Below are 115,343 nucleotides of genomic sequence, written 5' to 3'. Positions count from 1 at the left end.
GGCGACGTCGGAGCCGAGAAAGTTCTCGCCCTCGCCAAGTCCGATCACGAGCGGGGAGTTGCGGCGGGCGCCGACGACGATGCCGGGCTGGTCCTGGTGCACGGCCAGAAGGGTGAAGGCACCATCGAGGCGCGCCACGATGGTGCGGAATGCTTCGGCCAGATCGCCGACGCGCTGGTATTCGCGTCCGAGCAGTACTGCGGCGACCTCGGTGTCGGTCTCGCTCAGAAAGCTGAAGCCTTCGGCGAGCAGCTCATCGCGCAGCGGGGCGAAGTTCTCGATGATGCCATTGTGGATGAGGGCGAGCTTGTTGTTGTCGCCGAGGTGCGGGTGCGCGTTTTCGTCGTTCGGGCCACCGTGGGTAGCCCAGCGGGTATGACCGATGCCGGTCGTGCCGTCATTGATGGGGTGGGCCTTCAGCTCCCCAGTCAGGGCCGACAGCTTGCCGGCTTTCTTGGCTGTGTTGAGCACCCCAAATTCGTCGATGACGGCGATCCCCGCGGAATCGTACCCGCGATATTCGAGCCGTCCGAGCCCGCTCATGAGAACGTCAACGGTCTTGTTGCTTCCGACATAACCTACGATTCCGCACATAGTAGACAATTTTAGTCGGACTAAGCTTGGGGGAATGTCCGATCCGGTGCTGGCCCCTGCAATGAACGGTCACGGTACCCCTTTTGTGGAACTCGACCGAGCTGACTGGGCTGCCCTCGCGCCGACCACTATGCTGCCGCTCAAAGAGACCGAGATCGTGCAGTTGCGCGGCATCGGCGAGCCCCTCGACATCAACGAGGTGACGGATGTTTATCTTCCATTGAGCAGGCTGCTCAACCTGTACGCGGCGAATGCCCGCACCCTGCACCGTGCCACCAGTGGATTCCTGGGCGAACGGGCTCGTCCCACCCCGTTTGTGATCGGTGTGGCCGGCTCGGTAGCGGTGGGCAAGTCGACCACCGCCCGGCTGCTGCGCGAGATGCTCGCCCGTTGGGACGACACTCCCCGGGTTGAACTCGTCACGACCGACGGCTTTCTGTTTCCCAACGCCGAGCTGAACCGCCGCGGTCTGATGGAGCGCAAGGGATTTCCGGAGTCCTACGACCGGCGTGCGCTGCTGCGGTTCGTCAGCGCCGTCAAGAGCGGCGCCCCGGAAGTGCGTTCACCGTTTTACTCGCACCTGAGCTACGACATCGTGCCCGACGCACAGATCGTGGTGCGACAGCCCGACGTTCTTATCGTTGAGGGCCTCAACGTGCTGCAGCCTCCCGCCCCGGGGCACGGTCTTTCGGTCAGTGACCTGTTTGACTTCACCATCTATGTGGATGCTCGTACCCAGGACATTGCCCGCTGGTATGAGGAACGATTTCTGAAGCTGCAGCGCGGGGCGTTTTCCAACCCCAACTCGTTCTTTCACCGCTACGCGGCGCTCACCGAAGATGAAGCGCGCGGCAAGGCGCGGAGTATCTGGACCAGTATCAACCAGCCCAACCTGCTGCAAAACATTCGTCCTACCCGGTCTCGCGCGACCCTGGTACTGCGCAAGGACCCCACGCACGCCGTCTCCAAGGTGCTGTTGCGCAAGGTCTGACCGGTAACCGTTGGCCGAGCCCTTTGAGGCCCCGCAACGTGGCTGGCCGGTTGGCCGTGATTTTTACGACCGGGTGATCCACCGAGCAATGCGTGCACTGCGTGCAATGCGTGCAATGCGTGCAATGCGTGCAATGCGTGCAATGCGTGCAAACGCTTGCAGTCTGTTCCCGATGAGGGGTAGCGTCTGATCGTTGTCCTTTGCGCCGTCCGGCGCCGAATGAAGGAAGTCAATGCTGACTACCCAGATCACCGCACGCCGAGTCCTGGCCACGATCGGTTCAGGGGCGATTCTCGCCTCCAGCCTCGTCTTCGCCCCCGGTGCAGCGGCAGCGGCCACGCCGACCGTCGCCCTCGTCGGCAGCCTGCAGAACGAGCTCGGTTGCAGCGAAGACTGGGCGCCGGCCTGCGCGGCTACCGAACTGATCCCGACCGGCACCGAGGGAATCTGGGCGGCGGACTTCACCCTCCCCGCGGGCAGCTACGAGTACAAGGTAGCCCTCGACGACAGCTGGGACGTCACCTACGGCCTGGACGGCGGCGCCGACAACATCCCGCTGACCATCGCGGGCGAGAGCACCCTGCGATTCAGCTTCGACCTCGCCCAGAAACGGGTCGGGCTGCAAGCGCTGTCCCTGGCCGGACCGTACTCAGAAGCTGATGCTTCGCTGGCGACGGAGCCCATCCGCCAGCCCGGTAGCGACGAGCAGTTCTACTTCGTGATGACCGACCGGTTCCAGGACGGCGACCCGAGCAACAACACCGCCGGCCTCGGCTCCGACCCGATGGTCTCCGGCTTCGACCCGACCGACAAGGGCTTCTACAACGGCGGCGACCTCGCGGGCCTCCGCTCATCCCTCGACTACATTCGGGGGCTCGGCACCACCGCCCTCTGGCTCACCCCCTCGTTCATGAACAATCCTGTGCAGGGTGAGGGGGCCAACGCCTCGGCCGGTTACCACGGCTACTGGAGCACCGACTTCACCCGGATCGATCCGCACCTGGGCACCAACGCCGAACTCGAGGCGCTCATCGCCGACGCGCACGCTCGCGGCATCAAGGTCTATTTCGACATCATCACCAACCACACCGCCGACCTGATCGACAACGCGGAGAAGACCTACGCCTACATTGACAAGGCCACGTCCCCCTACATGACCGCAGCGGGCGACGCCTTCGACCCAGCCGACTACGCGGGCACTGACAACTTTCCCGAGCTCGATGACACGTCATTCCCGTACACACCGACCGTGACCCCGGCCAATGCCGATCGCAAGGTGCCAGCCTGGCTGAACGATCCCACGCTGTACCACAACCGCGGTGACTCGACCTTCGAGGGAGAAAGCGCCCTCGACGGCGACTTCTCCGGCCTCGACGACCTGATGACGGAAAACCCAGCCGTCGTGGACGGCTTCATCGACATCTACAAGACCTGGGTCGACTTCGGCATCGACGGCTTTCGCATCGACACCGTCAAGCACGTCAACCTCGAGTTCTGGCAGACCTGGTCGACCGCGGTGCGGGACTACGCACACGCTCAGGGCAAGCCTGACTTCTTCATGTTCGGCGAGGTCTACGACGCGGATGCCGCCAAGACCTCGCCCTACGTGCGCGACACCGACCTCAGCTCGGTGCTCGACTTCGGATTCCAGTCACAGGCCACGAGCTTCGCAGCCGGCAACTCGGCCAAGGGACTCAGCCAGCTGTACGCCAGCGACGACCGCTACACCACCCCCGATTCCAACGCCTACGCCCTGCCGACCTTCCTCGGCAACCACGACATGGGTCGCATCGGTTCGTTTCTGAAGACCTCCGATTCGCCGGTGCAACGCGACAAGCTCGCCCATGAATTGATGTACCTCACCCGCGGCCAGCCCGTCGTGTACTACGGCGACGAGCAGGGTTTCGCCGGTACCGGCGGTGACAAGGACTCTCGCCAGTCCCTGTTCGCCAGCCAGGTTGCCGACTACGCCGACCAGCCGTTGATCACGGGAGAGACGGCGGGTTCGGTCGACAGGTCGATGCGGATGCTCCGCTGTACACCCATATCAGCGCGCTGTCCGCGCTCCGCACGGCGCACCCGGCCCTGGCCACCGGCGCCCAGATCGAGCGCTACGCCGACACCGGGTCCGGCGTCTACGCCTTCAGCCGGGTCGATCGCACCGAGAAGATCGAACACCTCGTCGCCGTCAACAACTCCGCCGCAGCCAAGACCGTCACTGTTCCCACCCTCACCGACAGCGCGGCCTTCTCAGTGCTGTACGGAGCCGGAGCCGCTACCACCGCCACCTCCACCGGTGAACTCGAGGTGACCGTACCCGCGCTTGGGTCGGTCGTGCTCGTCGCCGACCGCACGGTCACGGCGCCCACCGCCGCCACCGCGATCACGGTCGCCGCCCCGATGGCTGGCGCCGGCGTATCCGGAGTGTCACCCGTAGGCGCCACGGTCGACGACTCAACTTGGGCCGAGACCGGCTTCGCGTGGCGCGTTGTCGGCTCGCCCGACTGGACCCCCCTCGGCACCGCCGAGGACACCACCCCCCGGGTCTTCCACGACACGGCCGGTCTGGCCGACGGCACCCTGGTTGAGTACCGGGCGGTGACCACGGATGCTGCGGGCCAGCGTGCGGCCGCCTCCACCTTCGCATCCGTCGGCAACGCGGTCACCTTGGCCGAAACGGGCACCCCGGCGCCCGCCGTCGACCTCGTCACCGTGGCCGGTGACCTGGACTCGGAGATCGGCTGTGCGGGCGACTGGCAGCCCGGCTGCGAGGCAGCCAGGCTCACCCAGCGCGCCGACGGCATTTACGCCGGCACCTTCGATCTGCCGGCCGGAACCTACGAATACAAGATCGCGATCAACGGATCCTGGGACATCAACTACGGGGCCGGTGGCGTGCCGAACGGCTCGAACGTCTCCTTCACCGCGCCTGGCGGACCGGTCACCTTCTACTTCGACCCCCGCAACAACTTCTTCCAGAACACCGCGCAGGGCCCGATCGTCGTAGCCGCCGGTTCCTTCCAGGAGGAGGCCGGATGTCCCGCGGACTGGACACCCGACTGCCTCGCCACGTGGCTGCAGGACGTCGACGGTGACGGCATCCTCACCTGGAACACCAGCAGCCTGCCCACCGGCAGTTACGAAGGCAAGGTGGCGCACAATCTCGGCTGGAACGAGAACTACGGCGCGAACGGCGCGCCGAACGGCGCCAACATCGGCTTCACTGTGACCGACGGAGAAGCGACCGCCTTCAGCTACGATCTGGCCAGCCACGTACTCACCATTGAGACCGCCAGCCAACCGCTGGCCGGTACCGGCGCCCAGCGGGCCCAGTGGATCGACGACAAGACGCTGGCCTGGCCGCGCGACCTGCTGCCGGTCAACGCCGACCCCGCCGACCTGGTTTACGCCCTGCACTCCTCGTCCGACGCCACGCTGACGCTCGCAGACGGTGCAGTGACCGGCGGCGATACCGTGAAACTCGCCTACGACGCGGCCGGCCTGACCGACGCGCAGAAGTCGTCGTTCCCGGCACTGGCGCACTCCGTAGTGCTGCGACCCGTGGACACGAACCGCGCCGCCGTCGAGCGGCTACTGACCACGCAGCTGCAGGTCAGCCAGGCCGGATCCGACGGGGTGCTCACCGCGCTCACCGGGGTGCAACTGCCCGGCGTGCTCGATGACCTCTACGCGGATGCCGCGGCCTCCACGACGCTCGGTGTGACCTGGTCGAAGAAACGGCCGACCGTCGCACTATGGGCGCCGACGGCGCAGAAGGTGGACCTGCTCGTCTGGACCGCCGGCGATGCCGCCGAACCCGAGCGGGTCACCCTCAAGCGCCAGAAGGACGGCACCTGGTCGGCGATCGGCACCAAGGACTGGGTCGACGCATCCTTCATGTTTGAAGTGACGGTGTTCGCACCCAGCACGGGCACCATCGAAGTGAACCAGGTCACCGACCCGTACTCGGTGGCGCTGACGACCAACTCCACGCGATCGGTGTTCGTCGACCTCGCGAACAAGGACTACCGGCCCAAGCAGTGGGAGAAGGCCGAGTCGCCCACGATCAACAACCCCGTCGACCGGTCGATCTACGAGCTGCACGTTCGGGACTTCTCGATTTCCGACGAGACCGTGCCCGAAGCCCTGCGCGGCACCTATGGCGCATTCGATGTGGACAGTGCCGGTACCAGGCACCTGGCCGAGCTGGCGGATGCCGGGCTGAACACCGTGCACCTGTTGCCGACGTTCGACATCGCCACCATCGAGGAAGACCGCGCTGCGCAGGCCCTACCTGCGTGCGACCTCGAATCGTTCGGTCCGGCCTCACCCGAGCAGCAGGCCTGCATTCAAGCCACGGCCGACGCCGATGGCTTCAACTGGGGATACGACCCGCTGCATTTCCAGGCCTCAGAGGGCTCGTACGCGGTGAACCCGCGCGGCGGGGCACGAGTGGCCGAGTTCCGCGGCATGGTCGGGGCCTTGCACGAGGACGGCCTGCAGGTCGTGCTTGACAAGGTCTTCAACCATACGAACGCCAGCGGCCAGGCCGCCACGTCGGTGCTCGATCGGGTCGTACCGGGCTATTACCACCGGCTGAACCCGCTCGGCGCGGTCGAAACGTCAACCTGCTGTCAGAACGTGGCCACCGAACACCAGATGGCCGAACGGCTGATGGTCGACTCGACCGTGCTCTGGGCCCGGGAATACAAGGTCGACGGTTTTCGGTTCGACCTCATGGGGCACCACTCCACGGCCAACCTGCTTGCGGTGCGGGCGGCCCTCAACCAGCTCACCGAGAAGAAGGACGGCGTCGACGGCAAGGCGATCTACCTCTACGGCGAGGGCTGGAACTTCGGCGAGGTAGCCGACAACGCCCTGTTCGAGCAGGCAACGCAGGGTCAGCTCGGCGGCACCGGCATCGGTACCTTCAACGACCGACTGCGTGACGCCGTGCACGGCGGCAGCCCCGTCGATGGCAGTACTGTGCAGCAGCAGGGTTTCGGCACCGGTCTCGGCACCGACCCAAACGGTGCGGCCATCAACGGCACGCCAGAGCAGGCGCTCGAGCAGCTGACCCAGGCCAGCGACCTCGTGCGACTCGGACTGGCCGCGAATCTGCGGGACTTCAGCTTCGTGACCGCCGACGGAACCGTCAAGCGCGGCGACGAAATGGGCTACAACGGGTCACCGGCCGGGTATGCCGACCAGCCGGCCGAGGTCATCAACTACGTCGACGCGCACGACAACGAGACGCTCTTCGACCTTCTCGCCCTCAAGATGCCGGCCGACTCGGCGATGACCGACCGCGTGCGGATGAACACCCTCTCCCTGGCGACCGCGACCCTGTCCCAGGCTCCGTCGCTCTGGCACGCCGGCACCGATCTGCTGCGCTCCAAGTCCCTCGACCGGGATAGCTACAACGCCGGCGACTGGTTCAACCGCCTCGATTGGACCGGCCAGACGAACAACTTCGGGGTGGGGCTGCCGTCGGCGGGCTCCAACGAAGACAAGTGGGACATCCAGCGCCCGTTGCTGGAAAACCCGGCTCTCGTGCCGACACCGGCCGACATCGCCGCGGCGTCGAGCCAGGCCAAGGACCTGCTTCGGCTCAAGCAGTCGATCGAGCTGTTCCGGCTCGGTGATGCCACGCTCATCACGCGGAAGCTGAGCTTCCCGGCCAGCGGACCTACCGCCATCCCCGGTGTCATCGTCATGCGCATCGACGACACCGTCGGCACGGATGTCGATTGCAGCCTCGACGGGCTGATCACTGTGTTCAACGCGAGCCCCGAGCCGCAGACGATCACCGTGCCGGACCTGGCCGGCATGACCTACACGCTCAGCAGCATCCAGGCCAATGGCACGGATGCCGTGGTCAAGACCACCACCTGGGACCGGGCATCCGGCACGGTCACCGTGCCTGCCCGCACCGTGGCGGTGCTCGTTGACGACCAGAAGAAGCGGGGGAAGTAGCCGGGAGCGGGCTGGCGTCGCACTCACGCTCCGGGCCCGGAGCGTACCCGATGGTCTGTCGCGCGAGGTCTGCCCCCCACGTAAGCGCGCGCCGTGTTTGGACGGGGCCTGGGCCCCGTCCTCTGGCCCAGTTTATAGACTGGGCCCATGGACGGGGCCCGGGCCCCGTCCAGTAGGGCTAGAGGGGCAGGCGCTCGCGCACTACGTCAGCGAGGGAGTTCGCCAGACGGTCGGCGGTGGCCTGTTCGGCCGCTTCCACCATGACCCGTACCATCGGCTCGGTGCCGGAGGGGCGCAGCAGCACACGACCCGTGTCGCCGAGTTCGGCTTCAGCAGCGAGTACCGCCTGCGCGATGACGTCATCGGCGCCGAGACCCGTGTGGTTGACACCGCGCACGTTTACCAGAATCTGCGGGTACACCGTCATAACGGACGCCAGTTCGGCGAGCGTCTTACCGGTGCGCGCCATTTCGGCCACGAGGTGCAACCCGGTGAGGATGCCGTCGCCCGTGGTGGCGAACTTGGTCATGATGACGTGACCGGACTGTTCGCCGCCGAGCGAATACCCGTGGGCGTTGAGTTCTTCGAGCACGTACCGGTCGCCGACCTTGGTCTGCACCACGGTGATGTCGTTGGCCGCCATCGCCTTGCGCAAGCCGAGGTTGCTCATGACGGTCGCCACGAGCGTGCGGTCTTTCAGCACTCCGCGTTCGGCCATCGACACGGCGAGAATCGCCATGATCTGGTCGCCGTCGACGATGTTGCCGTCGTGGTCAACCGCGAGGCACCGGTCGGCATCACCGTCGTGGGCGATTCCGACGTCGGCACCGTGTTCGAGCACGGCCTTGGCGAGGTTGTCGAGGTGGGTCGACCCCACGCCGTCGTTGATGTTGAGACCGTCGGGGTCAGCGCCGATCACGGTGAGGCGAGCACCGGCATCCGTGAACACCTGCGGTGAGACGCCGGCGGCGGCGCCGTGGGCGCAGTCGAGCACGACGTGAATGCCATCGAGGCGGTGCGGAAGCGTCGTGAGCAGGTGCACCACGTAGCGGTCTTCAGCATCGGCAAAACGACGGATGCGTCCGACGTCGCCGGCGATCGGCATGAGGGTGTCGCGTCCGATGTAGGACTCGATACGGTCCTCGACGTCGTCGGGAAGTTTGGTTCCGCCAAAGGCGAAGATCTTGATGCCGTTATCGGGCGCGGCGTTGTGTGAGGCAGAAATCATCACACCGAAGTCGGCGCCGATGTCGTTGATCAGGAAGGCTGCGGCGGGCGTGGGAATGACCCCGGCGTCGAGCACGTCGACACCGCTCGAGGCCAGTCCGGCCGATACGGCAGCGGTGAGGAACTCACCGGAAATTCGCGGATCACGGGCGACCACGGCAACGGGCCGCTGGTCGGCGGCGAGCCGTGCCTGGGCGCGACGCCCCGTGGTGAGAACGGCGGCGCTGGCCTGGGCAAGGCTCAGGGCCAGGCCAGCCGTGAGATCACGGTTGGCCAGGCCCCGAACGCCGTCCGTGCCGAACAGACGAGTCATATCGTCGTCGGCTATCCGGTTAGCGCTTGCTGAACTGAGGCGCCTTACGGGCCTTCTTGAGTCCGGCCTTCTTGCGCTCCTTGACTCGAGCGTCGCGGCTGAGGAAGCCGTTCTTCTTGAGGATGGCGCGGTTGTTCTCTTCGTCGATCAGGTTGAGCGAGCGTGCAATGCCGAGGCGAAGCGCGCCGGCCTGGCCGGACGGGCCACCACCGGTGATGCGGGCGATGACATCGTACGAGCCGAGCAGGTCAAGAACCTTAAACGGGTCGTTGATCAGCTGCTGGTGCAGCTTGTTCGGGAAGTAGTCGGCGAACTCGCGGCCGTTGACAACGATCGTGCCGGAGCCGGGGACGATGCGCACGCGGGCGATGGCCTGCTTGCGACGGCCGACGGCTGCGCCGGGAACGTTGAGAACGGCGCGGGGCGCCTTGGTTGCGGTTTCGGCCGGAGTCTCGGTGGAGTAGCTCTCCGGAGCCTGGTCAATCTGGTCTGCGATCTTCGCCACGATGATGGGAATCCTTTTTGTCTAAGAGTCGAGAAGTCTGGTTGCCGGCGCTACTGCGCGACCTGGCTGAGGGTGTACGGCGTGGGCTGCTGAGCGGAGTGCGGGTGCTCAGGGCCGGCGTAAACCTTCAGCTTGGTGAGCTGGGCGCGACCGAGCGAGTTCTTCGGCAGCATGCCGCGAATCGCTTTTTCAACCGCACGGGTCGGGTGCTTCTCGAGCATCTCGGAGTAGTTGGTCGCCGTGAGGCCGCCCGGGTAACCCGAGTGGCGGTAAGCGATCTTCAGGTCGAGCTTCTTGCCGGTGAGGGCAACCTTCTCGGCGTTGACGATGATGACGAAGTCGCCACCGTCCATGTGCGGGGAGAAAGTGGCCTTGTGCTTGCCGCGCAGCAGGATTGCCGCGTGGCTGGCCAGACGTCCGAGAACGATATCGGTGGCATCGATGACAACCCAGTCGTGCTGGAGTTCGCTTGCCTTGGGGGTGTAAGTGCGCGTCACTGTTGTGCTGCTTTCTTCTTTTTCGAACGGAGGTGTTCGTGAATCCCGCTCCGGGCGTGTTCGCGTGATGAGAACACTGTCGATGGAGGGCTCACGTTCGGGTGCCGCGCTGCAACGCACAGACACCAAGGGTCAACGATAGTCGGCTCCGACCTCCGACGCAACTTGGACAGCCGTCGGCAGTGAGCGCCGGTTGCGCGTGTCGCTGGCACGCTGCGCCAATGAAGCGTCATCGGGGTAACCGACGTCGATGAGGGTGAGGCCGTGCGCCTGCATCACCTTGAACGCGCTGATGCGGTGCTTGTCGAAATGCAGATGCGCGAGGGTACTGCCGTCGAGGCGCCCCTCCCCCACTGCCACGCAGGCACCGACCATGGCGCGCACCATGCTGTGGCAGAAGGCATCCGCTTTGATGCTGGCAATGACCAATCCGTCGTCGTCGCGGTGCCAACGAAAGTCCTGCACGGTTCGAATGGTCGTAGCTCCCGGCCGCGGCTTGCAGTACGCGGCGAAGTCGTGCAGACCCACCAGGGTCGCCGCTGCGGCGTCCATCGCGGCGAGGTCGAGCTTAAACGGATGCCACGTCGTGCGCATGCGCTGCTGGGGGTCGTGCAGGCCCTTGGGGTCGGCAATGCGGTACTCGTAACGGCGCCACAGAGCCGAGAACCGGGCATCGAAGCCGCCTGGCACGACCGTGGCGCGGCGCAGCACGATGTCGGGTTTGGTGACGAGGATTCCACCGAGGCGGCGCAGCACGGCGGTGCCGAGGTCGACCGGCGGGCGGTTTCCGGTTCCACGTTGGATGCGCACCAGGGAGTGGGCCTGTTCGGCGGTGAGGTCGAAGTGGGCGACCTGACCGCGGGCGTGCACCCCGGCATCCGTTCGGCCGGCAACGATGAGCGTGGGATGCGGAGGAAAACTTTGCAGAATGCCGGCAAGCCCATTTTCGATGTCGGCTTGAACGGTGCGAAAGCCCGGCTGGCGGGCCCAACCGGTAAAATCGGTGCCGTCGTAGGCGAGGTCAAGGCGGATGCGCGTGGAGCCCAGCGCTGCATTCGCGGCGCGGGGCACGAAAAGATTCACGAGGGTAAGCCTAGGCGGCGCGCTCGGGTTATCGTTGAAACCGGCCCTCGGCCCACCCCCATAATGAGTGCCAAAGAAACCCCGTATTGCCCATGACCCGCTCCCCGCGTTTGTTCCCGTTCACCGGGAGGACTCGGTCGACGACCTTGACAATCGGACCCGCGAACACGCCGGTGCTGGGGCCGGAAAACTTCCCGCGCACGGGTCGCCTGGCCGGCCTCGACGGCTTGCGCGCCCTCGCCGTCATCGCCGTCGCGATCTACCATTTCTTTCCGGCGACGTTGCCGGGCGGCTTCATCGGCGTCGACGTTTTCTTCGTGATCAGTGGTTTTCTGATCACCGGTCTGCTCGTTTCTGAGCACACCCGCACCGGGCGCATCTCCCTGCGCCGGTTCTGGCAGCGGCGTGCCCGCCGATTGGTACCCCCACTCATTCCGGTCGTCCTGTTTAGCTGCACCATCGCTTTCCTGATCGGCGGCGATGTCCTCGTCGGCCTCGGCGCGCAACTGGTGGGGGCCACAACCTTCGGCTACAACTGGGTATCAATCGCGGGCGACGCGAGCTATTTCAGCGCCAACCAACCGCCACTGCTGCGCAACCTGTGGTCGCTTGCCGTGGAGGAACAGTTCTACCTGGTCTGGCCACTGCTGCTGCTGGCCGTGCTGCTGATTCGTCGCGCGCGCCTGCGGCTAGCCCTGGTCACCACGCTGTTCGTCGCGTCGGCCCTGTGGATGGGCCTGCTGTACCAGCCCGGAGCTGACCCTACCCGGGTCTACTACGGCTCCGACACGCACAGCTTCGGGCTGTTCGCCGGTGCCGCCCTGGCCCTGCTGTTGCGCCGCCCGAGCGGGCAGCGCAACGAGCTGCCCCGGCTGCGACCATGGCTCGGCGGCGCGGCCGTACTGGCGATTGTCGCGTTCGCCCTCTGGCTGCCGGAAGACGGCACCGCCACCTATCGTGGCGGCCTCGTCGCGGTGAGCCTGGCCACGGCCGTCGCCATCTGGGCGGGCGTGCGCGGCGGCCAGTTCGGGCGACTGCTCGACGCGGCCCCGCTGCGCTACCTCGGTGAGCGTTCCTATGGCATCTACCTGTGGCACTGGCCGGTGCTCGTGCTGGTGCAGTTGCTCTGGCCGGCGTCGTCCCCGGCCGGCAGCCTGCTGCCGATCGGACTGGTCTCCACGGTCATCACCCTCGCCATGGCCGGTATGTCCTACCGTTGGCTGGAATTGCCGATCCGGCGAGTCGGCGTGCGCGGCAGCATCCGTCAAATCGTTGCGCTGTGGACCGGGCCCACCCACCGCCGCCGCCTGGTTGCGGCGACGACCGCCTTATCGCTGCTGCTGGTCGGCGGCACCACGGGCGCCGTTGTCGCAGCGCCAGCGCAGACCTCAGCGCAACTGCGCATCGAACGGGGTCAGCGGGCAATGGATGCTGCGGCGCGGGCCGTCGCGCAGGCTGCGGCCACCGAGGCAGCGCGGCTGGCCGCAGGGGTTCCCGCCCTGACCGAGAGCCCGATCACGGCCATCGGCGACTCGGTAATGCTCGCCTCGGCGCCGGAATTACAGGCCACGTTTGCGGGCATGACCGTTGACGCCTCGGTCTCCCGCGGGATGTATTCCGCAGACGACATATTGGTGGCACTCAAGGCGGCAGGCCAACTGCAGCCGGTTGTGGTGATTGGGCTCGGCACCAACGGACCGATCACGACCGACGAACTCACCGGGATTCTGCGTATCCTCGGGCCAGACCGGCAGCTTGTGCTCGTGAACGCCTACGCCGAACGCGATTGGACCGCCGAAGTCAACGCCACACTCGCCGACTTCGCAGCGGGTAACCGCCGGGTCGAGCTCGCGAACTGGCACGACACTATCGCGGGGCGGCTCGACCTGCTGGCCGGCGATCACGTCCATCCCGGCCCAACCGGAGGCCAGCTGTACGCCGACGAGGTACAGGCCGCGCTCAAACGTCTCGCCGCGGTACCTCCGCTGCTCGACAACAGCTGGCTGCAGCGCGATCCCGACGCGCCCAGTCCGCCGCCCTACCGCTGAGAATCAGAACTCGAGCACGAAAGCCAACTCCCGGTTGGTGGCGAAGAAGCCCATGCCCGTGTACAGCCCGAGCGCACCGGTCGGGCTGGCCGAGTCCACGTCGAGGGTCGCGCGCTCGTGTCCGACGGCACGGCTGGCGGCCAGCTGCGCGGCCAACAGGGCCTGCGCGATATGTCGTCCTCGCCATCCGCTCAGCACACCGACCAGGCCGATATAGCTGCTGCGGTAGCCAGCCGCCGCCCAGTCCTGTTCGTTGACGCTCGACATGATGAAGCCGACGACGTGCTCACTACCGTCGGGTTCCGTTCCCAACGCGACGAACGAGAGCTCGTCGACGAAAGAGGGGCCGGTCACATAGGCGTTCCAACTTTCGTCGGGAATCGGCTGGCTTGACCAGTGGTCCATGAATGCCGCGTCGCGCGCCGCGTGCACGGCATTCGACAACTCCGGCGTATAACCAGCCAAACGGATGCCCTCCGCCAGCACGAATTCACGAATCGGCTCGGCGAGGATGCGGTCGAGCGAGAGAAAGTATCGGGTGCATGCGAGGTCGAATCGTTCATAGAGGCTGACGTTCTGCGGGGCACGCTCGTCACAGAACGTGGTGATCCAGCCGGGCAGTAGCTTGTCTGAGGTCGCCAGTTGCTGTTTACCGCGGGCTATCTGCCAGTTCAGCAGCTCGCGACCGATGCCGCGGCCGCGCATTTCGGGCAGTACCCCGCCGCCGAGGTTGGATTTCACCAGTGTCTCCTGCCCCGGTCGGAGTAACACGAGACCGTGGGCGACGAGGCGCCCGTCAGCGTCAAAACCCACGAGGGTGTCGGCGTCAACGTCAACGAACGAGAAGGTAAACGCCTCGCTAACTTCATCGCGCTCACGAACGTAGTTGGGGTGATCTGAGCGGCCGATCGCTATTTCGAGCTGCCAGATCGCGTCGATATCGGCGGCCGTTGCCGGGCGCCATACTGCGACATCGGCGTGGACGGGTGCGGGCAGCTGTGCGGGCGCGGTGACACGCGCAGAGAGGGGCCTCGAGTGATCGATCATGCTCCACCCTACTGACGCGCGACCGGTTCGGTCTAGAACGTGAGGGTGTACGCCATCTTGCGGTGCGTGGGCACGAATCCCATGCCGGTGTAGAGGCCGAGAGCCCCGGTGGGGCTGGCCGAGTCGACCGCGAGGGTCACCCGCTCATGCCCGAGAGCCTGCCCGGCGGCCAGTTGGGCGGCCAGCAGGGACTGGGCAATGTGGCGGCCTCGCCATCCGCTCAAAACACCGACCAGGTCGATGTAACCACCGGTGAACCCCTGGGTGGCCCAGACATTCTCGTTCGCGGTCGACAGCACAAAGCCGACCACCTGTTCCGTGCCGGATTCATCGGTACCGTAGGCCACAAACGAGAGGTCCGGGCGAAACCACTGTCCGCCGACGAAGGCGTTCCAGTTCTCGTCACTCATCGGCTGGCTGCCCCAGTGGTCCATGAAGGCGTCATCGCGGGCGGCGTGCACCGCGGCCGAGGCCTCGGCGGTGTAGGCGGCAATGCGGATGCCGGCGGCCGCGTCGACGACGCGCACCGGGGCATCCAACGATCGTTCGAGGGTAAGAAAGTAGCGCGTGAGGGCCAGACCCCCGCGCTCAAACAGGGCCGCGTTCTGCGGTGACCGTTCGTCGGCATAGGTGAGGATCCAACCGGGCAGGGCCTTGGCCGACGAAGCGAGCTGCTGCTTGGCGCGACCGAGCTGCCAGGTCAACAGTTGACGGCCGATGCCCCGGCCGCGCAACGACGGGTGCACCCCGCCGATCGGCATCGAGCGCACCAGAGTCACCTGTCGGGGCGGGAACATGACCATACCGACCGCGATGATGCGGCCGGCCTGGTCGAGGCCAACGAGCGAGTCGAGCTCCGGATGAAAATGCGAGTAGCCGAAGTCGGCGGTAATCGCGCCGCGGGCCGTGAGGTAGTTGGGGTGGTCGACCTCGCCCATGGCGCGGCGCAGCTGCCAAATACCGTCGATGTCGTCGGTGCTGGCCGCTCGCCAGGTCGTGACGTCCGGGTGCACCGGAAGTACCGGAGCCGGGGCGATCCCGATGCGCTCACCCAGCGAAGTCTCGCGTTGATCCATGTCTCAACCCTATCTTCGTCAAGCGAGACGGGCGGATACACAAAAAAGGGAGGGCCAACATTCGTTGGCCCTCCCTCGGTGGTGGTGCTACTTCGTGTCGGCCTCGTCGGCTGCTGCATCTTCGGCAACAACGTCGTCTGCAACAACATCTTCAGCTACGACGGTCTCGTCGACGACAACGTCGTCAGCAACGACGTCGTCGACAACAACGTTTTCGGACCCGACGGGGGTCGCGGCAACGGTCGCTGTCTTGGAGCGCTTGACCTTGGGAACCAGGGGCTCGAGAACGAGCTCCATCTGCACCATGGACGCGTTGTCGCCCTTGCGGAAACCGAGCTTCGTGATGCGGGTGTAACCGCCCTGACGCTCGTTGACCTGCGGGGCGATGACAGTGAACAGCTCGTGCACAACGGTCTTGTCTGTAATCGTCGCGAGAACGCGACGACGGGCGTGCAGGTCGCCGCGCTTGGCGAACTGCACCATGCGCTCGGCGAGCGGACGCAGGCGCTTGGCACGGGTCTCGGTCGTCTTTATCGACTTGTGGGTGAACAGGGCCGCGGCCAGGTTCGCAAGCATGAGGCGCTCGTGCGCCGGGCCGCCACCGAGACGGGGGCCCTTTGTGGGCTTAGGCATTGGTAATCTCCAGTATCAAAAAATCGAAAGGCAGCGTTGAAGCGCGAGCCTTAGATGGTCTCTTCTTCGTAGCCGCTGTAGAAGTGCGCGCCGTCGAATCCGGGAACCGAATCCTTCAGGGACAGGCCGAGCTCAACGAGCTTGTCCTTCACTTCGTCAACCGACTTCTGCCCGAAGTTGCGGATGTTCATCAGCTGGGTCTCCGACAGGGCGACCAGTTCACTGACGTTGTTGATGCCTTCGCGCTTGAGGCAGTTGTACGAGCGCACCGACAGGTCGAGGTCTTCGATCGGAATCGAAAGCTCGGTCGAGAGCACAGCGTCAACCGGCGCGGGGCCGATCTCGATGCCCTCGGCAGCGGTGTTAAGCTCGCGGGCCAGACCGAACAGCTCGGTCAAGGTGCGACCGGACGATGCGATCGCGTCGCGCGGGGAGATAGCCGACTTGGTCTCCACGTCAACGACGAGGCGATCGAAGTCAGTGCGCTCTCCGGCACGAGTTGCCTCGACGCGGTAGGTCACCTTGAGCACGGGCGAGTAGATCGAGTCGACCGGAATCTGGCCGGCTTCGGAGAACTCGTTGCGGTTCTGGGTGCTGGAGACGTAACCACGGCCACGCTCAATGGTCAGTTCGAGTTCGAACTTCGCCTTGTCGTTGAGGGTTGCGATAACCAGTTCCGGGTTGTGCACCTCGACGCCGGCCGGAGCCGAAATGTCAGCGGCGGTAACCTGGCCGGCTCCCTGCTTGCGCAGGTAAGCGGTGATGGGCTCGTCGTGCTCGCTCGAGACGACGAGGCCCTTGATGTTCAGGATGATCTCGGTGACATCTTCCTTCACACCGGGAACGGTGCTGAACTCGTGCAGCACGCCATCGATACGGATGCTGGTTACAGCAGCGCCCGGGATCGACGAGAGCAGAGTACGGCGAAGCGAGTTGCCGAGGGTGTAGCCGAAGCCAGGTTCGAGCGGCTCAATGATGAACCGTGAACGGAACTCCGAGATGTTCTCTTCGGTGAGCGTTGGACGCTGTGCAATAAGCACTGTTGATTCCTTTCGGCTAAGTGTCCGCTATATGACACTTGCAATGACGAGAGAGTGAAAAGTGAAAGAAAAGAGTTCCGACGGGCCCGGCTACAGCCGAGCCCGTCGAGATGACAGCGTGTGCTTTAGACGCGGCGGCGCTTCGGCGGACGGCATCCGTTGTGAGCCTGGGGCGTCACATCGTTGATCGAACCGACCTCGAGGCCAGCGGCCTGGAGTGAACGGATCGCGGTTTCGCGGCCTGAGCCGGGTCCCTTGACGAAGACGTCAACCTTCTTCATGCCGTGTTCCTGCGCCTGGCGGGCGGCCGACTCGGCGGCCAGCTGTGCGGCGAAGGGGGTCGACTTGCGCGAACCCTTGAAACCAACCTGGCCAGAAGAGGCCCAGCTGATGACGGCTCCGGTCGTGTCGGTGATCGACACGATCGTGTTGTTGAAGGTGCTCTTGATGTGGGCCTGGCCCACAGCAATGTTCTTCTTTTCTTTCTTACGCGGCTTCCGTACGGCCGACTTGGGTTGTGCCATGAATTTCTCCTGAATCCTAAAGGCGTTAGCGGGCTAGGCCGGGGCCTAGCGCGCCTTCTTCTTGCCGGCTACGGTGCGCTTCGGGCCCTTGCGGGTGCGAGCGTTGGTCTTGGTGCGCTGACCGCGAACGGGCAGGCCCTTGCGGTGGCGAATGCCCTCGTAGCTGCCAATTTCAACCTTGCGGCGGATGTCAGCGGCAACCTCACGGCGGAGGTCACCCTCAACCTTGAAGGTACCCTCGACGTAGTCGCGGAGAAGGACGAGCTGGTCGTCGCTCAAATCCTTGACGCGGATGTTTCCGTCGATTCCAGTGTCGGCGAGGGTCTTGAGGGCCCTCGTACGGCCAACACCGTAAATGTAAGTCAATGCAACTTCCACGCGCTTATCGCGCGGGATGTCGACGCCGGCTAGACGTGCCATTGTGTCTCCTGTTAGTGATGGAGGTCTGTAACAGCTCCTGTACATCGGCCTCCAGCCGATGGTGTCACCCCGCAGGGCTCCCGGAACTGCTATCTAACTGTGCTTATTTAAGTGCGTGTACTCAGGCAAATCTTGAAGCGACGAGTCGCGACGGGATTTAACCCTGGCGCTGCTTGTGACGCGGGTTCTCGCAGATGACCATCACGTTGCCGTTACGGCGGATGACCTTGCACTTGTCACAGATCTTTTTGACGCTGGGCTTGACCTTCATGGTGATTCCTTGTTTTTCGCTGTCTTCGTACCCTCGGGATGCCGAGGGCCGTTACTTACAGCAGCCGTTACTTGTAGCGGTAGACGATCCGGCCACGGGTCAGATCGTAAGGACTCAACTCAACGATCACGCGGTCCTCCGGGAGGATGCGGATGTAGTGCTGACGCATCTTGCCCGAGATGTGGGCAAGAACTCGGTGGCCGTTTGACAGCTCAACGCGAAACATCGCGTTGGGCAGAGCTTCGACTACTGCGCCCTCAATTTCGATGACACCGTCTTTTTTGGCCATACCCTCACTGTCGCTCTGTATTGATTGCTGGTCATTGCTGGATTGATGTACGGACACGCCCGAAAAGGGCGACACCAGACACCAAGGATCAATCTTATGGTATGAGATTGCCTTTTGGCAATTCAGTCCTATAATCGCCCGGATGCGTGCGGGTCGCGGTACCCATCCGCTGCTCCGGTGCGGCTAAGGAATCGGAACGGGCACGATGCCGAATTGGGCCAGACCGGCAGCCCCACCGTCGTCGGCAGTGAGCACCCAGATGCCGTCCTGGTGCACGGCGACGCTGTGTTCCCAGTGCGCTGCCGCCTTGCCGTCGCTCGTCGCGACGGTCCAGTCGTCTTCGCGGGTGTAGGTGTCGATCGACCCGAGCACGACCATCGGCTCGATGGCTACCACGAGCCCCGGCTTCACGGCTGGCCCCTTCTGGCGCACGCGGTAGTTGAACACGGGCGGATCTTCGTGCATGGACCGGCCGATGCCGTGGCCGACATAATCCGTCAGAATGCCGTAGCTGCCCTGCGACTCCACATAGTCCTCAATGGCTTCGCCAACCTCGTTGAGGTGGCGGGCGGTGTGCAGGCGCGCGATGCCGTGCCACAGCGACTGCTCGGTCACGTTGGAGAGCTTCTGGCGTTCCGCCACGAGATCGGGGCGCGTCGCGTCGGGCAGCACGAAGCTGAACGCGGCGTCACCGTTCCAACCCTCGATGATCGCGCCGCTATCGATCGACACGATGTCACCGGCACCCAGGCGGCGAGCGGAGGGGATGCCGTGCACGACGTCATCGTTCACCGACGCGCACACGGTGTGGTGGTATCCCTGTTCCAGCTTGAAGTTGGGCTTGCCACCGAGGGCGACGATGGCCGCCTCAGCCGCAGCATCAAGGTCGAGCGTTGTCGCCCCGACAACCATTGCCGCGCGGGCCGCAGCCAGCGACGCCGCGGTGGCTAGGCCGGGTGCCACCATGAGGCGCAGCTGGGCCGGATTCTTGTAGATGGAACGTCGAAGACTCACTGATTTCCTACAAACTAGCTCCGAACAGGGGAGCGATATTTTTATGGTTGTTCACATGATGATGGGCCGAGCCGCAAGGCCCGGCCCGAAACGGTGGAACGGGGTTAGAGCGTGGTAGGGCTGGCGCGCAGACCACGTTCGGCCAGCGCGGTGAGAATGCGGTCTGTGACGACCTCAACGGCGCCGAGTCCGTCGATCGTGACGACGAGGCCGCGGGCGCTGTAGACATCAATCAACGGAGCGGTCTGCTCGGCGTAGACGTCCAGGCGGTGGCGGATGACGTCGGCCGTGTCGTCGGCGCGGCCTTGCTCGGCGGCACGCTTGAGCAGCCGGGCGACAACTTCGTCGGTGTCGGCCGTGATCAGCACGACGACATCCAACTGCGTGCCCTCAGCAACGAGAAGACGGTCGAGCTCAGCGACCTGATCGGTCGTGCGCGGGTACCCGTCGAGCAGAAAGCCGCTCGCGGCATCCGCTTCTTTCAGTCGGTCTGCGACGATCGCGTTGGTGAGGGTATCCGGCACGTAGGCGCCAGCATCCATGTACGACTTGACCTCGAGTCCGAGCGGGGTCTCGTTGGTCACGTTGTATCGAAAGATGTCCCCGGTGGAAATTGCAGGAATAGCAAAAGCGAGAGCAAGGCGCTCGGCCTGGGTACCCTTGCCCGCACCGGGTGGGCCGATCAACAGTAAGCGCGTCATTTGAGAAGCCCCTCATAGTGTCGCTGTTGCAGTTGTGAGTCGATCTGCTTGACCGTCTCGAGCCCCACGCCGACGATGATGAGAATGCTCGCGCCGCCGAACGGGAAGTTCTGGTCGGCACCGACAACCGAGAATGCGACAAGCGGAATCAGTGCGATCAGGCCCAGATAGAGCGAGCCTGGAAGGGTGATGCGCGTCAGCACGAAGTCGAGGTACTCGGCGGTCGGGCGGCCAGCCCGAATGCCGGGAATGAACCCACCGTACTTCTTCATGTTGTCGGCGACTTCTTCAGGGTTGAACGTGATGGCCACGTAGAAGTAGGTGAAACCAATGATGAGCAAGAAATACATGGCCATGTACAGCGGCTGATCGCCACCGGTGAGGTTCTGCGAGATCCACACCACCCAGGCGGGGGCTTCAACGCCCGCTGCCGGTTGGTTGAACTGCGCCAGCAGGGCCGGTAGATACAGCAGCGAGGAGGCGAAGATCACGGGAATCACGCCGGCCATGTTGACCTTGATCGGAATGTACGTGTTGTTGCCGCCGTAGGTGCGTCGCCCAACCATGCGTTTGGCGTACTGCACGGGAATTCTTCGTTGCGATTGCTCAACGAAGACGACGCCGGCGACCACCAGAACGCCGACGATCAGCACGATGATGAGGGTATCGGGTCCCTGCTGCTGGCCGATAGCGCTGAGCGAGCCGGGAAACAGCGCCGCGATCGAGATGAAGATCATGAGTGACATGCCGTTGCCGACGCCGCGCTCGGTGACGAGCTCACCCATCCACATGATGACGCCGGTGCCGGCGGTCATTGTGATGACCATGAGCATGATGGCGTACCAGGCGTCGTTGGTGATCAGCTGCGTGCATTCGGTGCTGGCGGACGTACCGAACAGGGCGCCGCTGCGCGCCACCGTGATGAGCGTGGTCGACTGCAGAATGCCCAGGGCGATCGTCAGGTAGCGGGTGTACTGGGTCAGGGTGCTCTGGCCCGAGGCACCTTCCTTGTACAGGGTGTCAAAGTGCGGGATGACCACGCGCAGCAACTGCACGATGATCGAGGCCGTGATGTACGGCATGATTCCGAGTGCAAAGACACTCAACTGGAGCAAAGCGCCACCGCTGAAGAGGTTGACGAGCTCGTAGAGGCCGCTCGTGCCCTGGTTGGCTGCGAGACACAACTGCACGTTGGCGAAGTCCACGAATGGCGTCGGAACGAACGAGCCCAAGCGGAACAGAGCAATGATGCCCAGGGTGAAGCCGATCTTCTTGCGAAGGTCGGGTGTGCGGAAGATCCGCGCAATGGCGCTGAACAAAAAGGCCTCCAGATTTTTACGCAGATCGACAGTGCAGATCGATATAGAGCGGCAACTCGACTTAAAACGATCGAGCTTGTCGAATCACACCAAACGATTTACTCGATTGACGGATTCGACAAGCTCGACTGAGCGTCTACGGACTTACTTTACAGATCCACCCGCGGCGACAATTTTCTGCTCAGCTGAAGCAGAGACCTTGTCGACCGTCACGTTCAGCTTAACGGTAATGTCACCGGTTCCGAGAACCTTGACTTTTTCGTTGTCACGAACTGCACCCTTGGCGATCAGGCTGGCGATGGTGACATCGCCGCCGTCCGGGTAAAGCAGTTCGAGCTTTTCCAGGTTGACAACCTGGTACTCGACGCGGAACGGGTTCTTGAATCCACGCAGTTTCGGGGTGCGCATGTGCAGAGGCATCTGCCCACCCTCAAAGCCGACGCGCACGCTGTAGCGTGCCTTCGTGCCCTTGGTGCCTCGACCCGCAGTCTTACCCTTGGATCCTTCACCACGGCCAACGCGCTGGCGGGCCTTCTTCGCTCCGGGCGCCGGGCGAAGGTGGTGTACCTTCAGCACGTGCTCGCGGGGCTCAGTAGGCTCCGCTGCAACAGCGGCCTTCTTCGGTGCAGCAGCCTTTTTAGGGGCAGCAGCCTTTTTGGGGGCAGCGGCCTTTTTTGTGGCAGGCTTGTCGGCTACTTTGGTAGCTTCCTTCTCGTCAGCCATTAGTCAATCTCCTCGACCTTTACGAGGTGAGCGACGGTGTTGACGTAGCCACGGTTCTGCGAGTTGTCCTCGCGGATCGTGACGGCGCCAATGCGTCGAAGACCCAGGCTGCGAAGAGTGTCGCGCTGGTTCTGCTTCTCACTAATTTTGGACTTGATCTGTGTGATCTTCAGCTGGGCCATCAGGCACCTGCCTTCGCGGTTGCAGCCGCTGCAGCTGCAGCAGCGTCGGCACGAAGAAAACGAGCCGGAGCAACGTCTTCGTAGGCGAGGCCGCGGCGGGCCGCAACCGCACGCGGCTCTTCGAGCTGGTGCAGTGCCTCAACCGTGGCGTGCACGATGTTGATGGTGTTCGACGAACCGAGCGACTTGCTCAGCACGTCGTGGATGCCAGCGCATTCGAGTACGGCGCGCACCGGGCCACCGGCGATAACGCCGGTACCTGCTGCTGCCGGACGAAGCAGAACGACGCCGGCTGCGGCCTCACCCTGCACGGGGTGCGGGATGGTCAGGCCAACGCGAGGAACGCGGAAGAAGTTCTTCTTTGCCTCTTCAACGCCCTTGGAGATAGCGGTCGGGACCTCGCGGGCCTTACCGTATCCAACGCCGACCAGGCCGTTACCGTCACCGACGACGACGAGAGCGGTGAAGCTGAAGCGACGACCACCCTTGACGACCTTCGATACACGGTTAATGGTGACGACGCGCTCCAGGAACTGGCTCTTGTCGGCATCGCGGCTTCCGCGGTCCTTGTTCGGGTTGCGCTCACGTCCACCACGACGAGCCTCGCGAGGCTCGTTCTGCGGCGGGGTGGTGGAGGCAGCGGTTTCAACCGGCGCCTCGGCAACGGCAGCAACAGGTGCTGTGGTTTCGATCTTTTCAGTGCTCACAGGTTCAATCCACCCTCTCGAGCTCCTTCAGCGATGGCTGCGACGCGTCCTGCGTACTTGCTGCCACCACGGTCAAATACAACGGCTTCGATGCCGGCGGCTTTCGCACGCTCAGCAACAAGCTCACCGACCTTGCGGGCCTTGGCGGTCTTGTCACCATCGAAGGTGCGCAAGTCCGTTTCGAGCGTGGATGCCGACGCAAGGGTGAAACCCTTGCTGTCGTCGACGACCTGCACGAATACGTGGCGAGCGGAGCGCGTGACGACGAGGCGCGGGCGAAGCGCCGTTCCCTCGATCTTCTTACGAAGACGTGTGTGACGACGTCCGCGGGCTGCGGCCTTGCTCTTGCCTCTAGTTCCGAGTCCCATGGTTACTTACCGCTCTTTCCGGCCTTGCGGCGAACAATCTCGCCGGCGTAACGCACACCCTTGCCCTTGTAGGGCTCTGGCTTGCGAATCTTACGGATGTTGGCGGCAACCTCGCCGACGGCCTGCTTGTCGATTCCGCTGACCGTGAGCTTGTTGACGCTCTCAACGGTCAAAACGATTCCAACGGGCGGCTCGACGACGACCGGGTGCGAGAAGCCGAGGGCGAACTCAACAGAGGTGCCCTTCTGCGCCGCGCGGTAACCGGTACCGACGATTTCAAGTCCCTTGGTGTAACCAACGGTTACGCCGATGATCTGGTTGTTGATCAGGGTGCGGGTCAGACCGTGCAGCGAACGCGACTGGCGCTCGTCGTTCGGACGGGTGACGAGAACGTGACCGTCCTCGATCGACACCGAGATGGGGTTGGAAACAACGAGCGCGAGCTCGCCCTTCGGGCCCTTGACGGAGACGGCCTGGCCGTCAGCCACAACCGTTACCCCAGCGGGGATCGGGATGGGGAGTCTTCCAATACGTGACATTCTCAGTTACCACACGTAGGCGAGAACTTCTCCGCCTACGCCCTTCTTCTCAGCCTGGCGGTCGGTGAGCAGACCGCTGGAGGTGGACAGGATGGCAACGCCGAGGCCGCCGAGAACCGTGGGGATCTCGGTCGACTTTGCGTACACGCGCAGGCCGGGCTTGGAAACCCGCTTGATGCCTACGATGGAACGCTCGCGGTTCGGACCGAACTTGAGGTCCAGCGTGAGGGTCTTGCCTACTGTTGCATCCTTGACGGTCCAGGCGGAGATGTAACCCTGAGCCTTGAGGATGTCAGCGATGTGCGCTTTCAATTTGCTATGCGGCATGGACACGGTGTCGTGGTACGCCGAGTTCGCGTTGCGCAGTCTGGTCAGCATGTCTGCGACCGGATCTGTCATTGTCATTTTGTGGTGCCTTTCTCGCCTGGTTTCGCCCATCCGTTACACGAATGACGACCTGTGGTGGTGGGGAAACCGATCGGTTGATCGGCTTCCGGGGTGAAAATCTATGTGCGCCCGGTGTTTACCTGCTCAGCGGGCGGTACCAACCTGGGTTGGGAGCCTGCTTAGCGCAAGCTCCCAACTCTAGTTGAATTTGTTACTTGACGTCGTCCGTCTTGAACGGGAAGCCGAGCGCCTTGAGAAGCGCGCGACCCTCGTCGTTGGTCTTCGCAGTCGTGACGACCGTGATGTCCATACCGCGAACGCGGTCGATGCGGTCCTGGTCGATCTCGTGGAACATGACCTGCTCGGTCAGACCGAAGGTGTAGTTGCCCGCACCGTCGAACTGCTTGTCGGACAGACCGCGGAAGTCACGGATACGAGGAAGGGCCAGGCTGAGCAGCCGGTCCAGGAACTCCCACATGCGGTCGCCACGAAGAGTGACGTGGGCGCCGATGGGCTGTCCCTCACGCAGTTTGAACTGCGCGATGGACTTGCGAGCCTTGGTGACCTGCGGCTTCTGGCCGGTGATCTTGGTGAGGTCAGAAACCGCACCGTCCATCACCTTGCCGTCGCGTGCTGCTTCTCCGACACCCATGTTGACGACAATCTTCGTCAGGGTGGGGATGCGGTGCACGTTGGTGAAGCCGAGTTCCGTCGAGAGCTTGGCACTGATCTCATCGCGGTACTTCTGCTTCAGACGCGGCAGGGCCTTGACGGGCGCAGCGCCCACAGTGCCTTCAACAACTGCGGTGTCAGTCATTAGAGGTCCTTCCCTGACTTCTTGGCGTAACGGATGCGGACCGTCTTGGTGACGCCGTCCTTCGTTACATCTTCCTGGCGGAAGCCGACGCGGGTCGGCTTCTTGGTCTCCGGGTCGACGATGGCAACGTTGGACACGTGGATGGGGGCTTCGAAGGTCTCGATGCCGCCCGTCTTGGTGCCGCGCTGGGTCTGGCCAACACGAACGTGCTTGGTCACGAAGTTGATGCCCTCAACGAGGACACGGTTCTTCTCGACGTCGACGGAGATGATCTTGCCCTGCTTGCCACGGTCTCCGCCGCGAGCCTGGCTGCGGCCGCTGATGACCTGAACGAGGTCACCCTTTTTGATTCTGGCCATGATTAAATAACCTCCGGTGCCAGCGAGATGATCTTCATGAACTTCTTGTCGCGAAGCTCGCGACCGACCGGTCCGAAGATTCGGGTGCCGCGGGGGTCACCGTCTGCCTTCAAGATCACTGCTGCGTTCTCATCGAACTTGATGTAGGAGCCGTCTGGACGACGGGTCTCCTTCTTGGTGCGAACGATGACAGCTTTGACGATGTCACCCTTCTTGACGTTGCCGCCGGGGATTGCATCCTTGACCGTCGCGACGATGACATCGCCGAGGCCCGCGTAACGGCGGCCGGAGCCACCGAGAACACGGATGGTCAAGAGTTCCTTGGCGCCGCTGTTGTCGGCAACCCTGACTCGTGATTCTTGCTGAAGCACTTTATAACTCCTTTACGTCAAGTAAGCGCGAGGCTTACTTGGCCTTCTCAAGAATCTCGACCAGGCGCCAGCGCTTGGAAGCGCTGAGCGGACGGGTCTCGCTGATCAGGACCAGGTCGCCGATTCCGGCGGAGTTCGCCTCGTCGTGCGCCTTCAGCTTGGATGTACGGCGGATGACCTTGCCGTACAACGGGTGCTTCACGCGGTCTTCGACCACGACAATGATGGTTTTGTTCATCTTGTCGCTGGTCACGTAACCACGCAGCGTCTTGCGGTAACCGCGTACGAGCTCGGTGGCTTCGCCCGCGACGACCGTTTCGTCAGTCTTCGCCATGACTAGGCCTCCTTCGTCTCGACGGCCTCGGCTGCAGCGTCATCGGTGGACTCCACTGCGGCTTTGGCCTTCTTGGTCTTCTTTTCGGCCTTCTCAGCCTTGGCCGGAGCCGGGGCTGCGACGGGCGTGGCACGAATGCCCAGCTCGCGCTCACGGAGAACCGTGTAGATACGAGCGATGTCGCGCTTGACCGCGCGGAGGCGGCCGTGGCTCTCAAGCTGACCGGTGGCCGACTGGAAGCGCAGGTTGAACAGCTCTTCCTTGGCCTTCTTCAGCTCTTCGAACAGCTTTTCATTGTCAAAAGTATCGAGCTCGACTGGGGCGAGCTCCTTGGTTCCGATCGCCATTATGCGTCGCCCTCCTCGCGCTTGATGATGCGTGCCTTGAGGGGCAGCTTGTGAATTGCGCGGGTCAGCGCCTCTTTCGCAACGGCGTCGGTGACACCGCTGAGCTCGAACAGAACGCGACCCGGCTTGACGTTGGCAACCCACCACTCGACCGAACCCTTACCGGAACCCATGCGGGTTTCGGCCGGCTTCTTGGTCAGCGGGCGGTCGGGGTAGATGTTGATCCACACCTTCCCGCCACGCTTGATGTGACGCGTCATGGCGATACGAGCGGACTCGATCTGACGGTTGGTCACATAAGCGGGGGTCAGCGCCTGGATGCCGTACTCACCGAAGGACACCGTGGTGCCACCGGTAGCGTGGCCGGTGCGACCCGGGTGGTGCTGCTTGCGGTGCTTGACTCTACGTGGAATCAACATTATTTAGCCTCAACTCCTGCTGCGACCGGTGCCGCTGCCGGAGCATCTGCACGAGGTGCACGGCGCGGTCGATCGTCACGACGCTCGGGGCGGGACGACTTAGCGTTGGCCTGCTCGCGAGCGAGTTCCTTGTTGGTGATGTCGCCCTTGTAGATCCAGACCTTCACGCCGATACGGCCGAAGGTGGTCTTGGCTTCGTAGAAGCCGTAGTCGATGTTCGCACGCAGGGTGTGCAGTGGCACACGACCTTCGCGGTAGAACTCGCTGCGGCTCATCTCGGCGCCACCCAGACGACCGGACACCTGGATGCGAACACCCTTGGCGCCGGCGCGCTGTGCGCCCTGCAGGCCCTTACGCATCGCGCGGCGGAATGCCACACGTGCGGAAAGCTGCTCGGCAATACCCTGCGCGACGAGCTGGGCATCCTGCTCGGGGTTCTTGACCTCGAGGATGTTCAGCTGGATCTGCTTGGCGGTGAGCTTCTCAAGGTCAGAGCGGATGCGCTCGGCCTCCGCGCCGCGGCGACCAATCACAATGCCCGGACGGGCAGTGTGAATGTCAACGCGAACACGGTCACGAGTGCGCTCGATCTCGATACGGCTGACGCCGGCACGGTCAAGGCTGGTGCTCAGCAGGCGACGGATCTTGACGTCTTCTGCAACAAAGTCAGCGTAACGCTGACCCGGCTTGGTCGAGTCGGAGAACCAACGCGATACGTGATCGGTGGTGATTCCCAGACGGAAGCCATAGGGATTTACTTTCTGACCCATTACTTCGTACCCTCCTCAGGAGTGGTGAGCACAACCGTGATGTGGCTGGTGCGCTTCTTGATTTCGAATGCGCGACCCTGGGCACGAGCCTGGAAACGCTTGAGGGTCGTACCCTCGTCAACGAATGCCCGGCTGATGAACAGGTCCTGCTCGTCCAGATACGTGTTGGCTGCATCTGCCTTGACCCGGGCGTTGGCGATGGCCGAGGCCACCAGCTTGTACACCGGATCGCTCGCGCCCTGGGGCGCAAACTTCAGAATTCCCAGCGCTTCGTGCGCCTGCTTGCCGCGGATCATGTTGACAACGCGACGAGCCTTCTGGGGGGTAACGCGGATGTGACGCACGCGTGCGATCGACTCCACCATTTCTTCTCCTCCTTCACGTCACCGCGTTAGCGGCGACGGCCCTTCTTGTCGTCCTTCACGTGTCCACGGAAGGTGCGGGTAGGTGCAAACTCACCGAGCTTGTGACCGACCATGCTCTCGGTGACGAACACCGGGATGTGCTTGCGTCCGTCGTGCACTGCGATGGTGTGTCCGAGCATGTCGGGGATGATCATCGAGCGGCGCGACCAGGTCTTGATTACGTTCTTGCTCTTGGCTTCGTTCGCCGCGAACACCTTGCGAAGCAGGTGGTCGTCAACGAAGGGGCCTTTCTTAAGACTTCTTGGCATCGTCTACTCCTACTTACGCTTCTTGCCGACGGTACGGCGACGAACAATGAGCTTGTCGCTTTCCTTATTCGGGTGGCGGGTGCGCCCTTCCTTCTGGCCCCAGGGGCTGACGGGGTGACGTCCACCGGACGTCTTACCCTCACCACCACCGTGCGGGTGATCGACCGGGTTCATGGCAACACCACGAACGGTCGGGCGAACGCCTTTCCAGCGCATACGTCCGGCCTTGCCCCAGTTGATGTTCGACTGCTCGGCGTTGCCGACCTCGCCGATCGTCGCGCGGCAGCGAGCATCCACGTTGCGGATTTCACCAGACGGCAGACGAAGCTGGGCGTAGACGCCCTCCTTCGCGACGAGACGAACCGACGAACCGGCGGAGCGGGCCATCTTGGCGCCACCACCCGGACGCAGCTCGATCGCGTGAATGATGGTACCGGTGGGGATGTTCTTCAACGGCAGGTTGTTACCGGGCTTGATGTCAGCCCCGGCTCCCGACTCGATGATGTCGCCCTGGCTGAGCTTGTTCGGCGCGATGATGTAACGCTTCGTGCCGTCGATGAAGTGCAGGAGCGCGATACGCGCCGTGCGGTTCGGGTCGTATTCAATTTCAGCGACGCGGGCGTTGACGCCGTCCTTGTCGTTGCGCTTGAAGTCGATCACGCGGTACTGGCGCTTGTGGCCACCACCGATGTGACGGGTCGTGATACGGCCCTGGTTGTTACGTCCACCGGTCTTGGAGAGCGGACGCAGAAGCGACTTCTCCGGGGTGGAACGCGTGATTTCCGCGAAGTCAGCAACGGATGAACCGCGCCGACCCGGGGTCGTGGGCTTGTACTTACGAATAGCCATTAGTTATCCCTCTGCCTGTCGCTTAGCCGACGGCCGTGAAGATGTCGATGGAGCCAGACTTGAGCGTGACAATGGCACGCTTGGTGTCCTTGCGCTTGCCCATGCCGAACTTGGTGCGGCGAGTCTTGCCCACGCGGTTCAGGGTGTTGATCGAAGCGACCTGCACCTTGAAGATCTTTTCGATCGCGAGCTTGATCTCCGTCTTGTTCGAGCGGGGGTCAACGATGAAGGTGTACTTACCCTCGTCAATCAGGCCATAGCTCTTCTCAGAGACAACCGGAGAGATGATGATGTCGCGGGGGTCCTTGTTGGTCGCGATAGGCATTATGCGGCCACCTCTTCCTTCTTGGTCTTGCTCTCCACGAACGCGTTGAACGCGCCGGTGGTGAAGACGATGTCGTCGCTGACGAGCACGTCATAAGCGTTGAGCTGATCCCACGAGAGGATGTGCACCGTCGGGATGTTGCGAATGCTTCGCAACGTGGTCTCGTCGGTACGCTCGAGGACAACCAGCACGTGCTTGCTCGTGGCGATCTGCGTGAGCAGCTCCAGGGCAACCTTGGTGTTGGGGGTCTCCGCCGTGAACAGTGCCTCGACGATGTGCAGGCGGCCACCGCGGGCGCGGTCGCTCAGTGCACCCTTGAGGGCTGCGGCGATCATCTTTTTCGGGGTGCGCTGGTCGTAGCTGCGCGGGGTCGGTCCGTGGACGATTCCACCACCGGTCATCTGAGGAGCGCGGATCGAGCCCTGACGAGCGCGACCGGTTCCTTTCTGCTTGAACGGCTTGCGGCCGGCACCGGAAACTTCTCCACGGCGCTTGACCTTGCTCGTTCCCTGGCGTGCGGCAGCGAGCTGCGCAACAACAACCTGGTGGATGAGAGGAATGTTGGCTGGAACGTCGAAGAGTTCGTCGGGAAGCTCAGCTGAGCCTGCCTTCTTGCCCTTGGCGTCAATGATGTCGAGTGCTGTAGCCATGGTGACTAGGCTCCCTTCACTGCGTTGCGAACGAATACGAGGCGGCCACGAGCACCGGGAACGGCACCCTTGACGAGCATGAGGCCCTTGTCGGCGTCAATAGCGTGCACCTTGAGGTTCAGTACGGTTACGCGCTCGCCACCCATACGACCGGCCATGCGCATGCCCTTGAAGACACGGCTCGGGGTCGAGGAAGCACCGATAGAACCGGGCTTGCGGTGGTTACGGTGCGAACCGTGAGAGGAGGAGACACCCTTGAAGTTGTGACGCTTCATAACACCGGCGAAACCCTTACCCTTGCTGGTGCCCATGACATCAACCTTGGTGCCGGCAACGAAAACACCGTCAACGGTGAGCTCCTGGCCCAGGTTGTAGTCAGCGGCATCCGCGGTGCGGAGCTCGGTGATGTGGCGACGAGGCGTGACGCCGGCTTTGTCGAAGTGACCGGCAAGGGGCTTGTTGACCTTGCGCGGGTCGATCGGGCCAGCGGCGATCTGAACGCCGTTGTAGCCATCCACTGCCTTGGTGCGAATCTGCGTGACAACGTTCGGCGCGATCTCGATGACGGTAACGGGAACAAGCTTGTTGTTCTCGTCCCACACCTGGGTCATGCCGAGCTTCTTGCCGAGGAGACCCTTGGTGGTCTTGGTATCGGAGTAAGACATCGCGGGCCCTAGAGCTTGATCTCGATGTTGACGTCGGCCGGAAGGTCGAGGCGCATAAGCGAGTCAACAGCCTTCGGGGTCGGGTCAATGATGTCGATCAGGCGCTTGTGGGTGCGCATTTCAAAGTGCTCCCGGCTGTCCTTGTACTTGTGAGGCGAACGGATGACACACACCACGTTCTTCTCGGTCGGAAGCGGCACCGGGCCGACGACTGTAGCGCCCGCACGGGTCACTGTGTCGACGATCTTGCGCGCCGAAATGTCGATGACCTCGTGGTCATACGACTTAAGTCGAATGCGGATCTTCTGTCCCGCCATGTCGAACTCTCTCTCTGTCGAGGCGTCTTACAGACAACGGCAGGATTTGCCGAGGTTGCATTGGACGCCGTAGTAGCACTGCTGCCATTAGCACCACTGTTCATATGTCAATTTCGATTCACGCCAAATAAACGACGCTCATCGTCAACGTCGACTCCCAGAAGCAGAACCTGGGGGACGGCACGGTTTTACCCACGCCGACCAGATCGTTGATTTGTACTTCGCTCTGCTCCCTGCGGCCTAGCCTGCAATCTGCGCTCATCCGACAATGTGTTTTTCGAATGAGCGTGACGCGACTATGCACTGCCTGGCAGTGATTCCGGCGACGCGTAGCGCACGCCGAAAGTGTTGAACTAGAAGAGTCTGCCACACAGTTGGCACTTCATGCAACCCGGGCGTGTCGCGCTCGGCGTGTCGCCCAGCTGTGCAGACGAAGGCCCGCGACCAGCCGACCGTGGGCATCGGCGTTCCTGCGACTGGGGCGGCTAACCCGAGGTGACTCCGGCGGCGACGCGCGGGCTCTGGTCGGGGCAGCTCTTGGCGGTGGATTCGGTAAGAACGCGCTGGGCCATAATCTGTCGCGATTGGTCAGACAAACCGGTAGTCGGATATTCAGCAAGCACCTCGTCGATGATCTCGGGAATCGTCAGGGAGGCATACTTCGTGAGGCTGTCGCAGACCAGCACGCTGTACACACTGACGGTACTCGCCACCATATTGTCGAGAACCTGCTGTTCAGACTGAGCGGTAGGCGTTGGCGTGACGATCGGCGATGGAGCGAGAGCCGGCGCCACCTGGGCGATCGCGGATTGGGCGACGGGAGCAGGCCAGACCAGGCGTGGCACGATCACCACGGCGAGGACGGCGATGACGACAACAGCAATCCCCAACAGGATGCGCATTTCCAGTTTCGTTCTCTGCATGGGCAGACCATAACCGGATATTGCGATTCGTGCCTGGCCGTAGGCGTCCATCGACATCCGCTGGCAAATATGGAGACACGCACGCAGGGTGCAAAAAAGGGGCCGAGCCCGAAGGCCCGACCCCTTTTCAGAGATCGAAGTAGAAAAGACTACTTGATGATCTTGGTCACCGTGCCGGCGCCGACGGTGCGGCCACCTTCACGGATAGCGAAGCCGAGGCCCTCTTCCATGGCGATCGGCTGAATCAGCGCGACAGTCAGGTCGGTGGTGTCGCCAGGCATAACCATCTCGGTGCCCTCGGGCAACGTGATGACGCCGGTGACGTCCGTGGTGCGGAAGTAGAACTGCGGGCGGTAGTTCGCGTAGAACGGGTTGTGACGGCCACCCTCGTTCTTGCTGAGGATGTACGCGGTGCCCTCGAAGTCGGTGTGCGGCGTAACCGAACCCGGCTTGACGACGACCTGGCCGCGCTCAACGTCTTCGCGCTTGGTGCCACGAAGAAGAAGTCCACAGTTCTCGCCGGCCCAAGCCTCGTCGAGCTGCTTGTGGAACATCTCAATACCGGTAACCGTGGTCTTCTGCGTCGGGCGGATGCCGACGATCTCGATCTCGGAGTTGATCTTGAGGGTTCCACGCTCGGCGCGGCCCGTTACAACGGTGCCACGGCCGGTGATCGTGAAGACGTCCTCGATCGGCATCAAGAACGGCTTGTCCTTGTCGCGGATCGGGTCCGGAATGAAATCGTCAACAGCCTTCATGAGCTCAAGGATGTTACCGGTCCACTTCTCGTCGCCTTCAAGCGCCTTGAGAGCAGAGACCTGGATAACGGGGGCGTTGTCGCCATCGAAACCCTGGCTGGAGAGAAGTTCACGAACTTCGAGCTCGACGAGCTCCATGATCTCTTCGTCGTCAACCATGTCGGCCTTGTTCAGCGCGACGAGCAGGGTCGGAACGCCGACCTGCTTGGCGAGAAGAACGTGCTCACGGGTCTGAGCCATCGGGCCGTCAGTAGCAGCAACCACGAGGATTGCGCCGTCCATCTGAGCAGCACCGGTGATCATGTTCTTGATGTAGTCAGCGTGGCCCGGAGCATCGACGTGCGCATAGTGACGCTTGTCGGTCTCGTATTCAACATGCGAAATGTTGATCGTGATGCCGCGCTGGCGTTCTTCCGGAGCCGAGTCAATCGACGCGAAGTCGCGCTGAACGTTGATCTTGGACGGGAACTTATCGGCAAGAACCTTGGAGATCGCTGCAGTCAGCGTGGTCTTTCCGTGGTCAACGTGACCGATCGTTCCGATGTTTACGTGCGGCTTTGTCCGCTCGAACTTGGCCTTGGCCACTGTGGGTCCTCCTCAGGACTCGCGTGCAAATTCACGGCCGCCGTTATGAGCGGCCGGTATGCGCTGGATGTGTCTACTTATGTTACTAGGGCCAGGTGGCCGAAGCGATTCGGCCCGAAGGCCAGAATGAGGGCTATTCGCCCTTGTTCTTGTTGATGATCTCGTCGGCAACTGCCTTCGGGACCTCCGCATAGCTCTCGAACGTCATCGAGTACACCGCACGGCCTGAGGTCTTCGACCGCAGGTCACCGATGTATCCGAACATCTCCGACAGTGGAACGTGAGCGCGAATTACCTTCACGCCCTGCGCATCCTCCATGGTCTGGATCTGCCCACGACGCGAGTTGAGGTCGCCAATTACGTCACCCATGTATTCCTCAGGGGTACGAACTTCGACGGCCATCAGCGGCTCGAGCAGAACGGGGTTCGCCTTACGAACGGCTTCCTTGAAGCCCATCGAGCCGGCAATCTTGAAGGCCATCTCCGAGGAGTCGACGTCGTGCGCAGCGCCGTCAAGCAGGCTGGCTCGAACGCCCACCATCGGGTAGCCGGCCAGGATGCCTACGCGGAGCGCATCCTGAATTCCAGCATCCACCGAGGGGATGTACTCACGCGGGATGCGGCCACCGGTGACCTTGTTGAGGAACTCGTACGACTTCTCGGCAGTGATTTCCATCGGCTCGATCGCGATCTGAATCTTCGCGAACTGGCCGGATCCACCGGTCTGCTTCTTGTGCGTGTAGTCGTGACGCTCAACGGCCTTGCGGATCGTTTCGCGGTACGCCACCTGGGGCTTGCCGACGTTCGCCTCAACGTTGAATTCACGCTTCATGCGGTCGACGAGGATGTCCAGGTGAAGTTCACCCATTCCCTTGATTACCGTCTGGCCAGTTTCCTGGTTCTGCTCGGTACGGAAGGTGGGGTCTTCTTCGGCGAGCTTCTGAATAGCAAGGCCCAGCTTTTCCTGGTCCTGCTTGGTCTTGGGCTCGATAGCGACCTCGATAACCGGGTCAGGGAAAGTCATGGACTCGAGTACGACCTGCTGGTTCGGGTCGCACAGGGTGTCGCCCGTGGTGGTGTCCTTGAGGCCGATGACCGCGTAGATGTGACCGGCGGTGACGAAACCGACCGGGTTCTCCTTGTTGGCGTGCATCTGGAAGATCTTGCCGATGCGCTCCTTCTTGCCCTTGGTCGAGTTGATGACCTGGGCTCCGGAGTCGAGACGGCCCGAGTACACGCGAACGTAGGTGAGGCGACCGAAGAACGGGTGCACCGCAACCTTGAACGCAAGAGCCGTGAACGGCTCCTCGGCGTCGGGGTGACGCATGATGACCTTCTCCTCGTCGCGAACGTCGTGCGCCTCAATGGCGGCCACGTCGAGCGGGGTGGGGAGGTAGTCAACGACAGCGTCGAGCATCGGCTGAACGCCGCGGTTCTTGAACGCAGAACCACAGAGAACCGGGTAGATCTCGCTATTGATGGTGAGCTTGCGGATGGCGCCCTTGATCTCGGCAACCGTCAGTTCTTCGCCGGCGAAGTAACGCTCCATGAGGTCGTCGTCGGTTTCGGCGACGGTCTCGAGCAGAAGCTTGCGGTATTCGGCAGCCTTCTCCACGAGGTCGGCGGGGATCTCTTCGATGGCGTACTTCGAGCCCATCTCCACGTCACCCTTGGAGTCGCCACGCCAGGTCAGCGCACGCATCTGAACGAGGTCAACGACACCCTCGAAGTCAGACTCTGCACCGATCGGCAGCTGGATTACCAGCGGCTTCGCGCCGAGGCGCTTGATGATGGTGTCGACAGTGAAGTAGAAGTCGGCGCCGAGTTTGTCCATCTTGTTGACGAAGCAAATGCGGGGCACGTCGTACTTGTCGGCCTGACGCCACACGGTTTCGGACTGGGGCTCAACGCCCTCCTTGCCGTCGAACACGGCAACGGCACCGTCGAGAACGCGGAGCGAACGCTCCACCTCCACGGTGAAGTCCACGTGTCCGGGGGTGTCGATGATGTTGATCTGGTTGTTGTCCCAGAAACAGGTCGTCGCAGCGGAGGTGATCGTGATGCCACGTTCCTGCTCCTGCGCCATCCAGTCCATCGTCGAGGCGCCGTCGTGGGTCTCGCCGATCTTGTGGTTGACACCCGTGTAGAACAGGATGCGCTCAGTTGTGGTGGTCTTGCCAGCATCAATGTGAGCCATGATGCCGATGTTGCGGACCTTACTCAGGTCGGTGAGCACGTCAAGTGCCACGGGGGTCCTCCGGAAGGGTAGGGGTGGGAATGCGGAACAAGGCAATGAACATCCGCTTTTTCAACGGGCAGGCGGGTGCCGACGCAAGCCGGCACGCGCCTGAACCGATGATCAGGAATGCTCGATGGTTCTGACTACCAGCGGTAGTGAGCGAAGGCCTTGTTCGCTTCAGCCATCTTGTGAGTGTCTTCACGACGCTTGACAGCGGCACCGAGGCCGTTGCTCGCGTCGAGGATCTCGTTGGTGAGGCGCTCGGTCATGGTCTTCTCGCGACGCGCCTTGGCGTAGCTGGTCAACCAGCGCAGCGCCAGGGTGTTGGCGCGGTGCGGCTTGACCTCGACCGGAACCTGGTACGTGGAGCCACCGACGCGGCGCGAACGCACCTCGAGGGTCGGACGAACGTTGTCGAGTGCCTTCTTCAGCGTGACAACGGCATCCAGCTCGTTCTTGGCGGAGACACCGGCGAGGGCATCGTAAACGATGCGCTCGGCGAGGCCCTTTTTGCCATCGAGAAGGATCTTGTTGACGAGCTGGCTGACGATGGGTGCACCGTAAACCGGGTCGGCAATGACAGGGCGCTTGGGAGCGGGTCCTTTACGGGGCATTACTTCTTCTCCATCTTTGCGCCGTAGCGGCTACGTGCCTGCTTACGGTTCTTGACGGCCTGGGTGTCCAGTGCGCCGCGAATGATTTTGTAACGCACACCCGGGAGGTCCTTAACACGGCCTCCGCGCACGAGCACCATGGAGTGCTCCTGCAGGTTGTGGCCCTCGCCGGGAATGTAGGCGGTGACCTCTGTACCGTTGGAAAGCTTGACGCGGGCGACCTTGCGCAGAGCCGAGTTCGGCTTCTTCGGGGTGGTCGTGTACACGCGGGTGCAAACGCCGCGCTGCTGCGGGTTGGACTTCAGGGCGGGAGCCTTGGTCTTGGTGACCTTGGGGCTACGGCCCTTCCTGACCAACTGCTGAATGGTGGGCACTAATTACTCCTTGTTATTGCTGCACGGTGACAGCTTTGTGATGGTTAGCATTCGACCACTTCTTGCGATTTGGTCGAGTTCATCTGGACCCGCTTGAACCCACACGATTACTCGCGCGTGTTTTGGTGGGTATGCCGTGGGGGCTACTCGTTGAGCAAACCCTGCATGTGTGGAATCTCGCCCCGACCTGGTGCTTCCTCGATGCGAACATCGTGAGGGCATAATTCAGGCGCACGACAAAGCGCACACCCGGCAATTCTAGCCCGGCGCAGCCGTCACGGTCAAATGGGTCGCGGGCACCGCCCCGCCACCATTTTCGTGTCGTTTATGCGGACGGGGCCCGGGCCCCGTCCCCGGGCCCAGTTTATAAACTGGGCCCGGGTTCATAAGGTGGGCCCGGTGGGCAAAGGAGCGGATGCTACGGCTCGGCTAGGGATTGCTCGGCCAAAGCGGGGAATCCAGGGTGCTCCCGAGGTCGACGAGCAGGGCCTGCACCTGGGGCTCGACGAATTGTGCGATCGCCTCGAGCAGGCGGGGCCTCTGCTGGGTGAGCTGGGCGCAGACCCGCAGGCCTACCTGGGTCGCGTACTCGTCGGCAAGCTGCATCTCGGCTTTGAGCGCTTGTTTTTCTGCCGGGCTGAGCGGCGGAAGGGGGTCGGATGGCGCGGGGAGACCGTGCTCGTGCTCGGCGCTGTCGGATTCCGCGGCGGGTAGGGGCGGTGATTGCGCGGCGGGGAGCTGTTGGTCGGCGAGTTCACCGAATGTGAAGAGGTAGGGGGCGTCTGCTGCCGGTTGCGGGTCGAGGTCCAGGCCGCGAAACTCCGGGTCGAGGCCCTCGGTGGGGCGGTAGGCCTGGGCGGATTCGCGGCGCTCGCTCAGATTGAGCTCGTGCGCGAGCCTCGGCAGGTTCAGTTCGGTGTATTCGTCGACGGAGGCATCGATCACGATCTTCATGCGCATTGACAGGGCATGCTGAACGACGTGGGGCACGTCGACCGCGAGTCCGGCGGAGGCGACGATCGGCGACCCGAAGCACTGACGGCAGAGGCGCGCCCGACCGCGGTGTGTCGCGGGGCGCCACCTTGTGATCCAACGCAGCCAGTTCTCAACCTCGTGGTTGACACGCGACTCGATGGACCTATCCATAATGCATAAGGGTACTCGTAACGCCTCCTGCGCGAGATGCCAAGATTGCACCGTCGTCACGGGCTAGTTGTCGTCGTTTTTCTCCCAGGGCCACTCGGGGGCGCCGGATCCAGCGGGTTTAGCCAGCAGTACCAGAAAAAAGAGAAACGCAATAAGCCAGCCGCTCACGGCGACGGCGATCGCGAATGGGCTCATCATTTCTGCGCCGATGAAGATAACCGAGCGAAAGAGTTCGCCGGCGCCAAGGCTGTAGACGACTCCCCCGGAGATGCAATAGGCAAGATAGGCAGCGACGCCCGCGACGAAGATCGGTAGCGGAGGAATTTGCGTCAGTCGCTCTGGGGACCGCAACACGGCATTGAGGATGACCCAGACCAGCGCGAGGACCGCGGTGGTGACCATGATGGGGCCGAGGAGGGCACCGGCATCCGTTTCGTTGATGACATCGCGATCGAGCAGCAGGCTCAGTACGCCGAACGCCGCCACGATGAACGCGACATAGAGCGCGACCGAAAAGGCCGCCATGGTGATCGCGTACTTTCGGTATTCCCGCATGGCTCCAGCGTAGGCCTGCCTGGTGCAGCGCGCTGCAGAGCGGATGCCCGCCGAGGCTTGCGCGGGACCGCTTCCGACGGACGGGGCCCAGGCCCCGTCCGGAAGAGGGAGTGGGCTTCGGGTTAGGGGCGGGTGACGTGCGGGCCGTCGGCGAGGAGGCGCTCGTACTCGGTGCGGGCCTCGAGGTTCTTGGCGGTGACGCGGCGTCCGCGGCGGGCGATCCAGGCTCCGGCCCAGATCGGTACCTCGCGGGCGATGATCGCGGCAGCGATCGCACCGGGATTCAGCCACAGAGTACCGATGAAGCGGTTGAGTTCCGCCGGGCTGATGCCGTCCAGGCTGCCATCAAGCATGAGGCCGAGCAGCGCGCCGCCGATGTAGGAGAAATAGACCACAGCGGCCACGAGGAACCCGAAGAGCACGTAGGCCCACCAGCCGCGCCGGTTAACCAGCGCTATCAGTGCGACGAAGGCAAGGAAGAAGAAAATGATGGGAATGTAGAAGAGTGGCAGAAGGGCGACGGTGCTGAACCCGTCTACGGTCGCCGCCATTGTCGTGCTGGTCATTCCGATAATAATGAACGCCGCGACGGCGTACAGCACGGCGAACACGACCGTGGCGAGAAGGGCGATCAGAATGCCGCCACCGCGGTTGCTGCGGTCTTTCGGCTTGGTTGGTGCCTGCACGTAGATCGGCGACTGGGCCGGGGGCGTGTACGACGGCGCGGTCGCGACCGGCACGTCGCGTGGAGCATCGACCACGGCGTAGTCGATCGGGGCTTCCGCGGCTGCGGTTCCCCCGACGAGCGCGACCGGTACAACCGGCGACGTCTGCTCGGAGTCCACGGCGGTACTCTTGGCGGAAACAGTTTCGGCGGGCGTATAGGAATCGACGTAGTCGTCGGCGAGGCTCGGCGCCACGGCATCTGTCGATGCGACCGGAGCGGCCGTCGACATGGGTGGCAGGTTGCGGGCTGCGGCCGAAGCGGTAACCGCGTCGGCGCGCTCGGCCGCACTCAGATCGGCGTTGATGGCGTCATAGTCGATGACGATGGGTTCCTGCACGGGTTCCGGTGTAACCGCAGATCGCTCCGAGGTCGACTCCGCTCCGGTTACCACTGCGGCGTGCCCGGGTGCACCGTCCTGGTCGGCGGAACCCTGCTCTGACGCGGTCAGGTCGGGCGCTGTAGCAGCATCCGTTTCAGGGTTCTTCTTGCCGTCGGTTGGCGTGTTGTCGCTCATGCTGAACTCCTCGTGGCCTTCGCCGTGACTGACTTCTACTGTACCAAGGGCGCGGCAAATGCCACGGAGACTCGGCGCGCTGCCCGTATTGTCCCGCGGATGCCGCCACCGGCGCTTCGAGCGATTACACCGGGCCCGAGATCGTTGCGTTCACCGTCACCAGGTGCAGTCGGTGGGTGCAGCGATGATCGCGTTGTTGGTGATATCAAGTGTCTCGGTCACGTAGAACTTCTCCGTCGTCGAGCTTGTGGCGCCGATGCAGTAGGTCGTCGCAGTGAGGTACTTGTAGCTGATCGTGGACGTGTTCGACCCCTTGGTGTAGCCATGGCCGGTGGCTCCGGTGATAGTCGCGATATTGGCGGCGGTGGCCGGCATTGTTCCGGTATCGTCCTGCACGGCGATGATCGCGGTCTTGGCGTTGGCGAGGTCAGTCTTGACGCTCGCGTCCTTGATGTTGTTCTGCACACCCAGGTAAACCGGAATGGCGACGGCGGCAAGCATTCCGATGAGAATCACGATGACGAGCCACTCGATCACCGTGAACCCACTCTGGTTCTCGGTAAAGCGTGCGCGGCGAAGGTTGATGGAAGCGAGCAGGCGAGTAAGCACTAGGAATCCATTCGGGTTGGAAGTGGGTCGTGCGAAAGCGAGCCGGGTAAGGACTCGTCGTGCCGTGTTCGTCTGCTGCAGTGAATTGTGCGATCGAGGGTGCGATCGGAGCTTCAGATTAGAGTGAGATTTTCTCGCGCACGACCCCACGTATGCGGGTGATTTGGGTATTACCCACCCCCACAGGAAACGCCACTCGAAGGGAGTTTGCTGAATTATGCGCGGGCGCGCCAAAAGCCCCCGCCGCAGCGGGGTCGAGGCAGACCTGGCCTAGTTGATCAGGCTGGCAATGCTGAAGACGGGCAGGTAGCGGGCGACATCAGCTCACCGCGCGGGAGAACCCGACGTTGCTGTCGGCATTGTGGCCGGAGCCAGCCCCCGCGAAGGCAAAGCCCCCGGCCGCCGGTTCGGTTCGGTGAATGAGCAGGTCAAGCCCGGCAATATCGTGGGCCTTGGCGTGCGCGGCCGTGCGGGTGATCTGCCCCGTGTTGACCAGTTCGGCGAGGTGCTGGTCCATGGTGTGCATTCCACGTTCCCGACCGCTCCGCATCATCGATTCGATCTGGTGCGTTTCGCCCTCGCGAATGAGGTTGGCGATGGCTGGAGTGGTGACGAGAACCTCGGTCGCCGCGACCCGGCCGGCCCCGTTCGCCCACTTCACCAGGGTCTGGCAGACCACGCCCTGCAGGGTCTGGGCGAGCTGCGCACGCACCTGGTTCTGCTGGTGGGGAGGAAAGACGTCGATGATGCGGTCGATGGTTTGCGCCGCGCTCTGCGTGTGCAGCGTCGCGAACACGAGGTGCCCGGTCTCGGCGGCGGTCAGCGCTACCTGGATCGTCTCGATATCGTGCAGTTCACCAATAAGAATCACGTCGGGGTCCTGCCGCAGCACGTGCTTCAAAGCGGATGCGAAACTCGCCGTGTCATGCCCCACCTCGCGTTGGGTCACCAGGGATTTCTTGTGCGCGTGCAAAAACTCAATCGGGTCTTCTACGGTGACGATATGGTCGGCCCTGGTGCTGTTCACGAGGTCGACGAGGGCCGCCAGCGTCGTGGATTTTCCCGAGCCGGTTGGCCCGGCCACGAGTACCAGTCCGCGCGGCAGCCCGGCGAATGTGGACACAGATTGCGGGATACCGAGGGCCTTCAGGTCTTTGATCTCGTGCGGAATGAGCCGAAAGGCCGCACCAATCGCGCCACGCTGCTGGTGCACGTTGACCCGAAATCGAGTGGACGCACCGGTGACCGCGGCATCCTCAAGCGTGTAGGCGAAATCAAGTTCATGGTCTCGATCGAAGATGACCTGTTGGGCCCGGGTGAGAATGCTGCGGATGGCCCGGTCTGCTTTCTGGCTCGACCACGCCGGGCCGACCCCCACAGGGCCCAGATCGCCGTCGCGGCGAATACTCGGCGGAGCGGCGACAGACACATGCAGGTCGGATGCCTGCCGCAGCACGACCTCATAAAGGGCCTCGATCAGGTCGACGTCGGGTGCGCCGAGCACATCGGGCGCCGCCGGTTCGACGCTGCGCAGAATACCGTCGCCGGGAACGCTGCGAAGCGCCACACGCGTGCGCCGACGATTCGTGGGCAGCACGCGAATTTCGTCGTGGTGGGTGGCGCTCACTGCGGCGCTAGCTGAGACCGGGGTGAAGCCCGCCATATCGCCGGCTAGGGGAGTGTCGTTTGGCGACAGGGAAGTTTTCGGGTCGTCCATGAGCGATTCCTTCTCGGAGCAAGCGTGTCGGGTACTGATTGCCGCGAACAGGTACGGCCGCTCGCGACCACTCGCCGAGGGTGCGGCGAACGGTCGTTGCAGGCCTCGCGAGAATGGAGCCAGGGTAAGTCTTGTTCGCGAGAGGTCTGCGTCAGGCGCAACGCTAGTGAAGCTCCTTGCGCGGCGATAGCCCGCGATCTGGGGGTGTGCCGCTTACTGGCCGATCGTCACGCCGTTCGGATCCAGCAGCACGTAGATCGTTCCGACAACGGTCATTTCGTTCACAATCGCTCCCTCACCGTTAGCGGTCGCCACCGTGGAAATCGCGATGCTCCGCTCGCCGTGCTGAAGGCCAGCCACGAAGTCGAAGAGATTGCTGTGGGCACCGGCGATCGTCATGGAAACGGTTACAGCCAGGTAGTTTTCCGCGGTGAGCACCGTCGATGCGGCGGGAACAGCGGATGCGACGGCTAAATCCGTGCCAGTGCCGGTCTCCGCCGAACCACCGCTCTCGGTGGCGAGTTCCGCGGCGGGCTGAAAAGCAACCGCATCGCTGATGACCAACGAATCCAGTGTCACGCTGTTCTGGCGGGCAATGACTTCAAGCTCATCCAGAAAGTCGGGAATTCCGGCATCGACCGGGACCCCGCTCTGCAGGGTGGTGAGGTAGGTGCGAAGTTCCGCGATTCCGGCAAAGTCCCGTTTGAGAACGATCAGATCGGCCTCGTGTTGAATATTCTGCGCCAGTACGACTTCGCGCTGTGCGTTTGCGGCCTGAATCTCGTCCAGTTTGGGCACGATCCCCAGCATCCCACCGAGAACCACCGAAGCGCCGATGATCAAGATCAGCACGGCGCCGAATAGTCTGTTGCGCGTCATAGTGTCACTGTCCCCCAGCGATGCGATTTGATCGCGCATCTTTATTGATATTGATGACCATTTGGACGACGTACTCACCGCTTTCCGTGCGGGTCACCGATCCGGGGTGGGCATCGGCGTAACCGGGCAGCGTACGCAGGTTCGTCAACCACATGGGAACGGCCGGCAATGTCGGACTGGTCAAGCTCAGCGTCAGGCTGGCGACACGCGGGTTGTATAGGGGAACGATGCTCTGCTCGTATTCCGCCCACGGCGTACCGGAACCGACCGCAATCGCCTGGATGGTTACATCGGACGGCAGACTTGCCCGCACGCCCGCCATGTAGGCACGCCAATCGACCTCGGTGGCAGCCGCCAACTGCCGCGCTGCCGATGTCATTTCGATTTGGTTTTGAACGTTGCGAACCTCCGCGTATCTTGCGGATGCCTGCAACAATTCAGTGGTGCGCGCCTCGGCTGCGGCAAGCCGGGTCTGTGCCCGCCCGGCCTCGAGGGACACGGTTGCGACGGCGGCAATAACGACCAGCACGATGCCGGCTGCAACGATCGACATGATTCGGCGGAGCAGCCGGCCCTGGCGGGCGGCCTTGAGTTCGGGCGGCAGCAGGTCTGCCCGTGGCTCCCCGCCGAGGATCAGCTCGCGGCCATCCGTTGTGCGTTTCATGCTTTGCTCCCTAGTGCGAGGCCAAGCGCAGCAACGAACGTGCACTGGGAGTTCTCGAGATCTTCCTGATTGACATCGGGACCGAGTTCGAATGCGCCGTACGGTTGCGCCGGAACCACCGGAAAACGGGTCAGGGCGCTGAGCGCAGCACCGAAGCCTTCGAGCCGGGCGCCCCCACCCATGAGCACGATGCGTCCGATGGGTAGTTCCGGACGACTGTTCGCAAAGTAGGCAATGGTGTTGCGCAGGCTTTCCAGCAGTTCCGAGGTGACCTCGCGAATGATCGTGGCGGCTATTTCGTCGTCTGGTGCAACCTCATCCACTAGGCCCAGCCGTCTCTTAATCACCTCCGCCGCCTCTTCGTCGAGGCCGAGGCGCGTGCGCAGCGCCTTGGTGAGTTGATGGCCGCCGGAGGGAATCACGCGCACGAACTGCGGCACTGCGTTCGAAGAGATAAGCACGCTCGACGAGCCGCCACCGATATCAATCTGCACGATCACCTCGGGGGCGGTCACTGAACGGTTGATGGCACGACTGCGAGCGAAGGACATGATGTCCACGTTGACCGTGCGCAGTCCGGCCAACCTGGCAGCCTTGATGTGCGACTGCACGACGTCTTTCATGGCTGCGATCAGCAGCCCGGAAATTTGCGGGCCAGACTCCCCCTCGCCGTCGACTTCGGCAATGGGGTAGAAGTCGAGCAGCGCCTCGGCGGTGGGAAACGACAGCAGGTCCTGCACCTGAAATGGCAGCGACTCGCGAATGCGGCGCAGCGACATCTTGGGCACGGTCAGGTTGCGCACGACCATGCGGTGATAGCCCATGCCGAGCACGACGTCTTTGGTTGTGAAACCGCCGCTCGACCACATGCGTTTCAGGGCCGCGGCGACGACAGCCGGTTCCACTACCTCACCGCGATTGACCGCACCAAAGGGCAGCGGCTCTTCATGGCAGCGCACGAGCACGGGATGATCCGTTTCGGCATCCCGCATCTCTACGGCGCGCACGGCGGTGGTGCCGATGTCGATTCCGACCACACGTGTAGTCATTTGTTTCCCCCAGTGAGAATTTGGTTCGTAAGCGGTGGTCGCGAAGCGGGTTTGGTCGTGATCATTGCCGACTAGGCGAGGCCGTATAGCGTGAGGTAGCCGATGGCTATCTGGTCACCGAAGAAGACGCCAAGCCAAGCGGCCAGGAGCATCCACGGGCCGAACGGAATGCTACTGCGGCGTTTGGCCTTGCCGGTGGCGAGCAGAAGAAGTCCGAACACGCCGCCGAGCAGGAAGGCGCCGAATGCCCCCACGATCAGGGGCCCCCAGCCCAAATAGCCCAGGTATAGGCCGAGCACCCCGGCAAGTTTCACGTCACCGAGGCCCATGCCGCCGGGGCTGATCAGCGCCAAGGTCAGGTAGAGGCCGAACAGCGCCCCCGCTCCAATGAGAGTGGGCAGCAGACGGCCCGGTTCGCCGGCCACGAGAGCGGCCGCAGTGAGTAACACGGCGGCCACCGGGTAGGCGGGTAACAGAATCTTGTTCGGCAGGGTGTGCGTGTCGAGGTCGATCATGGCCAGGGCAACGCTGATCGCCGCCAGATAGAGGAACGCCACGAGCACGATGAGCTGAGTGGCGAGGGTGTTGTCGTTGGTAGTGACGGCCGCCCAGCCAAAATCGGCGGTCGAAAACACCCAGAGAGCGACGACCGCGAAGAAGACCCCGGTGCCAAGTTCCACCACGGGGTAACGGGGTGAAATCGTCGCCCGACAATCGCGACATTCGCCGCGCAGCGCAAACCAGCTCAAGACCGGGATGTTGTCGTAGGGCCGAATGCGCGCGCCGCAGCGACTGCACGAACTCGGCGGGGAGACGATGGAGCGGCCGGCCGGTATGCGGTAGATCACGACGTTAAGGAAGGAGCCGATGATGGCGCCAAGGATGCCGAATGCTCCGGCGATCGTGCTAGCCATCTTCTCGAACATTCAGGTCGCGAATGGAAATGCGGTCGCCGAGCTTTGCTTCGGTGGCCTCGCTGCCGGGCGTTCCTCCAACAGGGATCTCGGCACCGGGGATTCCGATCGGCGTGTAATGCAGCTGTGAAGATCCGACCGTCGAGACTGAACCGCCGTAGAACTGGCCCCGCCACTGCGCCGAACCACCCAAGCGAATCTCACAAGGCGTGTAGAGCATAACTCTCACCGGCGCTGACACGATGAACGAACCCAAAATTGATGAATCTCGATTGTCCCCAGTCGGGCAGGGAGTAGGAAGATTGTCGTCGACCTCATCGGGAGTGATCAGCCAAAGATTTCGTGGTTCAGTGGCCGAATCCGAAACGAAGTGCCCACTTCCTGAGATATGAAACTCAGCAGCGAAAATAGCGATGTCCTGAGGAAGGCTGAGGCTCGTATTGCCTTGGATCGTAACTCCCCCTGAGCATCCTCGGGCATCAATAATGCCCTTAGTGGGAGGCTCCCGCGTGCTGAAGGCAGTGACCGCGGCCTGAATTGCCGTGAGATCACAACCTGTGCTCGTGGTCGTGACGGCAAATCCCGGCCAATCGCTCGTGTCATATCCAACGTCGACCCAATCGGGCACCGTGGGCGCAACCGGAGGAGCAGCAACCCCGGAGACGTCGCCTATGACCTGCGATGTTCCACTCTTGGTCAGGCGCGTAGTGGCCAAGTTCCCGTGGATTATGGATGAGCCTGAGGTATCGGTGTCTTGACTGGCCCACGCGCTTCCGTAAATCTGCGATGACCCGCCAGTGGTCAGGTCTGACGTGGCTACGTTGCCGTAAAGGATCGACGAGCCACCCGTTTCCGTACCACCACTCGCCCAAACGTTTCCCATAATCTTGCACGACCCGTCTGAGGAGAAACTCCCTTGCTGAACAACGGTATCCGCCTCGAAGATCGAAGACCCAGCGCACGACGCATTACCGGTCTTGATCTGAATAACGGGTCTCGGGTCGGATTGCGTGATCGGAACGTCGGTAACGACGGGGTGATCAACCCAGTGCAGTTGACTGGATCCGCCAAAGCTGCCGGAGGCGTAGGAATACAAAGCCGTGCCGGCTCCCGTTGCTGGGGTCTCTGCGGATGCTGCTTCATAGTGATAGATAGCCTCGACCGTGCGGGAATCGCCGGATTCATTACCAGCCTGGCCGGCTTGGTCGGCGGTACCTTTGGACTTGATTTTGACGCGCTCGGCGTTGGTCGCCGGGCACCCAGGGAGCCAATTTTCATCCGGCTCATCCGCGACGGGCGTCGGATCCATGCTGTAGAAGACGTCAACCGTCGAAACGGGCGTGGTGGTGCCCCACAATTCTGTGCAGGTAGGCTGGCTCAGATTGGCCAGGGCGGCGTCGATGCCGGCCTCGGCCGCAGCCTGAGCCTGAACGCCGGCGCGGGTGGCACTGCTGACGCCGATCGAGTTCATAGTGGAACCGGCTATGGCGAGGGTGGCAACACCGGCAACGGCCATGAGGCCAATGACGGCCAGCATGCTGCTGCCGCGTTCTGCTGCCATGAAAAGCGGTGTCTTTCGCATCAGGAACAAGGTGTCGCCTCCGTGCCGCTCTGGCGGCTCGTGCCCGTGGTGGATATCTGTGCGGGGCTGCTGTCGCCGTCAGCATTGATGGCGAAGTTGAGTGCAACAGACGGATGGCCACTTGTCACGTCGTCGAAGACGAGCTGGGAGACACCCGGGGAAGCCTCCGCGGCCGACAGCCCCGAGCCCAATAGTGTCCACCCGGTGAGGTCGCCGGCGAGGGTGTCGGTGGTGACGCCGACGAAGGCCCCCGACTCCGTGCTTCGCTTGTAGTACATGGCGCCCTTATCTGCTTCCGTGTAATACCACGCCTGACAAACCCGGGCGGCAGCCGTCAGCTCCGGATCGCTGCTGATCGAGGTGACAATGAGAAGCTGATCGTTGTCGTCGGCGGACGTGCTCTCAAAGACCTTGAGGGCGGTGGCATTGCGCACCCCCGAGTGCACCGACGAAGCGATGAGCTGGCTAACTCCGTTGGCGTCGGCGCTCTGGAGCACCTTTTGCTCAGAGCTGAGGGTATTGAGTAGTGTTCCGCCAACAACGGTGAGGACGAGAACGAGAAGGCCCGAATAGATGAGGAGCTCGACCAGGGTGTAGCCGCTATCGCCGCGCGCGTTCTTGGCCACAGGTGCACCGTGCGACGCGAAGTGTCGTCGAATGGAGATCGTTCCAAAAATCATGCTGGCCTAGCCTGCTACAAAGATGCTTGTGACAGCATCAGCCAGAACGTCACCGCTGGGTCCATCGGTAACGTAGACGCGCACCTGCACCGTGACCGGGTCGGGACCCGGGCAGACAATGGTGTCGAAACGGGCCTGCAGCGCAGGGTCACTGGGATCGAATCCCGTCTGAGTCCCAGCGGCGTAGTCGCTGAGAGGGCCACACACCGAGCCTAGGGACCGGATGGTCTCCATTTGTGCCGCGACTAGCTGGGTAGCAGACGTCACGGTGGAGTTGGAGACCGAAACCCGCAGTGAGGTGACGAGCATCGGCAGAAAGGCGATGGCGAGCAGGGAGAGCAACAGCATCGAGACGACAATCTCAATCATGCCGAAGCCGTCCTCAACGTCGGAAGGGCGCGATTCATTGTTCTTCTGAACACTCACGATCGGGCCCCTCCTCTCTCTAGCCATTCGGAACAATCAGCACGCTCGGCGGGGCATGTGTGAGCACCCCCGCCGAGTGTTATTCCCGAGGAGTTACTCCTTCGCCGCCGCTTCCTTCAGATTGATTGCGGCACCCGAATCGGTGATGGTGGTGCCATGGTTAGCTTTGGTTGCCCCTGCGCCGGCCACCGCTGCGTCGGCCGCAGTTCCCCAGTAGCCGGAAATCGTGAATTCTGCACCATCGGCGCCACCCACAGCAATCGAAGCCTGAATGTCCTTGCTCGCGACGTAGGCATCGAGAACTCCCAGTCCACCAGAAATAACTGCGTCCAGTTCTTTTCCAGTGACGAGCTCGGCGACAACGGCAACCTTCGCGTTCGTGATGGCGGCGGCCACGGCCTTATCCTTCGCGCCGTCCTGCTGGCCGAGGTAGATCGGGATGGCGATCGCGGAGAGAACACCGAGAATCAGTACCACCACAAGAAGCTCGATGAGCGTGAAGCCCTTCTCCTTCTCGCCGAGGGCCGTGCGCTTATTGACCAGGGCTGTCGTGAAGAAGCGGTTCATGTGTCTGTGTCCTTTGCGTGGTTCAGCAGGGAGAAATGCGGTGGGCTTGCGCGCTTTTAAGCCTAGGTTGGCCCCCACGATGAACCGTTGTTTTTTCGGGGGGCCAACTACCCCCAGTAGGAGTGCAGCCTAAACGGGGGCAGTGACTCCCAACGGCTAATTGACGTAATCGAAAACGCTGAACATGGGCAGGTAGAGCGCCACGACCATGCCCCCGATGATCACGCCAATCACGGCGATCATGAGTGGCTCGATGAGCGCGGTGAGCTGTTCGGTAGTCGACTGCACTTCCTGGTCGTAGAAATCGGCGATCTTGGTGAGCATCTGCTCGAGCGCACCGGCATCCTCTCCCACGGCGATCATCTGCGTGACCATGGACGGAAAGACCGGCTCGAGGGCGAGGGGCGCTGCAATGGAGCGGCCCTGACTCACCGATTCCTGCACCTTGGCCAGTGCCGACTCCATGACCCAGTTTCCCGATGTCTCGCCGACAATTTTGAGCGAGTGCAGTATGGGCACACCGGCGCCGATCATGGTCGCGAAGTTGCGGCTGAACCGTGCAATGGCAAGCTTGGTGAGCAGAAGGCCGAACACGGGCAGCTTGAGCTTGAACGGGTCGACCACGCGGCGCACGGCCAGGGTGTGCTTGTTTTTGCGCCACCACAACGAGAAAACAATAACGGCAATGAGAAGCACGGGACCCACCCAAATCATGCCGTTGGAGAGCACAACGAGCACCTTGGTGGCCGCGGGCAATTCGCCACCGAGACCCTTGAACATCTTCTCGAAGACGGGAACGATAAAGATGAGCATGCCCACCACTGCGAGAAGCGCCATGACCAGCACGATCACCGGGTAGGCGAGCGCGCTCTTGATCGTGTCGCGCAGCTTCACCTCTGACTCGAAGTTGTCGGCGATGGAGTTGAGGGCGTCTTCGAGAAAACCACCGGTTTCCCCCGCGCGCACCAGGTTGATCATAATCGGGGGGAACACCTCGTCGTGCTTATCGAAGGCCACTGAGAGCGACACGCCGGTCTCGACGTCGCTGCGAATGCCTGCGATCACCCGAGCGAGCTGCTTATTCTCGGTCTGCTCCGACAGAATATTCAATGTGCGCAGCAGCGACAGCCCGGCCGCGGTCATGGTCGCCATCTGGCGGCTCATGACGGCTAGGTCGGTCAGTCCGATGTGCTTCTGAAACCCCGGAATGCTCAGATCCGCGTGAAGCCCCGTGAGTTTGCGGGCCGGCGCAATCGAAATGGGCGAGAGTCCCATGGTGCGCAGTTGGAGAAGCGCCGCCCGCTCCGACGCCGCGTTCATACGGCCTTTAACCACGCGGTCGCGGGAGTCGCGGCTGGTGTAGCTAAACGAGGTTTCGGTGGGCATCTAGCGCCTCCCGGGCGAAAATGAATCGTTGAAGTCAATTTCGCCATGACTGAGACCGCCCACCGGGGCGCTCGTCGGATCAACCCGGTGCACGAGCTGCTTGAGCACGTCGACGTCCATTGCCTTCGCCTCGGCGGCCTCACGGGTGATCTGGCCGGCGTCGACGAGTTCGGCCAGGTGCTGGTCCATGGTGTGCATACCGAGCGCTCGACCCGACTGCAGCGCCGAAGCAATCTGGTGCGTCTTGCCCTCCCTCACGAGGTTCGCAATGGCTGCCGTGGTCACCAGAATTTCGGTCGCAACCACGCGCCCGCCGCCGATTTTGCGCACGAGGGTCTGGCAGACAACCCCGCGCAGGGTCGCTGCGAGCTGCGCGCGCACTTGCGCCTGCTGGTGCGGCGGAAAAACGTCGATAATGCGGTCGATGGTCTGGGCGGCATCCTGGGTATGCAGAGTGGAGAAAACGAGGTGGCCGGTCTCAGCGGCGGTCAAAGCGACCGAGATCGTCTCAAGGTCGCGCAGCTCGCCGATCAGAATAACGTCGGGGTCCTGGCGCAGCACATGCTTGAGAGCGGATGCGAAACTGTGCGTGTCCTGCCCGACCTCACGCTGGCTGATCATCGCTTTCTTGCCCTCGTGGATGAACTCGATCGGGTCCTCCACCGTCACGATGTGGTCGTCCCTAGTACGATTCACCAGGTCAACCATTGCGGCCAGGGTGGTGGTCTTGCCGGAGCCGGTGGGACCGGTGACCAGCACGAGGCCTCGCGGAAGGAGTGCGAACCGGGCGACAGATTCCGGAATACCCAGCTCGGTCAACGACTTGATCTCATTCGGAATGAGACGAAAGGCACCACCGACCGTGTTGCGCTGCTGGTAGAAGTTGACGCGAAAACGTGTGCCCTCCACCGCGTGGGCAAAGTCCAGTTCGAGTTCCTGATCAAATTCGTTCCGCTGCTCTGGCGACAGAATGCTGCTGAGAGCGGAAACGACCTTCTCGGGCGACCAACGATCCCACCCGGGAATCGGCCGCAGGGAACCATCAACGCGCATGCTCGGCGGTGCACCGCCGGAAATGTGCAGGTCGCTCGCTCCCTCGTCCAACACGAGCCTCAGTGCCTTGAGCAGATCGGGATCGGGCGTCGGTGCGCTGAGTTGTGCCGATGATTCGGAACGCATAAGCCTCCTGGAACGGATATCAACGGTAGAGGCGGGCGCGTCAGCGACCGGCTCCCCATATTCGGTGTCGTCGGATTTCTGCACGGCATAACCGAAGTCGGACAATCTCACTGCGATACCTGCGCGGTCTGTCGGTGACAAACCGCGGCATCCGTGAAGTTAGGACACCACACGGAGCACCTCGTCGATCGAGGTCAGCCCGAGGGCGACCTTGGCCCAGCCGTCTTCACGCATAGTGATCATTCCCTGCTTGCGCGCCGCGGCTCCGATCTGCGCGCTCGAAGCGCGTGCCACAGTAAGCCGCTCGATTTCTTCGGACACCGTCATGACCTCGTGAATGCCGAGTCGTCCGCGGTAGCCCGTCTGCGAGCAGCTCGCGCACCCGGCGGGCTTGTAGATGATGGTGCCCGTTGTGGTGGGGTCGATAGCCGGACCGATCTCCGGCATGACCGTAAAACGGTTCGAGATGTAGCCCACCGTCGGATTGACCACAAAACCCAGATAGGCCAGGTCGGTGCGATTGTCGGGTACCTTGCAGCGGTCGCACAGGCGCCGGGCCAGCCGCTGCGCCACCACGCAGTCCAGTGCCGAACCCACCAGAAACGGCTCGATGCCCATCTCGATCAGCCGAGTCATGGCGCTTGGCGCGTCATTGGTGTGCAGGGTCGACAGCACGAGGTGACCGGTGAGCGAGGCCTCAATGGCGATCTTCGCGGTCTCCTGGTCTCGAATCTCACCAAGTAGCACCACGTCGGGGTCTGCACGCAGAATGGAACGCAGCGCCACGGCGAAGGTGAGGCCCGCCTTGCGGTTCACCTGAACCTGGTTGACCCCTTGCATGCGGTATTCGACCGGGTCTTCGACAGTGATCGCATTGATCTCCGGCCGGTTGATAGCGTGCAGGGTCGTGTAGAGGGTGGTCGACTTGCCCGAACCGGTCGGCCCGGTGACCAGGATCATGCCGTAGGGCTTGGTGTACGCCATCTCATACTCGTTGAAATTATCGGTGAGCAAGTTGAGGCCGTCCATGCTCATCGACGAGGTCGCGTTGTCGAGGATTCGCAGAACAACTTTTTCACCCCAGACCGTGGGCAGAATGGCAACACGCAGGTCGACCGTGCGACCGTTGTGGTGCACGGACATGCGGCCGTCCTGCGGTTTACGGCGCTCGGCGATATCAAGATCGCTCATGATCTTGATGCGCGAGGTGACGCCGGCGGCGATGGTTGACGGCGCCTTCTGCATCTCGTGCAGCACGCCGTCGATGCGATATCGCACACGCACGTCGTTCTCGCCGGGTTCAATGTGGATATCCGACGCTTTGTCCTGAATAGCCTGACTGACCAACAGTTTGACGAAGCGCACGATCGGTGCCGCGTCATCCGTTTCGGCTGGCGTCGGAGTGTCGTCGGGCTCCTCGCTGTCGCCCGTGAGGGTGGTACTGAGGTCGTTCAGCTCGTTATCGACACGATGGTAGCGGGCGATGGCCGCTTGCAGATCGGACGGCTCGACGACGACCGGGCTGACCCGCATACGGGCAGCCTCGCGCACGTCGTCCACTGCGAATACGTCGCCGGGGTTGACCATGGCCACCACGAGGCGACCGTCTTCGAAGCCGATGGGCAGCACGTTGGCCCGGCGACAGACTGCAGCGGGCACTTTGGCCACGGCCAGCCGGTCTACTGGATAATCCAGCAGCTCGACAAACGGAAGGTTTTTCTGCTCGGCGCGCGCTTTGGCGAACTGCAGCTCGGTGATCGTGCCCACCTTGACCAGGTTGCGCACTGCAGCTTCGTCAGCGCGGTCGTTCAACTGCACGGTGTCAAGTTGCTCGGTCGGGAGCAGGCCGTGCACGATTAAAATTTCGGTCAGGCTGGTCACGTCTGCGCGGCTCCCCCGGGTTCTCAGTCATCCGAATGTGCCCTTGTGGAGGCACACCGCAGTCGCGGCACGACTGACTCCTTACGTTATCGCGGTGGGCAAAGGCTGAACCCGTTCCCACCGATGGTGACCCTCTATGTAGCGGCCCCAGTTCAGGGGTAACTTTGCCCATAATGGGCCGCTTGGGGAGATCGGTCGTCTACCCCAGTTGCGTCACATCTCGCGATTGCGGGTAAGTGACTGCTCCCTGAAGTGACCATTTGGCCGCTCGCTTGTGAGAAGAAACTTCTGAACACATGTCACCATTTTACTGAGTTTGCCTCGTATTTAGAGGTGATTTGGGCTATAATTGTGGGTGAAGGAGGCACCGACGCCATGACCCTGACCGCCCCGCCCGCTGCAGCCGGCTCGATGCCGGAACCCGAGGGTTCCCGGGTGGCGGCAGTTGCTCAGGCTGGTGCGATTTTGGCTTCGGCGTTCGACGGGGTGCGGTTTGGTCACCTCGATGACAGCGAGGCTGTCGCGGTGTTGGCGGCGTTGGAAGAGCTGGGTCGCAGGGTTGATGGTGCAAGACTACGAGCCACCACCGACATTGGCGTTCGTGCCGAGACCGACCTGGGCAGCGGGTCGCTCGCTTATAGAAACGGATGCCGTACCCGGATTGAATTCATCACCCAGCTCGCCGGTATCTCCGGCCGTGAAGCCAAACGGCGTCTCAAGCTGGGCGAGACCGCGGTGGAACGCACGCCGCTGGGCCTGCCGGTGCCAGCCCGATACTCGGTCATCGCCGCCGGCCTCAGCAGCGGGGAGCTCGGGGTGGAATCGGCCGAGATCATCGCCACCACCCTCACCGCGCTGCACGGGAAAGTCCTGCAGGACGACCTCGACCATGTGGAACGTGCCCTCGTCGCCACCGCCACCGGCGCGATCACCCCGGAAACAGCTGGACTGCCCGGGGCGGGCATCCGCTTCGCCCCGGATCTGCTGCGGGCGCAAGCCCTGGAATGGCAAGCCGCCTCGACCCCGACGGCACCGCCCCCACCGACGACGTGACGGAGGCCACAAGCACACTGACGTTCGGTCTGCTGCGCAACGGGCTCTACCCGCTGCGTGCCGACGTTACCCCCGAGCTGCGCGGCATCATGGACACCCTCTTCGACACCTACCTGTCGGCGCGGTCTCGCACGCCCATATTCGTGCCCACCGAATCCCTCGACGGCGGTACCGGCACCGACGGCGCCACGCTGGACGGCCTGGATGAGGCCGACGGCGACACCGAGCGTTTCAGCGCCGACCCGTTCACCGGGGACGCCCGCTTCGACGGGGACCGCCGCACCGCCGGCGAGAAACGCGCCGATATCCTCCGCTCGGTGTTCGAAGCTGCCGCGCGAGACCCGAAGACCCCGACCATGGGCGGCGCCGCGCCGACGGTGATGATTCACGTCAATGCCGCCGACCTCGATCAGGGCCGCGGAGTCGGCTGGATCGACGGCATCGAAGCGCCCGTGTCGTTGCGCCGGGTGAAAGAAGCCATCTGCGCCGGCGGCACCCAAAAAATCATCGTCGGCACCAACGGCGACATCCTCTACCTCGGCGACAAAATGCGCTGCTTCACCCCGAAGCAACGCGCCGCATCAGTGCCCGCGACGAAGGCTGCATCATCCCCGGCTGCACCATCCCCGCCCGCTGGTGCGAAGTCCACCACATACAACCCCACCACCAGGGCGGACCAACCACCATCACCAACGGCACCCTGTTGTGCTGGTTCCACCACCACACCATCGACACCAACGGCTGGAACATCCGCATGATCCACGGCCGACCCCACATACGCGGGCCACTGCTGTGGGACCCCACGCAGACCTGGCGCCCCGCCCGGACTCACCGAGCCAACACCCCCAGCCCCGAACCACCCTGGCGCACCTGAACCCTGCCGCGCTGGCCACCGGAGCGATCCTCTGTGCTGCAATCTGAAAATGGCGGAGCTGCCACGCGTCGACATTTCTGCGCACTAGATTCCGGGTGCGCGCAACGGGCCTCTACCGGTCCCGGCGACGCGGGGCGCCCCCAGCCAGGCGGCGGGCAAACATCGCCAAACCGATCGCGGCCAGCAACAACAACAGTCCACCAAACACGGTGGCCACGATCCAGACCGGCACGAGAGCGCCGATCCGCAACTCACGAACCAGCTCCAGTTCCAGCCCGGTCGCTGCGGCGCCGTTCATGGCCAGGGTCGCTGTGCCGAGAGCCGTCTGCTGCGGGACGATGGCGGTCAGCTCGGCGCGGCCGGCGGCATCCGCTCTGGCGGTGCCGAGAATGCTCGGGTCGCCAGAGAGGGTCACGACCACCGGTGAGCCGGGCAGGTAGCCGGAACCGGTGACGTGAACCTGTTGTCCCGGCGACACGTGCACGGCCGGGCCGCTCACACCGAGCTCGGCCAACTTCGTGGGGTTCGCGAGGCCAGCGACTGCACGGCCGACGGACTTTCTGAAGCCGGGCGCCTGCACTGCGTAGCGCTCGGCGCTGGCCAAAGCGGATGCCGTGGGTTCGACACGCGCACGATTCTGGCTCCAGAGCAGCATTGCATCGCCGATCGCTGCGAAGCCGTCAGCGTTGGGCGCCAGCTGCCCCTCGTCGGTCACCGTGACGAAGCTGTCGTCGTCGCACAGGGTGTGGTTGGGCTGCAGGGCATCTTCGGGCCCGGCGACGTAGTAGACCTCGTAGCCGTCAGCGGCCACGCGTAGGGCCGCGGTTTCAAGGGACGCGTTCAGGTAGGCGATTACTGTGTGCCCAACGCGGGCTTCGGCGCGGCCCCACTCGGTGGTGCAGTCGATTCCGCGGTCGCTCGAGAACAGTTGCGGGTAGGCCGTCACGATCACCGGCGCGTGGGCGCCGCCGCGAGCTTCACGGGCCGGGGCGGTGTTGACCGTCGCCCAAATGCTGCGGTAGACCGGGCCCAGGTCAAGCTCCTGAGCCTTGCCGATCACGGTGCGCACGGCCTGGTCGTCGAGCGCGCAGCCCGAGCTGGCGCACAGGGCGAGCAGGGCATCGAGCCCCACGTCGGCGGCGCCAACCGAAACGACCACCTCACTCACGGCGGGCTCGGCTGCGAGGCGTTCAAGTTGGTTGTCGGCGCCGCTTGGCACTTGCGAACCGAGCAGGTTATTGCCCGATGTTGCGGCGCAGGCGAGCACGATCGGGTCGGTCGATGCGGCCAAAGCGACGGCGTACCCGGCGGCTGCGCTATCGTCGCCGGCGTCACCGTCAGACCGGCAGGCGGTGTCGGGGCCTGACGACGCCAGGCCGTCGCCGACGAGAGCTGCCGGATAGTCGCTCGCCGCAGCATCCGCCAGAATCGGCCCGGGTTCAATCGGTTCGGTGCGCTGCTGCAGGGTCTCGTAGCTGCCCTCAACGATGACGGCATCAACCTCTGGACCCCAGGCAATCACCCGATAGTCGGTGCTGCCGATCGCGTTCTGCACCGCACTGTACAGCTGCACGCTCTGCGTGGTGCTGGCCCCGGGCGGCAGGTTGCCGAACAGCAGTTGCGGTGACGGGCTGACCAGCGGCACCAGGTCACCGCTCGGAAAGGTGAGTGCGACGGTGATGTCTGCCGCGTCTCGACCGGAGGGGTTCGTGACCGTGACGTCAACGTTTTGGGCCTGATTGGCCAAAATGGTATCGCCGGCCGCGACCGTTAGATCGATGCTGGCTCGACCGAGTTCGGAGAGCTTGTCGGCGAGCGCATCAACGTCGTCGACCGAGGTGTAGGTGCCGTCGGTCTCATCGGCGATGCACTTGAGCTCAGTTTCGCCCAGGCCGGAGGTTTGGAAACCAACGGTCTGCACCTGCAGGTCGAAACCCTGCGCGCGAATCTGCGCCGCGGCCTCGCAGGGATCGCCACACCCGCTTTCCCCATCGGACACCAGAGCCACGGTGGCGCCGGTATGGCCGTCTTCTTGCAACTGCGCGGTGGCAGCGAGTAGCGCTTCGGCGGTCGGCGTACCGCCGCCGGCTGTGAAGCCGTGAATTTCCGACACCAGATCGCCTGTGCCCACGACCGGTGCGACCTCGATGGCGTAGTCACCGGGTTCGTCGCAGCTGCCACCGTAGGTCCAGATGCCGACCTCGGCACCCAGCGGCTGGTCCATGACCAGTTCGGTGAGAGCCCCCTGGGCTTTCTCAATGCGCTCACCCATCATCGATCCGGAAATATCTACGACGACGAGCAGGGGGCGGTTGCCGGTTCCGGTGGCCATGTCGGGGTTCGTGACCGTGTCGGCATCCGCTTGATCGCCGACGGCTGGAAAATCGTCGTCAGTGGACTTCACGTCCCAATAGACCTTCTTGTAGATTTCCCAGCGAATGGCTTCCCAATTAACCAGTTCTTTGTTGAAGACCTCGAGTTTCGCGCCCACGATTCCCGAGACCACGAGGTCGAATTTGCTCGCCAAGACAGTGGATGCGGAACTTCCCGACACGACTTTGCTGGTGCTACCAGCGGTGAGCGTTGGCACGACCTCAATTTTGAAGTAGGCACCCACCATGTCGTACGCCAGGGCGTCGATACTCAAGGACAGCTTCGCAGCGAATTCGACTTCGAGGTCGCTGGTCCAGACAGTGGGCGCCGCGTCGGATGTCGTGCTGGAGAACTTGGCGAGCTTGCCGTTTTCGAGGCGCACACCCATTTCGCGCGTGGTCCGTTCGACACTCGTGTAGGTGGTGGTGCCGGTCAGCGACAGTGACCAATCGAATTTAGCCACAAAATTGAAGGTGATCACCCAGGGAATGGGAACCAGACCGACAGGAATCACCCCCGCCAGCCGTCCCAGAACCAACCCCGGCATTTCAGCTACATCAACGTGCGCCGGCGACGGAATTTGCTTGAGCTTGAACCGCTCCCGCTTCGAACCGTAGGTTACGGCGATGGCATTGTACGAACTGATGTCAACCTTCTGGGTCTGCTGTTGTTTGACGCTCGATTCAAACTCCTCGAGCGCGGTGGTTACCTCTGAGGTCCACTCCCAGAGTGGTGCAATTTTTATGGTCACGGTTGCTCGGGTCACCAATTCGAAGGCTACCCCGAGGGTCAGGCCGGCTTCACTGGAGAATTTAGGCTTGGGCGCGGGGGCCGACGTCGGTTCCGGTGTCGGAGTGGATGTCGGCACGGCGAAATCGACATCGCCCACTTTTCCGCCCGCAGAGATTTCGTCCACTGAGGCCTTCAGGTTCAGCTTGACATCGGCGCTCTTACTCTCGAATTCGACCGAAACTTTGGGTGCCGTGGTGACGGAGACCGTGGCACTCAAGTCGACGACACCGACGCGCGAGGATTCGGCGGAGTCGGTGGCTGAGTCGGTGACGGGGGCCGCACTGGCGGGCGCACCGGCATCCTTCGTCGTCCCGAACGACGCTGGAAGTACGGTCCGACCGGTCTGGGCGGTCGACTCGCCACTACGCGCCGTGTCGGGTGCCTCACTGGGCGACGAGGCTCCCGTCGAGAGCAGCTCGTCGACGACTCGCACGTCTGCCTGAAGCACGATGTCGCCGAACGCTGCCGGCCGGGTCGTCAGGACCACGAGCCCGTCGATGAGTTCAACCGCGGTGACCTCACGCATGATGCCGTTCGGCGTTGCCGTCGACACCCCGGCGACGATGAACTCGCCGACGACGGCCGGAGACAGCCCGGCAAAGGAGATCGATGAGGCCGTCAGGTTGGATGCCACGTCGAGGCTCGCCGCATCGAGCACGACGGTGCGGTTGTTGGCGATGGCCGCACTCTCGGCCGGTACGTCTACGCTGAACGCGACCTCGTCCTGCCCGGTCTGGCCGGCCCAGTCAGTGACCGTGACGCTCACCTCGTGCTCGCCGGGGGTCGCAGAGGTTTCGATGCTCCAGGTCATCGGAGTCGTGGTCGTGTTGACGTGGGCACTTCCGATGGAACGATTGCCCAGGCGCACCTCCACGAGCTGCACACCGGCATCCGCTTGCTCGATCGTGCCGCGAATGGAGAAGGTACCACCAGCGTCGCCGAGGTTGACCGTGCCGTTGGTGGTCGGTTGGGTGATGGTGAGCGTCGGCGCGTTGTCGTTGGCCGGCAGTACGGTGGGAAAGTATCCGAGCAGGGTGAGCGACTTTGCGATTGCTCCGTCTGGCAGGCTGATGGTGCCGCCGGGGCCTGCAATGACGAGAGTGGATGCCGCCCCACGCACCGGCAGGGTCGTCTCACGTCGGTCATCGGCCCGGCTGTCACCGGCGTCGGCACTCACACTGCCGGGCGCGGCGCTCGTGATTTCGACGCTATAGAGGGCGGAACCGACGGCCGCGGTGTCAACCTCTGTCGGCAGGGTCGGCGCCGGGTCTGCCGGGTCCAGGGCGGTGGTGGCGACGGGAACGAGCCCGCCGACGATGGTGGCAGCGTCGAGCGACCGGCTCTGGCCGGCGACCCAGCCGGTCACGCTCGCACGCACCGCGTCGACTGTGCCGCCAAAGCTCCACTGGAACAGGCCACGATCATCGAGTGGCACCAGTATGAGTGCATTCGTCCAGGCTCCGCTGCTGTGCACAACCGCCGGGCCGTCATCAGCGCTCTCGGTGGGCAGGCTGAGCCTCGCGTCGGAACCGAGCAGGGCAACCTGCAGCCAGACGGCCGCCACGTCTTCGGTCGGCACGGCGCCGAGACCCTGCGGGCTGAGCGTGATCGGCGTGTCGATGGCGGAGAGCGTGCCGCCGAGGCCGCTCTCCGTGTCGATCACGAGTCGGGGCGCGATGGCCACGCTGCCGCCGGGGCCGACCGCCGGCTCGCCCTTTTCAGCGACCTGCAGGTAGGCGAACAGGGTCAGGGTGACGGTAACCGTCTGGTCGGCGGTCAGGGTGAACGATCCCGTGTCGTCGAGCAGTACAAGCTGCGAGGTCGTGCCAGGCACGTTCGCGCTGAAGCTCACGGACGGGCTGTCGCTCGGCTCCGCCCCAACCACGATTGCGCCGGGCTGGTCGCCGGGTACGATCTCGAGCTGCAGCAAAACGGAGGTGGTATTTTTCGGAAGGGCGGCATCCGCTGGGTCAATGGAAAACTCGGTCACGGCATTCGCGACGAGGTCTTCTGACCCAACAGCGAACGGTTCGACCGCGTGCCAGCTTCCGGCCAGGCCGGCGTTGTCAAGGCCTTCGAGGGTGCCGGCGGAGGCGCTGCTGCGGCCGTCGATGAGAAACCAGACGACCCCGATCGCCAGTATCAGGGTCACGACGAGCCCCGCGGCGATCATGATGAGTGCCGCGCGACGACGCGGCGTCGGAGCGGCCCCCGCGGTACTCACTTAGAACTTTCCGAGTTCGTCGATGCTGCCGAGAACTTCGGGCACAATCAGCACGGCGCGCGAACCGCGATTGGATTCGGTGTTCGTGACCTGCACTGTGAGTTCGGTCACGTCGGCGACGAGCCAGCTGAACGCTACCGACGGGCCTTTGACCACCGTGTAACGGGCAATTTCGGCGCCGTCGGCGAGCACGACCACCGTAACCGGATCGTCGGACGAGGAATCGTCGTCGAGGCCGAGTGCCCCGGTAATCTCGGCGGCGTGGCCATCGAGCGACCAGCTGAACGTTTCGGTGTCGGTGCCGGACGACAGCGCCAGCACGGTGTCGTAATTCTGGCCTCCCACTGATCGTGTGCCCGTGTTCGAATACCCCTCGCTCATCTCAACATCGTCAAGCGGGATGCGCGAAGCACTGTCGGCGATGATGATCGCGACCGATTCGGGCAGCGCCGAGCCGGGCGCCGGAACGATGCTGGTGACCGTGCCGACGACGGCACCGGGAACGTACTGGCGCGTCTGTTCAACGCGGGCCCCCATACCCTGCAGCTCGTCGATAATCTCGGCCGCGGAACGGTCGGTTAAGGCAGGCACGACGGCGGGCGTGGATTCCAGGATCGTGACGCTCGTGGGATTCTCGGCGCCGAAGACCGGCGTTTGCTGCACGATAACGCCGACCATGCCGGCTGCCGGACGCGTGGCGACCTCGACGAGTTCGGCCGGGACACCCGCATCGACGATGGCCTGCAGGGCCCGATCGGTAGCGAGTCCGCGCACATCGGGCATGATGGCCACGTCGCCCGGTTGGTATTCCGGCAACGCCACGGTGATGACCTCTGGACTCGTGCGCGTAACCTCGGCCACGACCAAGTGGTTGGCCACGGCCCAACCGGCGAAGACTCCGCCGGCGCCGCTCGCCAGCATGAGGGCGAGAACGGATGCCGCAGCCACGGCGATCCACCAGCGTGCCTTGCGCTCCCGCGGCGCCGGTGCCGTACCCGTGGCGGCGAGCTCCGGCGCAGCCGGCTCTGCCGCTGCCAGATCTGCCGCTGCCAGCTCTGCCGCTGCCAGGTCTGCCGCTGCCAGGTCTGCCGCTGCCAGGTCTGCCGCTGCCAGGTCTGCCGCCGTGACCTCGGCGATCCACTGCAGGAGGCCGGGATAGCTCGCGGGGTTGTGCGCGATAATATCTCGCAGTTCCGGATGCTGCTGGGCAAGCTCGGCGAGGCGCTCCGGGCTGCTCTGGGGGTCAGCGGCGAGGCTCTGCAGGGCGATAAGCGTGGGATTCACGGGCTGGCTCCGGTACTGAGTGTGAGTGAGGAACGGTCGACCGCCCAGCCCAGCGTCTGCTGGAGCGCTGGGCCGGTGCTCGATGGACTAGAGCCCGTGGACTAGAGCCGGTGGACTAGAGCCCGCGGGCGCGCAGCGCCTGCTGCACGAGAGGGTCGGGCGACTGCGCCAACCAGGTGAGCAGGTCGGGGTAAGCGCTCGGATTGCCCGCGAGTTGAGGCCAGACCTCCGGGTGCTTCTGCGCAAGGTCGTAGAGCTCAGCGGCCGAAGTGGCCGGATCGCCGGCCGCCAGACTGGCCGCGCTGGGAGCTGCGACCGGTATCTGGACCGGTGCCGGAGGAGCTGGCGGTGCCACAGGGGGCGCGGGCTGCGAAACGGCGACAGTGACGGGCGCGGGGGGCTCGGTGGCTGGAACGACGGGCGCCGTGGCATCCGCTTGAGTGGTCGACGCGGCTGCCGGCGCCGCCGCATAGCCGGTGTAGGTTGCCTGGGCCTGGGCCCGAACCGGTCCGTACTGGGTGAAGTAGCTGCGAACGGATACCGGAACGGTCAGCGCGTAGAACACCAGCGCGGGCAGTCCGAAGGCCAGGGCGAGGCTCAGCGTGGCCGCGGTGCTGAGGATTACCAGGGAGAAGGAGGCGTATTCCGCGCCCTCAAACAGCCAGGAATAGAGCTCACTCAGGTTCTCGTCGGTGATGGTTTGCCCGCGCAGCACGACGAAAACGATGCCGAGCACGGTGACGAGGCCGGTGAGGCCGAGCACGAGCCACTGGCTGCCAGCCGGGTTTGACCGCAAGGTCGTGCGGGTGATAATCGCCACAATGATGATGATCGAGAGCACGATCGTGGCGCCGATGTTCAGTCCGGTAGAACCGGTACTGGCACCGCTGCCGATTAGGTTCGCGATGACCAGCAGTACGCTCAGCCCGGCGGCGCCGATGATGAGCACGAGCGCGAGTGACGCGACGCCGAACCATTTGGCAATCGGCTCAATCGGTACCATCGCCAGGCGCAGCGCCGGCGTCGAGGTCAGGCCAAACAGCCCGGCAAGCAGAATGAGCGGGTAGCCGCCCCAGCTGAGCGATTCGATCCCACCAACGGACAGACCAAAATCGGTGAGCGCGTCGACCGTGATGACTCCGATGGCGATGCCGCCGAGCGTGCGCCCGACGGTGAGCCAGATAGCGTTGCCGCGCAAAATTCCGTAGATGGGCAGCAGCACGGCGGCCGCACCGGCGAGCACGGCCACGACCGCGGTGAGTAGCACCACGGCGCTGACCTGAGCGGCTGACCCCACGACTCCGAGAATGATCGCACCGAGCATGGTCAGGGTCACGACCGCGCCGTAGCCGATCACGATGCGGTGCCAGAGGCGGGCGACCGGGTGGTAGCCGACGATTCCGACCAGTTCTGCGGAGCGCGGCTGGGCAGCGAGGAAGGCCCCGGCCAGTCCGAAGGCTGCCGCATAACCGAGCCCGGTCGTCTGATCCTTCGAGAAAGCGTCGACGAGCATGAACCCCAGAACGAGGAGCACGTAGGGAACGTTGACCAGCAGTCGGATCAACCAGATCTGGGCCAGCCCGACGCCGGGACCGAAGACGCCGGCCCTCAGCAGGTAGGTGAGGCTGAGCGAGAACAGCGACAGCAGTGTGATCAGGATGACTTCGATGCGGCCGGTCGCTCCGATCGTTTCGCTCATGCCGAAGTCAGTGCTGAACATCCACGGTAGGGCCAGGGAGATCAGGAGCAACAGCAGCGCTCCGCCGTCGCGCGCCCAGTCGGACGCGGGGATGCCGGCGAACGGATTCGGTCGGGCCGGCGCGGGTGCATACTGTGGCGGCGCGACGGGTGCGGCGTACTGCGGGGCAACGTACTGCGGAGCGGCGTACTGCTGAGCGGCGGGCGGCTGCTGGGGGGCGTTCGAGTCGAAGGTCATCGGGGTCCTCTGTGTTCGTTCTGGATTCTTGTCACTGTCTGGCGAGGTTGTTACTGGTAGAGCCGGTCGAGCTTGCCGTCCTGGCTGAGTCGCACCAGGTTCTGCACGGCGATACCGGTGACGTCGGCCACGGTACGCATGGGGCTGACGAACCATCCGCTCTTCTCCTGCACGGAAAGAACCCGCCAGCTACCGGCACCGAGCTCCTTCATCCACGCAGCGTCGTCGAGGCATCCGTCGAACGACGAGTAACCCGAATCCGTGGTGACACAGACCCCGGAGATTTCGGTGCGGTACGGCCAGTTATAGCCGTCACCCTCGATCACGATGCCGTCAATGTCGAGGTGAGCGATGTCGCCGGCGACCTGCGGGGTCACCGCAAAATCCGTGATCTGCAGGTTGTCGTAGTCACCATCTCCATCTGTGGGCATGAGCGCGTCACCATACAGGCTGAGAAAGCGACGTTCCGCTTCGGGCAAGACGGCGGCGAGGTCGTCGTAGTCGCCGTTCTCCCCGAATGCGATCACGGCCTCGGCAAATCCTTCGGCAGCAGCGTCCGCGGTGTCGAAGGTGACCACATCGTCGGCGGCGACCAGGCTGCCCCGCCTGGAATCGTCCGATCCGCTCTGCAGTATGTTCTCGCCGGTAGTGAGCAGGGGGCTGACATACCAGGAGCCGCCCTCACGAACGGTGACGATGGTCGCGTCGTGTCCGAGAGTGTCGGCAAGGTCGGCGGCGGTCTGCGTGAACGGCAGGAGGTCGTTCAGCTCGTCGATCGACGACTCGCGCAGGTCGGCGATCATCGACTCGGTGTCGCTCTCGTCGTAGCCCCACGACTCCTGCTGCAGGCGCAGCTGCGGCGCCACGACCTCGAGGTAGGCGTCCGCGATCGTTTCGGCATCACCGTTCATGGTCAATTCACCCGCCGTGATGGTGACGACCGCGATACCTTCTTCAATGTCTTCTGCCTCGAGTTCGAGCCCGGTCAGGGTGATGTTCAAGCTGTCGACGAGCGTGTTGATGAGCTCCGGCATGTCGATCGGGTCGCCGTTCTCGTCGTCCATGGCGATGGTGCCGAGCTGATCGATCGGAGCTTTGAATGATTCAACCTCAGCGGGAGACAACGAGCCATACAGGCTGATCAGGTCCATATCGGCGGTGCCTTCGAGCAGTTTCTCGACCGCGGCCGTCGGAGAGGATGCCCCGCCCAGCTTCGAGAAGACGGCCCCGTATGCCCACACACCGCCACCGGCGACGAGCAACACGACGACCCCGATTGAGCCCCAGATCAGCAGTTTCTTGCGCGGTCGCTTGGAGGTCTGGCCCGGCTGGGCATACGGATTTGCCGGAGCGGATGCCGCTGGGGCGGGTACTGGCATCACGGGAGCGATAGTGCCGAGCTGGAGCATCCACTCAATCAGGGCCGGGTAGCACGACGGGTTTCCGGCGATGACGGGGTGCAACTCGTGGTGGGCTGCGGCGATCTCCGCGAGCCGGGCCTGCGGGGTCGCCGGGTCGGCGGCTTCCCGGTGCAGGGGGGAGGTGGAATCTGTCACGAGAGTAAAGCTCCTAGCTTGTTGGTGCGTGCGAAAGGGTGCACAGTATGGGGGTGGCGGTCGGACGAGGCGCGATTACCACGTGAGAATCGTGAAAACCGTGTACGCGGCGGCTGCCAGCACGACCAGAACTGTGCTCGAGATGATCGCCATCAGGGTGAATCGGCGACGGCGACGTTTCGTGACTTCGGCATGCTCCCGAATCTCGGCGGCCGCGTCAGCGAGACGGAGGCGGGCCAGGTCGGGCAGTACGTCGGGGATTGGTGCCGGGGCCTTCGGCGAAATAATCGCCGGAGTCGGCCGCGCCGCGTAGCGCACACTCTCGCCGCTCTGCACCTGCGGCGGCTGATATCGGCGTTGCAGGGAATCAACGACCGGAGTGTGTACGGGAGCGGTCGCCCGCCGCCCACTCAAGAGCGTGTCGGTGGCCGTGCCGCCCCTGGACGACTGCACTGTGGCCTCGTCGGTTTGGTCAGCAGGTGCGGCATCCTCGTGCTGCGTGTCCGCAGAATCTCCTGCTTCGGTGGGGGGCTGCCGCACCACACGGCGGGTGTGATCATCATTCGCACGCCGCACAACACGCGTATGTTCGTCGGCAGTTCGCTCAACAATGACGGTGTCATCAGAGTCGGGCCCAGCTACCCCTGTTGGCTCAGCGGGCTGCATTGCGGGCCGCTCGTTGCACCGGTCGGGTGTCTTCGGTGCGGGTGTCGGACTGGTCTTCGCCGATCGCGATGCCGTGCCACGAGCTGACCCCGCCGGCGATGACATCGATCACGATCACGGAAACGTTGTCGCGTCCGCCATGTTCGAGGGCCCCCGCGAGCAGTGCATCCGCCGTCTGCTGGGTGCTGCCGCCCAAGGTCAGGCCGGCCTTGATGGCCTCGTCGGAAAGCTCGCCGCTGAGCCCGTCGGAACACACCAGCAGGCGTTCGCCGGTCACGACCGGGCGCAGCCAGTAGTCCGCACTGCTGTTGTCGGCGCCCATCGCGCGAGTGATGACGTTTTTTCGCGCGAAGTTGGCGACATCCGCTTTCAGTAGTGAACCCTCCTCGATGAGTTCCTGGGCGAGGGAATGGTCGACGGTGAGCTGCTGAAACTCGCCGCCGTGCAGGCGGTAGACGCGCGAGTCGCCGACGTTCACGATGAGCCATTGCGGGGAATCTTCGTGGTCGATGAGCACCAGGCCGGTGAGGGTGCTGCCCGCGCCGCGCCCGGTCGAATCCGACACGGCACGAACCCGGGTGTGGGCGCGCTCAACCGCAGCCACCACGTCCCCGGCCACAACATCGATGCGGCCGACGCAGGCCTGAAATTCGGCGATCACGGCGGAGCTGGCTCGCTGGCCAGCTTCGAGCCCGCCCATGCCATCGGCGACGATGAAGACCGGTTGGGACACCAGCAGCGAGTCTTCATTTTCGTGCCGTTTGCGGCCGACATCTGTGCGGGACCCGCACTGCAGCGATACCCCGGCACTGGTCGCTCGCGGGTCGGCGAGGTGTGTCATGGCTCAGGCCTCCAGATAGATGCGCGCCGCGAGCTCCCCCAGCAGGAACCGATCGGTCAGGGGCGCACTCGCACCCGCATCGAGCTCATTCTCCAGGCCTCCGCCGTCGATGAGCACGACACCGTTGGTCGAGTGCAGGTCGCTGATGCCCCACGCTCCATCGACAAAATCCAGGCGGGCGTGGGTCTTCGACACCGTCTTGCCGGGGTCATGCAGTGGAACCAACTGTGCAGCTGAGTGCGCCCCGCCTCGCGCCGGGTTGCGGCCGAGCAGCACTACCGGCTTGGTGAGCGAGACTTTCAGCCCGTGTTCGGTTTCGAGCGTCCACGGCTTCATGCGACGCACCACGATCATGGTCTCGTCGAGGTCGTCGTCTTCGGCTGTGCCTTCGGATGCGTTTTCGGATGCGTCCTCGGCTGCCTCGCTGGCGTACGCTGCGCGCGCTGCGAGGGGTACAACAGCAGAGACGTGCGCGGCAACCGCGACCGGAACCGCTGGGGGGACCGGTGTCGGGACCGCTGCGGGAAGTGCCGCGGGGACTACTGCGGGGACTGCCCTGGCAGCGATCTCCGCGGCAGCAGCGGCGAGCTCACCGGGCAAGGCAATCGGGAGTTCGGCGGCCAGTTTCTCGCGGGGCGCAGCAGCGAATGGCGCGGATCCCGCCTGAACGACCGGCGCCGGCGGTGCCCATGGATTCACCGGTGCGGCGACCTGTGCGGGGACGACCGGAGGCGCAGGCGGGGCGGGCGGCGCGGCGAAGACCGGAGGCGCAGGCGGGGCAGAGACTACCGGCGGCGTAGGCGGGGCGGGCGGGGCAGAGACGACCGGCGGAGCAGGCGGGGCGGGCGGGGCAGAGACGACCGGCGGAGCAGGGGTTGGTGCCGGCGGGGCCGGAGGCGCGCTGACGTAAAACGGCGGCGGACCGGTGGGCAGAGCGTGCGGAACCGGAGGTGCGGGCGGGGTGGGCGCTGCGGGCGCGAGAAACGCTGCCGGTGGTGCCGGGGGAAGTAGCGCAACGGCAAGCTGAGCGGGCACCTCCGGCGGTGCAGGCGGCAAGGGTGGCACGGGTGGCGCAGGAGGCATCGGTGTAAGCACCTGTTGGCCAGCCGGTGCGGGAGCAGCCGGCGGTGCTGGCGGTGCCGGCGTCATCGATAGCGGCGTCACCGGGGCAAACGGAACGTACCCGGTCGCGGGGATCCCGGGCATCCAGCCGGAGTCGACGGACTTTCCGAACCCGAGCACGCCAGCCCAGATGGGAGTGGCGACCACGTAGAGCAGGGTGGAGCCGCCGCCGTGACCGAGGCGCCGGTTTACGTTGTTGACCGCCATTACGAGCACGACGACGGCCACTACGTTCGCGACGGGGATAAAGAGGCCGACTACCCACAGGGCCGAATAGCGGCCGAGTTCAAACAGGGTGATGCTGTTGACGATCGGCACCCAGCCCTTCCAGGCCTGTTCTCCGAGCTTCACAAAGACTTTACCGAGACCGATCGACGAGAAGACGTACACGCCGAGACTGAGCAGCACGGTGACCGCGACTATCGCGATCATCGCTCCAGATGATTCATCCATTTATGCTTCGCGGCCGCTGACGGGCGGCCGCTCCCCCATTCTGCTGGTGTCGCGCCGGTTTGGGCGCACGGTTGTGACGTCGTAACGAGACGTGCGTCGGCGAACAGTGAAAAGTCGGCGGGCATCCGCCAACCGAGAAAAAGAGCGCAGGGAGATGGCAGCGCGCAGGCGTTGCCGCCGGGTTCCGCTCGCAGCGAGGCCGGCACGTTCGGCCGTGACGAGCGCCCAGAAGGCATCGCTCTCGGATGCCAGCGGCGATGTTTCGCCGAAGACGGCCCGGTCGGCCAGCGTCGCGAGGCGTGCGCCACCGACCGATTGGTAGTGCGAGGCGGTCTCGACCCGGGTCATGCTTCCCTGATCAGCCAGGCCGCGGTCGACGGCGGCGTCGATGTATTCGTCCCAGCCGCCGGCAAACCGCGCCGACACGTCGGTAGCCCGCGCTCGGTCACGGCGGCGTTTGAGTTTGGCGCCGAGAATGACCAGGAACGGCGTGCTGATGGCGAGCAGTGTGGCCAGGCTGATGCCGCCAATCTTGAGGGCCGCGAACAGCCAGGCCAAATCGGGGCCGGTGAGCGGATCCTGTTCCTGCTGATCTTCGCCGCTGGTGGGGTTGGCTTCTGGCGCGCGCTGCTCGGTGGCTCCCTCAGCGATGACCTCGGTGTTGTACTGCGGGTCGCGCGTCGTGTCGTCGATGGGTGAGAGCGGGTTCTGAAATTGCGGGGTCGCATCAACGGTGACCCAGGTGCTGTCGCCGCTGCCGACCTCGACCCAGGCCGCAAGGTTTTGCCCCGAACAGAGACCCGCGAGGCAATCGCCGGGTGTGCCCGAATCAGCAACATCGGCCGCTCCAAGGGTGAATCCCAGCACCACCCGAGACTCAAATCCGAGGTGACGGGCGAGCAGGGCGGTAGCCACGGCGAACTGTTCGTCATCGCCAATTCCGGCCACGAGCTGGGAGTTCTCGGTGGCAGTCGTGCTGTTCTGCTTCTCGAGCAGCGCGGTGAAGAGCGCGTCGATGCGGGCGACCGAGTGCCCGGACAGGCTCGGCGAGAACTGGTAGTCGCCGAGGTCGGCGGTCCATGAGGCTGCCGCAGGCAGGGTCAACGAGTGGCTGAGGTAGCCGCGTGCACGCAGACGGGTGACCAGTTCGGCCAAACCGGCGCCATCACGCGTGATTGCCTGGGCATCGACCCAGTCGACCAGGCTCTGCGGAATGAGCGTTTCATCGATCGTGCTGCTGGCCGGGCGGGCGAGACCGGCCAGGTCCGTCGCATCCGCTGGCTGCTCGGAGACAATCGTGTATCGGTCACCGCTGTCGAGGGCTTTGAGTTGAATTCCGGATGCCGTACCCGCGTTGTAGAAGAAACCGTCGCTCAGGTCAGCAGCCCGATCACCGGCAAAGCGGATGCTCGACAGCGAGCCGGCCCCCGGCATCCAGACACCGGAGTACCCCGCAATGTCGAAGCGGGTCGTATCGCCCTCGGCGCTTGCGCCGCGCGAGTGCGGCACCCGAGCAAAGGCCGTCGTCTGGTCGGTCTCGCCGTCGGCCGGGTTCACGACCCGAAAGACTTCACCGTCGTAATAGCTGAGCACGGCGAGGCGTACGCGCGAGTCTGTGCCGTCGTCAACCGCGGTGCCGGTTACCGTGAACAGCTCGGTGTCGTATTGCTCGGCACTGAAGTAGCTGCGGTATTGGCTGAGCGGGCTGACGTACTCGCGCAGATCGACGGCAGGGTCGATGCTGCTACGCAGCACCTCACGGGTCGGCGTCGCCGCGACGACCGAGAGTCCGCCAAGGGTGACGCCGATGGCGAGCACGAGCACCCCTCCGGCAAGAATGGCCCGACGGACGCGACCGCCGAGACCGCCAGGAGTACGCCGTACCCCGGTCGTGCGGGCAGCCAGGTCGAGCGCCACGCTTCGGGCCAGGTGGGTGCGCCAGGCCAGAAAGCCGAAGGCGAGCAGCAGAGCGGCCAGGCCGATCAGGCTTTCGCGCGGAGCCAGCACGTTCACCCCGACCACCGTCAACGGAACGCTCACGGCGCTCGAGCCGAAGACCAGGCCGAACAGTTGCACGCCTAAGATCAGCGGCACGGCGAGGGCCACGAGCCGACCGCCGCGCCACGCCAGCGAGAGCGCGACCGTGGTGCCGCCGAGAAACAGCAGAAAGGCCGGGGCGAGCAATGACTGATACGAGCCGACCGGCAGTTGAATCGTGACGAGCTCTTTCCAACTGAACACCGTCGCAGTCACCAGGTCGAGCAGCCCACCGAGCACGCCGTCAATACCCGTGAGGGCGGTCGGCACCGCGAGCGGGACTCCGAGCACAAGGTAGGCGCCAAGCACGGTGAGCAGCACGGTGAACCACGACCAACCGCGTCGGGCACCGAGCCAGGCGAGGGCCGCCCCGGTGAGAATCGCTCCGGCCGCCATGATCAGGTAGCTGGTGTCCTGGTAGATCGGCCAGGCCGCCCACACCGCAACGAGCATCATCGCCACGATGAACACACCGTTGATCACGTGGGCACGGTGGCGTACGACCCGCCCACGACGCGGACGGGTCGTCGGCACGGCAGCGGGGTGGCCAGCTGGGGGAACTACGACGGGCGTGCTCATGCGGCTCTTCGGCTCAGCAGGGAGCGAAAGTCGTCGAGCACGCCGATGGTCAGCACGCTCGTGCCGGCCAGGTCGCGAAAGCTCGGCTGTGCGTTGGGGTTGCACAGCACAGCGACGACCTGCACGTTGCCGGCGAATTTGAGGGTGAGGGCTTGTAGACGCCGTGCAGTCATGGCGGAGCCGCAGACCACGAACGCGATGGAAATATCGGGCACCACCTGCGCGGCGAGCACGCAGACGTCTTCGACATGCATCGCGTGCCCACTGGTTTCGATCGCGGTGAGGTCATCGAGCAGGGTGCGTGTTGACACGACGCTCAGGCTGCGCACAGAACGGATGCTGCTGCGCACGATATCGGGGATTTCCTCGCTCGCCACGACGGCCAGGTCCCGCCCGTCGCGAATGGCGCGCACGCCGAGCGAGCCAGCAGCACTGACCGCCATCTCGAACTCGTCCTCGGAGGCGTATTCGGAGGCGTTGAGGCTTAGCACGATGGCCAGGCGTGAGCGTCGGCTTTCTTCGAACTGGCGAACCATGAGTTTGCCGGTCTTCGCGGTCGATTTCCAGTGGATGTGCCGCTGCCCGTCGCCGGGTGCATACTCGCGAATGGCGTGAAAAGAGATGTCGGAGTCGACAATATCGCTCGTGGGGTTGCCCTCGAGGTCCCGCACGAAGCCGGCGCTGGTACTCGGGATCGACACGGTCACCGGGTGCACGAACAGGCGGTTAACGTCGGCCCAGGCAACTTCGCGGCCGAGCACGCCGAGCGGGTCGCTGCGCACGGTCGTAACCGGGCCCACGTCGATGACGCCGCGGCGGTAGGCGGGCACGCGAACGTGCTCTTCGTGGACCTGGCCGGCGCGCAACAGCGGCACGTAGACATCCGCCAGCCCTTTGCCAATGGGAACGTCGACGCGCCCCGGCAACTCGAGCCGTTTAGAGACGTTGGTCACGGTGAGGGTGCCGAGTACCTCGGAACCGGCGACGACCCGGTCAACCGGCAGCGTGAAGTCGACGCTGTAGGCGCGGCCGCCGGCTAGGAAAGGCAAGGAGATGAGAATGAGGGCGACGGCAACACAGCCGGTCACGATCAGTTCGGTCCAGCCGAAGACCAGGCCGAGCGGCAGCAGCACGATCGCGGCCGTGACCACCACCCAGCCGGCTGGCGTCACCGTTTCGCCGACCCATTCGACGGATGCCTTCACACCGTTTCGCACCGTTCGCGACACGCGCATCCAGAGCACGACAGCGCCCACGAGGGTCAACGTCGTTGACTTGTTCGTGCGCGTGGTGCTGTACCGGGTATGCGTGGCAGACCTGGTCCGGGTGGAAGTGCGCGACTGCGTCGATGTAAGTGCGCGACGCGATTCGGTGTGAAAGCTCACGCCAGGTCGCTCCGACTGGGCGGCACCACGTCGAGCAGAATCTGGCCGATGACGGCGCTCGCGGTGACGCCGTCAAACTCGGCCTCTGGATCGAGCACCATCCGGTGCGCCAACACCTGGTCCGCGAGAGCCTTGACGTCGTCGGGGGTGACGAAGGTGCGGCCGTGGGCAACGGCCCAGGTTTTGGCCGCCTTGGTGAGAGCACGGGCGCCGCGCACGCTGACGCCCATGCGCACCTGGCGGGCGTCGCGGGTGGCCTCGACCAGGCGGCCGATGTAGTCGTAGACGAGCGGGTTCACGAACACTGAGCGTGCAATGTCGCTCATGCTCACGAGCGCCTGGGGGGTGATGACGGGGGCGAGTTCGTGGCGCACGTCAGCGGTGCCCTCGAGAATGCGAATGGTCGAGGCGAGGTCGGGATAGCCGAGCGAGGCCTTCATCATGAACCGGTCGAGCTGGGCTTCTGGGAGCCGGTAGGTACCGGCCTGCTCGATCGGATTCTGGGTGGCGATGACGAGGAACGGCACCCCGGTGGAGCGGGTGACGCCGTCGATGGTGACGTTGCCCTCTTCCATCGCTTCGAGCAGCGCCGACTGGGTCTTCGGGCTGGCCCGGTTGATCTCGTCGGCGAGCACGACGTTGGCGAAGATGGGTCCGCTGTGAAACTCGAACTCGCCGGTCTTCTGGTCGTAGACGGTGATGCCGGTCACGTCGCCGGGCAGCAGGTCGGGGGTGAACTGAATTCGGGTCGAGACGCCCTGCACGGTCTGCGACATGGCTCGGGCGAGCGAGGTCTTACCGGTGCCCGGGTAGTCCTCGAGCAGCAGGTGGCCCTCGCTGACCATCGCGGTGAAGGCAAGTTCGATCACGTGGCGCTTGCCGAGAACGACCTGTTCAACGTTGTCGACCATCATCGTGAAGGTCGCGGTGAACCAGTCTGCCTGTTCCGTGGTGATTGTCATGTGGGGAGCTCTTTCAGTGGGGCGAGATTGTTAAGAAGTGGGGCCGCAGGTGATCTCGGCGGAGTCGCTGATGTCGGATATCGTTCCTAGGCCGATGACCTTGCCGGCCGTCCAGGCCAGGCTCCAGCGAACGTTTTTCATCTTTATGGCATTGGTGGGCACCTTCGACCCCGCCGCATAGGTCCAGATCGGTTGGTTGGAATTATTCGGGTCTGGCACCAGGTAGTCCGCACCGGTGACTGTGACCACGGCTGTGCCGGACAGCGTGCTGGTGTACGCAAACGCGATTTCCGATCCAGGGACGCATCCCTCTGTAGCGCCCAGTATCGAATACTGAACCTGCCACGCGCGGTCGGTCTTGGCTGCGCCGACCGGCGACGAATCGCTGCACTTGCTCGGGTCCTTGATCGCGCAGTACTTCACGAAGATGGCCGGGTCGACGCCATCAACGATCGCGTCCATGCCGTCGAAGACAGTCATAAAGTCGGCATCCGATGATGCGGTACCCGTCGGCTCGTCAATCCGGTACTGGCCGTCTGTTGGCCCAGACACAGCGTATTTGTACGCGTTATCGCCCGGGACCGCCGGTTTCACCCAGGTTGTGGTCGGCTCAAACTGCGCGGTGGCCATGCCGTAGCCGTTGGAGTAGCAGACCGTCACATAATACTTCTCGTGTTTCGTCAAGCCTGAGATCGTCTGCGTCTTCGACTGGTTCGTGGCGAGCGAGAAGACCCCGTCTCCATCGCCTGTAAGGGTGCAGTCGGCATAGTCCCCCAGAGAGGCCAGATACAGCCACTCTTCGGTGATGGCACTGGAATTCTCGTTGAAATCGGTGCCCGAGACTGTAATTGAAGCGTCATCAGCCGACAATGATCCGGGCGAAGCGATCCCGGGCAACCCGGCGACGAGCACGGCTTGACTCTTCGACTCCTCGGTTGGTCCACTGCCGGCCGGCTGCTCGAAACTGCTGAGGGGGGTGACGGTTACGGTCTGCGCACCCACGCCGAGCGCCAGCTTGTGTACCGTCTTCGGCCCGGCGGCGGCATCGATGACCGCATCGCCGATTCGGTATCGGTTCGTGGAATCGTCGGTGTTCTCGATCGTCACGGTGACCGCACCAACCGTCGCCGACGTCACGACCGAGTCGTACTCGGGCTCGGCCGTGAGCGTGCCCATGTCCGGAGTGTCGTAGGACCAGGCAGTCACGCTGACGGCGCTGCGGGATTCACCGACCGAGTTGACGGCTTTGGCCTCGTAGAGCGCCTTGTCACCGTTGTCGGTGGTTCGAATCACGCCGCAGTTACCCGAAGTGTCGCATCGGGCCACCGAAGCACCGTTGCGGTAGAGATTGAAGCCTTCCAGGGCCGGGTAGGCCGCGTTGGCACCGCCCGGGCTGACCGAGAGCGTGATTGCCCGGTCGTCATAGGCGATCTGGGCCACGGCGTTCGGTGCCTTCGGGTAGCCCTGCAGGTCCACCGTGATAGACCCGTTACGGCTTCCGGCGCTGAGCTTGCCCTGGGCGTCGCGCACCACAAAACTTGCCTCGCACACCCCGCCAGCGGTGTCGCCCGACCAGGTGGCCCGAACGTTCTTGGAGTTCTCTACCGCGAACGACACGCCAACGCAGGTGCTCGGCGCGGTGACGGAGACCAGTTCGAGTGGAGTACCGCGGTAGAGATTGACCTCACCGGCGGTGCCAACGACCGCGATCGAGCAGCTCGATCCCGACGATTGGGTGCAGGTCGTCGCCACGGTGCCGCCCTTGGGCAGTTCGCTCGGAGCCGGGCCCACCTTGAGCGCAAGCGCCGCCGGAATCGCCTCGCGGTGGCTCGACAGGCTCACCGTGACCGCTACCTCGCGGCCGGCTACGGCGTTGTCAGCAACACCAATCGTAAGAATCGATCCGTCCTGCGACACGGTGAACTGGTCAGATGAGTAGTCGATCGCAAAGGTCAGTGCGGGCACGTCGCCCTTGCCCTGCCACTCGACCATGTGGCTGAGGTCGTAACGAATGGCTTCAGAACCGGGGCTTGCGGTGAGCGCCGCCGGCCGCAGTTCCGGCTGAGGATCGAGCGGCTCGACCACGATCGGCACAACCAACTGCGTGTAGTCCTCCTGCCCGTCGATGCGTGCCGGCACCGTGCAGGAGTCAGTCCACGGCGCGTCGGAACCGGCCGTGTAGGTGACCGTCGTGCCGGAGTCGAACGTGCACGCCGCGTTGCCACGTTCCCCTGACGAACGGATGCCGGTGCGCTGCAGTTCCAGCGTGGAGTCAGCGGGAATGGATACGAGGTTCTTCAGATCAAAGCTGACGGAGGCGTCTTCCCGCACGTTTTGGTCGACATTTCCTTTTTTGAGCGCGATGATGATCGCATCCTTGGCCGGAATGCGGAGGAACCCATAGGTGGTCACCTCGATACCCTGAAAGTTCATTCCGGTTAGGGCGAACGGTGCGAGCAGGCCCTCGTCGGGAACGTCGCCGCTGATCTTCCAGCCGGACACGTCGAGGCCCGGGCGGTTACCCCACAGGGTCAGGGTGAGGTCGGAAACATCTCCAGAGTTCCAGGACACCTTGTCGGTGACCACGTCGATGCCCTTCGGGAATCCGTCTCGTTCGTCGACGGTCAGGGTCGTATCGATCACGACCGGATAGTCGGGCACCGAGGTACGCACAACCTTGACCACGATGAGGCCCTGGCCGACGTCGTTGTTGGCGTTGGTCACCGAATATACGAAGGTGAGCAGGCCCGGCTCGTCGCCGGCCGTGAAGACCACCTGCTCGTCGGTGACGGAGTCGATGCGCTGCGCCAGTGCGTCGTACTCATCGGTGCCGACCGCCGCGTCGGGGGTGACCGCACTCAGGGTCAGGCTGCCACCGCCGGGTTCGATATCGTTGGCGGCGGGAAAAACGACGACCTGGTTGTCGGGGCCGGCCTGCACCTCGACGTAGTCGCTGAAGGTGATCGGGCTGGGGTTGGAGCGCTGGTCGAGCACGCCGATGCGCGCCAGTGCGATGCCCGTGGACCCGGCGGTGTCGCGCACGCGGTACTGAAATTCGATGGCACCGTGATAGTCGCGGGGGCTGGAGTAGACGATGGCGTCGCCGGTGGCATTGAGCGAGGCCGTGCCACGGGCCGGCTGGGTGAGCACCCGATCGAGCACAACGGTATCGCCGTCGGGGTCGGTACCGAAGCTGTCAAAGGGAATCTCGATGGTCTCGCCAGACAGCACCCGACCGTAGAGGGTGTGCGGCTGGGGCGCAGTGTTCTCGCCGTTGGCAAGCACCTCTACCGAGACCACGGCCGAGTCGATGAGTTCGGGAGCGCCAGCGGTGTACACGCTGTAGGCGAGCTCGTAGCTGCCCGGCTCCTCGGGGGCGAGGTAGCGCAGTTCCGCGCCAGCCGCGAAGGCGAGGCCGCGTTCACTGCGGTTCTGCACGGACTCGGCGTTGAGCATCACGATGTTGCCGTCGGGCGCCACATCGTTGTTGAGCACCGGAATGTCGATCTGGGCGCCGACCCGCACCGAGACGCTGTCGTTTATGGCGATCGGAGTCTGCGGAACGGATGCCGGAAGCAGGTAGACGGTGGCCTCGCCGCGCACGGTGTAGAGCGGGTTTTCGGTGCCGTCCGACACGGTGTAGCGCACGGTGCCGAGCTTGCCCGGCCGTTCGTCGGCGGTGGAGCCGCGCAACCGCAAAATATTCTGCCCGACGACGTCGACGCTGAGCGAGGCGCCGAATACGGTCTCGGGAATGGCTTCGCCGAGCAACAGCACTCGTCCGGCCGGGTTGGAGACGGCGGTGAAGACGTCAACACTGGTGTCGGCCTTGGGCCGCACGAAAACCGACACCGGGGAGGTCGTGAGAGCCTGGGCATCCGCTGACACCACCGAAATGCGCACGAGCGACACGACCTCGGCCACGTCGTCGGCGATGGTGAGGCTGACCGTGTAGTTGCCGATCGTGGTCGCGGCGAAGTCGATGGCGGTGCCGTTCGCGGCAATGCTCACCGTCGACCCCTCCGCGCTCGACGGGGTCGTCGCCGACGTGATGCGGTACAGTCCGGCGGCTCCCGAGATGTACTCGGCCGGGTTCACCGTGAGCCGCTCGTTCACCGAGGCAAGCAGCGCGAAGGGTTCGACCGTGAGTCGCGGCGTCGGCGTGACCACGATGGTGAGTACCTTCTCGGTCGAAGCGCCGTGAATGTCAGAGACGCGCACCAGAATCGTGGCCGACTGCGCGGTCTGTTCGGCCGCGTTCGGGTGCTTGTAGACGAGCACGCCGGCCGGCGTCACACTGACCGAGCCGATGTCAGTGGTGTTTACAGCGGATGCGACAAAAATGGGATCACCGTCGGGATCGACCCAGCCGGGCAGCACCGGCACGGTCACGGTTCCGCCCGGTTGCACCTCGGGGCTCGGCCAGTCCTGCAGGCAACCGTCGGTGCCGCACCAGACCGGCGCAGTGTTCACGTCGTCGCCGTGCACGGTAAGCGTGACCGTGGTCGACGGCGAATCGAGGCCGCCGGTTCGGGAACCGTCGGTGATGGCGTAGTTGAAGGTCGCCGAGCCGCTGGCGCCGGGGGTTACCTGCACGGCGAGTGCCTGGTTCTGATCCGTGACGGTGACGGTGCCCCATGAGGGATCGAGGCCGGTGACCGAGGCCGGCACGACGCTGAGCACGTCGTCGTTGGCGTCGTGGTCGTTGAGCAACGCCGGCAGCGGAACGAGCTGGTCGACGCGCACGCCGAAGGAATCCGGCACGGCCACGGGGGCCTTCGGTTCGACGACCTCGGAGGCTTCCTCCACGTCGTCCTGGCGCTGGGGCTCTTCGGCGGCGGCCAGGGTCCAGTCCTGGGAACTCGCGACCAATGCGCCGTCAGGTACGGTCCACACCCATCCGCTCTGGGTGTCGTTGAGAATCAGGAGTGACTCGTTGGCGCGAAACGCGGGCGCGGCGTCGCCGTTCGGAGCGAGAGCGCCGTAGCTGAGTACGGATTCGCCGCCGCGCTCGCTAAACAGAGTGCCGCCGGCTCCGGAAGCGGGCAGCCAGGCAGCGTAGCGTTCCCCTTTGAAAGGGGTCGGAGCGGCGGGGGCGCCGAGTACCGCTTCGGAGTTGCCGACCAGTTCGGTACGGGCGCCGTCGGTAAGCGCAAAGGCGACGAGGCCGGTCTGGTCGGCGATGAGCACGTCGTCGGCGGTGCTGCTCGGTCGTTGCAGCACGGCCAGTTCGCTCAGATTGGTCTCGATCGGTGCGTTTTGACCTGCCAGCCAAAGTTCGTCACCGGCCACGCTGAGCAACGCCCAGCTGTCACCAACGATGCTCAGCTGGCTTCCGGGTTCGGCCGGACCGTCGGTGACATCGTCCACGCCGAGAATTTTGTCGTCGACGATGGAATAGCGCAGCATGCTGTCGGCCGCGCTGGAGTAGCTGTAGAGCACCCCGTCAGGCGTGATCGCGATGGCATCGGAGCGGTACGCGCGTGGAGTCTCGCCCGGGGTGACCTCGTCGTCGGCGTAGGGGTTCACTGCTCGGGGCGCTTCCACAGCGCCGACAGCGCCGGCGAAGACCGTTCCCGTGCTCGTGAGGTAGCCGACCCAGGAACTCGACGACACGATGGTGCGGGTTCCGGCCGGTGTGCTGCCGTAGTCGCCCGCGTCGTCGCCGAGGTTGATCGGTGCCGCGAGGCTCACGTCGACCACTTTTTCGTTGTTCTGCGCGTAGAGCAGCACGGTGGAATCGGTTTGCACCAGTTCGCTGGGGGCTGGCACTGTTTTTACGGTGTCCAGTTCGCCCAGGTCGGTGTTGACGCGGGCGTATCGGTTGCCGTCGCCGCTCTGCAATGCCCAGATTGAACTCGCGTTCACCGGCGTCTGCTTGACATCGAAACCATCGACGACGATCGCCACCGTGGCCAGCAACGCGCCGATCGCGGCGACCGCGGCAATGCGGATCACGCCGAGGCGAGCCTTGGAGAGCACTGGCAGGCGGCGGCGAGCGCGTTTGCCGGCCATCAGATCACCCCGGTGATCACGAGCACGCCCACGGTGGCGCCGATCCCGACGACGACAGCGCTGGACAGGAGCAGGCTCAGTGTGAGCGGGGTGAATCGGGTGCGCCCGGTGTCGTGATCGCCCGGCAGGGTGCCCTCGCGGGTCTGGGACGTCGGTCGGCGAGTGCTGCGCCTCGCGCCAGGCCGCAGGGTGGGAATTATGACGTCGGAGATGACGGCGCCACGCGATTCGTGGTTGTCAAAGTCCACCGGGGCACCAGCGGTTGCCCACGCTTCGTCGGCCACCTCCAGCGCGGTGAGTGGCAGTCCGAGGTCGCGTTCCACCCGCTGCAGGTCGTGGGCGCATTCGAGCATGCTCGCCTGGCGGGCCGCGGGGTCGCGACTCATCATGCGGGCGAGGGCACTCTCGAGGGAGGCGGGAACATCCGCTCGCCCGATGCTGGTGTATTTCGCGCGGCCAATGCGCTGTTTCAGCTGCACGCGCGACGCGTTGGAACCCGCGGGCAGTTCGAACGGTGCCCTGTCGGCGAGAAGCGAGTAGATGGTGGCGCCGAATGACCAGACCTCGGTCGCTACCGTGCCGGTGGTGCGTTCGTCGACGACCTCGGGTGCGCTCCAGGGCAGCGACATGGCGAACAGTTCGTCGCGAGCGCCGCCGGCCAGGGAGGCGGCGATGCCGAAGTCACCGAGCACGGGGCCGCCGAAGGTGGTCGTGAGAATGTTGGATGGCTTGATGTCGCGGTGCAGCACCTTGGAGCGATGCGCTGTTTCGAGAGCACAGGCGATGCGCACGGCAACGCTCAGCACGGTCGTTACGGGAAGCGGTTCCGCGCGTTCTCGAGCGGAATAAGAGCCGGGGCAGAATTCCATGACCAGATACGGGCGGCCATCGGCAGAGATGCTGGCGTTATACACGGTGAGAATGGACGGATGCGAACTGAGCCGCGCCATAACATCGGCTTCGGCGTTGAACGAGCGCAGCACGTCGTCGTCGACGATGTCCTGCAGCAGCACTTTGACCGCGACGGAACGGCGGGGCATATTCTGTTCGAACAGAAAAACGTCGGCAAATCCGCCGGTACCGAGGGGACGCACGTAGGTGTAGCCCGACAAAACGGGCGGAGCAGAAGGAAGACGCCTACCCATCGTTCCCCCGACCTGCATTGTTCCTGTGGTGCGTCTTTGTGTTGGCTCGCAAAGACTCAGCTGGTCTCAAGCTCAAGCTTAACGATGCCGCCCGACCCCATGACCGAACGGGGCATGTGCTACACCCCCAGAATGGGGGTGCCAAACTTCCCGGTCGACACATCGACTCTGCATAGTGGGCCCACAAACCAACCGTGCGCCGTTGCCGCATCCGCTGGCGCGCGGCGCATCCGGCCCGTACTTAAACGACGGATGGCCCCTGCCGAAGCAGGGGCCATCCGTTTAGAGCGGCTCGGTACTAGTTGTACGTACCGGGAGCCAGGTCGTCCGACGAGAAGCTGTCGAAGTCGACGAAGCTCAGGTCACCCTCATTGAACGTTGCATCTTCGGTGAAGATGCGGTTCGGGTAACGCTCAGCCTTGGCTTCTTCCGTTGCCTCGACGGTCACGTCGCGGTAGCGGGGAAGACCGGTGCCGGCCGGGATCAACTTACCGATGATGACGTTCTCCTTGAGGCCCATCAGCGGGTCGCTCTTGCCTTCCATGGCCGCCTGGGTCAGAACCCGAGTGGTCTCCTGGAAGGAAGCGGCCGACAGCCAGGACTCGGTCGCCAACGATGCCTTGGTGATACCCATGACCTCCTGGCGAGCGGATGCTGTCTTCTTGCCCTCGGTGAGCGCGGTGCGGTTGAGGTCGTTGTACTTCAACCGGTCAACGAGCTCGCCCGGAAGCAGTCCGGTGTCGCCGTGTTCGACGACCGTCACCTTGCGAAGCATCTGACGAACGATGACCTCGATGTGCTTGTCGTGAATCGGTACACCCTGCGAACGGTAGACCTCCTGCACACCGGAGACGAGGTGCTTCTGCACCGCGCGAACACCCTTGACGCGAAGAACTTCCTTCGGGTCGACGGCGCCGATGATGATCTGCTGCCCCAGCTCAACATGCTGGCCGTCCTCGACGAGGAGGGTCGAACGCTTCAGCACCGGGTAAGCGATTGCTTCGTCGCCATTGTCGGGGGTCAGGATAACCTTGCGGCCCTTGTCCGAATCCTCGATCGTGATGCGTCCGGCGGAGTCGACGATGGGCGACGCACCCTTGGGGGTACGGGCTTCGAAGAGCTCCTGAACACGCGGCAGACCCTGGGTGATGTCGTCAGCGGATGCCGACCCACCCGTGTGGAAGGTACGCATGGTCAGCTGGGTGCCGGGCTCACCGATGGACTGTGCGGCGATGATACCGACGGCCTCACCGATGTCGACGAGCTGACCCGTAGCGAGCGACCGGCCGTAGCAGACCGCACACACACCGACAGCCGACTCACAGGTCAGAACCGAGCGCACCTTGATGGTTTCGACACCACCGGCGATGAGCTTGGCGATGAGCACGTCTCCGACGTCGTCTCCGGCGTCGGCGATGACCTCGCCGGCAGCGTTGACCGCGGCTGCGGCCAGGCTGCGAGCGTAGACCGCGTTCTCGACGTTGAAGTCGACCAGAAGGCCGCCATCCTCGTCACGCAGGAGCGCACCGGTCGTGGCGTCGGTTCCGGCGATGGGCAGTTCGAGACCCTTCGTCGTTCCACAGTCGTCTTCGCGGATGATGACATCCTGCGATACGTCCACGAGACGACGGGTGAGGTACCCGGAGTCAGCGGTACGCAAAGCCGTGTCGGCCAGACCCTTACGAGCACCGTGAGTAGCAATGAAGTACTCGGCGACGGACAGTCCTTCNGAAGTACTCGGCGACGGACAGTCCTTCGCGGTAGCTCGAGATGATCGGGCGAGGGATGATCTCACCCTTCGGGTTGTTCACCAGGCCTCGCATGCCGGCGATGTTTCGCACCTGCAGCCAGTTACCACGAGCACCAGAGGTGACCATGCGGTTGATGGTGTTGTCGGCCGGGAAGTTCGCCTGCATTGCTGCGGCGACGTCTTCCGTGGCGCGGGTCCAGATCTGGATGAGCTCCTGGCGACGCTCGAGGTCGGTCGTGAGACCCTTTTCGAACTGTGCCTGAACCTTGGCGGCCTGCTTCTCGTAGCCGGCGACGATCTCCTTCTTGTTCGGAGGCGTCAGGATGTCACTGAGCGCAACGGTCACGCCGGAACGGGTTGCCCAGTAGAAACCGGCATCCTTGATCCGGTCGAGGGTTGCAGCAACCTCCACCTTGACGTACCGCTCCGCGAGGTCGTTGACAATGGTCGACATGGTGACCTTGTTGGCAACGTCTTCGAAGTACGGGTAGTCGGCCGGAAGCGCCTCGTTGAAGATGGCGCGACCGAGGCTCGTGGTGACGAGAACGGTTCCGACGGCCTGGCCGTTGACCAGCTCGACACCATCGGGCTGGGTGCCCTCGGTGAAGTACTTGTCGGTCAAACGGATGCGCACCTTGGCGTTCAGGTCGAGCGTCTTCTGGTCGAACGCGAGGATGGCCTCAGACACGGTGGAGAATGCGCGGCCTTCTCCGACCACACCTTCCTTCATCGTGGTGAGGTGGTGCAGACCGATGATCATGTCCTGGGTGGGCAGGGTCACCGGGCGGCCGTCAGACGGCTTGAGGATGTTGTTCGAGGCGAGCATCAGGATGCGTGCCTCGGCCTGGGCCTCAACGGAAAGCGGCAGGTGGACAGCCATCTGGTCACCGTCGAAGTCGGCGTTGAACGCCGCGCAGACGAGCGGGTGCAGCTGGATTGCCTTACCTTCAACGAGCTGAGGCTCGAAGGCCTGGATACCCAGGCGGTGCAGGGTGGGCGCACGGTTGAGCATGACGGGGCGCTCGCGGATGATCTCCTCGAGGACGTCCCAGACCTGCGGGCGTGAACGCTCGACCATGCGCTTGGCGGCCTTGATGTTCTGAGCGTGGCTCAGGTCGATCAGGCGCTTGATCACGAACGGCTTGAACAGCTCCAGTGCCATCTGCTTGGGCAGACCACACTGGTGCAGCTTCAGCTGCGGGCCGACCACGATGACCGAACGGCCAGAGTAGTCCACGCGCTTGCCGAGCAGGTTCTGACGGAACCGACCCTGCTTTCCCTTGAGCATGTCGCTCAGGGACTTCAAGGCACGGTTGCCGGTACCGGTAACGGGGCGACCACGACGACCGTTGTCGAACAGTGCGTCGACGGCCTCCTGCAGCATCCGCTTTTCGTTGTTCACGATGATCTCGGGAGCACCGAGGTCAAGCAGACGACGCAGGCGGTTGTTGCGGTTGATCACACGACGGTAGAGGTCGTTCAGGTCGCTCGTGGCGAACCGGCCACCGTCGAGCTGCACCATCGGGCGCAGTTCAGGCGGGAGCACGGGTACAACGTCGAGCACCATTCCGGCCGGCGAGTTGCCGGTCATAATGAACGCGTTGACCACGCGCAGACGCTTGATGGCGCGGATCTTCTTCTGACCCTTGCCCTCGGCGATCTGCAGGTGCAGGTTTTCGCTCTCGGTGACCAGGTCGAAGGCCTCGAGGCGCTTCTTGATGGCTTCGGCGCCCATGTAGGCCTCGAAGTACATGCCGAAACGGTCCTGCAGCTCGTGGAAGACGGAATCTTCCGGCTTCAGGTCGCCAACCTTGAGGGTGCGGAAGTCTTCCCACACGCGCTCGAGGTGCGCGATCTGCTCGTCCAGGGACTTGCGAACCTGGCCCATTTCCTTTTCAGCGGCGTCTTTCGTGCGCTTCTTCTGGTCGCTCTTGGCGCCTTCGGCCTCCAATGCTGCGAGGTCGGTTTCGAGGCGCTGCAGGCGATCGGCGATGCGCGAGTCACGGCTGGACTCGATGGTCTTGAGCTCGAGGCGCAGCTCGTTCTCGAGGCCGGGCATGTCCTGGTGACGACCGTCTTCGTCAACCGTGATGACCATGTATGCGGCGAAGTAGATGACCTTTTCGAGGTCCTTCGGAGCCATGTCCAGCAGGTAACCGAGACGCGAGGGCACACCCTTGAAGTACCAGATGTGCGTGACAGGGGCAGCGAGTTCGATGTGGCCCATGCGCTCACGGCGCACCGACGACTTCGTGACCTCTACACCGCAACGCTCGCAGACGATTCCTTTGAAGCGAACGCGCTTGTACTTGCCGCACGAGCACTCCCAGTCCCGCGAGGGACCGAAGATCTGCTCGCCGAACAGGCCGTCTTTTTCCGGCTTGAGCGTGCGGTAGTTGATGGTTTCGGGCTTCTTGACCTCACCGTGCGACCAACGACGGATGTCGTCAGCGGTAGCCAGGCCAATACGAAGCTCGTCAAATGTTGTTACGTCGAGCAATTTCTCTCCTTGGAAAGTTTTCGAAGTTTCTTTGGGCCAGGCTTAGATGTCGTCGATGGACGACGACTCAAACCGGGTGGAAATGTTGATGCCGAGCTCTTCCGCAGCGCGGAACACCTCGTCATCCGTGTCGCGCAGGCTGACTGCGGTGCCGTCGGCCGAGAGCACCTCGACGTTCAAGCACAGCGACTGCATTTCCTTGATAAGAACCTTGAAGCTCTCGGGAATGCCGGGTTCCTGGATGTTCTCACCCTTGACGATGGCTTCGTACACCTTGACGCGGCCGAGGATATCGTCAGACTTGATGGTCAGGAGTTCCTGCAGGGCGTAAGCGGCTCCGTATGCTTCGAGCGCCCACACCTCCATCTCACCGAAACGCTGTCCACCGAACTGCGCCTTACCACCCAGCGGCTGCTGCGTGATCATGGAGTACGGGCCAGTCGAACGAGCGTGGATCTTGTCGTCGACGAGGTGGTGGAGCTTCAGGATGTACATGTATCCAACGGACACCGGCATCGGGAACGGCTCACCGGAGCGGCCGTCGAAGAGCTGGGTCTTTCCGGTGGAACCGATCAAGCGTTCGCCGTCGCGGGTCAGGGTCGTGGAGTCCAGGAGACCCTCGATCTCGATCTCGAGCGCACCGTCGAATACCGGGGTGGCGACCTTCGTGCCGGGGGCGGCGCTGAAGGCGTGCTCCGGAAGACGAGCAGCCCATTTCGGCTTGCCCTCGACGTTCCAGCCCTGCTTCGCGATCCAGCCGAGGTGTGTTTCCAGCACCTGGCCGAAGTTCATGCGACCGGGGATACCGAGCGGGTTGAGGATGATGTCGACCGGGGTTCCGTCGGCGAGGAACGGCATGTCCTCGATCGGCAGAATGCGGGAGATGACACCCTTGTTGCCGTGACGGCCGGCGAGCTTGTCACCCTCGGTGATCTTGCGCTTCTGGGCGATGAATACGACCACGCGCTGGTTGACGCCCGAGCCGAGCTCGTCGTCGCCGTCCTGCGAGTCGAACACCTTGACACCGATGATGGTGCCGCGCTCACCGTGGGGAACCTTCAAGCTCGTGTCGCGAACTTCGCGGCTCTTCTCGTTGAAGATGGCGCGCAGCAGGCGCTCCTCGGCGGAGAGCTCGGTTTCGCCCTTGGGCGTGACCTTGCCGACGAGGATGTCGCCGGGGCGAACCTCGGCTCCGATGCGAATGATGCCACGCTCGTCGAGGTCGGCGAGGAAGTCCGGAGACACGTTGGGAAGGTCGCGAGTGATCTCTTCCTTACCCAGCTTGGTGTCGCGGGCGTCCACTTCGTACTCTTCGATGTGAATCGAGGAGAGGGTGTCGTCCTTGACCAGGTTCTGGCTCAGGATGATCGCGTCCTCGAAGTTGTAGCCTTCCCACGGCATGAATGCCACGAGCAGGTTCTTTCCGAGGGCGAGCTCACCCTGGTCGGTGGCGGGTCCGTCGGCGATGACCTCGCCGGCTTCGATGCGCTCACCGGCGTTGACGATCACGCGGTGGTTGAAGCTCGTGCCCTGGTTGGAGCGCGAGAACTTGCGCAGGTAGTAGTCCTGCGTGCCGCCCTCATCGAGCTGAATGGTAACGACGTCAGCCGACACCTCGGAAACCACACCGGGCTTCGACGCAGTGAGCACGTCACCGGCGTCGATGGCCGTGTAGACCTCCATGCCGGTTCCGACGAGCGGGCTGTCGGAAAGGAGCAGCGGCACCGCCTGACGCTGCATGTTGGCACCCATGAGCGCGCGGTTTGCATCGTCGTGCTCGAGGAACGGGATGAGGCTGGTCGCGACCGACACCATCTGGCGCGGCGAGACATCCATGTAGCCGATGTCTTCAGCGGGAACGAGGTCGACCTCGCCACCCTTCTTACGAGCGAGCACGCGGGCCTCGGCAAAGTGCGAGTCCTTGGTGAGCGGCGCGTTGGCCTGGGCGACGATGAAGTCGTCCTCTTCGCTCGCGGTGAGGTAGTCGATCGTCTCGGTGACCTTGTTGTTGAGCACACGACGGTACGGCGTCTCGATGAAACCGAACGCATTGATCTGCGCGAACGAGGCGAGCGAACCGATCAGGCCGATGTTCGGGCCTTCCGGGGTCTCAATGGGGCACATGCGGCCGTAGTGCGAGGGGTGAACGTCTCGCACCTCGACGCCGGCGCGGTCACGGGACAGACCACCCGGGCCCAGCGCGGACAGGCGACGCTTGTGCGTCAGTCCGGCGAGCGGGTTGTTCTGGTCCATGAACTGCGACAGCTGCGACGTACCGAAGAATTCCTTGATCGCGGCCACGACGGGGCGCACGTTGATCAGGGTCTGCGGGGTGATCGCTTCGATGTCCTGCGTGGTCATGCGCTCGCGAACGACGCGCTCCATGCGGGACAGGCCGGTGCGCACCTGGTTCTGGATGAGCTCGCCAACGGCACGGATACGACGGTTACCGAAGTGGTCGATGTCGTCGATGTCGATGTTGATGTCGGTCATCTTGCCGTCGCGCAGGCCAGGAAGGGTGGTCTGGTTGTCGTGCAGGGCGACGAGGTACTTGATGGTAGCCAGGATGTCCTGGAGCGTCAGTACGGAGTCACTCAGCGGAGCTTCGAGGCCGAGCTTGCGGTTGATCTTGTAACGACCAACCTTGGCCAGGTCGTAGCGCTTGGAGTTGAAGAAGAAGTTGTCGAGCAGCGCACGCGCAGCCTCGGCGGCAACCTGCTCGCCGGGACGAAGCTTGCGGTAGATGTCCTTGAGGGCTTCTTCCTTGGTAAGGATGTTGTCCTTCTCCAGGGTGAGCTCGATGGACGCGTAGCCCTTGAACTCCTCGAGGATTTCCTCGGACGTGAGGCCGAGGGCCTTCAGGAACACGGTAACGGACTGCTTGCGCTTGCGGTCGATGCGCACGCCAACCTGGTCGCGCTTATCGATCTCGAATTCAAGCCAGGCACCACGGCTCGGAATAACGCGGGCAGAGTAGATGTCCTTGTCAGACGTCTTCTCCTGCTCGCGGTTGAAGTACACGCCCGGGGAGCGCACCAGCTGCGACACGACGACACGCTCGGTGCCGTTGATCACGAAGGTGCCCTTGGGGGTCATCAACGGGAAGTCGCCCATGAACACGGTCTGGGTCTTGATCTCACCGGTGAGGTGGTTCATGAACTCAGCGTTCACGTAGAGGGGTGCGGAGTAGGTCTTACCCTTTTCCTTGCACTCATCAATGGTGTACTTCTCCGGCTCGAGCTCCGGGTTGGTGAACGACAGCTGCATCGTTTCGCCGAGGTCCTCGATGGGAGAGATCTCCTCGAAGATCTCATCGAGCCCGGTGCGATTCGGCAGGTCCTGGCGTCCGGCTTTCTGGGCCTCGGCGACGCGAGCCTTCCAGATGTCGTTGCCGACGAGCCAGTCGAAGCTCTCGGTCTGCAAAGCGAGCAGATCCGGAACGTTCAAGTGGTCGCTGATCTTTGCGAACGACAGACGCTCAGCTGAGCGGCCGTTCTTGGGTGAGTTGGTGGTTGCGTTGCGCGCAGCAGCCAAGGAAATAACCTCCGTGGACCCCGTCAGGTCTAGTTACTGTTATTGGTGATGACTCCGCAGACCCTCATAAGGAGGTGTGCCTCAAGGTGGCTTGAACACGCAAAGCCGACCGCAATATGAAGGCATAGTTTGTCTGGGAGCGCAAGGATCAACTATATGCCCCCTTTTGCGACATGTCCACCCGAATCTTGCGAATGTGCAAATTCTCAGGTATAACCCGTCGCACTAGTCACCGTGAAAGCGCAGGAACGGCCCGCTTGGCAACCGCAAATGGGCACTTTTTACGCTCTCGAACTGGATGCTGCGCGCAGATTGCGCGCCGTGAGGGCGCGGTGAGGGCGCAGACTGGAACCATGAGTACTGGGCGTAAGGGTGAGGCAACGGACGGGCATCCGTCTGTCGTCTTGAAGTTGAGTGGACACACGGCGGTGATTGAACCGGATCGGTTCACCCCCGGCAGCTTTCAGCTCGTCGTCGACGGCACGCCGCAGTCGCAGGTGAACATCGACCACCCCGATGAGCTGTTCTTCGAGTACATCCAGCGCATCGGGCACGTCATCGATCTGCTCGGCGACCCGCACGAGCCAATCACCGCAGTGCACCTCGGGGCCGGCGCGCTGACCCTGCCGCGCTACGTCGAGGCGACCCGGCCGGGCTCCCGCCAGCAGGTGGTCGAAATCGAGAGTGACCTGATCGACCTCGTGCGGGAGGTCTTGCCGTGGGACAAGCGGGCCCAGCTGCGCGTGCGCCACGGCGATGCCCGCGAGGTGCTCGGCAAGCTGCCGGCCGGACTGCGGGGAGCCGTCGACCTCGTCGTGGTCGATATCTTCTCGGGCGCGCGCACCCCGAAACACGTCACGAGTCGCGAATTCTTCGCGCTCGCCGCTCCCCTGCTGTCGCCGCGCGGCGTGCTCGCCGTCAACGTAGCGGATGGCCCCGGCCTCGCGTTCGCGCGTGGCCAGGCCGCAACCCTCTCGGCGGTGTTCCCGCACGTGATCGGATTTGCCGAGACGCAGGTGCTCAAGGGCCGCCGCTTCGGCAACATCGTATTCGTCGCAGCGCACACGCCGATCGACCTCAACTGGATTCCTCGGCTGCTCGCCAACGGACCGCACCCGGCGAAGGTGATCGAGGGCGCGGAACTGAAAGCATTCATGGCCGGATCGCTCGTGGCGACCGACGAAACCTCGACGCAGTCGCCGCTGCCCGGTCGCACCGTCTTTCAGATCGGACACTAGCGTGCTCGCCGGAGGCTTACCGGCGGCGGTACTCTTGGGGCACCCGTCAATTTCCGCGGCCCCGGCCGCCTTCGTCATTACAGGAACACCCCCTGAGTTTCATCATTGGTTACGACCCCATCACCCTGCGCGAAAAAGTCGACCTGCTGGCCGCCGGCGAACGGCTCGTCGAACTCGGTAACCTGCGCAGCCTGGCCGCCCTCAATGAGAAGGTCGCCCTGCTGCGCCTGGTCGGTCGGCTCGACGAAGCCTGGGAGGTCGCGAACGAGGCGGTGCGCCAGTCTCGCTTCACCGGCAACCGGGAACAGGCGGTGGCCAGCCGCATCCGTCGCGCCCAGGTTTTGCAGTTTCAAGGCAAGCTCGACGAAGCAGCGAGCGAACTGACCCACTGCATCCTCGATTCTGAGGTGCACGAATGGACCCGGCTGGCCGCCTATGCCCGGCAGCACCGCGGCAAGGTGTATTTTGACCAGGGTAACCTCGACGGCGCGCTCGCGGACTTTACCGCGGCCGTGTTTCTGCGCGAGAAAGACGGCGCCGACGCCGACGAACTCGACAGCTCACTGCTTGCCGTTGCGGTAGTGGAGTCGCACATCGCGGCCCGTGGGACCAGTCCCCTTCGCGCATAACTCCGGCAATTCGATGCCGGCAACACAACCGCCCGCGGAATCTCGCGGCCGCCGAAGAACGGCGCCGCACATTGCAGGAGTTATGGTGCGTCGTGGCCGGGTGCTGGCTCTCGAGCGCGTTCTGCGGCATGCTGTGTTCACCACGAAGGCGAGGTGAACGGTGACTTCTCAGGCATTTCGGCGCGCGGCTGCCACCGCGTCGGCCGCCCTGCTGGTTCTGGCGCTGGCCGCGTGCAGCGCGGACACTCCACGCGCCACACCGATGACGTCGACACCGGCCCAACCCGCACCCGGCGCGACTGCGACCGCAGAACTGACGCCGGTGCATCCGGTCGGGGAACCTGTCGTGATCGCCTCGGGACTTCAGGCTCCGTGGTCGATTCTGCCGCTGCCAGGCGGCGCCACCCTCATCAGCGAACGCGACACCACCCGCGTGCGCGAGTTACTTCCCGACGGCGGCCTGCGCGAGGCCGGCACGATTAAGGCAGCAGAGCCCAATGGCGAGGGCGGACTGCTCGGCCTGGCCTTTCTGGCCGACGAAGCGGCACCCGGCGGCGCCGGCTGGGTCTACGCCTATTTCTCGACCGCAACCGACAACCGCATCGAGCGGATGCCGCTGGCCGGCACCCCGGGCAGCCACACCCTCGGGACGCCCACCCTCGTGCTTGATTCGATCCCGCGGGCCGGCAATCACAACGGCGGACGCATCGCCTTCGGACCGGATGGCCTGCTCTACGCGACCGCCGGAGACGCCGGAGACACGGCCAACGCCCAGAACCCGAGTTCGCTCGGCGGCAAGATTCTGCGCCTGACACCGACCGGCGGCGTGCCGGCAGACAACCCGTTCGGCACGCTCGTGTACTCGTTCGGGCATCGGAATCCCCAAGGGCTGGCCTGGGATTCGCGCGGCCAGCTCTGGGCGAGCGAGTTCGGCCAGAACGCCTGGGACGAGCTCAACCGCATCGTTCCCGGAGGCAACTACGGCTGGCCGCAGGTTGAAGGCGAAGCCGGTGACGCGGCCTATATCGATCCCCAACAGCAGTGGTCGACCGACCAGGCCAGCCCGAGCGGTATCGCGATCGTCAATGACACCATCTTCATGACGGGCCTGCGCGGCCAACGACTGTGGAGCATCCCCATCACCGGCCCGTCCTCCACAGCAGCACCCGCCGAGTGGTTTGTGCACGACTATGGCCGATTGCGCGACGTAGTGTCAGGCCCTGCTGGCACACTGTGGTTTGTGAGTAATAACACGGATGGCCGGGGCTCCCCGGCGGCCGGCGACGACCGGCTCTTTCAGGTAGTGGTCGGTCCCTGATGGCCGATCTCACCCAGGTGCGCCGGTGGGCCGACGCGCTCATCGCGGCGCACCTCGACCCCGGTTGGACCTTCGGCTTCGACAACGCCAAGAAGCGGGCCGGCCTGTGCAATTTCAGTTCGAAGCACATCACCGTCTCGCGCTACCTCGCCTCCCGTTATGCCGACGACGACGTGCACCAGATTTTGTTGCACGAGCTCGCGCATGCCCTGGTCGGGCCGCGTGCCGGGCACGGGCCACGCTGGAAGAAAATGGCGCTCGACCTCGGCTACGACGGCAAGCGCACCCACGACGGCGAGATCGCCAACGAGCTCGCCCCGTGGGTGGGCACCTGCCCCGCCGGCCATACTCACTTTCGGTACCGGCAGCCCACCCGACCCCTGGCTTGTGGCCTGTGCTCCCGCCGCTTCGACCAGGCCCACGCCATCAGCTGGTTGCGGCGTGAAATCACGCCAGCCATCCGACGCCGAGCTGCGGCCTCCGCTGGGCCACGGCTGCCGCCGCCCAGCTGACTGCCGGTCAGCGACTGCCGGTCAGCGACCGCTGGTCAGTGCACGTCGTAGTGGGCGAGGGCGTCGGCATCCGTTGCGTGCGTCATCGCTCGACGCGCGGTGTCGAGCGCCGTCACCGGGTCGCTCTCGGCCACGGCGAGCGCGAGTTGTCGTTCGGCTTCGGCGAGGCGGGTGCGCGCGCCGGCTTGCACCCGACCCCGATTGGCAGCCACAAAGTCGCGGGTGAGCGTGATCTGGCTGCGCGCGGTGAGCAGTGCGCCGGCCAGAGCCGTTCGGGCGTTGTCGAGGCGCAGCTGGCGGTTGCGCGCCTCCGAGCGGATGCTGTCCAGCCCGTTCATCGCCGTCTCAAGGGTCACGAGATCCGCGGCCGGGTCACTTTGCCGCCCGGGCTCGCGCAGCGACGCCTGTACCGCTGCGGCGTCGGTAATGACGTGATTGAGCGACGCGCTCGTGTCGGATTCCTCGTGATTATCGCGCAGGGCGCGGGCTTCGGCGAGTTCCGCGCCGGCAGCATCCAGTGCCTTTTGCAGGTTGGCGAAACCGCGATGAAGCTGGTCTTCGCCCGTTTCGATCGCATCGAGCAGTTGCGTGGCCTGGAACAGGGCGTGCTCTGCGGTCTGCAACTGCTCCCCCACCGGTTCGGACGATGCTGCTTCGAGTCGGGTGGCCGCGGCATCGGCGCTGGCCCGTGCCGCTTTAAGGGCGGTGCCGGCCCGACCGACGTTGCCGCTGATCGGCGTGAGCGCCGCCGCGGAATAGCTCAAGCCCAGTCGGGCGAGGGTGTTCGCGCCGCCGGCGACCCGATCGGACACCCGGTCGAGGCGTCGGTGCAGTTCATCAATCTGCTGCGGAGCATTGCGTTCAACGCCCCGTTTGGCAGTGAAATTTCGGGCCTGGTTGCTCAATCGGGCGGTGGCCTCATCGGCGAGTTGAACAATCTGCTGGTTCCAGCGGGTGCGTTCTGCAGCGCTGTCCGGCACGGCATCATCGAGCTTCTGCTGCAGCGCGAAGGCGTCGCTGAGCTGGCGCTTCGACGTCGTGAGCGCCGCCCGGAACTCCCGCGTCGCGGATTCGCCGAACTGGGCGATGGCGAAACTGAGTTCGTCGGTGGCGTCCTGCACCAGGTCGTCGGCGCGCACCAGGCTGCTGGACGCGCTCCGCTCCAGCTCGGTGGCGGCCGCGCTCACCTGCCCGAGCCTGGTTCGCGTGCGCCGGCGCGAGGCACCCACCAGCGCCCAGACTCCGGCCACGACGAGGCCGATAACGATGACCGAGGGTACCCACCAGAGATCGCCATTCATGCGCTTGAGTCTAATAAAGGATTACTGACCAAACGCACTACCGGTCGTCGGCGGAGGGCCGCCGCATCTGCTGCCGGATCATCTCGAAGTCGTGCCGCGAAATTTCGAGCACTCCACGGCGTAGCTGGAAACCCCAGTCGGGATTGCCGCGGGTCAATTGCAGCACCGATAACAACGGGCGGATGCTCGTGGGCCAGGCATCCAGGTCGTAATCGGCCCGTCTGCGCCAGGGCCGCCACGAGCTGCCGGGGTCTCCTACCTGATACGCGTAGGCATCCGCTATGCGGCCGATCGCGGTGAACTCCTTGAGCGGATCACCCTCGATGGCTGTTTTCGGCGAGTAGTAGACGATGCCGTCGGCCTCACCCATTTGCGCGATCACGTCACCGGCGCCGCGATTAGCCCGGGCAATGCCCAAATCGACACCGCGCAGCACATGCTCGCGGTGCACGACGCCGAGCCAGAACCGAATTGCCACCTTTCTAGTTGTACTGCATGCCGCTGTCAGACCAAACTGGAGGCATGCGCGTACTGCTCAAAGAAATCCTGGACTGCCCACCGGATGCCGCCTGGCACGCCATCCACAGCCCGGCCGTCTTCCGTGAGGTGAGCAGCCCGTTCATGGCGGTGGAGTCGCTCGAAGCCGACGGTTTTCCCACCCGCTGGGAGCCGGGCGAACACCCTGCCGAGTTCTCCATGCTCGGCCTGGTGCCGATGGGCACCCAGGTCATTCGGCTGGCCAATTCGACGCACCGTGCCGATGGGGTGCGAATTCTGCGCGATACCGGTCGTGGTGTGTCGGGGGCACTGAGTGCGGTCACGCTTTGGGACCACCGCATGGCGATCGCCCCCGACCCGGCTGGCACCGGCAAAACGCTATACCGCGACCAGCTCATTTTTCGCGGGCGCCCGGCCACGATCGCACTCTGGCCGACCTTCTGGGCGTTCTGGCAATGGCGCATGCTGCGCCTGAAACATCTCGCGCCCAACTGGCAGTACGACATCGGCATCGACGAGGCCGACGTCGTACCGCCGTCGCAACGGGTGCTACCCACCGAGAACGCCGAAACCTAGCAGGTGGCTTCGTGTGGATCAGGCCCTCGGCGGTAGCGTAGCCACTATGAGCTCTTCCCTCGCTGCCTTACAGATCGCCGACTGGCGTCGCCGTGTCACCGGACTGTACGCGGGAGTGCGCCAGTTGAGCGCGAGCAGCCCGGCGAGCGGGCACGAACTGTGGCGTTCCGGGCGAGACGAACTGTTCGCCGGGCATCCGTCGTCCCCATTGCTGCCCGACGACCGCTCGGCATTCACCGGGCTGCCGATTGCCGCCTATGACCCCGACTGGCGATTCGAGGCGGAGGTGCACCGGGCCGAACAGCCGTATCGCATGAACGTGGAAACGGGAACTGACGGGACAGTGCCATTCGACCTGGTCGGCACCGTGCGGCTGCCCTACCTCGGTTCCCTCGACGTTTGGCGACTGGTGAGTTACGGCGGCGGACTGTTCCTGCCGCTGAAAGACGCCCTGGCCGGGAAGAGTGACGGCACCTACGGCGGCGGACGCTACCTGCTCGACACCATCAAGGGCGCCGACCTTGGCCCGGGTCTGGGCGACGACAGCCTCATCCTCGACTTCAACTTCGCCTACAACCCCTCCTGCGCGTACGACCCGATGTGGGCCTGCCCCCTGCCGCAGAACGGCAACATTATCGACGTCGAGGTGCCTGTCGGCGAGCTCTACCACGGCGACCACTCCTGACGGCCAGCAAGCCGCGACCACCGGTCTGCCGGCATCCGCGTATGCAAAACCGGTAAATCTGCGACGCGCCGTAAAGATGCGCGGGATTTTACGGCGTGTCGCGAAATCTACCGGCGCAACGTGCCCGACGCACGGTCGGCGGGCAGCCGATTTGACAGCATCCGCTAGACTGGGAGCACTTGCGAGTGCGTAGTTGCGCTTGCTGCGTCGTAGAACGCCCTCTTCTCTATCCGGCGGCCCACCAGGGCTGACCTGATTTTTCGAATGAAACATTCTTACGGCGAACGGATGTGCCCTTCGGCACCTTCGCCATGTGAATCCTCCTGGTTTGCTTATCGCTGCGCGGTAATTCGAACGGGCGAGGAGACTGATGCCCCGAAAGGCACCACTTTGTCTACACCCACCACTGTTTCTACAACTTTTGGCACGCTCGGCGTGCCAGCTCCCCTGGTCAAGGTTCTTTCTTCCCAAGGAATCGACACCGCCTTCCCGATTCAGGTCGACACCCTTCCTGACACCCTGAACGGCCGCGACGTACTCGGCCGCGGCAAGACCGGCTCCGGCAAGACGCTGGCCTTCTCCATTCCGATGGTGTCCCGCCTCGGCGGTAACCTCGCCGGCGGCAAGCGCCGCCCGGGCCGCCCGCTCGGCTTGATCCTCGCGCCGACGCGCGAGCTGGCCACGCAGATTACCAACGCGATCACCCCGCTCGCCGAGGCCTACGGCCTCAACACCACGACCATCTTCGGTGGCGTCTCCCAGGGCCGTCAGGTTGCCGCACTCAAGGCCGGCGTCGATATCGTCGTAGCCTGCCCCGGCCGGCTCGAAGACCTCATGAAGCAGGGCTTTGTAAACCTCGACACCATCGAGATCACCGTGCTCGACGAGGCCGACCACATGGCCGACCTGGGCTTTCTGCCCGTCGTCACCCGCATTCTCGACAAGACGCCCGGCACCGGCCAGCGCATGCTGTTCTCCGCCACCCTCGACAACGGCGTTGACAAGATCGTCAAGCGCTTTCTGCACGACCCGGTGATGCACTCGGTCGACGAGGCCAACAGCTTTGTCTCGGCCATGACCCACCACGTGTTCGAGGTCTCCGGCGTCGACGCCAAGAAGGACCTCGTGCAGAAGCTGGCGAGCGGCTCTGGCCGTCGCATCCTCTTCATGCGCACCAAGCACCAGGCCAAGAAGCTCGCCAAGAGCCTCACCGACGCGGGCATCCCCTCCGTCGACCTGCACGGAAACCTCTCGCAGGTGGCCCGTGACCGCAACCTCGCCGCGTTCAGCGCCGGCACGGTCAAGGTTCTCGTCGCAACGGATGTCGCCGCTCGCGGCGTGCACGTCGACGACATCGAACTGGTCATCCACGTTGACCCGCCGGCCGAGCACAAGGCCTACCTGCACCGTTCGGGCCGTACGGCCAGGGCCGGCAGCGCGGGTGACGTCGTCACCGTCGTACTTCCGGAGCAGAAGCGCGACACCGATGCGCTGTTGCGCAAGGCCGCCATCAAGGTGACCCCGCAGCGCGTGGATTCCTCCTCCCCGGCCGTCGACGCCCTCGTCGGCGATGTCGCTGCCTACGTCAAGCCGGCTCCCCGCGTCGAGGCACCGCAGCAGCAGCGCCAGTCGCAGGGTGGTCGCTCACAGGGTGGTCGCTCACAGGGTGGCCGTGCCCAGGGCGAGCGCAGTGGTCGCCCCAGCCGCGACGGTGACTCCAGCCGTGGTGGCCGCGATGCCGGCGCCAGCCGCTCGGGTGGAAGCCGGGACGGCGCCCGCACGGATCGTAACGACGGCGGCCGCGGCCGCAGCAGCGACTCGGCTTCGGCCGGTGGCGCCCGCCGCGAGCGCACCGGTCGTCCGGCCGGCGCGTCCACGAGCGCACCCCGCTCCGGTTCGGCCGCTGGCCGTTCCGGCGGAGCCCGCGTCGGCAGCCTCCAGGTCGGCGGACTCGTTCGCGGACCGAGCTCGGGTGGGGCCGGTCGTTCGGCTCCACGTCGCTCGCAGGGCTAAGCCTGCAGCATCCGCTCGCTGAAACGGGCCGGTCTCTTCGGGGGCCGGCCCGTTTTTTGTACCCGAGCGTCAAGGGGCACCCGCAAACACGGTTAGGGTCGAATCATGAACACCACAGTTGTCGTTCGACCCGTCAGTGAAACGGATGCCCAAAGCCTTGGCCGCGTACACGCCGCCTGCTGGCATGAAACCTACGATCACCTGCTCAGCCAGGCCGCCCTGTCCCAGTTGCGGCCGCAGCGTCTGGCCGCCCTCTGGGGCCGCTTTACGACCCAGGGCGCGCAGTACCGCCAGCATGTCGTGCTCGTCGATGGCGAGATCGTGGGCTTCGCCGGCAGCGGGCCGACGCGCGACGGGGACCATCCCACCCCAAACGAGTTGTTCTTCATGTACCTGCTCGAGGCCAATCACGGTTCAGGCGTCGGCCAGCAGCTCTTCGATTCCGTCGTTGACCCCGGCCCGTCGTCATTGTGGGTAGCCGCAGACAACCCCCGGGCGCACGCCTTCTACGCCCGAAATGGCTACGTCGCGGATGGTCTCGAGCGCAACGAAGAGGTACTCGGCGAGACGCTGCACGAGGTACGCCTGGTTCGGTAGGGATCTGCTCACAAGTGCAAACTTCCCCCTACAGTGTTCGATTGTGGGCCAAAACCCCCCGAAGTAGTTTGGGGGCAGATTCAAAGTAATAGGGTGAGCGGATGACTCATTCCGCGGCCCCCGAGGCGATCCCTGTCATTCTCGACGTTGACACCGGGGTCGACGACGCCCTGGCCATTTTGTTCGCGCTCGCTCACCCGGGCATCAACGTGCTCGGCATTAGTTGCGTGGCCGGCAATGCCTCGCTTGAGCGCGTTGTCGAGAACACCCTGCGCATTCTCGATGTCGCGGATGCCCCGACCATCCCGGTCGCCGCCGGAGCGCGACGCCCCCTGCTTGAACCGGCCAGGTCAGCCGCGCACGTGCACGGAGAAAGCGGCCTCGGCACGCTGCAGCTGGCGCCGAGTGACCGGCAGGCGGAGTCGATCAGTTCGATCGAGCTCATGCGCCGCCTCATTCAGGCCAGCCCGCACCCGGTCACCCTGGTCGCACTCGCCCCGCAAACCAACCTGGCGCTGCTGCTGCGCCAGTACCCCGACGTCGTCAACAACATCGAACGCATCGTCTTCATGGGCGGATCCACCACGGTCGGTAACGCCACCGCCGTCGCAGAGTTCAACGTCTGGCACGACCCGGAAGCCGCCGCGATCGTACTCGACTCCGGCGTACCCACCTTCATGTATGGGCTCGACGTGTTCAACCAGGTCTCGATTCCCGAGCGGGTCGCCGTCGCTCTCGCACACGGCGACTCGCCGCTCGGCCACGTTGTCGGTCGACTCCTCAACAATCGGATCGCGCTCGGGTCTGGCCGCAACTCGGACTACACCGGACTGATCGGCGATGCCGGCGCCCTGTGCGCCCTGGTCGACCCGGATGCACTTGAGACCGCGATGCTGCCGCTGCGCGTGCAGCTCTCCGGCTACGGCCGGGGCCAGACTCTGGTCGATAAGCGCACACATCCGGGCGAGGACGTCGTACACGGTCTGGTCGGCGATTGGGAGGCCGCGGAGGTCGCGCTTGACGTCGATGTCGACCGCTACGTGCGCCTGTTCCTCGACACGCTTGGCCTCGGTTCGGCGCTGCCGCCGTCCAAATAGCGGCCGGGCCGTCAAACCGGATGCTGTGGCCCAGCTACTCCCTCGCGGCACGCGTTAGAGAAGCCGGCACTGGTTAGAATCAGTGCCGGCTTCTTGTGGGAGTGCCGCGAGGCCGCGACACTCCGAAGCGTCAGTACAGCTGGCCGACCGAGGCGAGGGCTGCACGCAGCAGGGTGCCGCGGCCGCCTTCCATTTCGGCTGATACGCCAGGGGATGCCGCCTCCGCAGGGGTCATCCAGGTAATCTCAAGCGCGTCCTGGCGGGGGTCGCAGGTACCGCTGACGGGAACGACGTAGGCCAGCGAGACGGCGTGCTGGCGGTCATCCGTGTAGGCGGTAATTCCGGGCATGGGAAAGTACTCAGCGACCGTGAATGGCACGGGGCTGGTCGGCAACTGCGGAAAAGCCATCGGCCCGAGGTCTTTTTCGAGGTGACGAAACAGTGCGTCCCTCAGGGTTTCGCCGTAGAGCACGCGGCCAGAGACCAGGGTGCGGGTCATTTCGCCGGTTGGGCGGGCGCGCAGCAGCACGCCGACCTCCACGACTTGACCGAGGCCGTCCACCCGAACGGGCACGGCCTCGATGTAGAGGATGGGTAGCCGCCGGCGAATCTCGGCGAGTTCGACGTCTTTCAGCCAGCCCGGATTCGTGTTCGGGGCTCCCGCGGGGGGCTTCGGCGTCCAGTCCGGGTCTGGGTCAGGGGTTCGCACGCTCATAGTGCCATTCTGTCTTACGTGGCCACCGCGCGCGCACTCGCACCGCACCGTTACCGAACGGCGGTTTCCCCGACGCTGCGCGCGTAACTCCTGCAATTCGTGCGGTGTCTGTTTGGCTCGCGAGTGTTTTAGACCAATCTGGCGACTCGTGCCAGTTTTCTGCAGGAGTTATTCCCCCACCCGCGACCGGCAGAGGTGCCCACGATCGCCGGCCAGGCGCAAATCGCGGGCACAGAGATGAAAGTATGGACAAGCGGCCGACAGGTCGCGAACCCCGGGAGGACTCCATGACTGTCAACACCCCCATCGACAACGCCGCAGTGCTCTGGTCGGCCACCGGCGCCGACCAGGCTGACCGCCCGTTGTTAGTTATCATGCACGGCTACGGCTCGCACGAGGACGACCTGTTCTCGCTGGCCCCGCACCTGCCGCTCGAGCCGGTGATCGCGGCCCTGCGCGCGCCACTGCGCGCGCCACTGCCAATTGGTGACGGCTGGGCCTGGTTTCCGATCAGTGAACCGGGCAGTCCCGACCCGGCCGCCGTCACCGCCGCCGTCAGCGCCGTGCTCGCCTGGCTTGATGCCCTGCCGCAGCAGCCTCCGTCTGTCGGGCTGCTCGGATTCTCACAGGGCGGCGCCATGGCGCTCGAACTACTGCGCGCTTCGCCAAATCGGTTCAGCTTCGCAGTAAGTCTCTCCGGGTTCGTCGCGACCGGCCCGCAAGCCAGCGACGCCGCGTTGGCCGAGCAGCCGGCTCCGGTATTTTGGGGCCGCGGCACCGCCGACGGTGTCATTCCGGTCAGCGCAGTAGAGCGCACCCAGGCGTGGCTGCCCGGCCATAGCACGCTCACCGAGCGCATCTATGAGGGACTTGCCCACTCGATCTCGCAGACCGAACTCGGCGACGTCGTCAACTTTCTGAACGTTCAGTATGCGGCGAGCGCGGTAAAACCGAGCGCCTGAACGCGGTCAGTCAGAAAGAAATCAGCGGTCGCGCTTGGCCTGCTCCTGGGCGGCCTGGCGTTCGACGTGCGCCTTCTTGGCTGCGCGGTGGGCATCGCGGTCTTTGACCGCGATCTGGTCGGCGCGCACGCCGGCCTGGGTAGAACGTTCAAGCACGAGCCACGCCGGCGGCTGCTGCAGCAGAGCCGCAATTTCGGCGGTGGTCAGCGGGTCGGTGATCTCACTGCGCGCCAGGCCGGAGATCGAAACGCCCAGCTTGGCAGCGACAACCTGGCGAGGGTGCGGCCCATTGGTGCGCAGCAGGGTGAGCCATTCCGGCGGGTTCGCCATCAGTTCGGCGAGCTCGGTGCGGCTGACGAATTCGGTCTGGAACTCGGCCGGTGCCGCGTCGAGCAGAATCCCGAGTTTCTGGGCCGCCGTGGCGGGCTTCATGGTCTGGGGCTTCTTCTCGGAACTCATTGTTCAAGCGTATAGCCTGAGAGGGCCCTCGTTTGGGCAAATCGCGCACTCAACTACTACGAGAAAGGATGCCGGTGAGCTTTTCCATCGCCTTCGTCGCCGGTGTCACCCCCACAAAGTGGACTCGCATCTGGAATGACCGCCGAGCCGACGTGCCCCTCACCGTGTTTCGCACGGAATCCCCGGAGCAGATCGCGGTGCTGCACGACGGCCGGGCCGACATCAGCCTCGTGCGCCTGCCGATCGACGACACCAATCTGAGCGTCATCAACCTGTACAACGAGATTCCGGTCGTGGTCGCGTCGAAGGACCACGAAATCGAGCAGGCCGAGACGGTGCTGCTGGCCGATCTGGCCGGCGAACACCTGTTGCAGAACCCCGACGATGTGCCGGAGTGGCGGGACGTGGCCGACGAGGTTCGGGACGGCAGCCGCCGAGCACTGCCGCCCATGCGAGACCTCGACGAGACCATGGAGCAGGTTGCCGCCGGCGTCGGCATCATCATCGTGCCGCATTCGATCGCCCGGCTGTACGGCCGCAAAGACGTCGTCTCCCGCCCGGTCACCGACGTGGCCGACACCCAGATCGCCCTCGCCTGGATCACCCGGGAGACCACCGACGACATCGAAGAGTTCATCGGAATCGTACGTGGGCGCTCCAAGGCGAGTTCGCGAACGGATGCCGGCACGGCGGCCGACGCCACGGCATCCGCTGAGGACGACGAAGGGCCCGCGCGCAGCGACGGCCGCCCGTCGAAACCGCCGCGCAAACCCAAGAAAACCGACAAGGCGAAGGCGGCAGCCAAGGCCATCCGGGTGGCAGCGGCCAAGGCCAAGCCCGCCGTGCGCAAGAAAACCGAGAATTCCCCCGGCCGCACGCGTCCGACCAAAAACCCGAACAAGGGCAAGAGCCGCGGCCGCTAGGCCGTTGCCACTACGGGTTCTTCAGCACCGCCAGAATGTTGCCCGACGGGTCGGTGAACCAGGCGATGTCTGGCCCCTGCCCTCCGCCGGCGGCGATTCCCTTGTCGTTCTGCTCGAAGCCCTCGTAGCGCAGAAATTCCACACCGCGTTCGGTGAGTTCGTCGACCGTCGCGTCGAGGTCGGCTACCGCAAAATTCAGAATCGTATAGGTGGCCGGCACGAAATCGGGCTTCGGGTAGACGATGACGGTTGCTCCGCCGGGCAAGGCAATGCGCAGCATGCCCATCTCCCCCACCGTCACGTCGAGTCCGAGGGTCTCGGCGTAGAAAGTGCGGGCGGCGTCGAGGTCGGAAACGGCAAATCCGCTGAAGCCGTCGATGATACCGACGGCGTGTTCGGCCTGGTGCTGGGTCATGAGAGTAGCTCCTTCGTCGGTGAAGCGGGGCCGGTCAGCGGGAGCTGATCGACGCGAACTTGCGAATACACAGCGGCACGAACACGAGCAGCATCACGGTGATGCCGATCAGCACGGTCAGAATCGGGTTCTGCATGGTCCAGATATCCGGCACCGGGGCGGTGCCAAGGTTGCCGAACAGCTGCCGCACGGCCTGCACGAGCGACGACACCGGGTTCCACTCGGCAAAGACACGAAGCGGAGTCGGCAGGGTCTCGCTCGGCACAAAAGCGTTCGAGACGAAGGTCAGCGGAAAAAGAATCAAAAACGATGCATTGTTGATGACCTCCGGGCTTTTCACGCTCATACCGAGCAGCGCCATCACCCAGCTGAATGCGTAACCGAACAGCAACAGCAAGCTGACTCCGGCCAGGAACTCGACCGGCGAGGTGGTGACCCGCCAGCCAACCGCGAGGCCGGTCGCCATCATGATGACCATGGAGATGGTATTCAGCACGAGGTCGCCGTTTGTGCGACCGATCAGCACAGCGGATGCGTTCATCGGCAGGCTCCGAAACCGGTCGATGATGCCCTCTTTCAGGTCGAGCGCCATGGCGGCGCCGGAGAATGTCGCCCCGAACACGACGGTCTGAGCGAAGATGCCGGCCATGAGGAACTGGGTGTAGTCGCTGCCCTCGACCGCGATGGCACCGCCATAGACCTGACTGAACAGCAGCACGAACATGATCGGCTGGATCACGGCGAACACGAGCATGTCGGGCGAACGCTTGATCTTGATCAGATTGCGCTTGGTGACGGTCCAGCCGTCGGAATACCAGAGCGAGAACGGATTCCACGTGGGCAGCGGTGGCAGGGTGCCCACCCGAGATTCGCTGAGCTCGCGGGCCTGCTCGAATCCGGCCGGCTCAGGCGTAACGGGCTCGGGTGTAACGGCGGAATGTCGGGGACTCATGTCACCTTCTCCAAATCGGTGGCGTCGGCATCCGTCGCGCGTGCCTGGTCCCGTTTGGCCTGCGCTCGCTTCGACAGCTTGGGGCCGCCGGCATCCGTGTCGTCGTCGGTCGCATCCAGATCTGCCTTGTGCCCGGTGAGCTTGAGGAAAACGTCGTCAAGGGTGGGGCGTCGCATGCCGGCATCGTGCAGGTTGACCTGCGCCGCACGGAGGTCCGAGAGCATGTTCTGCAGCGCGGTCGGGCCGTCCGTGACGGCTACCTCGACTCCGCGGCCGTCGGTCGACATCGAGGGCTCACCCGAGCCGTGACGGGCGAGGATCTCGCGGGCAGTCCCGCCGTCGGCGGCATCGACCAGCGCCACCACAACGCGGTGCCCGCCGATCTGGGCCTTGAGTTGATCCGAGGTGCCCTCGGCGATGACCCGACCATCATCGATCACTACGATGTCATCGGCGAGCTGGTCGGCTTCTTCGAGGTATTGCGTGGTGAGGAGCACGGTCGTGCCGTCGGCAACGAGGTGCTTGATGACATCCCACAGGGCGATGCGGCTGCGCGGGTCCAGCCCGGTCGTCGGTTCGTCGAGAAAGAGCACCTTGGGGTTGATCACCAGGGCGCCGGCAAGGTCGATGCGCCGCCGCATACCGCCGGAGAACCCCTTGACGGGCCGGTTGCCAGCGGCGGTCAGCTCGAACAGGTCGATGAGCTCCTGAGCCCGCCTGCGGGCAGCCGCTCCGCCCAGGTGGTAGAGACGACCAACCATCTCCAGGTTCTCGAATCCGGTCAGGTTCTCGTCGACCGCGGCGTACTGTCCGGAGACCCCGATAATGCGCCGCACCGATTTCGGGTGGCGGATGACGTCGATTCCGTCGATGACGGCGGTCCCGGCATCCGGTCTAATCAGGGTCGTGAGCATCTTCACGACGGTGGTCTTTCCGGCTCCGTTCGGACCGAGGAGGGCTTTGACGGTGCCGCGTGGAACCTGCAGGTCGAGCCCGGCGAGCGCGTGCACCGGCCCGCTCTTGGACTGGTAGGTCTTGGTCAGGCCCTGGGCCTCAATGATCACGGGGATTCCTTGGCGGGGTATCGGGTGTGGCAACGGGATCTGCCTGCAATGGTAGTAACGCTCCGGGACTTCGACAACCGTGGATGCTGATTCGGTCGGGGCCCGGGCCCCGACCCTGGGCCCAGTTTAGAAACTGGGCCCAGGGTCGTAAGGTGGGCCTGGGCATCCGCTTGGCTAGAGCCGGGCGAGCCGCTCGATGTCTTCGAGGAACTCGGCAGCGACCTCGTCGGACACGGTTCGGCGGGTCTCGGAGATCGCGACTTCATAGTCTTCGGTGCTGGGGCCGTTGATGACCGGTCCGTCACCGGCCTTGTATAGCGCCTTCTCAAGCGCGTGCTGGGAGGCTCGATGGGCCGCGTATTCGACGTCGGCCGGCGAGAACCCGTCGCTCTGCTCGACCAAAACGTCGAGATCGACTTCGCCCGACACCGCTTCTGGAATGTAGCGCTCCCAGATGGCCTGGCGGGCGGCGACATCCGGCAGCCCGATCGGCACAACGTAGTCGAAGCGGCCGTGGCGGAGGAAGGCGGAGTCGAGCGCGCGAATGAAGTTCGTCGCACAGACCAGCAGGCGACCGGGTTGTTCGCGGAATGCCGGGATGATCTTGAGCAGCTCGTTGGTCACACCCTGCATGGCCGACGGCGGTTCGCCCGAGCGCTGGGAGGCGATTTCCTCGACCTCGTCGATGAACACCACCGCGTGCTCAAGCTCGGCGATCTTCAAAAAGGTTTCCCGCAATGCGCCGGCGAGGCCCTGCGGGTCGGCGGCGAGACGGGATGGGAAAACCTCGACGAACGACCACTCCAGGCGGGAGGCGATCGCCTTGGCAAAGGTGGTCTTTCCGGTGCCCGGAGGGCCGAACAGCACAACGGCCTTCGGCGGCGACACACCGTACTGCTCGGCCAGGTCTGGCTTGGCCAGGGGCATGACCAGGCGACGTTCGAGCAGTTCCTTCTCCCGTGCCATTCCGCCGACCTTCTGCCACAGGTCGCGCGGCAGCACTCGCCCGCCAAGTTCACCGAGCAGCTTGAGCTCCTCCCGCTGCACGGGAATGTGCCGCTCGAAGTAGCGCAGGTTCTTTTTCACCTCGAAACCGCGGTTGAGAAAGGGATCGACGTTCGTCTCCGATTCGGGCATAAGCGCTGACAGTTTGGTCATGCCGTGCGGGGCCATCCGGGTCTCGAGGGCGGCGAGCAGGGCCGTGCCGATGCCCTGGCTCTGCCAGCTTTCAGCGGTCGCCAAAAATACGATCCAGCCTTGCGCATGAGCAGCGCGGCCGACGGCTGCGCCGACGACCTCATCGCCGTGCACCGCAACGACGGCGTGATCCTTCTGGCAGGAGGCGAGCACCTCGGAGAGGCCGTAGACCGGCTCTGTGTCCGAGGCCTTGATCTCTTCCCAGAGGCGCAGAATGCCGTCCAGATCGTCGGAGTGAAAGTCGCGCAGTCGCCAGCCAGTCATAGTGATCCTTGCATCGTTGGGTGTGCTGCCAATCTATTGCACCCGCTCAGGCCCGAAAGGCGGCTGCGAGGATGCGCGGCAGCTTGCGCGCCGACGGGTGGGCGGCGAAGTCGGTCAGCAGACGGGCGGTCAGCGTGCCACTTCGAGACGACACGAACCATGGCGGCTTCGGCAACAGCGCCCATTCACCATGCAGCACCGAGCGCGGAAACGGCCGAAAAGGTCCCCGCACGACGGTGCGCTCGACGTCGTCAAGCAGCAGGGCGTTGTGCACCACGCCGATTCCACTCTGCACGTTGTCGAGCGTATGCCCGGGAAACGCGCCCCACGGCGCCGCCGCCGACAGAAAGCCCACGCCGGTCCAGGCATTGATCGCGATCGTTCCGTAGCGCAGGCGCGCCACGGCCTGCTCGAACCCCGCCCCGAGCCGCCGGATTGTGGCCGGCACCCCGAGAATATTGGCGCCGAGAGTGCCTAGAAAGTCGCGGTTGACGGTCTCCACCACCGAGTCAAGAAAGGCCTGGCCGGCGCCGGGTAGTTCGACGACCCCCAGAACCGGCGCAAAATATTCCGTGGCGAGCATATCTTCGGTCGAAGCGGATGCCGCTACGAGTAGGCGCCCGCCGGGAATTGATTGCGCGGCCGGGTAGGCAGCACTGGCCGCTCGCATCCGCTCGTCGCTGCCGGGATACCAGGCCGGTCGTGGCGGGGCGGCAGCGAGGGCAGCGGCGACCGCGTCGAGAAATGCGCGCTTCTGGGGCCAGTCGGCGCTGAGCACGAGCACCTGCCCGGCGATGCAGTTGTAGCCGCCGTTGTGCAGCCGCATGGTGGCCACGTGTTCGGCCTGGTAGCGCAGGTCCTGCGGGCTCCATCGGCCTGGCAGCACGATGATCGGGGAGACTCCGCCGAGTTCACTGCTGATCGGTTTACCGAGGCGGGGAGTCTTGGACCCGCCGAACACGATCGAGTCGTGGGTGGCCGCGCTGCCGGTGATGTGCACGTGGCTGATACCGGAGTGGTGGGCAAGGTAATCGCCCACGTCGGCGCCACCGGTGACGATGCGCAGCAGCCCCTGCTCGATGAGCGGGGCCAGGGCGGCCCGGTAGATCGGCAGCAGGTTGTCGAAGGTGGGATTGAGTTTGAGTATGGAGACCCGATTGTGCGCCACGAGCTCGTACAGCACATCGAGCGGGGCGATCGAGCTGATGTTGCCGGCACCGAGAACGAGACCGACCCCACTGGCCACTGTCGGAGCGAGTTGGCCCAACCCTGCCGATACACGGGCCCGCCCCACGGTGACGCCGGGCCGCAGCCAGGCCCGGGCGCTGAATCCGTGGAGAAGCAGCCCGTCCCACGCATTGTGCGGCAGGACGGAAACGGTGACGCGCCCGCCCGGCGCCCGCCCGAATCTCTGGCCGGCGAGCGGGCTGCGCCCGGAATTGAGCGCCCGCAGAGTACGACCGAGTGCGTTCAACGAGGTGAGCACTCCGTACGGTCCGGTCAGCCATTCTTCGCCGATCAGCACCGACGACGGGTCTAAACCTTTGGCGCGGGCCGCAGCAGCCACCCAGCGCTCGGCCTCATCAGAAACGGATGCTGCGGTGCGCGCCAGCAGCTCGCCGCGCGCCGCGAGCGGGGTCGCCCCCCACCGCTCGCTTCCTTCGACTAGCTCGGCGATCGCGAGGTCGAGCTGTGAACTATTCAGGTCAGTGCGGTCTGCCGTCGTGGACATTAATCTCCCGTGATTGGCGCCAGACTAGCCCATGGCAGACGGCTGTTGCCCGTGCGAAGAGACCCTTGGGACCGGGCCTGGCATCCGCCCGACACGACAGGCTAGTGCAGCGTGACCGGGCAGTGGAGCTGGGTTCGCTCGCCACTGCGGTCGATGTCGTGCTGCTCCATTGGCTGGGCACAGACCGGACAGCCGCGCACGGGCGCAGGCAGTGCGCCAAGCAGATCGGACCCGCTCAGACCAACCGGTGGCGCCATGACATCGCCAACGATTGACAACCCCCTCGCCCTCGACAGCCAGGTCTGCTTCGCCCTGGCCATCGCCTCGCGCGATGTCATAGGGCTATATCGGCCCATTCTGGAGCCACTCGGGCTAACGCATCCGCAGTATCTGGTCCTGCTCGCGCTGTGGGACGAGAGCCCGCGCACGCTCAAGGGCCTCGGCCAGACCCTCCACCTCGAGCCGGCGACCCTTTCCCCCCTGCTCAAGCGGCTCGAAGCCACCGGCTACGTGCGGCGGCACCGCAGGGAGGCCGACGAACGCACGCTCGATATCACCCTGACCGACCGAGGACTGGACCTGCGCGCGGTGGCCGAAACCATCCCGCCGCGGGTCGTCGAAGCGCTCAACCTGCCGCTTGACGACCTACTCCGCCTGCGCGATGCGTTGCACCGGGTCATCGCCGCAACGTCCTGACCCACGGGCTCAGGCGATCGCGTCGGCGACCGTCAGCAGTTCGGCGTGGAAGGCAGCTGCGACGTGCGCGTTGGTGATGCGGCCGTTGTGCACGTTGAGGCCCTGGGCGAGAGCGGCGTCTTCGGCGATGGCCTTCTTCCAGCCCTTTTGGGCCAGCGCGACGACGTAGGGCAGGGTGGCGTTGGTGAGGGCGCGGGTCGACGTGGCCGGCACTGCGCCGGGCATGTTGGCAACGCAGTAATAGACACTGTCATGCACGGCGAAGGTGGGATTGTCGTGCGTGGTGGCGTGCGATCCCTCGAAGCAACCGCCTTGGTCGATCGCGATGTCCACGAGCACGGAGCCGGGCTTCATCGAGGCGACCATGGCGTCGGTGACGAGTTTGGGGGCCTGCGCACCCGGAATGAGCACGGAGCCGATGACAAGATCGGCCTCCCGCACCTGTTCGGCGATCTCGTACTGGGTCGACGCGCGCGTCTGGATCTCACCATTGAAACGGGCCTCGAGCTGGCGCAGGCGAGCGAGCGACAGATCGATGATGGTCACGTCGGCGCCCATGCCGAGCGCGTTGGCCGCGGCGTGCTCGCCGGCGACGCCGCCGCCGATCACGACGACCTTGGCCTTTGGGGTTCCCGGAACACCGCCGAGCAGAATTCCGCTGCCGCCGTTGGCGCTCATCAGGTGGTACGCACCGACCTGCACCGAGAGTCGGCCAGCGACCTCGCTCATCGGCGAGAGCAGCGGCAGGCTGCGGTCGGGAAGCTGCACGGTCTCATAGGCGATCGCGGTCGTACCAGACTTGATCAGAGCCTGCGTGCATTCAGCGGATGCCGCGAGGTGCAGATAGGTGAACAACACCTGCCCAGGGCGCATCATCGGGTATTCGCTGGCAATGGGCTCCTTGACCTTCAGGAGCAGGTCGGCGGCGGCCCAGACTTCGGCGGCGGTGTCGAGAATGGACGCCCCGGCGAGCCGAAAAGCATCGTCGGTGATGCTGGAGCCCAGCCCGGCGCCCTTCTCAATGACGACGTCGTGGCCGCGGCGAGTGAGCTCGTGAACACCGGCCGGAGTGATCGCCACGCGGTTCTCATTATTCTTAATCTCAGTGGGAATGCCGACCAACATGTCTGCTCCGTTTCGGGTTGCCAGTGCCGAACGCATCGGCGGTGATAGGGGTAAGACTGCTATTGATTCGTTTCGGCTAGGTAAAATCCGTAGAATCTGCCAGACTTCAAAAATATTCCACTGAATATGCGGCTGGCAGGAGATGTGAGATGGCAGAAACGAAGAGGATTCGGGTGGTCGAAACCCTTGACGAGGTCGATCGCATCCTGGTCGCAGCGTTGCAGGCCGACTCCCGCACCACCAACAGCCGGCTGGCCAGCGCGGCTGGTATCGCTGAATCCACCTGCGTCTCCCGGGTGCGCTCGCTGGTCAGCCGCGGAATCGTCACGGGCTTTACTGCCATGGTCGACCCGAAAGCGATCGGACTGGGCCTGCAGGCGCTGATCAGCGTGAGCATTCGCGCAGGCGCCCGCACGCACATCCCGGCCTTTCGCGATTCGATCCGGGTGATGCCGCGCGTCGTGCAGCTATATTTTCTCGGCGGGTCCGAGGACTTCATCATTCACCTGTCGGCCCGGGATACCGACGATGTGCGCGATTTCGTGCTGGACAATCTCTCAGCCAATCCCGCGGTCGCTTCGACCCGTACGAGCATGGTGTTCGAGCATTTCTACAACGGCGTCGCCCCCGAATAGCGCGCCCTAGAATAGGCAAGAAATGACCCTCGCCGACACAATCCTGCCCGCCATGTTCGGTTTCGGCACCGGACTCGCGCTCATCATCGCGATTGGCGCCCAGAACGCATATATCTTGCGGCTCGGCATTGCGGGGCGGAACCGCACCGTGTTCGCTGCTGTGCTGATCTGTGCGGTGTCCGACGCCGTGCTCATTCTGGCCGGCATCGTGGGAATCGGCGCTCTCATTCGAGCCGCCCCGGTCGCTCTGGTCATCGTGCAGGTGCTCGGCGTTGGCTTTCTGCTTACCTACGGTGTGTTCGCCGCCGTGCGCGCCTTCCGCCCCGGCGTGCTCGTCGCGGCGGCGACGACCCAGATCGGCACCAAGGCCGCCGTGGTGACGACCATCGCGCTCACCTGGCTCAACCCGCACGTCTACCTCGACACCCTGATTTTTCTCGGATCGGTGGCTAACCAACAGGGGGCGAACGAGCGCTGGTGGTGGGGCGCTGGGGCAATCACGGCGAGCTTCGTCTGGTTCTTCGCGCTCGGTTTCGGCGCACGGATGCTTCGACCTTTCTTCGCAAAGCGAGCCTCCTGGCGCGTGCTCGACGGCTTCATCGCCGTTGTCATGATCGCGCTCGGCGTGCGAATGGCGGTCGGCGTCTAGCGTTTCTATTCGCGCCAGTACCCAGTCTTGCCGAGCAGCGCAACCTCACGATTCGCGTTCTCCGGCACCGGAACTTCGGGGGGAAACACCCCAAAACTTCGCCACAGTTCAATGTCCGGCGCGATCTGCTCCCACAGGTTTTCCACGAGCACATCGGGCAGCGAATACTGTAGGCCCACGTGTTTGGCGATACTCCAGGCCTGGAAAGCCCGGTACAGGGCAGTGTGCTGCAGCGCCTCGGCGAGCGAGTAGTCGCCGTAACTCAAATGCACGACCCGATCGGGGTCGAGGTCACCCGTCACCACGGCCGTCGTAGCCTCATTGATGCGATCGTAGTGGCCGATCGGATCGTCACCGAGCAGATCACCCTTGTACGTGTCGCCAACCTCCTCGATCGTGCGTCCCGCGAGCACTGCGGGCAACCAGGCTTCATCTTCGGCGTGCGACGCGAGAATGTCACGCAGGGTCGGGTCTTTTTTTCGCGACCACTCGGCCGGCGCCGGCAGGGCGAGCTGCTCGGGAGTGAGTCGGTCGACGACGGAGCGCAACGCGGCATCCGCTTGAAGGAACATCTCTCTCTGCTTCATCGGGGCACGCTAGCACGGCTGCCCGTCATCGGCTAGACGCTCAGCCTCACGCTGGCCACGATCACGACGATCTGTACGACCGGCGGGTTGCCGCCCCGCTCGAGATGCGCGGCGATCGCGTCGTGCACCCGACCGCTCACGTCCCGAGAGGACTCCGCCGCTCCGATGCCGATCTTGGCCGTGACCCGAACGCCGTCGGCGTGCTGATCGATGAGTACCAGGGGCGCTGCGGGCGCTCGATGGGCGACCGCATCGAGCGTGGCGGTGAGCACGGTGGCCACTATCGACCCGGCCGGATACAGCGCGGCAACACCGGGTACCCGGCGCACCAATATGTCCAGCTGGTCGAAAGAGGCAGGGTCCGTGGTCATTGGTTCTCCTGTTCGTGAGCGGATGCTTCGGGCAGCGACTGCAGGTCGCTCACAGTGATATCAATGGCCACCACGACCAGCTCCGTATATTTGCTCAAAGCGGCATACATCGCGTGTCGCAGTTGATCGGCCAGCAGCGGTATATTCTCACCCGGAAATACGGTCACATCGACCCGAATGGAGATCGGCGTGCCGGGCACGCTGACGTCCCCAACCAGCACACATCGGCCGACGAACACGTTCTGCATTCGGTCGCCGGTTTCCCTCAGGATGCCGCGCACAGCGCCCTCCGTCACGACGAGGCGGGCGGTCGGAGACGGATGGGTCAGCGGAATCTCGCGGCCGGCATGGGCCTCTAGCGTGATGTTGTTGAGAATGGACGACACCCAGCTGTCGTCGCGCCGGGATTCACGTTCGAGGTCTCGCTCGAGCAGTGACCGCTGTGCCCGACGCAGTCGTTCGAGGCCACGCAGCGCGATCTCACAGTCGGGCGAATCGTCGATGCCCGGGTCGGCGGGGAGTCGGCCATGATCAAGGTAGTCGCTGAGCTGCTCGATGGTATGGCCGTTCAGGCCAGCCTGTTCCCGCTCGGTGCCGTCGAGGTCGAATGCGAGAAAGCGCCGGTTCGCCGGTGTCAGTTCGGTCATCGCCAGTCCTCCATCTGTCGAAGTAGGGTCTTGCGAGCCCGGGCCAGAAGTCCGCGCACCGTCGAGAGCGGAAGGTTCAGTTCGGCGGCAATGTCACCGTAACTGTATTCCGCAAGTTCGCGCAGGGTCCAGCAGCGCCGTTGATCCTCGGGAAGAGCCGCGAGTACCCGCGCGAGCGCCTCGGTCTGGGACTCAACCTCAACGCGGGCGTGCGGGGCGCTACTCTCCGGCGCCGGGGCATCCGTTTCGTCGATATTGACGTGCGGGCGTCGAGTGCGCAGCCGATCGATGCTCTTACGGCTGACAATGCGCATCAGCCAGCTCTTGACAGCGCTGCCGTCTTCGAGAGTGCCGAGGTGCTGCCAGGCCGTGATGAATGATTCCTGCACCACGTCGTCGGTTTCGTCATTTGAGCCGAGAACCCGGGTCGCGTAGACCCGCATGAGCGGGCCGTACCGGCGAACGAGAACCTCGAAGGCACGCAGGTCGCCGTCGCGAGCGCGGTCGGCGAGCATCTGGTCGGCGGCCGCATCGAGCGGTGACGCAACCTGCTCACGCACTCTGCCGGGCACATCCCCTCCTCGGGCAAACAGTTCCGAAATATTTCTCATCTTCGCGTGACGAATATGCCACAAGTTTCGTCATACAGGTAACAATCCGTTCTGGCTTGACCAGACGGCCCTACCCGAAGGAGCTTTTTCCATGGACCTCATCGACACCAACGGCCCCGCATCGTCGAGCACGTCCCCGCGCAGCGGCGCCCCGATCAGCACACCGCTGGCCGGTGAGTCAGCTACCGGAACCGGAAAAACCATCATCAACGACGGCGTCGTGGCCAAGGTGGCCGGCATCGCCGCCCGAGAAGTCTCCGGTGTGCACGCTCTCGGCGGCGGCGCGGCCCGCGCCCTCGGCGCGATCCGCGAGGCAATGAACAATACCGATGTGAGCCAGGGCATCTCGGTGGAGGTGGGCGAAACGCAGGTCGCCGTAGACGTGACGATCGTCGCCGAGTACCCCGTGCAGCTGCAGCAGGTGGCCGACGATATCCGCTCGAGCGTTATTCGCGCCATTGAAGACCTCGTCGGCCTCGAGGTCACCGAGGTCAACGTGACAATCATCGATATTCACCTGCCCAGCGACGATGCCGACGCTGAGCCGAACAAAGCCGCACTGCGGTGACTAGCGCAACCCGAACTGGAATGCTGGTCGGTGCGATTCTCGCCCTGACCTGGGTGATTCTGGGCTTCTGGGCGTTTCTGTTTGTTGCCCTGTCCATGCTGGTCGGCGCCCTGGTCGGCCGCGTGATCGACGGCCGCCTTGACCTCGGCTCACTGATCGGAGCATTCCAGGGAAAGCGTTCATCATCGTGAGCATTACGACCGACACCGCAAAGGACTGGTTTCTCGGCGGCGCGGCACCGAACCCACCTCACGACGGCGCTCCGGCCACGACCGTGGCGCCTCCCCCGACGCGCGGCCGCACCCGCATCGCGCCTCGGGCCCTGCGCCAGGTCGTCTCGATGGTCACTGCGGAATCGCTCGGCGTTCCCTCCGGTCACGTCGGCGTGGAACTCGGCGATGACCACGGCAGGCTCTCGCTCACGATCAGCACCACCATCCGCGTCGTTCCCCTCTCCCGCATCACCCGCGAACCAGCCGTCATCGCGCGCACAGGCGGCACGATTCTGGCCAGGTCGGCCCAGTCGCAAGCGGAGATTCGACGCCGCGTCGGAGAACTGACCGGCGCCGATGTCGGCCGGGTCACCGTGCGGCTGACCGGCATTGGCGTTCAACAGGAACGAAGGGTGCAATGAACTCGGTACCGGCCGACCGGTCTTCGGAGCCGATGACACCGATTTACGGGCGCATCAGCCGGCGTGAACTGCACTCGCCGCGGTCAGCGGCCGCCATTGCCGTGGCCATCGTCGTTATTCTGCTCTGCGGTTGGCTAGGCACCGAGATTGTGCTGCTGTTGATCGACCAGCCGCCCCTGCTCGTGACCCCAGCCGAACTGGCTGCCGGTGTTGCATCCGTTTCGGCCGTGCCTGCTCCGCTACTCACCGCCATCGCGCTCGCCTGCTCCCTCCTCGCCATCGTGCTGCTGGTCGTCGCGGTCACACCCGGGCGCCGGGCACGGCACCTGATCGATTCGGAGCGCACGGTGACCGTCGTCGATGACGAGGTGATCGCATCCGCCCTGGCCGGGCGCGCCGCTCGCGTGGGCGGCATCGACCCCGACAGCACCCGCGTCAGCATCTCTCGTCGCCTCGCCACCGTGCATTTAGTGCCGACATCGGGGCAGCCGGTGCAGCGCGACTCGGTGCAGCAGGCCGTGCACGACCAGCTCGATGGCCTGCGTCTGCGACCGACGCTGCAGACTCGGGTCGTCGTGGCCCGCAGCGGAAAGGTCGGAACGTGAACAACACCAACCGCGCGCTCAACCGCAGCGTCATTTTTGTGACCGGGCTGGTGCTGCTGGCCGTGTCCGCTCTGCTCGGCCTGCTCGCAACGCAAGCGACACTGCGGGATGCCTGGGCCTCGGTCACTGACACGGCTGGCGGCACGGTCACCGGCTGGCTCCAATCCACGCCGCTCGGCGACACGCAGAATAGCTGGATCTGGTTTGTTGCCCTCGCCCTGTTGCTGGCCATCGTCGGCCTGCTGCTCAGTTTCATTCTGCGGCAGGGCCGCGGCCATTCCGGCTACCTGATCAGTGAACACACCACGGACTGGGGCACCACACAGGTTGATTCGGCGGTCGCCGAGCAAGCGCTGCAGAACGCGCTCAGCGAGCGCCCGGAATTTCTCTCGACCCGCGTCTCGACCTACCGGGTGGCCCGCGACGCTGTACTCAAAGTCTCGGTGACCTGTCGACGCGGCACCTCCCCGACCGACGTCGTGCGCATCGTGGAACAGGCCGTGCTTGCCCTCGACGAACTCCTCGGCCTGCGCATCCCCGCCCTTGTGCAGATCAGTGGAGGCTTCCGGGTGCGTACCAGTCGCACGACGCGCATTACTTAATTCTCCGCGGATGCCTCTCACCGGCGCCCACCCCGACTTACGTTCAG

General features: G+C 64.2%; 109 protein-coding genes and 2 pseudogenes (1 of these 111 running past the window's edge). 25 read left to right on the top strand and 86 right to left on the bottom strand.

From position 1 onward, the window contains the following. Window positions 1-594, bottom strand: partial view of a glutamine--fructose-6-phosphate transaminase (isomerizing) gene (gene glmS, locus E3T39_RS09520; protein ID WP_134514695.1) — the 5' end (the start) only. Its footprint begins 1,257 nt before the window's first position; the window shows 594 of its 1,851 coding nt (coding positions 1-594); its start codon is at window positions 592-594; its stop codon lies beyond the left edge, outside the window. A gap of 34 nt (window positions 595-628) precedes the next feature. On the opposite strand from glmS, the gene coaA reads away from it, so the two are divergent. Together coaA and pulA are read left to right on the top strand one after the other, a co-directional pair. Beyond that, window positions 629-1,585: a type I pantothenate kinase gene (coaA, locus tag E3T39_RS09515; RefSeq protein ID WP_134514693.1), complete on the top strand. Its 957-nt coding sequence runs from the start codon at window positions 629-631 to the stop codon at window positions 1,583-1,585. A gap of 232 nt (window positions 1,586-1,817) precedes the next feature. Continuing rightward, window positions 1,818-7,561: pseudogene (gene pulA / locus E3T39_RS16715) on the top strand (pullulanase-type alpha-1,6-glucosidase). A gap of 178 nt (window positions 7,562-7,739) precedes the next feature. Here pulA and glmM read toward each other — a convergent pair. From glmM to truA, 4 genes are all read right to left on the bottom strand, one after another. Next, complete coding sequence (glmM, locus tag E3T39_RS09505) at window positions 7,740-9,101, bottom strand: phosphoglucosamine mutase (RefSeq protein ID WP_134514691.1); 1,362 nt, start codon at window positions 9,099-9,101, stop codon at window positions 7,740-7,742. Between the two features lie 19 nt (window positions 9,102-9,120). Continuing rightward, entirely contained in the window at window positions 9,121-9,606 is a 486-nt protein-coding gene (gene rpsI, locus E3T39_RS09500; protein ID WP_134514689.1) for a 30S ribosomal protein S9, read from the bottom strand. A 50-nt stretch (window positions 9,607-9,656) separates the two neighbouring features. Continuing rightward, complete coding sequence (rplM, locus tag E3T39_RS09495) at window positions 9,657-10,103, bottom strand: 50S ribosomal protein L13 (protein WP_104083755.1); 447 nt, start codon at window positions 10,101-10,103, stop codon at window positions 9,657-9,659. A 132-nt stretch (window positions 10,104-10,235) separates the two neighbouring features. Further along, the gene (truA, locus tag E3T39_RS09490) at window positions 10,236-11,186 is read right to left on the bottom strand and encodes a tRNA pseudouridine(38-40) synthase TruA (RefSeq protein WP_241979630.1); all 951 of its coding nucleotides are present in this window, start codon (window positions 11,184-11,186) and stop codon (window positions 10,236-10,238) included. A 146-nt stretch (window positions 11,187-11,332) separates the two neighbouring features. Between truA and E3T39_RS09485 the strand changes: the two genes are divergently transcribed. Next, window positions 11,333-13,234, top strand: a complete 1,902-nt coding sequence (locus E3T39_RS09485) for an acyltransferase family protein (protein ID WP_166784097.1) — start codon at window positions 11,333-11,335, stop codon at window positions 13,232-13,234. 3 nt (window positions 13,235-13,237) lie between these two features. Here the strand turns inward: E3T39_RS09485 and E3T39_RS09480 are convergent, their stop codons facing one another. The 52 genes from E3T39_RS09480 to E3T39_RS09225 form a co-directional block, all read right to left on the bottom strand. Further along, complete coding sequence (locus tag E3T39_RS09480) at window positions 13,238-14,281, bottom strand: GNAT family N-acetyltransferase (RefSeq protein ID WP_134514685.1); 1,044 nt, start codon at window positions 14,279-14,281, stop codon at window positions 13,238-13,240. A 32-nt stretch (window positions 14,282-14,313) separates the two neighbouring features. Further along, the gene (locus E3T39_RS09475; protein ID WP_134514683.1) at window positions 14,314-15,357 is read right to left on the bottom strand and encodes a GNAT family N-acetyltransferase; all 1,044 of its coding nucleotides are present in this window, start codon (window positions 15,355-15,357) and stop codon (window positions 14,314-14,316) included. An 87-nt stretch (window positions 15,358-15,444) separates the two neighbouring features. Beyond that, window positions 15,445-15,990, bottom strand: coding sequence for a 50S ribosomal protein L17 (rplQ, locus tag E3T39_RS09470; protein WP_134514681.1), 546 nt, complete (start codon window positions 15,988-15,990; stop codon window positions 15,445-15,447). Window positions 15,991-16,040: 50 nt separating this feature from the next. Next, on the bottom strand, window positions 16,041-17,030 hold the full coding sequence (locus E3T39_RS09465; RefSeq protein WP_092107272.1) for a DNA-directed RNA polymerase subunit alpha: 990 nt from the start codon (window positions 17,028-17,030) through the stop codon (window positions 16,041-16,043). Between the two features lie 125 nt (window positions 17,031-17,155). Continuing rightward, a complete protein-coding gene (rpsK, locus tag E3T39_RS09460) occupies window positions 17,156-17,554 on the bottom strand; it encodes a 30S ribosomal protein S11 (protein WP_035834641.1) in 399 nt (132 codons plus the stop codon). A gap of 45 nt (window positions 17,555-17,599) precedes the next feature. Beyond that, a complete protein-coding gene (gene rpsM / locus E3T39_RS09455; RefSeq protein ID WP_092449488.1) occupies window positions 17,600-17,974 on the bottom strand; it encodes a 30S ribosomal protein S13 in 375 nt (124 codons plus the stop codon). A 157-nt stretch (window positions 17,975-18,131) separates the two neighbouring features. Next, window positions 18,132-18,245 carry a 50S ribosomal protein L36 gene (rpmJ, locus tag E3T39_RS09450; RefSeq protein ID WP_035834639.1) on the bottom strand — a complete coding sequence of 38 codons (114 nt, stop codon included), beginning with the start codon at window positions 18,243-18,245 and terminating at the stop codon, window positions 18,132-18,134. Between the two features lie 67 nt (window positions 18,246-18,312). Further along, window positions 18,313-18,534 (bottom strand): translation initiation factor IF-1, encoded by a 222-nt coding sequence (gene infA / locus E3T39_RS09445; RefSeq protein ID WP_035834638.1) that lies wholly within the window; start codon window positions 18,532-18,534, stop codon window positions 18,313-18,315. A gap of 183 nt (window positions 18,535-18,717) precedes the next feature. Further along, complete coding sequence (map, locus tag E3T39_RS09440; RefSeq protein ID WP_134514813.1) at window positions 18,718-19,500, bottom strand: type I methionyl aminopeptidase; 783 nt, start codon at window positions 19,498-19,500, stop codon at window positions 18,718-18,720. A 152-nt stretch (window positions 19,501-19,652) separates the two neighbouring features. Then, a complete protein-coding gene (locus E3T39_RS09435) occupies window positions 19,653-20,249 on the bottom strand; it encodes an adenylate kinase (protein WP_134514679.1) in 597 nt (198 codons plus the stop codon). After that, window positions 20,246-21,568 carry a preprotein translocase subunit SecY gene (gene secY / locus E3T39_RS09430; protein ID WP_134514677.1) on the bottom strand — a complete coding sequence of 441 codons (1,323 nt, stop codon included), beginning with the start codon at window positions 21,566-21,568 and terminating at the stop codon, window positions 20,246-20,248. The genes E3T39_RS09435 and secY overlap by 4 nt, the downstream gene beginning before the upstream one ends. Before the next feature lie 144 nt (window positions 21,569-21,712). Further along, window positions 21,713-22,291: a 50S ribosomal protein L15 gene (gene rplO / locus E3T39_RS09425; RefSeq protein WP_134514675.1), complete on the bottom strand. Its 579-nt coding sequence runs from the start codon at window positions 22,289-22,291 to the stop codon at window positions 21,713-21,715. Continuing rightward, a complete protein-coding gene (rpmD, locus tag E3T39_RS09420) occupies window positions 22,291-22,473 on the bottom strand; it encodes a 50S ribosomal protein L30 (protein ID WP_066597599.1) in 183 nt (60 codons plus the stop codon). The genes rplO and rpmD overlap by 1 nt, the downstream gene beginning before the upstream one ends. Continuing rightward, complete coding sequence (rpsE, locus tag E3T39_RS09415; protein ID WP_369827303.1) at window positions 22,473-23,180, bottom strand: 30S ribosomal protein S5; 708 nt, start codon at window positions 23,178-23,180, stop codon at window positions 22,473-22,475. The genes rpmD and rpsE overlap by 1 nt, the downstream gene beginning before the upstream one ends. Continuing rightward, entirely contained in the window at window positions 23,177-23,548 is a 372-nt protein-coding gene (gene rplR / locus E3T39_RS09410) for a 50S ribosomal protein L18 (protein ID WP_092107252.1), read from the bottom strand. The genes rpsE and rplR overlap by 4 nt, the downstream gene beginning before the upstream one ends. Window positions 23,549-23,550: 2 nt before the next feature. Then, window positions 23,551-24,087 (bottom strand): 50S ribosomal protein L6, encoded by a 537-nt coding sequence (gene rplF, locus E3T39_RS09405; protein ID WP_092339429.1) that lies wholly within the window; start codon window positions 24,085-24,087, stop codon window positions 23,551-23,553. Window positions 24,088-24,093: 6 nt separating this feature from the next. Beyond that, complete coding sequence (gene rpsH, locus E3T39_RS09400; RefSeq protein WP_092107248.1) at window positions 24,094-24,492, bottom strand: 30S ribosomal protein S8; 399 nt, start codon at window positions 24,490-24,492, stop codon at window positions 24,094-24,096. Window positions 24,493-24,685: 193 nt separating this feature from the next. Further along, on the bottom strand, window positions 24,686-25,291 hold the full coding sequence (gene rplE / locus E3T39_RS09395) for a 50S ribosomal protein L5 (RefSeq protein WP_134514673.1): 606 nt from the start codon (window positions 25,289-25,291) through the stop codon (window positions 24,686-24,688). After that, window positions 25,291-25,650, bottom strand: a complete 360-nt coding sequence (gene rplX, locus E3T39_RS09390) for a 50S ribosomal protein L24 (protein WP_134514671.1) — start codon at window positions 25,648-25,650, stop codon at window positions 25,291-25,293. The genes rplE and rplX overlap by 1 nt, the downstream gene beginning before the upstream one ends. A gap of 2 nt (window positions 25,651-25,652) precedes the next feature. Continuing rightward, entirely contained in the window at window positions 25,653-26,021 is a 369-nt protein-coding gene (gene rplN / locus E3T39_RS09385; RefSeq protein WP_092451145.1) for a 50S ribosomal protein L14, read from the bottom strand. Between the two features lie 34 nt (window positions 26,022-26,055). Continuing rightward, window positions 26,056-26,355, bottom strand: a complete 300-nt coding sequence (gene rpsQ, locus E3T39_RS09380) for a 30S ribosomal protein S17 (RefSeq protein ID WP_035834619.1) — start codon at window positions 26,353-26,355, stop codon at window positions 26,056-26,058. Window positions 26,356-26,357: 2 nt separating this feature from the next. Further along, window positions 26,358-26,702 (bottom strand): 50S ribosomal protein L29, encoded by a 345-nt coding sequence (gene rpmC, locus E3T39_RS16595; protein ID WP_134514669.1) that lies wholly within the window; start codon window positions 26,700-26,702, stop codon window positions 26,358-26,360. Next, window positions 26,702-27,121, bottom strand: coding sequence for a 50S ribosomal protein L16 (gene rplP / locus E3T39_RS09370; RefSeq protein ID WP_035880247.1), 420 nt, complete (start codon window positions 27,119-27,121; stop codon window positions 26,702-26,704). Before rplP ends, rpmC begins: the two co-directional genes overlap by 1 nt. Further along, the gene (rpsC, locus tag E3T39_RS09365) at window positions 27,121-27,891 is read right to left on the bottom strand and encodes a 30S ribosomal protein S3 (RefSeq protein WP_092107240.1); all 771 of its coding nucleotides are present in this window, start codon (window positions 27,889-27,891) and stop codon (window positions 27,121-27,123) included. The genes rplP and rpsC overlap by 1 nt, the downstream gene beginning before the upstream one ends. Beyond that, window positions 27,891-28,256, bottom strand: coding sequence for a 50S ribosomal protein L22 (gene rplV / locus E3T39_RS09360; RefSeq protein ID WP_035880249.1), 366 nt, complete (start codon window positions 28,254-28,256; stop codon window positions 27,891-27,893). Before rplV ends, rpsC begins: the two co-directional genes overlap by 1 nt. A gap of 26 nt (window positions 28,257-28,282) precedes the next feature. Continuing rightward, window positions 28,283-28,564, bottom strand: coding sequence for a 30S ribosomal protein S19 (rpsS, locus tag E3T39_RS09355; protein ID WP_092107237.1), 282 nt, complete (start codon window positions 28,562-28,564; stop codon window positions 28,283-28,285). A gap of 9 nt (window positions 28,565-28,573) precedes the next feature. After that, entirely contained in the window at window positions 28,574-29,413 is an 840-nt protein-coding gene (gene rplB, locus E3T39_RS09350; protein WP_092339441.1) for a 50S ribosomal protein L2, read from the bottom strand. 22 nt (window positions 29,414-29,435) lie between these two features. Then, window positions 29,436-29,738: a 50S ribosomal protein L23 gene (rplW, locus tag E3T39_RS09345; protein ID WP_134514667.1), complete on the bottom strand. Its 303-nt coding sequence runs from the start codon at window positions 29,736-29,738 to the stop codon at window positions 29,436-29,438. After that, entirely contained in the window at window positions 29,738-30,388 is a 651-nt protein-coding gene (gene rplD, locus E3T39_RS09340) for a 50S ribosomal protein L4 (RefSeq protein WP_092107231.1), read from the bottom strand. Before rplD ends, rplW begins: the two co-directional genes overlap by 1 nt. A gap of 5 nt (window positions 30,389-30,393) precedes the next feature. Then, window positions 30,394-31,053 (bottom strand): 50S ribosomal protein L3, encoded by a 660-nt coding sequence (gene rplC / locus E3T39_RS09335; protein WP_092339443.1) that lies wholly within the window; start codon window positions 31,051-31,053, stop codon window positions 30,394-30,396. Window positions 31,054-31,061: 8 nt separating this feature from the next. Beyond that, window positions 31,062-31,370, bottom strand: coding sequence for a 30S ribosomal protein S10 (gene rpsJ, locus E3T39_RS09330; protein ID WP_035834607.1), 309 nt, complete (start codon window positions 31,368-31,370; stop codon window positions 31,062-31,064). A 485-nt stretch (window positions 31,371-31,855) separates the two neighbouring features. Then, window positions 31,856-32,293, bottom strand: coding sequence for a hypothetical protein (locus E3T39_RS09325; protein WP_134514665.1), 438 nt, complete (start codon window positions 32,291-32,293; stop codon window positions 31,856-31,858). 149 nt (window positions 32,294-32,442) lie between these two features. Beyond that, entirely contained in the window at window positions 32,443-33,636 is a 1,194-nt protein-coding gene (tuf, locus tag E3T39_RS09320; protein ID WP_092107225.1) for an elongation factor Tu, read from the bottom strand. A gap of 133 nt (window positions 33,637-33,769) precedes the next feature. Next, a complete protein-coding gene (gene fusA / locus E3T39_RS09315; protein ID WP_134514663.1) occupies window positions 33,770-35,884 on the bottom strand; it encodes an elongation factor G in 2,115 nt (704 codons plus the stop codon). 134 nt (window positions 35,885-36,018) lie between these two features. After that, window positions 36,019-36,489 carry a 30S ribosomal protein S7 gene (gene rpsG, locus E3T39_RS09310; protein ID WP_092107221.1) on the bottom strand — a complete coding sequence of 157 codons (471 nt, stop codon included), beginning with the start codon at window positions 36,487-36,489 and terminating at the stop codon, window positions 36,019-36,021. Further along, window positions 36,489-36,863: a 30S ribosomal protein S12 gene (gene rpsL, locus E3T39_RS09305; RefSeq protein WP_035834602.1), complete on the bottom strand. Its 375-nt coding sequence runs from the start codon at window positions 36,861-36,863 to the stop codon at window positions 36,489-36,491. The genes rpsG and rpsL overlap by 1 nt, the downstream gene beginning before the upstream one ends. Window positions 36,864-37,292: 429 nt before the next feature. After that, window positions 37,293-38,009: a spermidine/putrescine ABC transporter substrate-binding protein gene (locus E3T39_RS09300; RefSeq protein WP_134514661.1), complete on the bottom strand. Its 717-nt coding sequence runs from the start codon at window positions 38,007-38,009 to the stop codon at window positions 37,293-37,295. A gap of 63 nt (window positions 38,010-38,072) precedes the next feature. After that, the gene (locus tag E3T39_RS09295; RefSeq protein ID WP_134514659.1) at window positions 38,073-38,564 is read right to left on the bottom strand and encodes a DUF6121 family protein; all 492 of its coding nucleotides are present in this window, start codon (window positions 38,562-38,564) and stop codon (window positions 38,073-38,075) included. Between the two features lie 122 nt (window positions 38,565-38,686). After that, window positions 38,687-39,805, bottom strand: a complete 1,119-nt coding sequence (locus E3T39_RS09290; RefSeq protein WP_134514658.1) for a hypothetical protein — start codon at window positions 39,803-39,805, stop codon at window positions 38,687-38,689. A 156-nt stretch (window positions 39,806-39,961) separates the two neighbouring features. Further along, complete coding sequence (locus tag E3T39_RS09285) at window positions 39,962-40,414, bottom strand: type IV pilin protein (protein ID WP_134514656.1); 453 nt, start codon at window positions 40,412-40,414, stop codon at window positions 39,962-39,964. 319 nt (window positions 40,415-40,733) lie between these two features. Continuing rightward, on the bottom strand, window positions 40,734-42,131 hold the full coding sequence (locus tag E3T39_RS09280) for a type IV pilus twitching motility protein PilT (protein WP_277612822.1): 1,398 nt from the start codon (window positions 42,129-42,131) through the stop codon (window positions 40,734-40,736). A 213-nt stretch (window positions 42,132-42,344) separates the two neighbouring features. Continuing rightward, window positions 42,345-43,010, bottom strand: a complete 666-nt coding sequence (locus E3T39_RS09275) for a hypothetical protein (protein WP_134514654.1) — start codon at window positions 43,008-43,010, stop codon at window positions 42,345-42,347. Window positions 43,011-43,014: 4 nt separating this feature from the next. Continuing rightward, on the bottom strand, window positions 43,015-43,674 hold the full coding sequence (locus E3T39_RS09270) for a hypothetical protein (RefSeq protein ID WP_134514652.1): 660 nt from the start codon (window positions 43,672-43,674) through the stop codon (window positions 43,015-43,017). Beyond that, on the bottom strand, window positions 43,671-44,723 hold the full coding sequence (pilM, locus tag E3T39_RS09265) for a type IV pilus assembly protein PilM (RefSeq protein WP_134514650.1): 1,053 nt from the start codon (window positions 44,721-44,723) through the stop codon (window positions 43,671-43,673). Before pilM ends, E3T39_RS09270 begins: the two co-directional genes overlap by 4 nt. Before the next feature lie 71 nt (window positions 44,724-44,794). Next, on the bottom strand, window positions 44,795-45,637 hold the full coding sequence (locus E3T39_RS09260) for a prepilin peptidase (RefSeq protein ID WP_134514648.1): 843 nt from the start codon (window positions 45,635-45,637) through the stop codon (window positions 44,795-44,797). Beyond that, window positions 45,630-47,198, bottom strand: coding sequence for a hypothetical protein (locus E3T39_RS09255; protein ID WP_134514646.1), 1,569 nt, complete (start codon window positions 47,196-47,198; stop codon window positions 45,630-45,632). The genes E3T39_RS09260 and E3T39_RS09255 overlap by 8 nt, the downstream gene beginning before the upstream one ends. Window positions 47,199-47,218: 20 nt before the next feature. Continuing rightward, window positions 47,219-47,899, bottom strand: coding sequence for a response regulator (locus E3T39_RS09250; RefSeq protein ID WP_134514644.1), 681 nt, complete (start codon window positions 47,897-47,899; stop codon window positions 47,219-47,221). Window positions 47,900-47,905: 6 nt separating this feature from the next. Next, window positions 47,906-48,325: a type IV pilus modification PilV family protein gene (locus tag E3T39_RS09245; protein WP_134514642.1), complete on the bottom strand. Its 420-nt coding sequence runs from the start codon at window positions 48,323-48,325 to the stop codon at window positions 47,906-47,908. Window positions 48,326-48,418: 93 nt separating this feature from the next. Continuing rightward, window positions 48,419-48,892 carry a prepilin-type N-terminal cleavage/methylation domain-containing protein gene (locus E3T39_RS09240; RefSeq protein ID WP_134514640.1) on the bottom strand — a complete coding sequence of 158 codons (474 nt, stop codon included), beginning with the start codon at window positions 48,890-48,892 and terminating at the stop codon, window positions 48,419-48,421. Window positions 48,893-49,048: 156 nt separating this feature from the next. Continuing rightward, the gene (locus tag E3T39_RS09235; protein WP_134514638.1) at window positions 49,049-50,278 is read right to left on the bottom strand and encodes a type II secretion system F family protein; all 1,230 of its coding nucleotides are present in this window, start codon (window positions 50,276-50,278) and stop codon (window positions 49,049-49,051) included. Continuing rightward, window positions 50,279-51,568 carry a type IV pilus twitching motility protein PilT gene (locus E3T39_RS09230; RefSeq protein WP_241979628.1) on the bottom strand — a complete coding sequence of 430 codons (1,290 nt, stop codon included), beginning with the start codon at window positions 51,566-51,568 and terminating at the stop codon, window positions 50,279-50,281. It lies immediately after the preceding gene. A 48-nt stretch (window positions 51,569-51,616) separates the two neighbouring features. Beyond that, window positions 51,617-53,338: a GspE/PulE family protein gene (locus E3T39_RS09225; protein WP_134514636.1), complete on the bottom strand. Its 1,722-nt coding sequence runs from the start codon at window positions 53,336-53,338 to the stop codon at window positions 51,617-51,619. 375 nt (window positions 53,339-53,713) lie between these two features. On the opposite strand from E3T39_RS09225, the gene E3T39_RS09220 reads away from it, so the two are divergent. The 3 genes from E3T39_RS09220 to E3T39_RS16710 are packed head-to-tail and all read left to right on the top strand — an operon-like array spanning window position 53,714 to window position 55,265. Next, window positions 53,714-54,391, top strand: a complete 678-nt coding sequence (locus tag E3T39_RS09220; RefSeq protein ID WP_134514634.1) for a hypothetical protein — start codon at window positions 53,714-53,716, stop codon at window positions 54,389-54,391. Then, the gene (locus tag E3T39_RS09215; RefSeq protein ID WP_134514632.1) at window positions 54,343-55,149 is read left to right on the top strand and encodes a DUF222 domain-containing protein; all 807 of its coding nucleotides are present in this window, start codon (window positions 54,343-54,345) and stop codon (window positions 55,147-55,149) included. The genes E3T39_RS09220 and E3T39_RS09215 overlap by 49 nt, the downstream gene beginning before the upstream one ends. Then, window positions 55,044-55,265 (top strand): hypothetical protein, encoded by a 222-nt coding sequence (locus E3T39_RS16710; RefSeq protein WP_420898156.1) that lies wholly within the window; start codon window positions 55,044-55,046, stop codon window positions 55,263-55,265. The genes E3T39_RS09215 and E3T39_RS16710 overlap by 106 nt, the downstream gene beginning before the upstream one ends. A gap of 112 nt (window positions 55,266-55,377) precedes the next feature. Here the strand turns inward: E3T39_RS16710 and E3T39_RS09205 are convergent, their stop codons facing one another. From E3T39_RS09205 to rpoB, 14 genes and pseudogenes are all read right to left on the bottom strand, one after another. Further along, on the bottom strand, window positions 55,378-60,654 hold the full coding sequence (locus E3T39_RS09205; protein ID WP_134514630.1) for a VWA domain-containing protein: 5,277 nt from the start codon (window positions 60,652-60,654) through the stop codon (window positions 55,378-55,380). Continuing rightward, window positions 60,655-61,938: a variant leucine-rich repeat-containing protein gene (locus E3T39_RS09200; RefSeq protein WP_166784096.1), complete on the bottom strand. Its 1,284-nt coding sequence runs from the start codon at window positions 61,936-61,938 to the stop codon at window positions 60,655-60,657. A gap of 115 nt (window positions 61,939-62,053) precedes the next feature. Beyond that, a complete protein-coding gene (locus tag E3T39_RS09185; RefSeq protein ID WP_134514622.1) occupies window positions 62,054-63,874 on the bottom strand; it encodes a DUF7937 domain-containing protein in 1,821 nt (606 codons plus the stop codon). A 50-nt stretch (window positions 63,875-63,924) separates the two neighbouring features. After that, complete coding sequence (locus E3T39_RS09180) at window positions 63,925-65,430, bottom strand: variant leucine-rich repeat-containing protein (protein WP_134514620.1); 1,506 nt, start codon at window positions 65,428-65,430, stop codon at window positions 63,925-63,927. Between the two features lie 75 nt (window positions 65,431-65,505). Next, window positions 65,506-65,973: a hypothetical protein gene (locus tag E3T39_RS09175; protein ID WP_134514618.1), complete on the bottom strand. Its 468-nt coding sequence runs from the start codon at window positions 65,971-65,973 to the stop codon at window positions 65,506-65,508. 109 nt (window positions 65,974-66,082) lie between these two features. Beyond that, on the bottom strand, window positions 66,083-66,937 hold the full coding sequence (locus E3T39_RS09170; protein ID WP_134514616.1) for a PP2C family protein-serine/threonine phosphatase: 855 nt from the start codon (window positions 66,935-66,937) through the stop codon (window positions 66,083-66,085). 3 nt (window positions 66,938-66,940) lie between these two features. Then, window positions 66,941-68,512: a DUF5684 domain-containing protein gene (locus E3T39_RS16590; RefSeq protein WP_134514614.1), complete on the bottom strand. Its 1,572-nt coding sequence runs from the start codon at window positions 68,510-68,512 to the stop codon at window positions 66,941-66,943. Further along, window positions 68,513-71,128, bottom strand: a complete 2,616-nt coding sequence (locus tag E3T39_RS09160; RefSeq protein WP_134514612.1) for a transglutaminase domain-containing protein — start codon at window positions 71,126-71,128, stop codon at window positions 68,513-68,515. After that, window positions 71,125-72,384 carry a DUF58 domain-containing protein gene (locus E3T39_RS09155; protein WP_241979637.1) on the bottom strand — a complete coding sequence of 420 codons (1,260 nt, stop codon included), beginning with the start codon at window positions 72,382-72,384 and terminating at the stop codon, window positions 71,125-71,127. Before E3T39_RS09155 ends, E3T39_RS09160 begins: the two co-directional genes overlap by 4 nt. 125 nt (window positions 72,385-72,509) lie before the next feature. Continuing rightward, window positions 72,510-73,475, bottom strand: a complete 966-nt coding sequence (locus tag E3T39_RS09150) for an AAA family ATPase (RefSeq protein WP_134514608.1) — start codon at window positions 73,473-73,475, stop codon at window positions 72,510-72,512. 30 nt (window positions 73,476-73,505) lie between these two features. Further along, window positions 73,506-79,490 (bottom strand): Ig-like domain-containing protein, encoded by a 5,985-nt coding sequence (locus E3T39_RS09145; RefSeq protein WP_134514606.1) that lies wholly within the window; start codon window positions 79,488-79,490, stop codon window positions 73,506-73,508. Further along, window positions 79,490-80,635, bottom strand: coding sequence for a serine/threonine-protein kinase (locus tag E3T39_RS09140; protein ID WP_134514604.1), 1,146 nt, complete (start codon window positions 80,633-80,635; stop codon window positions 79,490-79,492). Before E3T39_RS09140 ends, E3T39_RS09145 begins: the two co-directional genes overlap by 1 nt. Window positions 80,636-80,933: 298 nt before the next feature. Then, window positions 80,934-84,885: pseudogene (gene rpoC / locus E3T39_RS09135) on the bottom strand (DNA-directed RNA polymerase subunit beta'). Window positions 84,886-84,927: 42 nt separating this feature from the next. Further along, on the bottom strand, window positions 84,928-88,419 hold the full coding sequence (gene rpoB, locus E3T39_RS09130; protein ID WP_134514602.1) for a DNA-directed RNA polymerase subunit beta: 3,492 nt from the start codon (window positions 88,417-88,419) through the stop codon (window positions 84,928-84,930). A gap of 353 nt (window positions 88,420-88,772) precedes the next feature. On the opposite strand from rpoB, the gene E3T39_RS09125 reads away from it, so the two are divergent. Beyond that, window positions 88,773-89,657 carry a spermidine synthase gene (locus E3T39_RS09125; RefSeq protein ID WP_134514600.1) on the top strand — a complete coding sequence of 295 codons (885 nt, stop codon included), beginning with the start codon at window positions 88,773-88,775 and terminating at the stop codon, window positions 89,655-89,657. Window positions 89,658-89,734: 77 nt separating this feature from the next. On the opposite strand, the gene E3T39_RS16430 is transcribed toward E3T39_RS09125, so the two are convergent. After that, window positions 89,735-90,010, bottom strand: a complete 276-nt coding sequence (locus E3T39_RS16430; protein WP_241979627.1) for a hypothetical protein — start codon at window positions 90,008-90,010, stop codon at window positions 89,735-89,737. On the opposite strand from E3T39_RS16430, the gene E3T39_RS16425 reads away from it, so the two are divergent. The 3 genes from E3T39_RS16425 to E3T39_RS09110 all read left to right on the top strand — a co-directional run bounded on the left by E3T39_RS16425 (window position 89,999) and on the right by E3T39_RS09110 (window position 92,116). Next, window positions 89,999-90,286 carry a hypothetical protein gene (locus E3T39_RS16425; protein ID WP_241979626.1) on the top strand — a complete coding sequence of 96 codons (288 nt, stop codon included), beginning with the start codon at window positions 89,999-90,001 and terminating at the stop codon, window positions 90,284-90,286. The genes E3T39_RS16430 and E3T39_RS16425 overlap by 12 nt on opposite strands. A gap of 160 nt (window positions 90,287-90,446) precedes the next feature. After that, the gene (locus tag E3T39_RS09115) at window positions 90,447-91,604 is read left to right on the top strand and encodes a PQQ-dependent sugar dehydrogenase (RefSeq protein WP_241979625.1); all 1,158 of its coding nucleotides are present in this window, start codon (window positions 90,447-90,449) and stop codon (window positions 91,602-91,604) included. Next, window positions 91,604-92,116: a SprT-like domain-containing protein gene (locus tag E3T39_RS09110; protein ID WP_134514598.1), complete on the top strand. Its 513-nt coding sequence runs from the start codon at window positions 91,604-91,606 to the stop codon at window positions 92,114-92,116. The genes E3T39_RS09115 and E3T39_RS09110 overlap by 1 nt, the downstream gene beginning before the upstream one ends. A 35-nt stretch (window positions 92,117-92,151) precedes the next feature. Here E3T39_RS09110 and E3T39_RS09105 read toward each other — a convergent pair whose 3' ends face one another. Continuing rightward, window positions 92,152-93,417 (bottom strand): hypothetical protein, encoded by a 1,266-nt coding sequence (locus E3T39_RS09105; protein ID WP_134514596.1) that lies wholly within the window; start codon window positions 93,415-93,417, stop codon window positions 92,152-92,154. 37 nt (window positions 93,418-93,454) lie between these two features. After that, on the bottom strand, window positions 93,455-93,895 hold the full coding sequence (locus E3T39_RS09100) for an EVE domain-containing protein (RefSeq protein ID WP_134514594.1): 441 nt from the start codon (window positions 93,893-93,895) through the stop codon (window positions 93,455-93,457). 44 nt (window positions 93,896-93,939) lie between these two features. Here E3T39_RS09100 and E3T39_RS09095 point away from each other — a divergent pair, with 44 nt between their 5' ends. The 5 genes from E3T39_RS09095 (at window position 93,940) to E3T39_RS09075 (ending at window position 98,883) form a co-directional block, all read left to right on the top strand. Continuing rightward, entirely contained in the window at window positions 93,940-94,491 is a 552-nt protein-coding gene (locus E3T39_RS09095; RefSeq protein ID WP_174845112.1) for a hypothetical protein, read from the top strand. 46 nt (window positions 94,492-94,537) lie between these two features. Next, window positions 94,538-95,176, top strand: a complete 639-nt coding sequence (locus tag E3T39_RS09090) for a DUF1684 domain-containing protein (protein WP_134514592.1) — start codon at window positions 94,538-94,540, stop codon at window positions 95,174-95,176. 390 nt (window positions 95,177-95,566) lie between these two features. After that, window positions 95,567-97,189: a DEAD/DEAH box helicase gene (locus E3T39_RS09085; RefSeq protein WP_241979624.1), complete on the top strand. Its 1,623-nt coding sequence runs from the start codon at window positions 95,567-95,569 to the stop codon at window positions 97,187-97,189. 105 nt (window positions 97,190-97,294) lie between these two features. Further along, window positions 97,295-97,786 carry a GNAT family N-acetyltransferase gene (locus E3T39_RS09080; RefSeq protein ID WP_134514590.1) on the top strand — a complete coding sequence of 164 codons (492 nt, stop codon included), beginning with the start codon at window positions 97,295-97,297 and terminating at the stop codon, window positions 97,784-97,786. Between the two features lie 101 nt (window positions 97,787-97,887). Beyond that, the gene (locus E3T39_RS09075) at window positions 97,888-98,883 is read left to right on the top strand and encodes a nucleoside hydrolase (protein ID WP_134514588.1); all 996 of its coding nucleotides are present in this window, start codon (window positions 97,888-97,890) and stop codon (window positions 98,881-98,883) included. A gap of 130 nt (window positions 98,884-99,013) precedes the next feature. Here E3T39_RS09075 and E3T39_RS09070 read toward each other — a convergent pair whose 3' ends face one another. Beyond that, window positions 99,014-99,598, bottom strand: coding sequence for an NUDIX hydrolase family protein (locus tag E3T39_RS09070; protein WP_104193455.1), 585 nt, complete (start codon window positions 99,596-99,598; stop codon window positions 99,014-99,016). Window positions 99,599-99,885: 287 nt separating this feature from the next. Here E3T39_RS09070 and E3T39_RS09065 point away from each other — a divergent pair, with 287 nt between their 5' ends. Continuing rightward, window positions 99,886-100,560 (top strand): alpha/beta hydrolase, encoded by a 675-nt coding sequence (locus E3T39_RS09065; protein ID WP_134514587.1) that lies wholly within the window; start codon window positions 99,886-99,888, stop codon window positions 100,558-100,560. A gap of 21 nt (window positions 100,561-100,581) precedes the next feature. Here E3T39_RS09065 and E3T39_RS09060 read toward each other — a convergent pair whose 3' ends face one another. Next, window positions 100,582-101,019, bottom strand: a complete 438-nt coding sequence (locus tag E3T39_RS09060; RefSeq protein ID WP_134514585.1) for a DUF5997 family protein — start codon at window positions 101,017-101,019, stop codon at window positions 100,582-100,584. Between the two features lie 74 nt (window positions 101,020-101,093). Between E3T39_RS09060 and E3T39_RS09055 the strand changes: the two genes are divergently transcribed. After that, complete coding sequence (locus E3T39_RS09055; RefSeq protein WP_166784095.1) at window positions 101,094-101,942, top strand: LysR family substrate-binding domain-containing protein; 849 nt, start codon at window positions 101,094-101,096, stop codon at window positions 101,940-101,942. A gap of 10 nt (window positions 101,943-101,952) precedes the next feature. Here E3T39_RS09055 and E3T39_RS09050 read toward each other — a convergent pair whose 3' ends face one another. From E3T39_RS09050 to E3T39_RS09030, 5 genes are all read right to left on the bottom strand, one after another. Further along, window positions 101,953-102,357 carry a VOC family protein gene (locus E3T39_RS09050; RefSeq protein WP_134514581.1) on the bottom strand — a complete coding sequence of 135 codons (405 nt, stop codon included), beginning with the start codon at window positions 102,355-102,357 and terminating at the stop codon, window positions 101,953-101,955. Between the two features lie 34 nt (window positions 102,358-102,391). Continuing rightward, complete coding sequence (locus E3T39_RS09045) at window positions 102,392-103,309, bottom strand: ABC transporter permease (protein ID WP_134514579.1); 918 nt, start codon at window positions 103,307-103,309, stop codon at window positions 102,392-102,394. Then, the gene (locus tag E3T39_RS09040) at window positions 103,306-104,379 is read right to left on the bottom strand and encodes an ATP-binding cassette domain-containing protein (RefSeq protein ID WP_134514800.1); all 1,074 of its coding nucleotides are present in this window, start codon (window positions 104,377-104,379) and stop codon (window positions 103,306-103,308) included. Before E3T39_RS09040 ends, E3T39_RS09045 begins: the two co-directional genes overlap by 4 nt. A gap of 168 nt (window positions 104,380-104,547) precedes the next feature. Continuing rightward, window positions 104,548-105,834, bottom strand: coding sequence for an ATP-binding protein (locus tag E3T39_RS09035; RefSeq protein ID WP_134514577.1), 1,287 nt, complete (start codon window positions 105,832-105,834; stop codon window positions 104,548-104,550). Window positions 105,835-105,880: 46 nt separating this feature from the next. Beyond that, complete coding sequence (locus E3T39_RS09030; RefSeq protein ID WP_134514575.1) at window positions 105,881-107,566, bottom strand: aldehyde dehydrogenase family protein; 1,686 nt, start codon at window positions 107,564-107,566, stop codon at window positions 105,881-105,883. A gap of 255 nt (window positions 107,567-107,821) precedes the next feature. Here E3T39_RS09030 and E3T39_RS09025 point away from each other — a divergent pair, with 255 nt between their 5' ends. After that, complete coding sequence (locus tag E3T39_RS09025; RefSeq protein WP_134514573.1) at window positions 107,822-108,262, top strand: MarR family winged helix-turn-helix transcriptional regulator; 441 nt, start codon at window positions 107,822-107,824, stop codon at window positions 108,260-108,262. A gap of 9 nt (window positions 108,263-108,271) precedes the next feature. On the opposite strand, the gene ald is transcribed toward E3T39_RS09025, so the two are convergent. Continuing rightward, the gene (gene ald, locus E3T39_RS09020; protein WP_134514571.1) at window positions 108,272-109,387 is read right to left on the bottom strand and encodes an alanine dehydrogenase; all 1,116 of its coding nucleotides are present in this window, start codon (window positions 109,385-109,387) and stop codon (window positions 108,272-108,274) included. A gap of 149 nt (window positions 109,388-109,536) precedes the next feature. Between ald and E3T39_RS09015 the strand changes: the two genes are divergently transcribed. Further along, window positions 109,537-110,022: an Lrp/AsnC family transcriptional regulator gene (locus E3T39_RS09015; protein ID WP_134514569.1), complete on the top strand. Its 486-nt coding sequence runs from the start codon at window positions 109,537-109,539 to the stop codon at window positions 110,020-110,022. Between the two features lie 22 nt (window positions 110,023-110,044). Then, a complete protein-coding gene (locus E3T39_RS09010; protein WP_198416115.1) occupies window positions 110,045-110,671 on the top strand; it encodes a LysE/ArgO family amino acid transporter in 627 nt (208 codons plus the stop codon). Between the two features lie 5 nt (window positions 110,672-110,676). On the opposite strand, the gene E3T39_RS09005 is transcribed toward E3T39_RS09010, so the two are convergent. From E3T39_RS09005 to E3T39_RS08990, 4 genes are read right to left on the bottom strand one after another with little or no spacing between them, the layout of a single operon-like run. Then, complete coding sequence (locus E3T39_RS09005) at window positions 110,677-111,258, bottom strand: hypothetical protein (protein WP_134514567.1); 582 nt, start codon at window positions 111,256-111,258, stop codon at window positions 110,677-110,679. Between the two features lie 32 nt (window positions 111,259-111,290). Beyond that, on the bottom strand, window positions 111,291-111,629 hold the full coding sequence (locus E3T39_RS09000) for a hypothetical protein (protein WP_134514565.1): 339 nt from the start codon (window positions 111,627-111,629) through the stop codon (window positions 111,291-111,293). Continuing rightward, window positions 111,626-112,276 (bottom strand): Asp23/Gls24 family envelope stress response protein, encoded by a 651-nt coding sequence (locus E3T39_RS08995; protein WP_134514563.1) that lies wholly within the window; start codon window positions 112,274-112,276, stop codon window positions 111,626-111,628. The genes E3T39_RS09000 and E3T39_RS08995 overlap by 4 nt, the downstream gene beginning before the upstream one ends. Further along, window positions 112,273-112,791 carry an RNA polymerase sigma factor gene (locus E3T39_RS08990; RefSeq protein ID WP_241979636.1) on the bottom strand — a complete coding sequence of 173 codons (519 nt, stop codon included), beginning with the start codon at window positions 112,789-112,791 and terminating at the stop codon, window positions 112,273-112,275. Before E3T39_RS08990 ends, E3T39_RS08995 begins: the two co-directional genes overlap by 4 nt. A gap of 187 nt (window positions 112,792-112,978) precedes the next feature. Here E3T39_RS08990 and E3T39_RS08985 point away from each other — a divergent pair, with 187 nt between their 5' ends. From E3T39_RS08985 to E3T39_RS08965, 5 genes are read left to right on the top strand one after another with little or no spacing between them, the layout of a single operon-like run. Next, a complete protein-coding gene (locus E3T39_RS08985; protein ID WP_134514559.1) occupies window positions 112,979-113,455 on the top strand; it encodes an Asp23/Gls24 family envelope stress response protein in 477 nt (158 codons plus the stop codon). After that, window positions 113,452-113,646, top strand: a complete 195-nt coding sequence (locus tag E3T39_RS08980) for a DUF2273 domain-containing protein (protein WP_338145268.1) — start codon at window positions 113,452-113,454, stop codon at window positions 113,644-113,646. The genes E3T39_RS08985 and E3T39_RS08980 overlap by 4 nt, the downstream gene beginning before the upstream one ends. Then, window positions 113,643-114,089, top strand: coding sequence for a hypothetical protein (locus E3T39_RS08975; RefSeq protein WP_134514557.1), 447 nt, complete (start codon window positions 113,643-113,645; stop codon window positions 114,087-114,089). Before E3T39_RS08980 ends, E3T39_RS08975 begins: the two co-directional genes overlap by 4 nt. Continuing rightward, the gene (locus E3T39_RS08970) at window positions 114,086-114,694 is read left to right on the top strand and encodes a DUF6286 domain-containing protein (RefSeq protein WP_134514555.1); all 609 of its coding nucleotides are present in this window, start codon (window positions 114,086-114,088) and stop codon (window positions 114,692-114,694) included. Before E3T39_RS08975 ends, E3T39_RS08970 begins: the two co-directional genes overlap by 4 nt. Next, entirely contained in the window at window positions 114,691-115,296 is a 606-nt protein-coding gene (locus E3T39_RS08965; RefSeq protein ID WP_134514553.1) for a hypothetical protein, read from the top strand. Before E3T39_RS08970 ends, E3T39_RS08965 begins: the two co-directional genes overlap by 4 nt. The last annotated feature ends 47 nt before the right edge of the window (window positions 115,297-115,343 follow it).

This window comes from Cryobacterium suzukii (assembly GCF_004403185.1).
GTDB classification, from domain to species: Bacteria; Actinomycetota; Actinomycetes; order Actinomycetales; family Microbacteriaceae; genus Cryobacterium; species Cryobacterium suzukii.
Note: the sequence above shows the minus strand (reverse complement) of the source record. Positions and strands in the feature narration are given on the sequence as shown.

Bases quoted from the DNA above. Each gene is read 5' to 3' on its own strand.
- E3T39_RS09025 (WP_134514573.1), top strand. From the start codon at position 107,822: ATGACATCGCCAACGATTGACAACCCCCTCGCCCTCGACAGCCAGGTC.
- rplX (WP_134514671.1), bottom strand. From the start codon at position 25,650: ATGGCCAGAATCAAAAAGGGTGACCTCGTTCAGGTCATCAGCGGCCGC.
- E3T39_RS09250 (WP_134514644.1), bottom strand. From the start codon at position 47,899: ATGATTTTTGGAACGATCTCCATTCGACGACACTTCGCGTCGCACGGT.
- E3T39_RS09260 (WP_134514648.1), bottom strand. From the start codon at position 45,637: ATGGCTAGCACGATCGCCGGAGCATTCGGCATCCTTGGCGCCATCATC.
- E3T39_RS08970 (WP_134514555.1), top strand. From the start codon at position 114,086: ATGAACTCGGTACCGGCCGACCGGTCTTCGGAGCCGATGACACCGATT.
- rpsS (WP_092107237.1), bottom strand. From the start codon at position 28,564: ATGCCAAGAAGTCTTAAGAAAGGCCCCTTCGTTGACGACCACCTGCTT.
- rplP (WP_035880247.1), bottom strand. From the start codon at position 27,121: ATGTTGATTCCACGTAGAGTCAAGCACCGCAAGCAGCACCACCCGGGT.
- rpsQ (WP_035834619.1), bottom strand. From the start codon at position 26,355: ATGGCGAAGACTGACGAAACGGTCGTCGCGGGCGAAGCCACCGAGCTC.
- E3T39_RS09270 (WP_134514652.1), bottom strand. From the start codon at position 43,674: ATGAAACGCACAACGGATGGCCGCGAGCTGATCCTCGGCGGGGAGCCA.
- E3T39_RS09220 (WP_134514634.1), top strand. From the start codon at position 53,714: ATGACCCTGACCGCCCCGCCCGCTGCAGCCGGCTCGATGCCGGAACCC.
- E3T39_RS09255 (WP_134514646.1), bottom strand. From the start codon at position 47,198: ATGGCAGCAGAACGCGGCAGCAGCATGCTGGCCGTCATTGGCCTCATG.
- rpsJ (WP_035834607.1), bottom strand. From the start codon at position 31,370: ATGGCGGGACAGAAGATCCGCATTCGACTTAAGTCGTATGACCACGAG.
- rplB (WP_092339441.1), bottom strand. From the start codon at position 29,413: ATGGCTATTCGTAAGTACAAGCCCACGACCCCGGGTCGGCGCGGTTCA.
- rplC (WP_092339443.1), bottom strand. From the start codon at position 31,053: ATGTCTTACTCCGATACCAAGACCACCAAGGGTCTCCTCGGCAAGAAG.
- E3T39_RS09035 (WP_134514577.1), bottom strand. From the start codon at position 105,834: ATGACTGGCTGGCGACTGCGCGACTTTCACTCCGACGATCTGGACGGC.
- E3T39_RS09170 (WP_134514616.1), bottom strand. From the start codon at position 66,937: ATGACACACCTCGCCGACCCGCGAGCGACCAGTGCCGGGGTATCGCTG.
- map (WP_134514813.1), bottom strand. From the start codon at position 19,500: ATGGTGGCACCCGGCCTAGCCACCGCGGCGTCGCTGGCTGCGGCCCGC.
- E3T39_RS09075 (WP_134514588.1), top strand. From the start codon at position 97,888: ATGACTCATTCCGCGGCCCCCGAGGCGATCCCTGTCATTCTCGACGTT.
- E3T39_RS09145 (WP_134514606.1), bottom strand. From the start codon at position 79,490: ATGGCCGGCAAACGCGCTCGCCGCCGCCTGCCAGTGCTCTCCAAGGCT.
- E3T39_RS09240 (WP_134514640.1), bottom strand. From the start codon at position 48,892: ATGAACCGCTTCTTCACGACAGCCCTGGTCAATAAGCGCACGGCCCTC.
- coaA (WP_134514693.1), top strand. From the start codon at position 629: ATGTCCGATCCGGTGCTGGCCCCTGCAATGAACGGTCACGGTACCCCT.
- E3T39_RS09005 (WP_134514567.1), bottom strand. From the start codon at position 111,258: ATGAAGCAGAGAGAGATGTTCCTTCAAGCGGATGCCGCGTTGCGCTCC.
- rplF (WP_092339429.1), bottom strand. From the start codon at position 24,087: ATGTCACGTATTGGAAGACTCCCCATCCCGATCCCCGCTGGGGTAACG.
- E3T39_RS09480 (WP_134514685.1), bottom strand. From the start codon at position 14,281: ATGATCGATCACTCGAGGCCCCTCTCTGCGCGTGTCACCGCGCCCGCA.
- rpsC (WP_092107240.1), bottom strand. From the start codon at position 27,891: ATGGGTCAGAAAGTAAATCCCTATGGCTTCCGTCTGGGAATCACCACC.
- rplW (WP_134514667.1), bottom strand. From the start codon at position 29,738: ATGCCTATCGCGACCAACAAGGACCCCCGCGACATCATCATCTCTCCG.
- E3T39_RS09160 (WP_134514612.1), bottom strand. From the start codon at position 71,128: ATGAGCACGCCCGTCGTAGTTCCCCCAGCTGGCCACCCCGCTGCCGTG.
- E3T39_RS16590 (WP_134514614.1), bottom strand. From the start codon at position 68,512: ATGGATGAATCATCTGGAGCGATGATCGCGATAGTCGCGGTCACCGTG.
- glmM (WP_134514691.1), bottom strand. From the start codon at position 9,101: ATGACTCGTCTGTTCGGCACGGACGGCGTTCGGGGCCTGGCCAACCGT.
- E3T39_RS09435 (WP_134514679.1), bottom strand. From the start codon at position 20,249: ATGACGCGCTTACTGTTGATCGGCCCACCCGGTGCGGGCAAGGGTACC.
- E3T39_RS09060 (WP_134514585.1), bottom strand. From the start codon at position 101,019: ATGAGTTCCGAGAAGAAGCCCCAGACCATGAAGCCCGCCACGGCGGCC.
- E3T39_RS08985 (WP_134514559.1), top strand. From the start codon at position 112,979: ATGGACCTCATCGACACCAACGGCCCCGCATCGTCGAGCACGTCCCCG.
- E3T39_RS09050 (WP_134514581.1), bottom strand. From the start codon at position 102,357: ATGACCCAGCACCAGGCCGAACACGCCGTCGGTATCATCGACGGCTTC.
- rplV (WP_035880249.1), bottom strand. From the start codon at position 28,256: ATGGTGGAGTCGATCGCACGCGTGCGTCACATCCGCGTTACCCCCCAG.
- rplQ (WP_134514681.1), bottom strand. From the start codon at position 15,990: ATGCCTAAGCCCACAAAGGGCCCCCGTCTCGGTGGCGGCCCGGCGCAC.
- E3T39_RS09080 (WP_134514590.1), top strand. From the start codon at position 97,295: ATGAACACCACAGTTGTCGTTCGACCCGTCAGTGAAACGGATGCCCAA.
- rplD (WP_092107231.1), bottom strand. From the start codon at position 30,388: ATGGCTACAGCACTCGACATCATTGACGCCAAGGGCAAGAAGGCAGGC.
- E3T39_RS09095 (WP_174845112.1), top strand. From the start codon at position 93,940: ATGCGCGTACTGCTCAAAGAAATCCTGGACTGCCCACCGGATGCCGCC.
- rplE (WP_134514673.1), bottom strand. From the start codon at position 25,291: ATGACTGACACCGCAGTTGTTGAAGGCACTGTGGGCGCTGCGCCCGTC.
- rpsH (WP_092107248.1), bottom strand. From the start codon at position 24,492: ATGACAATGACAGATCCGGTCGCAGACATGCTGACCAGACTGCGCAAC.
- E3T39_RS09045 (WP_134514579.1), bottom strand. From the start codon at position 103,309: ATGAGTCCCCGACATTCCGCCGTTACACCCGAGCCCGTTACGCCTGAG.
- rpmJ (WP_035834639.1), bottom strand. From the start codon at position 18,245: ATGAAGGTCAAGCCCAGCGTCAAAAAGATCTGTGACAAGTGCAAGGTC.
- E3T39_RS09150 (WP_134514608.1), bottom strand. From the start codon at position 73,475: ATGACAATCACCACGGAACAGGCAGACTGGTTCACCGCGACCTTCACG.
- E3T39_RS09070 (WP_104193455.1), bottom strand. From the start codon at position 99,598: ATGAGCGTGCGAACCCCTGACCCAGACCCGGACTGGACGCCGAAGCCC.
- E3T39_RS09185 (WP_134514622.1), bottom strand. From the start codon at position 63,874: ATGACCTTCGACTCGAACGCCCCCCAGCAGCCGCCCGCCGCTCAGCAG.
- E3T39_RS09090 (WP_134514592.1), top strand. From the start codon at position 94,538: ATGAGCTCTTCCCTCGCTGCCTTACAGATCGCCGACTGGCGTCGCCGT.
- E3T39_RS09290 (WP_134514658.1), bottom strand. From the start codon at position 39,805: ATGAGCGACAACACGCCAACCGACGGCAAGAAGAACCCTGAAACGGAT.
- rplR (WP_092107252.1), bottom strand. From the start codon at position 23,548: ATGGGACTCGGAACTAGAGGCAAGAGCAAGGCCGCAGCCCGCGGACGT.
- pilM (WP_134514650.1), bottom strand. From the start codon at position 44,723: ATGACTACACGTGTGGTCGGAATCGACATCGGCACCACCGCCGTGCGC.
- E3T39_RS09475 (WP_134514683.1), bottom strand. From the start codon at position 15,357: ATGGATCAACGCGAGACTTCGCTGGGTGAGCGCATCGGGATCGCCCCG.
- E3T39_RS09030 (WP_134514575.1), bottom strand. From the start codon at position 107,566: ATGTCCACGACGGCAGACCGCACTGACCTGAATAGTTCACAGCTCGAC.
- E3T39_RS09015 (WP_134514569.1), top strand. From the start codon at position 109,537: ATGGCAGAAACGAAGAGGATTCGGGTGGTCGAAACCCTTGACGAGGTC.
- E3T39_RS09065 (WP_134514587.1), top strand. From the start codon at position 99,886: ATGACTGTCAACACCCCCATCGACAACGCCGCAGTGCTCTGGTCGGCC.
- E3T39_RS09295 (WP_134514659.1), bottom strand. From the start codon at position 38,564: ATGCGGGAATACCGAAAGTACGCGATCACCATGGCGGCCTTTTCGGTC.
- E3T39_RS09280 (WP_277612822.1), bottom strand. From the start codon at position 42,131: ATGGACGACCCGAAAACTTCCCTGTCGCCAAACGACACTCCCCTAGCC.
- E3T39_RS09125 (WP_134514600.1), top strand. From the start codon at position 88,773: ATGAGTACTGGGCGTAAGGGTGAGGCAACGGACGGGCATCCGTCTGTC.
- E3T39_RS08995 (WP_134514563.1), bottom strand. From the start codon at position 112,276: ATGACCGAACTGACACCGGCGAACCGGCGCTTTCTCGCATTCGACCTC.
- E3T39_RS09300 (WP_134514661.1), bottom strand. From the start codon at position 38,009: ATGGATAGGTCCATCGAGTCGCGTGTCAACCACGAGGTTGAGAACTGG.
- E3T39_RS09110 (WP_134514598.1), top strand. From the start codon at position 91,604: ATGGCCGATCTCACCCAGGTGCGCCGGTGGGCCGACGCGCTCATCGCG.
- infA (WP_035834638.1), bottom strand. From the start codon at position 18,534: ATGGCCAAAAAAGACGGTGTCATCGAAATTGAGGGCGCAGTAGTCGAA.
- rpmD (WP_066597599.1), bottom strand. From the start codon at position 22,473: ATGGCCCAGCTGAAGATCACACAGATCAAGTCCAAAATTAGTGAGAAG.
- E3T39_RS09275 (WP_134514654.1), bottom strand. From the start codon at position 43,010: ATGACGCGCAACAGACTATTCGGCGCCGTGCTGATCTTGATCATCGGC.
- E3T39_RS09000 (WP_134514565.1), bottom strand. From the start codon at position 111,629: ATGACCACGGACCCTGCCTCTTTCGACCAGCTGGACATATTGGTGCGC.
- E3T39_RS08990 (WP_241979636.1), bottom strand. From the start codon at position 112,791: ATGCTCGCCGACCGCGCTCGCGACGGCGACCTGCGTGCCTTCGAGGTT.
- rplO (WP_134514675.1), bottom strand. From the start codon at position 22,291: ATGGCTGACGAGAAGGAAGCTACCAAAGTAGCCGACAAGCCTGCCACA.
- rpsG (WP_092107221.1), bottom strand. From the start codon at position 36,489: ATGCCCCGTAAAGGACCCGCTCCCAAGCGCCCTGTCATTGCCGACCCG.
- E3T39_RS09325 (WP_134514665.1), bottom strand. From the start codon at position 32,293: ATGCAGAGAACGAAACTGGAAATGCGCATCCTGTTGGGGATTGCTGTT.
- E3T39_RS09105 (WP_134514596.1), bottom strand. From the start codon at position 93,417: ATGAATGGCGATCTCTGGTGGGTACCCTCGGTCATCGTTATCGGCCTC.
- ald (WP_134514571.1), bottom strand. From the start codon at position 109,387: ATGTTGGTCGGCATTCCCACTGAGATTAAGAATAATGAGAACCGCGTG.
- E3T39_RS09140 (WP_134514604.1), bottom strand. From the start codon at position 80,635: ATGGGTAGGCGTCTTCCTTCTGCTCCGCCCGTTTTGTCGGGCTACACC.
- E3T39_RS09215 (WP_134514632.1), top strand. From the start codon at position 54,343: ATGGCAAGCCGCCTCGACCCCGACGGCACCGCCCCCACCGACGACGTG.
- rpsK (WP_035834641.1), bottom strand. From the start codon at position 17,554: ATGGCACAACCCAAGTCGGCCGTACGGAAGCCGCGTAAGAAAGAAAAG.
- E3T39_RS09010 (WP_198416115.1), top strand. From the start codon at position 110,045: ATGACCCTCGCCGACACAATCCTGCCCGCCATGTTCGGTTTCGGCACC.
- E3T39_RS09235 (WP_134514638.1), bottom strand. From the start codon at position 50,278: ATGCCCACCGAAACCTCGTTTAGCTACACCAGCCGCGACTCCCGCGAC.
- rpmC (WP_134514669.1), bottom strand. From the start codon at position 26,702: ATGGCGATCGGAACCAAGGAGCTCGCCCCAGTCGAGCTCGATACTTTT.
- rpsM (WP_092449488.1), bottom strand. From the start codon at position 17,974: ATGGCACGTCTAGCCGGCGTCGACATCCCGCGCGATAAGCGCGTGGAA.